Source organism: Tunturiibacter empetritectus (genome assembly GCF_014201375.1).
Taxonomy (GTDB): Bacteria; Acidobacteriota; Terriglobia; order Terriglobales; family Acidobacteriaceae; genus Edaphobacter; species Edaphobacter lichenicola_D.
Genome location: NZ_JACHDZ010000002.1, coordinates 173,015 through 288,357 on the forward strand (window position 1 = coordinate 173,015; position 115,343 = coordinate 288,357).

97 protein-coding genes (2 of these 97 running past the window's edge) are annotated in these 115,343 nt (G+C 58.4%); 46 read left to right on the forward strand and 51 right to left on the reverse strand.

The features are described 5' to 3' along the window. The 7 genes from HDF10_RS06775 to HDF10_RS06805 all read left to right on the forward strand — a co-directional run. Positions 1-45, forward strand: partial view of a TonB-dependent receptor gene (locus tag HDF10_RS06775; protein WP_183811856.1) — the final stretch only. It extends 3,207 nt beyond the left edge of the window; 45 of the gene's 3,252 nt are visible here — the last part of the coding sequence; the start codon falls outside the window, past its left edge; the stop codon is at positions 43-45. A gap of 210 nt (positions 46-255) precedes the next feature. Further along, positions 256-2,835, forward strand: coding sequence for a beta-glucosidase (locus tag HDF10_RS06780; RefSeq protein ID WP_183811857.1), 2,580 nt, complete (start codon positions 256-258; stop codon positions 2,833-2,835). 590 nt (positions 2,836-3,425) lie between these two features. Continuing rightward, positions 3,426-6,590: a hypothetical protein gene (locus HDF10_RS06785; RefSeq protein ID WP_260177705.1), complete on the forward strand. Its 3,165-nt coding sequence runs from the start codon at positions 3,426-3,428 to the stop codon at positions 6,588-6,590. A gap of 7 nt (positions 6,591-6,597) precedes the next feature. Continuing rightward, positions 6,598-7,677 (forward strand): VWA domain-containing protein, encoded by a 1,080-nt coding sequence (locus HDF10_RS06790; RefSeq protein WP_183811859.1) that lies wholly within the window; start codon positions 6,598-6,600, stop codon positions 7,675-7,677. 181 nt (positions 7,678-7,858) lie between these two features. Continuing rightward, complete coding sequence (locus HDF10_RS06795; protein ID WP_183811861.1) at positions 7,859-11,017, forward strand: S9 family peptidase; 3,159 nt, start codon at positions 7,859-7,861, stop codon at positions 11,015-11,017. 240 nt (positions 11,018-11,257) lie between these two features. Continuing rightward, positions 11,258-12,112 (forward strand): tryptophan 2,3-dioxygenase, encoded by an 855-nt coding sequence (locus HDF10_RS06800; RefSeq protein WP_183811863.1) that lies wholly within the window; start codon positions 11,258-11,260, stop codon positions 12,110-12,112. Positions 12,113-12,237: 125 nt separating this feature from the next. Next, entirely contained in the window at positions 12,238-13,311 is a 1,074-nt protein-coding gene (locus HDF10_RS06805) for an aminotransferase class V-fold PLP-dependent enzyme (protein ID WP_260177706.1), read from the forward strand. A 53-nt stretch (positions 13,312-13,364) separates the two neighbouring features. Here HDF10_RS06805 and HDF10_RS06810 read toward each other — a convergent pair whose 3' ends face one another. The 8 genes from HDF10_RS06810 to gyrB all read right to left on the reverse strand — a co-directional run bounded on the left by HDF10_RS06810 (position 13,365) and on the right by gyrB (position 24,104). Further along, the gene (locus HDF10_RS06810; RefSeq protein WP_183811867.1) at positions 13,365-14,021 is read right to left on the reverse strand and encodes a hypothetical protein; all 657 of its coding nucleotides are present in this window, start codon (positions 14,019-14,021) and stop codon (positions 13,365-13,367) included. 49 nt (positions 14,022-14,070) lie between these two features. Continuing rightward, complete coding sequence (locus HDF10_RS06815) at positions 14,071-16,395, reverse strand: CHAT domain-containing protein (protein WP_183811869.1); 2,325 nt, start codon at positions 16,393-16,395, stop codon at positions 14,071-14,073. A 199-nt stretch (positions 16,396-16,594) separates the two neighbouring features. Then, entirely contained in the window at positions 16,595-17,437 is an 843-nt protein-coding gene (locus HDF10_RS06820; protein WP_183811871.1) for a choice-of-anchor P family protein, read from the reverse strand. Positions 17,438-17,642: 205 nt separating this feature from the next. Beyond that, positions 17,643-18,746 (reverse strand): NAD(P)H-dependent flavin oxidoreductase, encoded by a 1,104-nt coding sequence (locus HDF10_RS06825; protein WP_183811873.1) that lies wholly within the window; start codon positions 18,744-18,746, stop codon positions 17,643-17,645. Between the two features lie 89 nt (positions 18,747-18,835). After that, a complete protein-coding gene (locus HDF10_RS06830) occupies positions 18,836-19,324 on the reverse strand; it encodes a RidA family protein (RefSeq protein WP_183811875.1) in 489 nt (162 codons plus the stop codon). After that, on the reverse strand, positions 19,318-20,040 hold the full coding sequence (locus tag HDF10_RS06835; protein ID WP_183811877.1) for an SDR family NAD(P)-dependent oxidoreductase: 723 nt from the start codon (positions 20,038-20,040) through the stop codon (positions 19,318-19,320). Before HDF10_RS06835 ends, HDF10_RS06830 begins: the two co-directional genes overlap by 7 nt. Before the next feature lie 46 nt (positions 20,041-20,086). Beyond that, positions 20,087-20,773: a VOC family protein gene (locus HDF10_RS06840; RefSeq protein ID WP_260177707.1), complete on the reverse strand. Its 687-nt coding sequence runs from the start codon at positions 20,771-20,773 to the stop codon at positions 20,087-20,089. A 736-nt stretch (positions 20,774-21,509) separates the two neighbouring features. Next, positions 21,510-24,104 carry a DNA topoisomerase (ATP-hydrolyzing) subunit B gene (gene gyrB, locus HDF10_RS06845; RefSeq protein WP_260177749.1) on the reverse strand — a complete coding sequence of 865 codons (2,595 nt, stop codon included), beginning with the start codon at positions 24,102-24,104 and terminating at the stop codon, positions 21,510-21,512. A gap of 347 nt (positions 24,105-24,451) precedes the next feature. Between gyrB and HDF10_RS06850 the strand changes: the two genes are divergently transcribed. The 6 genes from HDF10_RS06850 to HDF10_RS06875 all read left to right on the forward strand — a co-directional run bounded on the left by HDF10_RS06850 (position 24,452) and on the right by HDF10_RS06875 (position 28,699). Further along, a complete protein-coding gene (locus tag HDF10_RS06850) occupies positions 24,452-24,760 on the forward strand; it encodes a hypothetical protein (protein ID WP_183811881.1) in 309 nt (102 codons plus the stop codon). 150 nt (positions 24,761-24,910) lie between these two features. After that, entirely contained in the window at positions 24,911-25,438 is a 528-nt protein-coding gene (locus HDF10_RS06855; RefSeq protein WP_183812598.1) for a GNAT family N-acetyltransferase, read from the forward strand. A 161-nt stretch (positions 25,439-25,599) separates the two neighbouring features. Further along, complete coding sequence (gene rpmI, locus HDF10_RS06860) at positions 25,600-25,797, forward strand: 50S ribosomal protein L35 (protein WP_158790949.1); 198 nt, start codon at positions 25,600-25,602, stop codon at positions 25,795-25,797. Positions 25,798-26,069: 272 nt separating this feature from the next. Next, positions 26,070-26,471 carry a 50S ribosomal protein L20 gene (gene rplT, locus HDF10_RS06865; RefSeq protein ID WP_183811883.1) on the forward strand — a complete coding sequence of 134 codons (402 nt, stop codon included), beginning with the start codon at positions 26,070-26,072 and terminating at the stop codon, positions 26,469-26,471. Between the two features lie 88 nt (positions 26,472-26,559). After that, a complete protein-coding gene (locus HDF10_RS06870; RefSeq protein WP_183811884.1) occupies positions 26,560-27,912 on the forward strand; it encodes an FAD-binding oxidoreductase in 1,353 nt (450 codons plus the stop codon). A 19-nt stretch (positions 27,913-27,931) separates the two neighbouring features. Beyond that, entirely contained in the window at positions 27,932-28,699 is a 768-nt protein-coding gene (locus HDF10_RS06875; protein ID WP_183811885.1) for an SDR family oxidoreductase, read from the forward strand. Between the two features lie 469 nt (positions 28,700-29,168). On the opposite strand, the gene HDF10_RS06880 is transcribed toward HDF10_RS06875, so the two are convergent. Genes HDF10_RS06880 through HDF10_RS06895 form a run of 4 tightly spaced genes read right to left on the reverse strand, consistent with a single transcriptional unit; the run spans position 29,169 to position 33,670 of the window. Next, positions 29,169-30,164: a transglutaminase family protein gene (locus tag HDF10_RS06880; RefSeq protein WP_183811886.1), complete on the reverse strand. Its 996-nt coding sequence runs from the start codon at positions 30,162-30,164 to the stop codon at positions 29,169-29,171. A gap of 38 nt (positions 30,165-30,202) precedes the next feature. After that, the gene (locus HDF10_RS06885) at positions 30,203-31,210 is read right to left on the reverse strand and encodes an acyltransferase family protein (RefSeq protein WP_183811887.1); all 1,008 of its coding nucleotides are present in this window, start codon (positions 31,208-31,210) and stop codon (positions 30,203-30,205) included. Beyond that, entirely contained in the window at positions 31,211-32,191 is a 981-nt protein-coding gene (locus tag HDF10_RS06890) for an alpha-E domain-containing protein (protein ID WP_183811888.1), read from the reverse strand. A 12-nt stretch (positions 32,192-32,203) separates the two neighbouring features. Continuing rightward, a complete protein-coding gene (locus HDF10_RS06895) occupies positions 32,204-33,670 on the reverse strand; it encodes a circularly permuted type 2 ATP-grasp protein (protein ID WP_183811889.1) in 1,467 nt (488 codons plus the stop codon). 397 nt (positions 33,671-34,067) lie between these two features. Between HDF10_RS06895 and typA the strand changes: the two genes are divergently transcribed. Beyond that, positions 34,068-35,900, forward strand: a complete 1,833-nt coding sequence (typA, locus tag HDF10_RS06900) for a translational GTPase TypA (RefSeq protein ID WP_183811890.1) — start codon at positions 34,068-34,070, stop codon at positions 35,898-35,900. Positions 35,901-36,164: 264 nt separating this feature from the next. Here the strand turns inward: typA and HDF10_RS06905 are convergent, their stop codons facing one another. Together HDF10_RS06905 and HDF10_RS06910 are read right to left on the reverse strand one after the other, a co-directional pair. Beyond that, positions 36,165-37,781 (reverse strand): chloride channel protein, encoded by a 1,617-nt coding sequence (locus tag HDF10_RS06905; RefSeq protein WP_183811892.1) that lies wholly within the window; start codon positions 37,779-37,781, stop codon positions 36,165-36,167. 56 nt (positions 37,782-37,837) lie between these two features. Beyond that, a complete protein-coding gene (locus HDF10_RS06910) occupies positions 37,838-38,263 on the reverse strand; it encodes a MarR family winged helix-turn-helix transcriptional regulator (RefSeq protein WP_183811894.1) in 426 nt (141 codons plus the stop codon). A gap of 777 nt (positions 38,264-39,040) precedes the next feature. Here HDF10_RS06910 and HDF10_RS06915 point away from each other — a divergent pair. Further along, on the forward strand, positions 39,041-40,102 hold the full coding sequence (locus HDF10_RS06915) for a hypothetical protein (RefSeq protein ID WP_183811896.1): 1,062 nt from the start codon (positions 39,041-39,043) through the stop codon (positions 40,100-40,102). A 121-nt stretch (positions 40,103-40,223) separates the two neighbouring features. Here HDF10_RS06915 and HDF10_RS06920 read toward each other — a convergent pair whose 3' ends face one another. Continuing rightward, the gene (locus tag HDF10_RS06920; RefSeq protein WP_183811898.1) at positions 40,224-40,841 is read right to left on the reverse strand and encodes a superoxide dismutase; all 618 of its coding nucleotides are present in this window, start codon (positions 40,839-40,841) and stop codon (positions 40,224-40,226) included. A gap of 198 nt (positions 40,842-41,039) precedes the next feature. Here HDF10_RS06920 and HDF10_RS06925 point away from each other — a divergent pair, with 198 nt between their 5' ends. The 12 genes from HDF10_RS06925 to HDF10_RS06980 all read left to right on the forward strand — a co-directional run bounded on the left by HDF10_RS06925 (position 41,040) and on the right by HDF10_RS06980 (position 59,044). Further along, the gene (locus tag HDF10_RS06925; RefSeq protein WP_183811900.1) at positions 41,040-43,496 is read left to right on the forward strand and encodes a glycoside hydrolase family 15 protein; all 2,457 of its coding nucleotides are present in this window, start codon (positions 41,040-41,042) and stop codon (positions 43,494-43,496) included. 132 nt (positions 43,497-43,628) lie between these two features. Beyond that, positions 43,629-45,623, forward strand: a complete 1,995-nt coding sequence (gene tkt, locus HDF10_RS06930; RefSeq protein ID WP_183811901.1) for a transketolase — start codon at positions 43,629-43,631, stop codon at positions 45,621-45,623. A 216-nt stretch (positions 45,624-45,839) separates the two neighbouring features. Continuing rightward, a complete protein-coding gene (locus HDF10_RS06935) occupies positions 45,840-46,691 on the forward strand; it encodes an oxidoreductase (protein WP_183811903.1) in 852 nt (283 codons plus the stop codon). Next, positions 46,688-47,314 carry an HAD family hydrolase gene (locus tag HDF10_RS06940; protein WP_311732689.1) on the forward strand — a complete coding sequence of 209 codons (627 nt, stop codon included), beginning with the start codon at positions 46,688-46,690 and terminating at the stop codon, positions 47,312-47,314. The genes HDF10_RS06935 and HDF10_RS06940 overlap by 4 nt, the downstream gene beginning before the upstream one ends. A gap of 243 nt (positions 47,315-47,557) precedes the next feature. Beyond that, positions 47,558-49,099, forward strand: a complete 1,542-nt coding sequence (gene zwf / locus HDF10_RS06945) for a glucose-6-phosphate dehydrogenase (RefSeq protein WP_183811905.1) — start codon at positions 47,558-47,560, stop codon at positions 49,097-49,099. Positions 49,100-49,257: 158 nt separating this feature from the next. Then, positions 49,258-50,055, forward strand: a complete 798-nt coding sequence (gene pgl, locus HDF10_RS06950) for a 6-phosphogluconolactonase (protein WP_183811907.1) — start codon at positions 49,258-49,260, stop codon at positions 50,053-50,055. Continuing rightward, positions 50,056-51,102 carry a glucokinase gene (glk, locus tag HDF10_RS06955; protein ID WP_183811909.1) on the forward strand — a complete coding sequence of 349 codons (1,047 nt, stop codon included), beginning with the start codon at positions 50,056-50,058 and terminating at the stop codon, positions 51,100-51,102. A gap of 240 nt (positions 51,103-51,342) precedes the next feature. Further along, positions 51,343-52,173: a methyltransferase domain-containing protein gene (locus HDF10_RS06960; protein WP_260177709.1), complete on the forward strand. Its 831-nt coding sequence runs from the start codon at positions 51,343-51,345 to the stop codon at positions 52,171-52,173. 56 nt (positions 52,174-52,229) lie between these two features. Continuing rightward, the gene (locus tag HDF10_RS06965) at positions 52,230-54,929 is read left to right on the forward strand and encodes a M1 family metallopeptidase (RefSeq protein WP_221271533.1); all 2,700 of its coding nucleotides are present in this window, start codon (positions 52,230-52,232) and stop codon (positions 54,927-54,929) included. A 258-nt stretch (positions 54,930-55,187) separates the two neighbouring features. After that, entirely contained in the window at positions 55,188-55,379 is a 192-nt protein-coding gene (locus HDF10_RS06970) for a PExPT-CTERM protein (RefSeq protein WP_179586392.1), read from the forward strand. A 61-nt stretch (positions 55,380-55,440) separates the two neighbouring features. Beyond that, positions 55,441-57,099 (forward strand): exosortase J, encoded by a 1,659-nt coding sequence (gene xrtJ / locus HDF10_RS06975; protein WP_183811911.1) that lies wholly within the window; start codon positions 55,441-55,443, stop codon positions 57,097-57,099. A gap of 46 nt (positions 57,100-57,145) precedes the next feature. After that, positions 57,146-59,044, forward strand: coding sequence for an NHL repeat-containing protein (locus tag HDF10_RS06980; RefSeq protein WP_183811913.1), 1,899 nt, complete (start codon positions 57,146-57,148; stop codon positions 59,042-59,044). An 84-nt stretch (positions 59,045-59,128) separates the two neighbouring features. Here HDF10_RS06980 and HDF10_RS06985 read toward each other — a convergent pair whose 3' ends face one another. The 11 genes from HDF10_RS06985 to HDF10_RS07035 form a co-directional block, all read right to left on the reverse strand. Beyond that, a complete protein-coding gene (locus HDF10_RS06985; RefSeq protein ID WP_183811915.1) occupies positions 59,129-60,319 on the reverse strand; it encodes an alpha-amylase family protein in 1,191 nt (396 codons plus the stop codon). A gap of 107 nt (positions 60,320-60,426) precedes the next feature. Beyond that, complete coding sequence (locus tag HDF10_RS06990; protein ID WP_183811917.1) at positions 60,427-60,936, reverse strand: GNAT family N-acetyltransferase; 510 nt, start codon at positions 60,934-60,936, stop codon at positions 60,427-60,429. 68 nt (positions 60,937-61,004) lie between these two features. Next, a complete protein-coding gene (locus HDF10_RS06995; protein ID WP_179636536.1) occupies positions 61,005-61,280 on the reverse strand; it encodes a hypothetical protein in 276 nt (91 codons plus the stop codon). 26 nt (positions 61,281-61,306) lie between these two features. Further along, positions 61,307-64,150 (reverse strand): ComEC/Rec2 family competence protein, encoded by a 2,844-nt coding sequence (locus HDF10_RS07000; RefSeq protein ID WP_183811920.1) that lies wholly within the window; start codon positions 64,148-64,150, stop codon positions 61,307-61,309. A 32-nt stretch (positions 64,151-64,182) separates the two neighbouring features. Next, the gene (rlmD, locus tag HDF10_RS07005) at positions 64,183-65,475 is read right to left on the reverse strand and encodes a 23S rRNA (uracil(1939)-C(5))-methyltransferase RlmD (RefSeq protein ID WP_183811922.1); all 1,293 of its coding nucleotides are present in this window, start codon (positions 65,473-65,475) and stop codon (positions 64,183-64,185) included. Then, the gene (locus HDF10_RS07010; protein ID WP_183811925.1) at positions 65,472-66,188 is read right to left on the reverse strand and encodes a hypothetical protein; all 717 of its coding nucleotides are present in this window, start codon (positions 66,186-66,188) and stop codon (positions 65,472-65,474) included. The genes rlmD and HDF10_RS07010 overlap by 4 nt, the downstream gene beginning before the upstream one ends. Positions 66,189-66,243: 55 nt before the next feature. After that, on the reverse strand, positions 66,244-67,059 hold the full coding sequence (locus HDF10_RS07015) for a type III pantothenate kinase (protein ID WP_183811927.1): 816 nt from the start codon (positions 67,057-67,059) through the stop codon (positions 66,244-66,246). Positions 67,060-67,085: 26 nt separating this feature from the next. Further along, positions 67,086-67,904, reverse strand: a complete 819-nt coding sequence (locus HDF10_RS07020) for a biotin--[acetyl-CoA-carboxylase] ligase (protein WP_183811929.1) — start codon at positions 67,902-67,904, stop codon at positions 67,086-67,088. Between the two features lie 7 nt (positions 67,905-67,911). After that, a complete protein-coding gene (nadC, locus tag HDF10_RS07025; protein ID WP_183811931.1) occupies positions 67,912-68,796 on the reverse strand; it encodes a carboxylating nicotinate-nucleotide diphosphorylase in 885 nt (294 codons plus the stop codon). Between the two features lie 444 nt (positions 68,797-69,240). Then, positions 69,241-70,446 carry a DUF2252 family protein gene (locus HDF10_RS07030; RefSeq protein WP_183811933.1) on the reverse strand — a complete coding sequence of 402 codons (1,206 nt, stop codon included), beginning with the start codon at positions 70,444-70,446 and terminating at the stop codon, positions 69,241-69,243. A 205-nt stretch (positions 70,447-70,651) separates the two neighbouring features. Beyond that, the gene (locus HDF10_RS07035) at positions 70,652-71,524 is read right to left on the reverse strand and encodes a CPBP family intramembrane glutamic endopeptidase (RefSeq protein WP_183811935.1); all 873 of its coding nucleotides are present in this window, start codon (positions 71,522-71,524) and stop codon (positions 70,652-70,654) included. A gap of 322 nt (positions 71,525-71,846) precedes the next feature. Between HDF10_RS07035 and HDF10_RS07040 the strand changes: the two genes are divergently transcribed. Next, complete coding sequence (locus HDF10_RS07040) at positions 71,847-72,020, forward strand: hypothetical protein (RefSeq protein ID WP_183811937.1); 174 nt, start codon at positions 71,847-71,849, stop codon at positions 72,018-72,020. 107 nt (positions 72,021-72,127) lie between these two features. Beyond that, positions 72,128-74,194: an FUSC family protein gene (locus HDF10_RS07045; RefSeq protein ID WP_183811939.1), complete on the forward strand. Its 2,067-nt coding sequence runs from the start codon at positions 72,128-72,130 to the stop codon at positions 74,192-74,194. A gap of 121 nt (positions 74,195-74,315) precedes the next feature. Here the strand turns inward: HDF10_RS07045 and HDF10_RS07050 are convergent, their stop codons facing one another. From HDF10_RS07050 to HDF10_RS07060, 3 genes are all read right to left on the reverse strand, one after another. Further along, on the reverse strand, positions 74,316-75,347 hold the full coding sequence (locus HDF10_RS07050) for an ABC transporter permease (protein ID WP_183811941.1): 1,032 nt from the start codon (positions 75,345-75,347) through the stop codon (positions 74,316-74,318). Next, positions 75,340-76,299, reverse strand: a complete 960-nt coding sequence (locus HDF10_RS07055; RefSeq protein WP_183811943.1) for an ABC transporter ATP-binding protein — start codon at positions 76,297-76,299, stop codon at positions 75,340-75,342. The genes HDF10_RS07050 and HDF10_RS07055 overlap by 8 nt, the downstream gene beginning before the upstream one ends. Positions 76,300-76,397: 98 nt before the next feature. Beyond that, a complete protein-coding gene (locus tag HDF10_RS07060) occupies positions 76,398-76,619 on the reverse strand; it encodes a hypothetical protein (protein WP_183811945.1) in 222 nt (73 codons plus the stop codon). Between the two features lie 287 nt (positions 76,620-76,906). Between HDF10_RS07060 and HDF10_RS07065 the strand changes: the two genes are divergently transcribed. From HDF10_RS07065 to HDF10_RS07075, 3 genes are read left to right on the forward strand one after another with little or no spacing between them, the layout of a single operon-like run. Then, entirely contained in the window at positions 76,907-77,212 is a 306-nt protein-coding gene (locus tag HDF10_RS07065; RefSeq protein WP_183811947.1) for an ArsR/SmtB family transcription factor, read from the forward strand. 1 nt (position 77,213) lies between these two features. Then, complete coding sequence (locus tag HDF10_RS07070; RefSeq protein ID WP_221271535.1) at positions 77,214-77,741, forward strand: SRPBCC family protein; 528 nt, start codon at positions 77,214-77,216, stop codon at positions 77,739-77,741. A gap of 8 nt (positions 77,742-77,749) precedes the next feature. Further along, positions 77,750-78,163, forward strand: coding sequence for an LIC_13387 family protein (locus HDF10_RS07075; RefSeq protein WP_183811949.1), 414 nt, complete (start codon positions 77,750-77,752; stop codon positions 78,161-78,163). A gap of 13 nt (positions 78,164-78,176) precedes the next feature. On the opposite strand, the gene HDF10_RS07080 is transcribed toward HDF10_RS07075, so the two are convergent. Beyond that, entirely contained in the window at positions 78,177-79,034 is an 858-nt protein-coding gene (locus HDF10_RS07080; RefSeq protein WP_183811951.1) for an ATP-binding response regulator, read from the reverse strand. 87 nt (positions 79,035-79,121) lie between these two features. Continuing rightward, positions 79,122-81,932 carry a valine--tRNA ligase gene (locus tag HDF10_RS07085; protein ID WP_183811953.1) on the reverse strand — a complete coding sequence of 937 codons (2,811 nt, stop codon included), beginning with the start codon at positions 81,930-81,932 and terminating at the stop codon, positions 79,122-79,124. A 120-nt stretch (positions 81,933-82,052) separates the two neighbouring features. On the opposite strand from HDF10_RS07085, the gene HDF10_RS07090 reads away from it, so the two are divergent. Together HDF10_RS07090 and HDF10_RS07095 are read left to right on the forward strand one after the other, a co-directional pair. Continuing rightward, positions 82,053-82,547: a polymer-forming cytoskeletal protein gene (locus HDF10_RS07090; RefSeq protein ID WP_183811955.1), complete on the forward strand. Its 495-nt coding sequence runs from the start codon at positions 82,053-82,055 to the stop codon at positions 82,545-82,547. 111 nt (positions 82,548-82,658) lie between these two features. Next, complete coding sequence (locus HDF10_RS07095; protein ID WP_183811957.1) at positions 82,659-83,189, forward strand: hypothetical protein; 531 nt, start codon at positions 82,659-82,661, stop codon at positions 83,187-83,189. Between the two features lie 85 nt (positions 83,190-83,274). On the opposite strand, the gene HDF10_RS07100 is transcribed toward HDF10_RS07095, so the two are convergent. From HDF10_RS07100 to HDF10_RS07115, 4 genes are all read right to left on the reverse strand, one after another. Beyond that, positions 83,275-84,996 (reverse strand): outer membrane protein assembly factor BamD, encoded by a 1,722-nt coding sequence (locus tag HDF10_RS07100; protein WP_183811959.1) that lies wholly within the window; start codon positions 84,994-84,996, stop codon positions 83,275-83,277. 100 nt (positions 84,997-85,096) lie between these two features. Then, positions 85,097-85,774, reverse strand: a complete 678-nt coding sequence (gene rpe / locus HDF10_RS07105) for a ribulose-phosphate 3-epimerase (protein WP_183811961.1) — start codon at positions 85,772-85,774, stop codon at positions 85,097-85,099. Positions 85,775-86,184: 410 nt separating this feature from the next. Continuing rightward, the gene (locus tag HDF10_RS07110; RefSeq protein ID WP_260177710.1) at positions 86,185-86,559 is read right to left on the reverse strand and encodes an STAS domain-containing protein; all 375 of its coding nucleotides are present in this window, start codon (positions 86,557-86,559) and stop codon (positions 86,185-86,187) included. Between the two features lie 187 nt (positions 86,560-86,746). Then, the gene (locus tag HDF10_RS07115; RefSeq protein ID WP_183811963.1) at positions 86,747-87,814 is read right to left on the reverse strand and encodes a hypothetical protein; all 1,068 of its coding nucleotides are present in this window, start codon (positions 87,812-87,814) and stop codon (positions 86,747-86,749) included. Between the two features lie 268 nt (positions 87,815-88,082). On the opposite strand from HDF10_RS07115, the gene HDF10_RS07120 reads away from it, so the two are divergent. Continuing rightward, a complete protein-coding gene (locus tag HDF10_RS07120; protein ID WP_183811965.1) occupies positions 88,083-88,565 on the forward strand; it encodes a hypothetical protein in 483 nt (160 codons plus the stop codon). 43 nt (positions 88,566-88,608) lie between these two features. Here HDF10_RS07120 and HDF10_RS07125 read toward each other — a convergent pair whose 3' ends face one another. Next, the gene (locus HDF10_RS07125; RefSeq protein WP_183811967.1) at positions 88,609-89,994 is read right to left on the reverse strand and encodes an excinuclease ABC subunit UvrC; all 1,386 of its coding nucleotides are present in this window, start codon (positions 89,992-89,994) and stop codon (positions 88,609-88,611) included. Positions 89,995-90,037: 43 nt separating this feature from the next. Continuing rightward, the gene (locus HDF10_RS07130) at positions 90,038-91,414 is read right to left on the reverse strand and encodes a TldD/PmbA family protein (protein WP_183811969.1); all 1,377 of its coding nucleotides are present in this window, start codon (positions 91,412-91,414) and stop codon (positions 90,038-90,040) included. Between the two features lie 76 nt (positions 91,415-91,490). Between HDF10_RS07130 and HDF10_RS07135 the strand changes: the two genes are divergently transcribed. Continuing rightward, positions 91,491-91,955: an ester cyclase gene (locus tag HDF10_RS07135; RefSeq protein WP_183811971.1), complete on the forward strand. Its 465-nt coding sequence runs from the start codon at positions 91,491-91,493 to the stop codon at positions 91,953-91,955. Positions 91,956-92,079: 124 nt separating this feature from the next. Here HDF10_RS07135 and HDF10_RS07140 read toward each other — a convergent pair whose 3' ends face one another. The 4 genes from HDF10_RS07140 to HDF10_RS07155 all read right to left on the reverse strand — a co-directional run bounded on the left by HDF10_RS07140 (position 92,080) and on the right by HDF10_RS07155 (position 95,275). Continuing rightward, positions 92,080-92,388: a hypothetical protein gene (locus HDF10_RS07140; protein WP_183811973.1), complete on the reverse strand. Its 309-nt coding sequence runs from the start codon at positions 92,386-92,388 to the stop codon at positions 92,080-92,082. Positions 92,389-92,490: 102 nt separating this feature from the next. Further along, a complete protein-coding gene (locus HDF10_RS07145; protein WP_183811975.1) occupies positions 92,491-92,799 on the reverse strand; it encodes a hypothetical protein in 309 nt (102 codons plus the stop codon). Continuing rightward, positions 92,799-94,241 carry a metalloprotease TldD gene (tldD, locus tag HDF10_RS07150; protein ID WP_183811977.1) on the reverse strand — a complete coding sequence of 481 codons (1,443 nt, stop codon included), beginning with the start codon at positions 94,239-94,241 and terminating at the stop codon, positions 92,799-92,801. The genes HDF10_RS07145 and tldD overlap by 1 nt, the downstream gene beginning before the upstream one ends. 119 nt (positions 94,242-94,360) lie before the next feature. Beyond that, entirely contained in the window at positions 94,361-95,275 is a 915-nt protein-coding gene (locus tag HDF10_RS07155) for a glycoside hydrolase domain-containing protein (RefSeq protein WP_183811979.1), read from the reverse strand. 93 nt (positions 95,276-95,368) lie between these two features. Here HDF10_RS07155 and HDF10_RS07160 point away from each other — a divergent pair, with 93 nt between their 5' ends. The 3 genes from HDF10_RS07160 to HDF10_RS07170 all read left to right on the forward strand — a co-directional run bounded on the left by HDF10_RS07160 (position 95,369) and on the right by HDF10_RS07170 (position 98,016). Further along, positions 95,369-95,902, forward strand: coding sequence for a YfiT family bacillithiol transferase (locus HDF10_RS07160; protein WP_183811981.1), 534 nt, complete (start codon positions 95,369-95,371; stop codon positions 95,900-95,902). Positions 95,903-95,940: 38 nt separating this feature from the next. Beyond that, a complete protein-coding gene (locus tag HDF10_RS07165) occupies positions 95,941-96,339 on the forward strand; it encodes a GNAT family N-acetyltransferase (RefSeq protein ID WP_260177711.1) in 399 nt (132 codons plus the stop codon). Positions 96,340-96,423: 84 nt separating this feature from the next. Beyond that, on the forward strand, positions 96,424-98,016 hold the full coding sequence (locus HDF10_RS07170) for a hypothetical protein (RefSeq protein WP_311732691.1): 1,593 nt from the start codon (positions 96,424-96,426) through the stop codon (positions 98,014-98,016). A 3-nt stretch (positions 98,017-98,019) separates the two neighbouring features. Here HDF10_RS07170 and HDF10_RS07175 read toward each other — a convergent pair whose 3' ends face one another. The 3 genes from HDF10_RS07175 to rpmE all read right to left on the reverse strand — a co-directional run bounded on the left by HDF10_RS07175 (position 98,020) and on the right by rpmE (position 100,642). Next, complete coding sequence (locus tag HDF10_RS07175) at positions 98,020-98,946, reverse strand: carbon-nitrogen hydrolase family protein (protein WP_183811987.1); 927 nt, start codon at positions 98,944-98,946, stop codon at positions 98,020-98,022. Between the two features lie 35 nt (positions 98,947-98,981). Beyond that, positions 98,982-100,277: a tRNA dihydrouridine synthase gene (locus HDF10_RS07180; protein ID WP_183811989.1), complete on the reverse strand. Its 1,296-nt coding sequence runs from the start codon at positions 100,275-100,277 to the stop codon at positions 98,982-98,984. 119 nt (positions 100,278-100,396) lie between these two features. Then, positions 100,397-100,642, reverse strand: coding sequence for a 50S ribosomal protein L31 (gene rpmE, locus HDF10_RS07185; RefSeq protein WP_183811991.1), 246 nt, complete (start codon positions 100,640-100,642; stop codon positions 100,397-100,399). Between the two features lie 199 nt (positions 100,643-100,841). Between rpmE and HDF10_RS07190 the strand changes: the two genes are divergently transcribed. Then, the gene (locus tag HDF10_RS07190; RefSeq protein ID WP_183811993.1) at positions 100,842-101,597 is read left to right on the forward strand and encodes an ATP-binding protein; all 756 of its coding nucleotides are present in this window, start codon (positions 100,842-100,844) and stop codon (positions 101,595-101,597) included. A gap of 88 nt (positions 101,598-101,685) precedes the next feature. On the opposite strand, the gene HDF10_RS07195 is transcribed toward HDF10_RS07190, so the two are convergent. Next, positions 101,686-101,847, reverse strand: coding sequence for a hypothetical protein (locus tag HDF10_RS07195; RefSeq protein WP_183811995.1), 162 nt, complete (start codon positions 101,845-101,847; stop codon positions 101,686-101,688). Positions 101,848-102,086: 239 nt separating this feature from the next. On the opposite strand from HDF10_RS07195, the gene HDF10_RS07200 reads away from it, so the two are divergent. Continuing rightward, positions 102,087-102,698 carry a DUF2393 domain-containing protein gene (locus HDF10_RS07200; protein WP_260177712.1) on the forward strand — a complete coding sequence of 204 codons (612 nt, stop codon included), beginning with the start codon at positions 102,087-102,089 and terminating at the stop codon, positions 102,696-102,698. A 231-nt stretch (positions 102,699-102,929) separates the two neighbouring features. Then, entirely contained in the window at positions 102,930-103,853 is a 924-nt protein-coding gene (locus tag HDF10_RS07205; RefSeq protein WP_183811996.1) for an OmpA family protein, read from the forward strand. Between the two features lie 352 nt (positions 103,854-104,205). Here HDF10_RS07205 and kdsA read toward each other — a convergent pair whose 3' ends face one another. The 4 genes from kdsA to HDF10_RS07225 all read right to left on the reverse strand — a co-directional run bounded on the left by kdsA (position 104,206) and on the right by HDF10_RS07225 (position 110,178). Next, complete coding sequence (gene kdsA, locus HDF10_RS07210) at positions 104,206-105,051, reverse strand: 3-deoxy-8-phosphooctulonate synthase (RefSeq protein ID WP_183811997.1); 846 nt, start codon at positions 105,049-105,051, stop codon at positions 104,206-104,208. A gap of 46 nt (positions 105,052-105,097) precedes the next feature. Beyond that, on the reverse strand, positions 105,098-105,556 hold the full coding sequence (locus HDF10_RS07215) for a helical membrane plugin domain-containing protein (RefSeq protein WP_183811998.1): 459 nt from the start codon (positions 105,554-105,556) through the stop codon (positions 105,098-105,100). Positions 105,557-105,601: 45 nt separating this feature from the next. Further along, entirely contained in the window at positions 105,602-108,628 is a 3,027-nt protein-coding gene (fdhF, locus tag HDF10_RS07220; RefSeq protein WP_183811999.1) for a formate dehydrogenase subunit alpha, read from the reverse strand. A gap of 161 nt (positions 108,629-108,789) precedes the next feature. Next, positions 108,790-110,178, reverse strand: a complete 1,389-nt coding sequence (locus tag HDF10_RS07225) for a CCA tRNA nucleotidyltransferase (protein WP_183812000.1) — start codon at positions 110,176-110,178, stop codon at positions 108,790-108,792. Positions 110,179-110,198: 20 nt separating this feature from the next. On the opposite strand from HDF10_RS07225, the gene tsaD reads away from it, so the two are divergent. Together tsaD and cysS are read left to right on the forward strand one after the other, a co-directional pair. Next, positions 110,199-111,458, forward strand: a complete 1,260-nt coding sequence (gene tsaD, locus HDF10_RS07230; RefSeq protein ID WP_183812001.1) for a tRNA (adenosine(37)-N6)-threonylcarbamoyltransferase complex transferase subunit TsaD — start codon at positions 110,199-110,201, stop codon at positions 111,456-111,458. A gap of 111 nt (positions 111,459-111,569) precedes the next feature. Continuing rightward, positions 111,570-113,051 carry a cysteine--tRNA ligase gene (gene cysS / locus HDF10_RS07235; RefSeq protein ID WP_183812002.1) on the forward strand — a complete coding sequence of 494 codons (1,482 nt, stop codon included), beginning with the start codon at positions 111,570-111,572 and terminating at the stop codon, positions 113,049-113,051. Positions 113,052-113,094: 43 nt separating this feature from the next. On the opposite strand, the gene HDF10_RS07240 is transcribed toward cysS, so the two are convergent. Together HDF10_RS07240 and HDF10_RS07245 are read right to left on the reverse strand one after the other, a co-directional pair. Then, on the reverse strand, positions 113,095-113,481 hold the full coding sequence (locus HDF10_RS07240) for a hypothetical protein (protein WP_183812003.1): 387 nt from the start codon (positions 113,479-113,481) through the stop codon (positions 113,095-113,097). Then, positions 113,447-113,872 carry a hypothetical protein gene (locus tag HDF10_RS07245; protein WP_183812005.1) on the reverse strand — a complete coding sequence of 142 codons (426 nt, stop codon included), beginning with the start codon at positions 113,870-113,872 and terminating at the stop codon, positions 113,447-113,449. Before HDF10_RS07245 ends, HDF10_RS07240 begins: the two co-directional genes overlap by 35 nt. A 153-nt stretch (positions 113,873-114,025) precedes the next feature. Between HDF10_RS07245 and HDF10_RS07250 the strand changes: the two genes are divergently transcribed. Beyond that, a complete protein-coding gene (locus tag HDF10_RS07250) occupies positions 114,026-114,826 on the forward strand; it encodes a hypothetical protein (protein ID WP_183812007.1) in 801 nt (266 codons plus the stop codon). A 42-nt stretch (positions 114,827-114,868) separates the two neighbouring features. Next, on the forward strand, positions 114,869-115,343 hold the beginning of the coding sequence (locus HDF10_RS07255; protein WP_183812009.1) for a formate--tetrahydrofolate ligase. It continues 1,142 nt past the right edge of the window; 475 of the gene's 1,617 nt are visible here — the first part of the coding sequence; it begins with the start codon at positions 114,869-114,871; its stop codon lies off the right edge, out of view.

The following is a 115,343-nucleotide window of genomic DNA, read 5'->3' on the forward strand; positions in this document are numbered from 1 at the left end:
TCCACCAGTCGTCAGATCCAACTCGCGCTCAAGCTCATCTTCTAGTGAAAAATCTTCGGAGATCCACAGAAGCATGGAGAAGTAAGATGGCAATGCGAAACTGTAGATGAGCGGTAGGTAGTAGCGGAACTCTTAGCGCACGATCTATAGATATACTTGCTCCGAAGGAATGAATCAGTCATTTCCTTCCTGTGGAAATGCAAAAAGTTTCTGCGAGAACCCAATTCACTCAGGCCGGAGCTCCTCGAAATGTTTATGCGCAACCGTCCCCTCTTCACATGCCACGCCATCGTAGTTGGCGCTCTCTTTCTGACGAGTCTTTCCAGTTCCGCACAGTTCGTTGGCACCGACCCGCAAGCTGTCGACAAGCGCGTCGACGATCTCCTTGCCAGGATGACGCTCGATGAAAAAATCGACCTCATCGGTGGCGACACCCCTTTTCGGACCCACTCCATTCCGCGACTGGATATCCCCTACTTCCAAATGGCGGACGGTCCTGTGGGCGCACACATCCCTGCGCCCACTATTGCGTATGCCGCAGGCATTGGTCTCGCGGCTTCGTGGGACAGGGCGCTCGCTCTTAGCGTCGGCCAGCAACTGGGTCGCGATTCACGCTCTCGTGGCGCGGCCTTTCTCCTCGGCCCAGGCGTAAATATCTATCGTGCGCCTATGAATGGTCGTAGCTTCGAATACTTCGGCGAGGATCCCTTTCTGGCCAGTGCGATCGCCGTTGGTTACATACAAGGCGTCCAGCAGGAAGGAGTTTCGGCGACCGTCAAGCACTACCTGGGTAACAACTCCGAGTATCTTCGCCACGATTCAGACTCGGTCATCGATGAACGAACACTTCGTGAGATCTACATGCCCGTCTTTGAGGCTGCCGTGAAGACGGCCAAGGTAGGCGCGATCATGGACTCCTACAACATTACCAATGGCGAGCACATGACGCAGAACGGGCGTCTCAATATCACCGTCGCAAAGGATCAGTGGCATTTTCCGGGGATCATTATGTCGGATTGGGTCTCAACCTACGACACCGCTGCTGCCGTCAAAGGCGGTCTTGATCTCGAGATGCCCTTTGGCGTCTACTTCTCCAAAGAAAAAATACTCCCACTACTGAAAGATGGCACCATCACTCAGGCTGAGATCGATGAGAAGGTGCGCCGAATCCTCCGTGTAGCAGTCGACTTCGGCTGGCTCGACCGACCACAGATGGACACCAGTATCCCTCGCTACAATCTCGAGGGCCGCGCGGCGTCTTTGCAGGCCGCGCTTGAAGGGGCAGTCCTGCTCAAGAATGACAACAACGCTCTCCCTCTTAACAAAGCCGTGCTCAAAACGATCGCAGTCATTGGACCCACGGCAACCCAGACCGTCACTACCGGCGGCGGCAGCGGCGAGGTAGTCAGCTTTGCCAACACCAATCTCCTGGTAGGCATCAGCAACTTCGTTGGCCCCCAGACAAAAGTTCTCTACGCTCGCGGCCTCCATAGCGTCAATCAGATGTCACGTTTGACGCGCTTCACAACCGATGCGCAGGGTACAACACCGGGAGTTACCCACATTACCTTCGCGAAAGCGAACCTCGAAGGAGAGATCACTGGAACCGTCACGGAGACGGCGATGCTGACCGCTGGTTCCACTCGCCGCGAACCTGAAGAGCAAGAGCTCAATGCGCTTACCTCCCACAAGAGCGCATCTCCCTATGTACGCACCACAACCAGCAGCCGTTGGACCGGTTATTACACCCCCGCCGAGGCAGGCAAGTTCGTGATCTTCGTCCAGACCGATGGGAAATATCGGCTTCTTGTGGACGACGCGATCGTCTTCGACAGCTCCGTAGTCCCCAAATACATCCTCAACCAAACAACTTTGGACCTCACCCAGGCTCCGCATAAGGTGGTTCTGGAGCAACTCTCCCAGCAGATCGGTTCCGTCTCCGGTATGCGAGTCGGCATTGCTCCTCTCAAGACGATCGTAGAGAAAGATTCCATAGAGATGGCTTCGCACGCCGACGCGGTCATCCTTGCCGTGGGTTTCAATGCATCCTCCGAGTCGGAAGGTGGAGACCGCACCTTCGAGCTTCCCGTCGGCCAGGAGCAGCTTATCCAGCAAATTACCGCCCTCGGCAAAAAGACAATCGTCTTCATCACCTCGGGTGGCAGCGTCGATATTTCAAACTGGAAAGATAAGGTTCAGGGAATCTTCGAGACCTGGTATGCAGGGGAGGAGGGTGGTACTGCAGCGGCTCGCCTCCTCTTCGGCGAAGATAATCCTTCCGGCCATTTGCCCATCAGCTGGGAAAAAAAGATCACGGATAATCCTAGCTATCGCAATTATTATCCGGACGCCGGCACCAACAAAATCGTCTATCGAGAGGGGATCTTTATGGGCTACCGCGGTTATGAGCACAATCACGTAGAGCCACAGTACGCGTTTGGATTTGGCCTCTCCTATACGACCTTCTCTTTCAGCAAGCTAAAGAGCACTGCGTCGGTCGATGGCCACATGACGGTAACGTGCGATGTCACAAATACGGGAAGTCGTTCAGGCGCAACTGTGGCCCAGCTTTATGTTGGTCAGGCTTCAGCCACGGTTGAGCGCCCGTCAAAGGAACTAAAAGGGTTCGAACGGATTGTTTTGCAACCCGGCGAGACAGGACACGTCTCGTTTGGCCTTGACCCTCGCAGCTTCAGTTACTTTGACGTCAAGTCTTCAAGCTGGCGGGCAGACGCTGGAGCATATGATCTAACGTTGGGCGATTCCTCACAAGACAGCCGGCAGAAGATTACAGTCAGACTTGAAAAGCCTTTGACATCATCCATCAGCGAGTAGCCGACTGATCAAGGTCGCATCAAAATTTACTGAGAAGAAAAGCTGCCTGCAATCGTTCGTCGTAATGGGGAACGGTTGCAGACGATGTAGTTGTAGTTGAAGTCGCACCATAAGTCTCCCTGATCACTTTTGGCCACAGATGAAACCTCTCCACTGCTCTGCAGTAGCTAAACAGACATTCTGAATACGCGGCAGAAAGCGGACTTGGATCGGTTAGAGAGAACGAATCGACCGATGCGCCAAGAAAGCTGATAAAAAGATCACAATGTGGGTGACGTGTGAGAGATGCCGCGTGGCTGAATCTGTTCCAAAAGAGCGAATTGTAAAATTTATGTCTTCACTCTGGCAAATTGCGGTGCAGAGGTAGTACAGTACCCTCCAAACACTGCACGACCGTAAATCTTTTGATCAAAGTGTTGAGGCATAGCCGGATAGGGGATCTGCCTCCCCGTAGATTTGCGAATCAACGCGATTTAGTGTAAAGTCCCATTTCTTAGTTTTACATCCAAGTCAATTTCGCTCTTTGATTGGGTTTACGCCCGTTGTCATCGGCACCATTAGTCTTCCAGCTTCTTAGAAGGTGTCCAGCGATGAAATCTCCGTTCTGTCTGTCGCCCATTTCTCTAGCGGGATGGCTATGTCTATGTATCTATTGCCTGATTCACCCCGGCAGTACGATCCAGGCGGTGTCCACAGCGGCTTCGGCGGACACCCAGTCGCTGGCTACAAAGACGCCAGCTTCTCAAAGAGATAATGTCACCATCCCCGGCCCTCTTCGATCTTTTCTCCGCATGGCCGGTATCAGTCAGAAGGTCTCCAAGGACGATGTGCTGGCTCTACTAGCCCGAAACGTCTATCTTCGTGGCTATCAGCAGAGCAGCCCGACCGAATTCCTTATCTTGATTGATCGTTATGTGAATCAGGCGAGAGAGCTTCAAGTTCTGGCAGGCGCGAGCAGTACGATCCGGGTCGCCGGCTGCGACGACGCTGGTACCCTCGTTCATATCCTCGGCTATCGTCTTCGGGAAGGGTGCGGTCAGAAAAACTTCACGTTAGAGACGGCAAACCCGGAGAGAGCTTTTCTTACGATCGATTCGGGCTTTCCTCTGGTCGAACTAGAAGAAGCTCTCCAGAAAGGCACTCCATTCACGTATCCGTATCAAGCTTCTCGAGTTCCGGCCCTTTTCCACGAAGGCGATTGGATTGGGTTAAGCCAAAATGCGAAGACAAGCTCGGGGAGCCTGTTAGACGTGCTACTCAGCGATCCTTCCGTGGCCCGCCTGTATTGGGCCCTAGCTAAAACAGACGACGAGACCAGCCTCGCATTGCGGAATTCGCCGGGCCTCAGGAAACTGCTTCCGTTTGGAAGCATCCTGGATTTTTATGGGAGCCAGATATGTATCCGCTCTGGGCGCGTAGTTGTCCCCGGAGGGGAGATTGTCAACGCGGATTGGAAGGAACTGGTCGGTGCTAGTCCAGAGAAGTCGGGAGAGTTCGTCACCAACTTGCTTGCAAAGGATAACGGCTGGCTTGCTGCCTACTTCGATACCTTGTCCCGTGTCAGCCGGACGCAGCAGGTGCACCTTACAGAACCTCCGCGCCTGAAGCAACTTTACGACGTCTTTCGCAAAGGGGCCAATGGCACCAATGCGGTTAGCGGAGTATTCCCAAAAGCCCCCGACCTGTTAGTGCTCTTTACGCGTATTCAATGGGAGTCCAACGGCGACCCACACGTACCGGGAAATCTCGAGGTTTGGAAAGAGATTCTTCTCCAAAAGTCCGACTCCAAAACCGTTCGTAGCTGGGTCAAGCGAGCCCGGAGCTGGGATCGCCCGGAACAGCTCCTTGAGACGATGACTGCACTCTCCTCAATAGACAGTGATAACGGACCGCTCCAGATTTATCTCACGTTGAGTGAATTAGACCGCGGACGACAGCCGGCGAACCGCTTATCTCCCGAGACAGTGCGTCAACTGGCCGATCGATTTTCAAAACTGAACAACTGGTATCTGATGTTCGCTGAGTTTCCGGCCCTGAACGACGCAGGCATCGCCAGCTTCATGAAATCTACGGACGTGATCGAAAAAATTTCAAATCAGACACTGCGTGGGAATGCCCTGGGAGCATTTCAAGCAACCGTCGGGCTCTGGCAGATCCTTGCCCGGCAAGGACAAATTCCCGAGACCGAACTGAACACGTCCTGGCAGAAAGTGATCGAGCCATTCACCGCGATCTCTTCCTCTACTCAACTCTTCGACAGTACTCAAAAATCCCTTCAGGAACTTCTGCTTGCGGCTGGCTCGAAGGTGGACTCCTCTCAAGAAGAACTCGTTGAGTTGCTTGCAGGCCCGAGTCAAGCGACCCCGGACGGACTACGCGAGCACATCGCGTTGGCTGCAAGAATCAATTCGGTTCTAGAAGACCAGCGGCTGGTTTCTCTTGATACGTTATTCGCCCTTAGTAAAGGCCTTGCAGAGATGGCGCAGGGGAAAGGCAAAAGCGACGCTCTGCTTCCACTTGCAGCAGAGCTCCGGGAATTTGACCTGCCACGCCCGATCTTCACCAACAGCGAAAAAATCAGTTGGGCACCTCCGAACTACACCGCCCATCACGCGGAACTGCAGGTACGCACGGATTTGACGAAGGTCATTAAAGAGAAAAGTTCGCACGCGCAGCTCGAAACAGCTCGTGGCCAGCTCATGCCGTTTTTGAGGGACACTCTGGTTGGTTTGAACTACGCGTACTATGAACCCCCCGGCGCTCAAATGCTTCACCATAATCCGCTCTTCGTCCGTTCGCACGACTTTCTTGGGATTTCGATACAGAGCCCGGATCGACTCTGGAGTGCTCCCATACTGTTGGGTGCGGGATCGCCTGCCGGCGGTGGAGCGTATCTCGTCGGATCTCTAGTCGATCTATCTTATGCCTTGGCAACGACGGAGCAGGACTTCATCGCTCCAGAAAATATACAAGCGCTGATTTGGAAAGATTTAGTGCCGGAACTTCTGGTCGGCGCCACGCTTCCGCGTTGGTGGAGCGTGACCCCGGTTGAACTTCATGCCGCCACACTTTATCAGAAGTCTGGAGAAGAGTTGTTGACAGCCTCTGCAGGAAACGCCCAGATCAGGGAGAAAGTTATCGCCATCCTCTCTGATCGTTTGACATCGCAACGGCTGGAACGAGTTCAGCAGTCACTGTTTCGTGCGGAAGATGTAGCTGGGGTGCTTCCGCAAATGACGCCAGCCGAGACTGCCTACGTTGCTGCCGAGTATGAAAGTAGGTTTCCCGAAGAAAATAGCTCGTGGGGGCCGGCAGGTCAACAACTTCAGGAGCTGCAACGACAATACCCAGCCGAGGTAAGCTGGGAGCATCTCTCAAGAGACTTCGGCGTGCCCCATCCTACGATGGCCCGAACGAACGCATGCCAGCTGCTGAATGTAAAACCCTTTCCCTTCTTTGGCTCCTACTCCAGCCGCCTGTTTGGAGAGTCTTGGGAGTCCAGCAACTTATATTGGGCTCGCCTGGCAGATGAGATGGGTTATTCCCCTGTGGCGCTAAACAGCCTTGTCCCGGAGCTGAGCCGACGTGCGGTCAGTAAGATATTTGCGACCGAGCCCGACGATTGGCCTGCAATCCTTCGTGCCATTCAAGAAACAGGAGATGAGTTTCGACAGAGCAAAACTGCCGGGGTCCCAGGGGTCAATATTACTTCTACTCTGTCGGAGCGGACGGGAACCGATGCCAACACACATTAGGAAGAGTATGGTGAAACGACATCTTCTATTTCTCTGGTTACTTTTATTCCCTCTCTATGGCGACGGTTCTGGCGCTGCCCAGAATGATACCTCGCGCATTCGCGTAAGCGTCGTTCTTGTGCAGCTGAATGTTGCCGTGACTGACGGAAAGGGGAACTATGTTAGCGGTCTCAGTCCAGAAGACTTCTCTATAACCGAAGATAAAATTTCTGAAAAAACTGCCACCTTCGAGGAGGGGAACGAACCACCTCGGAGACTGATTGACGTTTCTCCGGCTGGCGGTCACCCTTCCCAGGACACTGGCAAAGGTGCGGTAACGATAGTCCAGAAATCCACTACCGGAGATCAAGGGAAGACTCCAGACTTGTGGTCGGCGGGGGCTAACGTTTTTATTCTCTTTGACACCAGCAACTACATGTACCGGGGATTTGTATTCGCTCAGGATTCCATCGCAGATTTCATTCGATCTCTCGAGGGCGTTAGCAAGGTGGCCCTTTATTCCTATAGTCGAGATCTTTCCCGCGTATCTACACTTACGTCCGATCGGTCGCAAGTCTTGCGTGGCGTTCGCAACACGGTTGCTGGTGATGACGCTGCACTCTATAACTCCCTCTTGCTGACGGTAAAGGATGCCGCTCGTTTGACCGGAAAAAAAGCTATCGTTGTCTTTTCTAATGGTCCAGACAATGCGAGCCTGGTGCCGCCCGAGGACGTAGCGGAATTGGCTCAATCCACCGGCACAATTATTTACATGATCAGCACTCAGCAAGCCGAAGATGAACCAGTTTCTACCGCTGTCTTTGAGCGAATGAGCAAGGTCACAGGTGGTAAAGCTTATTTCTCGAAGAGTTGGAGAGACGAGAAACAGGCGTTTGCCTCCATCCGGGATGACCTGGCTCATCTCTACACTCTCAGCTACTATCCCCAACCCAATCCAAATCGGGGCTGGCGCACGATAACGGTAAAGCTCGTTGGCAAAAACCTGCAAAAGTATCACATCCGGACTCGGGATGGGTATCGCTTCCTTCAGCAGACACCGTCTACTGACAATCTACCGTTGCCTGGGCTGGACCCTGTTTCGCAGTGATCCAGTCGGAGAACACGGATCGTCCTGCACGCGGTTATGGAAAAGCTCGCCATCTTGTGGGCAAATGCGTGAGTCCAGTGAAATTTCTACTAAACACAGCGTTGTGTACATCTGGCCTTTCCAAGGCGGCGTAATCCGTTTGTAGGATCGAACTACACAGCGCGAGGGGTAGATTGGCCTGATGAGCGATCGAGTAATTCGTGTGGCGCTGCTGACCGCAACGGTGGCCTTTGCTTCGGCCTGGGGTTGGAGTCAGGTTGGCGTAGCGGCGGAGACGACGGCGGCCAAACGGCCGATAAAATTCGAGGACTTGGCGCGGATGAAGCAGGTGAGCGATCCTCAGATTTCTTCATCGGGCAAGTGGGTGGTGTTCTCGGTGGCAGAGACAGATCTTGACAGAAATGTGATCGTCAACCATCTCTGGGTGGTGCCGCTGGAAGCCGCGACTGCAGCTACGGCGTCTGAATCGCATGAGCGGCAGATCACGTTTACCAAGGATGGAGAATCCGGAGGCAGGTTATCGCCGGATGGGAAGACGCTGCTGTTCGTGGCGAACGACGAGCAGACGGGTCATTCGCAGATCTTTGTCGCACCCTGGGACGATAGGGCAGGCAAGCCCGGCACGCCGAAGCGCCTGACGAATGTGATCACAGGGGCCGATGGGGCCATATGGTCCCCGGACTCGCAACGGATACTGTTTACGTCGCAGGTATATCCGGAATGTAGTGATGAAGCGGCGTGGGCAACCGAAGAGGCATGCGATAAAGCCAGGGATGAGGCTACTGGAGTGAGCCCCACGAAGGCGCAGGCTTTAGACCATTTGCAGTACCTGCGCCAGGATCACGAGGTTGGGCCGAAACGCAGCCACATGTTAGTGGTGTTTGCCGCGAATGCCGCCGCGATACGCGACCTGACGCCGCACCGAAGCATCGGGAACGCGGACGTTGCTGCGTTTTCGTCGGATGGACGAATCGGCTATGCGTGGGCTCCTGATTCGATGGAGGTTGTTTTTGTCACCAGCTCGAACAGGTTCTCTGCTGCGACCACAAACAACGAGGTCTTTATATTGAGACTGAATAACGCGGGGTCGCGGCCGGAGAAGGTTTCGAGACCGGCAGAAAATGATGATGCGCCAGCCTACTCACCCGATGGTAAATGGCTGGCGTTTCGTTCGCAGGCGCGTGCGGAATACAGCAGCGCCCAGTTTCGATTGATGCTCCTCGATCGCCAGATGGGGACAACTAGCGTTGTTCTGCCGCACTTCGATCGCTCGATCAATGAATTTACTTGGGCATCCGATTCGGCATCGATCTTCTTTGCAATCCATGATCGTGGAGAGGGACAAATTTATTCCGCCGCGGTGGCAGACGAAAACACGATCCACTACGTCGCCGTACCGACCGGCCATCTGACTCTGCTGGTGTCGGAGGCGAAATCCAACTTCAGCGAATTGCAGATCTCAAATGATGGAACGTGGCTCGTTTCGAGTGCAATGAATGTCGAGCGGCCGTCTGAGATATTTCGTACCAGCCTCAGAATCCTCGCCGACGAAGACCCTGAGGTAAAAAAGAGGACAATAGGTCTAAAGCTAGCGATGGCGGCGGACAAGACGGCTCCACCGATAGATAGTGCTGTCCCTGTTGTGCCCGAAGCTTTGACTCATTTGAACAATAAATTGCTGGACAGAATTGCACTCGAGAAGATGGAGTCGTTCTGGTTTACGGGAGCAGACGGCGCGAAAGTGCAGGGATTTGTGATTCGCCCCCCGGGGTTCGACTCCGCACGGAGGTACCCGGTAAAGTTTTTGATTCATGAGAATCCGTATCGGTCGTGGGGTGATAACTGGGATTACCGGTGGAACCCGGAACTAATGGCGGCGAGTGGTTACGTTGTTGTGATGGTGAATCCTCGCGGATCCGTCGGATACGGCCACGCATTTATCGACGGGATGAACGGGGATTGGGGCGGGAAGGCGTACGTCGACCTGATGAAAGGGATGGACTACGCGGAGCAGCACTATGGCTTCATTGACAAGACGCGGGAGTGCGCTCTTGGCGCAGGCTTCGGCGGGTTCATGGCGGATTGGATCCTAACGCACACAAACAGATTTGCATGTATCGTGACGCAGGATGGGATATTCAATCCCGACGCCGAATACGGGACGTCGGCGGAGCCGCGGCTCAACGTGGAGAATTCTCCTGCGAAAGACGCAAAGGACGTGAAGAGCGCACGGAATGAATCTTCGGCGCATGATCCTTCCCAAAAGTGGTCACCGATGTTGTCGATCCGAAACGCGAAGACGCCAACGCTGATAGTTCATTCTGGCAACCGCTTGGATGTGTCAGAGTCGACCCAGTTGTTTAAGGCACTCCAGCAGTTGAACGTGCAGAGCAGCATACTGTCTCTACCTGAGACGGGGCATTGGCTAAATCGGCCTCAAGACTCAAGGCTGTGGTACGAGTCAGTGGCAGACTGGTGCGATCGGTGGACGAGAACAAATAGATATGCAGCGGGCTCTTCCCAGCCTGCGTTGACGGCAACCGTCTCCGAGCCAAAGACGTTACAACTGAAACCCCAGCCCATCCGGGCCTTATCTCAGTCTGCAGCATCGACTATGACGGGACCTGCGAAGCCCCAGCCGAAGTCCTCCTTATCAGTCGAGCCAGCGGAATTGAAGATTCAACTGGCACCTACGCCTATGCCAGCTGCACCCGCGTGGGTGACAACCGCACCTCGGGATATGCATTCGAGTTCGCACGCCGTGCCTCCCCCGATTGCTCCCGCAGGTACGCCTGACGCGCTTGTGACACCGAAGCCGCAACCTGATCTTCATGCAACAAATCCGGTCATTCCGAGGATCATGACAGCAGCCCCTCTAAAGTCGGAGACGGCTCCGGCTACAGTTGCGTCTGCGATCCACAACAGGTCGCAGGGATCGTTTGCGATTACGATCAACGCTCCTGCTGACGAGCTACGGGTTGGAGAAGATGCACGCGTGTTGATTACTTTGACGAATGTCTCAGATCATCCAATCCCGTTTTCTCATCGAGTGGGAACAGACAATCCAGAGTTCTCGTTTATTTTCCTGGTGCGGAATTCGGCGGGCCGCCTGATGGGAGAGAATATCGCTGGTGGTCTACGTACTTCAGACCCTCTCAAAGTGGACCAGGTACCGTCAGGCGGAACGTTGACACAGACCGCTCATTTGTCGAGGTTGGTAAACTTGAGCCAACCAGGTCGGTACACGGTGCGAGTGTATCGCAGAGACGTCGACACTAATCAGGTGGTGCAGTCGAACGAGGTCATGTTGAACATTGGTACGTCAATGCATAGCCGGTGATAAGTACTTCCTTCGTAGCGACGATTACAAATAACGCAAATTGACGGGGTTTCTGCCGTTCGCCGAAAGTTTTTGCACCGGATACTTCTCGCGTCGCTCGCGAGGGGAGACGCCTTTCCCAAACGTGTTCCGGATCCACGTGTCCTGGCCTTTACTTTCCTCCGGCGGGTTGCTATCGTCACCCAAACCTTCATGCGCAAATTTTTTTGCGGGGAAGTTAGTATTCGAATGTAGGTGAAGATGACAAATACCAATCAACGCCCTGTCGAACCAAACATCGTAAGCGACTTCTCTGACAGACTGAGCTACTCGGGCTACCTATCCCTTGACGGCCTGCTGTCGCAACAGCGCCCGCTATCACAACCGCCGCATCATGATGAGATGTTGTTTATCGTTCAGCACCAGGTTTCAGAGCTATGGATTAAGCTGGTGATTCACGAGCTTACTGCTGCGATCGACCACATACGCCATGACCAACTTCCACCCACCCTCAAAACTCTGTCGCGCGTGAAGCTCATTCAGATGCAGCTCTTCGAGCAGTGGTCCGTGCTCGAAACTCTCACGCCATCTGAGTATATGGAGTTTAGATCCGTCCTTGGAAGTGCTTCGGGCTTTCAATCATTTCAATATCGCAAACTTGAATTTCTACTGGGCAATAAGAACGTCGATAATATCAAAGTCTTCGCGCACGACAAGACGATCCACGACGACCTCAAGCGCACCCTTGAATCTCCCAGCTTGTATGACGAATTCTTACGGTATCTTGCTCGTCATGGCTATAGCATTCCCGACGAATGCCGCGCCCGCGACTGGTCTAAGCCCCACAGCAGGAATGAGGCTCTCGTAGAAGTCTTCCGCGAAATATATCGCAACCCAAAACAACACTGGGCGGCGTATGAGATGTGCGAGAAGCTGGTAGACGTAGAGGAATACTTTCAACTCTGGCGCTTCCGTCATCTCAAAACCGTCGAACGCATCATCGGCTTTCGGCACGGCACTGGCGGTTCCTCGGGCGTAGGCTTTCTACGCCAGGCGTTGGAGCTAACTTTCTTTCCTGAACTTCTGGCTTCGCGGACCGAGGCACCACGGGAATGAGTCTTACAGATGCTCTCGCAGCCATAGGCCCAGGTGCGCTCACAGAAGATGCTCTGCGCCTTCATGTCTTTCCGCTCTTCTCCAACACACTCGCAGCACCCGGTATTTATCTGGCGAATCATTCGTTGGGCCGTCCACTCAATCAAACAGAGGAGGATCTTCGCGAAGGCTTTCACCTCTGGCAAACTAAGCTTGGAGAGGCGTGGGACCCTTGGCTCGAAGAAGAGCATGCACATCGCGCGCGACTCGCTCAACTCATTGGCGCTTCCAGGCCCGACTGTATAGTCCCAAAAACTTCAGCAGGACAAGGACTGCGAACAGTTCTCAACGCGCTTCCCGGTATTCCCCGCGTCGTCTCTACGACAGGAGAGTTCGATTCAATTGATGTAATTCTCAAGCATTATGCAGCCTTAGGAAGAATCAACCTTGAGTTCGTCTCTTGTGAAGCGCCTGATGGTGCCATGGATCTTTCGCAACTGATCCAGAAAGTCCACCATGGGGCGGATCTCGTCGTCATCTCTCAGGTTATGTTTATGACCGGGCAAGTCGTTCCGAATCTTGATCTTCTCGCCGACCAATGTCATGCGGCGGGCGCTCGCCTCCTTGTGGACGCTTACCACGCCGTCGGGGTATTCCCAGTCGCTGTCACCGACATGAAGGCCGACTTCATGATCGGGGGCAGTTACAAATATCTACGCGGCGGCCCTGGGGCGGCGTTTCTCTATCTATCTCCGGACGCTCTCTCAAGCGGTCTAAGGCCGATCGACATCGGCTGGTTCGCCAAAGACGAACCGTTTCTCTATGATCGACCCGATCCACCGCGCTTTGCACACGGCGGAGATGCGTTCCTTGAATCAACCCCACCGATTCTGACCTACTATCAGGCAAGGGCTGGTCAACAACTCGCTCTTCAGATGGGAGTGGCCCGAATCCGGGAATATTGCATCGACCGCCTCAGTCATCTCAAACGATATCTTGCCGATGTCGGAATTACCGCGGAAGGCGCGGACGACCTGCACGGTGGATTCCTCACGATAGAAAGCCCTGCAGCGGTGTCGCTGGCAGAAACACTCGAGCGCACCGGCATTACGGCAGATGCACGCGGTAATCGGTTGAGGCTCTCACCCGACTACCTCACGCCAGACAGCGCGTTACGCAAAGTGGCAACCACCCTGTCATCCATCTGCGCAGCAGTCTAAGCAAACAATTCAAAAGGCTGTGTTCGGCTCTGAATCGATGCTCTCGCTTAAGCTTAATTGACGTGAAAGGAGTATCGAGCAACTGTCGTGAAGGAATCTTTTTCTTCTGACCTGCCCAGAATCTGTAGGCTATATTCTCCCCTGATCAGGATCCAGGGAGAAATCAGGAACGGTACAGTGTTTTGCGCGATTTTATCCGGCACCTCATCTGCGAATACTTCGACCCCGGCTGCATTTGAAATTACAAAGCGGATGCGGTAACGCTCGTCGTGAGGTGGAATATCAACCAGCAGAAGATAAGGCTTTCCCGCAACGGGCGAGATGGCTGTCTGCGCCCCACCCCGGGATTCGGCATTAGTTATCGGAAAGACTTCGACCGCCTGAGGAGCAGCAGCTGTCTTGAGTCGTGGAATGACGACCAGATTTTGATAGAGCATGAAAGAGAGGCAAGCGACGGAGGCCGCAATTGCATACCTCGCAGAGCGCCATCGTGAGAGGGGGGATTTCTTAACGGACGCTTGGCCGACGATCTTATCTTCCTTTATTACCGTTCTCGTAACATCAAGAAACAAGGAAGTCATCTTCAGATCTTCGGCACATTCTGTGCATGAGAAAAAGTGTGCAGCAAAGTCTTCCTGCGACGCAGCAGGCATGTCACCCAGCAGATATCTTTCTACCGCTTGGCTTTTGACTGAGCCTTCGTGGTCCATTCTGACTCCCGCCTTCATATTAGATGGTGACACGCAGAATCTAAACGTTTCAGTGATTGAAGGTTATCTTTTGTGTTGAAGGGTACTTATAGGATGATCCGGCACCCTCGTATAGGACGAAAGGGGCCCAAAAGAAAGGCCGGCTATAAGCGCTTTGGGAGTGCAATAGCGATAGTTTTGCAGAGCGAAGAGCCAGTTCTGGCTCCTCCCCTCGGGCGATAGCGGCATAGAAAACATCCATCAGCTTAGGAGTCGAAGCGTCGTTGACTTCCCATAAGGAGGCGACAACATTATGCGCGCCAGCGCGCAGGAACGCCCACGAGAGTCCGACCAACCCTTCCGAGGAGTAGATTCTTTTGCCGGCGCTATCACAAGCAGAAATCGTTACCAGCTTGGCATACAACCTCGTACTGGCAATATCGCGGGCGAGCAGGTTCGGAGAATTGGCCTGCCCTGAAAGTAAAATGGCTGAGTTGAGAGGGGTTACCCGGTCTGCTTTGCCATGAGCGACAAAGTGTATGAGATCGTATTGCTCTGGCTTTGCCCTAAAGTAAGCCTCAGGAGTGGCTTTTCCGCCAGAGACAATGGTCTCCTGCTCAGGTGCAAAGTGACTTTTGATCAGCATGATCTCTTCCTCTGCATGAGGAAGAGGCGGATAGTACGCAAGTGGCAAAGGGTCCCCGATCAAAAGCAATTTCCTTTGTTTCTGCCTTATTACCTCTCTCTCTTGATGACCCCCGTAAGCCAGTAACGCAGCAGAACTTGCAGTTGTAACCGACACGTCTTCAATCCAGTAGTGCGGAACTTTCGATGTCGTTATGAGAGTCTCGAAGTTCACGCCACATAGCTCTTCGTCCGGAACGATGACGACTCTTGACTGCGGCGCAATCAGGGATTCAACCGGAGCGATCAGGATCTGGTACAACTCCTTGCCTTCTTCATCACCTTTATCCAGCGAGCTGAACGCCCCAGTCAGATGATTCCGATAGGCATCAACCAGCGGACGAATCTTATCCTCGCCCGGAAGAATATACAAGTGTGATTCTTTTGCCTGAAACGTCCAGAGGTAGCTTTTGTGGGGGCCCAACCAGTACGAGAGGATCGTATGCCCCGATCGGCCTGCAACTTTCCTTGCCTGAGCCAGACTTATGCCTCGAGAACCTAGCCGATTCCTCGAGTAGAACTCTTCGGTCAGTGTCCGGGCCTTATGCATCTCTGTCACTTTGAACGCTTTATCGGTCTGCTTCCTTTCGATAAGAAAATCGATGTAGTCGTCATAGATAGCTTTTTCATTCGTGGGAAAGGAGAGTTTAAACTCTTCACGATTCAGCAATCCACGTTGAGTGTCCAGCGACGCGATCGCTTCCTCGAAGTGCATTTCTGCTGCTTGGAAATGATTCTGCTGAGTGTCCAGCGTAGCAAACGTCGATAGCGCTTGGGCCTCCAGAAGCGGACTGGCTCTTCGATCATGGACAACCCTCATCAAACATCGCTCAGCGGCTTCATAATCCTGCCTCAGCGAGGCGATCTGCGCCTCATTGACCAGCGAGTAAAGCTCTGTTTCGTGATCACCCATCGCCCTCTCGATCTCTAGAGATCGTTTGTTGTAGCCTTCCGCCGCCCCATAATTTTTCCGTTCGATCTGAATTTGAGCGAGATCTATCAGGGCATACGCCTCTTCCTGGCGGTTGCCCAATTGTTCTGCCAGTTCCAACGCTCGCTGGTAAGAGGTCTCCGCCGTTCTGAGATCGTGTTGCATAAAGTGGATCGCAGCAATGCTCATCAGCGCCGTCTTTTCGTCCGCAGGCAATCCAAGTCGATGGGATTCGCTGGCTGATTCATCGAAGAGTTCAGAAGCACGATCAAGGTCGCCTATCTGAAGGTAAGCCCAGCCCAGGTTGCCCGTCGTTCTGACGATCAAGGATTGCGCATTCAATTTCTTAGCTGCCGCTAGCGATTCACTAAAGTAGTCCGCCGCGTCGACGTAGCGGTTTTGGGACATTTTAAGCATCCCGAGATTTCCCAGTGCCTTGCTTGCCCCAAATGTGAGGCCACTATCTAGCGCAAGGTTGAGTGCGTTATGAAAGAGCCGCTCTGATCCAACCGGATCGTGCCGGAAAACTGCCAACTTCCCTTCACCCAGATCAAGATCGACCCTGACCCCAGGCAATCTCGCACCGGGCATACTCTCTGTACGCGCGAACATCTCCGCGGCTTGAGGAAGCATCTGCAAATTGCTTTCAGCGGTACCCTGTAGTGTGCTTCTACGGGCTTGAAGTTCGGGATCACTCGGTTCGCCAGGGTCCACAGCCTCCAGCACGGTTAGAGAGTCCTGGGAACGGCCCTGCCACATCAGTATCTCGGCTTCAAGCAAGCGAAAGCGCCAAATCGAATTAGTATCTCTTTTGTCTATCTTCGCGAGCGCGTCACTCGTTTCACTTAGTGACTCCCTTAGATCGCCGCGCTGTAGAGAACTCTCCGCCGCTCGATAAGCCGTGCTCAGGACGAAGGGGCTTGGTGCTCTTCTGCACCCTGTATCCAGCAGTAAAGAGAGTACAAACGAAGTTTTCAGCTTACGGATACCAGTTGCCATTTGTGACCGGCCCAGTGACTGCCAAAGATCCAACTACGGGACTTCCCAATTCTACCCGTAGCATCGTGAGGCGCTTCGTGTCAGCCGAACAAAACAGCTCTGCAAGATAAACACTGCCAAAGTGTGGTATGTGGATTGCGTAACCGTAAGGAAGTTCCTGTAAAGAAACTGTTGATTTCGCCGTTCGGACGCTCTTCACCAAACTGCTATGTAAAACGCCGTGGGAATGTTCCCAGCCCGTCCCGGTTGGCGCCAACATTCCCTTATCCAGCTTTGCTGGAATATCAGAGTCAACGCCATTCCACAGATATCGAACTTTTGCAGGGGCATTTTTCGGGGCTTTTACCTTAGAGCTGCTTCTTTGGTGCTGGTAATGATCTAGCAGAGTTGAGTAGGTTTTGTGACGTGCAAACAGATCGTCATCTAGCTCTACTTCAACAGGTTGACCTGCAATCTTCAGATTCACAAAAGAGCTTCCGAGCGGTATGATTTCCGGCTCATCGACTCCATTGTGTCTTGAGGACAACCGCCCGATGACAGCATCTGCCGTAATTACGTCCAGAATATTCAGGCCTTCCACCGCGCAACTTACCGATGTGTTATGAGACCCGTCTTCGCCCTTGATCCCACTGATGTGGGTGCGAGCTGAACGATAAGAGACCAAATGCTTAAAATTGTAATTACTTGATTCTGCCGAGGCGGTGCCTCCGACAATAGGAAGAGAGGTCGCGGCATGGCTGCCTAATTCTGCCTGGTAAGGCTGCGTGATCCTGCCACCGATTGCGAAACCATGCGCGTTGAAAAGAAAAACCTTTCCACTCATACCGAACGCTCCATTCTTTTGGGGGTGTCAAAGTGCTTATAAGAGGATGGTGTCATGAAACGATGATTCGTGACACCGCCCAAGCCTTAATGAATGAATTCTGCGTTGATGGACGGTTTTCTCGTAGAGGCTCTCGTCACCATTCTTCAATAGCTGAGTATCGCCTCACAGAAATGGCCACTGCAAAAAATGCAGAGTCATGAAGTCATTTGGACCCTTCGCCTGCGCAATTCTCATATCGAGCAGCGACTCCAGTCACCAGTGATTTCAATAACTCATTAACGTCGATTTCATGGGCCAAGGAGGCACTCTGTCCTGCCCAAAGAGCCAGCAAATCCGCCCGCCCGGCCTTTTGTGCGGGGATCGCCAGATTACGCATCAACGCTCTCTGCAGCGGATAGGGCAGAATCTCCGTGCCTGGCTGGTTCATGACACCAAGTAAATTGTTCTTGATCCCGCGAGCCAATCTCCCCGTAAATCCGCGCGTGAGTGCTGTTTGTCGAGCCGTACCCTTAAGAATCGCTTCGCGATGCAGCGGGTGAGCGCCAGAGTCTTCTGTCGCCAGAAATACGGTTCCCATCTGAACTCCCTCAGCGCCGAGCGCAAGAGCGGCAATGATTCCGCGTGCGTCTGCAATCCCACCTGCGGCAACTACGGGAATAGAGATCGCATCCACAGTCTGCGGCACGAGAGACATGGTGCCTGTCAGCGAATCTTCTGAGCTTTGCAGGAAGGAGCCTCGATGTCCTCCGGCCTCGAAGCCCGACGCGACGACGATATCGACTCCAGCTTGCTCCAATGCGGTCGCTTCGTCCATAGTTGTGGCCGTGCCGAGGGTCACGATCCCCTGCCTCTTGGCCTCTTCGAGGATCTCCGCCGGAGGAATGCCATAGATAAAAGAGAACGCCGGCACCTTTGCGTCTAGAAGGATGCGAGCTTGTGCCTCGAAGCGAATTGGCTTGTAGGGACTATGGTTAGGTTGTGTACCTCCGACTTCAGAGATATACGGAGCAAGATGCGACGCAGCCCTTTGAAAGGCTGCCGCATCGGAGGTGCGTGCTCCATCGTCCTCCATCGAGACCCAGAGGTTCATCGCAAACGGCTTCACCGTGAGCGAGCGAATCTCCGCGATCATGTCGCCGATTGCACCGGGCTCGAACCCATGAGCACCAAATGAGCCGAGCCCGCCGAAGTTTGAAACGGCTGCAGCTAATCTCTGCGAAGAGAAGCCGCCAAGCGGACCTTGGATGATCGGATACTCAATGCCGAGAATCTCTGCAACGCGCGTCTGATTCCATGCTTTACCCATACACCTGCTCCACGTCGAACTCTTCGCCGAAGCGGCCGTTCAACTTTCGTTCCGTACCGACGACCGACGACACACCAGCTTCTCATGCGCTAGCCCTTGACCTCGAAGATGACCTCCAACTCCACAGGCAGCCCAAGCGGAAGGCTGGCGACACCGATCACGAGACGGACAGGGAGGTTTTCTGTACCGAATACATCCCGAAACAGATCCGAAGCACCATCGGCGACACGCGGCTGATCGAAGAAGTCGCCTGATGTCGCCATGAAGATGCCTATCCGAACGACGCGTGTCACGCGATCAAGAGAACCCAGGTGCTCTTTGGCGGTGGCGAGGGCGTTCAGTGCAGCCGTCCGGGCAGCATCCTGTCCAGACTCCGCATCGAGCTCCTTACCTATCCTGCCAACATACTTCGGCTTGTGGTCGACTATTGGCAGCATGCCGCTCAGAAAGAGCAGGTTCCCCGTCTGCACCGCTTCTACATACGTGCCGAGCGGAGTCGGAGCGGCTGGAAGATGGATGCCAAGCTCTTTCAGCCGGCTATCCACGTCAGCTGCCGAGGCACCCTTGCGGCTTACCATCGGCCTGAGTGCGCACCGCCGTCCACGTGCAGCACCTCCCCAGTGACGTGCCGTGCTTCTGTCAGATAAACAACGGCATCAGCGACGTCCTTCGAATCGGAAATCGCGCCCATTGGCGAAAGGGTCTTCAGGAAGTCTTTCGGATTGCTCTTGTGAAGAGGGGTGTCGACCACGCCGGGCGCGACAGCATTGAAGCGGATGCTGCTCTTCGCGTATTCGCTGGCGAGGCTGACAGTAATTGCGTTGAGTCCGCCCTTGGTGATCATCGAAATCGACGCCGGAAGTCCCGCGATGGGATTAGTGGCCAATGAGGCGGTAATGGTTGTCACGCTGCCGCCGATGCCCTGCGACAGCATCTGTTTCACCGCGAGCTGGGTGATGAAGATGAACCCTTCCAGGTTGGTAGAAACGAGATTGCGAAACTCCCCAGCGGTGTACTCCGTGAAGGGCTTAGCCGAGAAGATGCCCGCATTGTTGACCACATGGTTGATCGAGCCAAACTTGGCAACCGCGGTCTGTGCAACCTTCTCAGCCGTAGCTGCCTGACCGATGTCTCCGTCAACCAGCGCGAGGTTCGCGGACGGCGCGAAGCCAGCCTTGGAAACGCTGCGCGAGGTTGCAACGACGTTATAGCCGCGATCCAGAAAGGCCTGCACAATTGCGGCCCCGATACCTTGTGATGCTCCCGTTACGATGACTGTTTGATTCTTCTTCATACTTCCTCCTATATCTACTGAATTACTTGCCGCCATGATGTGGCCGTTATTGGGGCACCTTTTCGCCGGCCTGCTCACGCACCATGTACTCGGCATACCAGTCTTGCCAGTTGGGATCGGCTTGCCCAGTCTGCGTCTCGTGTTGTCCGTGTGCGGTCGCGGCGCGTTTCAGCGCCTGCGATAACTCGCTCACAGATGCGAACGTTGTGTCACCAGCGACACGTCCAGGCAGCCGGGTTGTAACCTCCTGCAACAACCACCCATTCCCGTCCGGATCATGGAATGTGACGAAGGAACTGTAACTGGCGTGACCCGGTGCAGGTCCGCTGACACGGCCACTCCTTCCGTCGAGCTGGAACTGAGCTCCGGGCGTGCCGGCGTGGAAGACCTCGCTAACATCGACACCGTGAGCGACGAGGTCAGAGCGCGCAGCGTCAATATCAGAGACGATCAGATAGAGTCCCTGAGCGGAGCCGGGCGCGGCTGGTGTGATCTTTGTGCCGAACTGAACCGATCCACCCGAACCTGGTGGCGTGAATTGAACGACCCGAAAGCCATTATCAAAGGCGAAGTCTGCGTCGAGCCGCCATCCGAGCCTCGCGTAAAACTTCTTCGCGCGATCGACATCCGAGAGGGGGATGACGATTGCCTCCGGCTTCATGTCTACACCCGCGCCGCTAGTCACATCCGTGCGACGGGCGTCTTTTCCGGTCAACGATTCTCGCTTTTCCATACCGTACCCCTCCCCAGACTTGATTTCTGCCTGTGCATCTCATCGGATTCTGTGTACCGTGGTTAGGATTCGCTGGAGGCTTGATACTTTGGGTATTGCTCTATGTGCTCTTCGTATTCCTACGAGAGTCCCGGCGACTTTCTTTATGGAACACTCCTGCGTACCGCCAGAATCGAGCGCGCCACCGCCTTCATAGAAGCCTTGCCTTTCTGCAAGGGTGGCAGAGTTGTTCATCGCTGGCAAGCACGAGCGTGGCGGTCCAAAAAACCACGTTCATACTGACTCCAATCTCGATTGCGGTTCAGAATATTACCGGCACGCGCAAACACGAATGCGCCTGCTCGGCAAACACAGAGCGAGAAAGGAGCGGGCTAGATTCTGAGAACGGAGATAGAACTCGGTGGGGGCTGTGGAGGCGAGTAGTATGCCTGTTCAACAGCCCGCTGCGATAGAAGTCGGGTGGAGCCACTCCGTTTCCGTCATCCAGATTATGGCAACCGCAATCGGATGATAGCTTACCGCCTTCGTATCCAGCGCATCGTCTGCATCGTCCGGCAGCAGGCACGTTCCTTCGCATTCATCTGCACATCGGAAACCATGAGGCCATTGCCGGGGTCAGATAGGACACCAGCAATAAAGAGCAATGCCGAGTTGGCGTGCCGACTTCATGTCTTGCTCAATAGAATAGACGAAGTTGCCAATAGCCGGATGCAGGTTTATGACGACGACACTCTAGCTAAATATCCAGGTTCTTCACGTCCAGTGCATTTTCTTCGATGAACTTGCGTCGGCTCTCTACATCCTCACCCATAAGAGTCGTAAAGATCTCTTCACAGGCCGCAATGTCTTCGAGCTTCACCTGCAACAGCGTGCGACGCTCTGGATCCATCGTCGTCTCCCATAGTTGCGGCGCTGTCATCTCACCCAGTCCCTTGTACCGTTGAACCTGATATTCCTTCTTGCCTTGTTCGATGACATACTCGAACACATCGCGTGCAGTCTTCTTCTCCACTGGATCCTGCGATGCTTTGCTCGCTCTCTTAGCCGGCTTTACCTCTGCCACCGTTCCTGGAGCAGAGGCGGTCTCCGCAACGCCTTCTTCAGAAGCAATCTCCTCGGCTTCTTCTGCAGCTGTCTCAGCTTTGGTCTTCGCTGCATACTCGATAAAGAACGGCGCTACCAGCTGCTCTTTGATCTGTGCGTGCTTAGCCAGCATCTGCCGGCTCTCCGGAGCTGAAGCCAGTGCCCAGTCAATCGTTCTTACCGCACCCTGCGCGTCGGTATAGCTCACCGAGTAGCTCCTGTGCTCCTCGTCCATCACGACATCGCCAACATTCTTGAACTGGTAGGTCTTCTGCATTCCTACCAGCCGCTCGCGCATGGCTTCCACCTTGGCGGGTGTCTCGAAGTCCACGCGTCGCACAGAATCCTTACCTTCATGAGCAAACAACTCAGCGAACGCCTGCGTCACATCGTCATTCCGTAAGCGTTTCTGTACTTTATCGAAGTAACTAAGATAGTCGTTCAACTGTCCCATGTATTTGGTAAGCGCCGCACCTTCAAGGCGGCCGCCGTCTTTGCCGTAACGAATGACCATGCCGTCGGAGGCACGCTTCACCATCACGCTTACATACTCGCGATCGTCCTTGATGTACTGCTCGAACTTACCCTTCTTAATACGATAGAGCGGTGGCTGTGCAATATAGACATGTCCACGCTTGATCAGCTCCGTCATATGACGGAAGAAGAACGTTAACAACAGCGTGCGAATGTGCGATCCGTCTACGTCGGCGTCGGTCATCAAGATCAACTTGCCATACCGCAACTTGCTGGCGTCGAAGTCGTCTTTACCAATGCCGCAGCCAAGCGCCGTAATCATGGCGCGAATCTCTTCGTGCCCCAGCATCTTGTCGTAACGAGCCTTCTCAACGTTGAGAATCTTACCCTTCAACGGCAAAATCGCCTGGAACTTCCGGTCGCGACCTTGCTTGGCCGTTCCACCGGCGCTCTCACCCTCAACCAGATAAAGCTCACACCGATCCGGCTGTCGCTCCGAGCAATCCGCCAGCTTACCTGGCAACCCGCCGCCGTCGAGCGCACCTTTGCGGCGAGTCAGGTCGCGAGCCTTACGCGCAGCCTCACGCGCTCGTGCTGCATCAATCGCCTTGTTGATGATCTTCTTCGCAACCGAGGGATTCTGCTCCAGAAACGCACCCAACCGCTCGTTCACGAAGGCTTGCACCGTTCCGGCGATATCCGAGTTCAGCTTGCCCTTGGTCTGCCCTTCAAACTGCGGCTGCGACAACTTAACGCTGATCACAACCACAAGACCCTCGCGCACATCATCGCCGCTCAGATTTTCCTTCACGTCCTTGAACAGACCCAGCGACTGCCCCGCAGCATTGATCGTCCTGGTCAGCGCCGTCTTGAACCCCGAAAGATGCGTTCCGCCGTCGACTGTGTTGATGTTGTTCGCAAACGTAAACACCGTCTCGGAGTAGGCGTCGTTGTACTGCAGCGCAATCTCCATGGCCACGTTATCCCGCTCGGCCTCCATGTAGATCGGCTTATCATGCAGCACTGCTTTGCCCTTGTTCAGATGCTTGATGAACTCGGCAATCCCGCCAATGTACTTGAACTCCTGGTGCTTGTACTCCCCGGTCTTCGAGTCCGTTGTGCGCTGGTCGGTCAGATGAATCTCCAGCCCTTTATTCAAAAAGGCGAGCTCCCGCAGCCGTTGCGCCAGTGTGTCGTAGTTGAACTCGGTCACCGTAAAGATCGACTTGTCCGGAAGGAAGTGGACCTTGGTGCCCTTGCGCGTCGAAGCCCCCATCTTGCGCAGCTTACTGATCGGCGCACCTTTGGAGTAGTCCTGCTCCCATGCGTGGTTATCGCGCCAGATCTCGACATCGAATTCTTCGCTCAGTGCATTCACGCAACTCACGCCGACACCGTGCAGACCACCCGAGACCTTATAGTTCGAAGCGTCGAACTTACCGCCCGCATGCAGCATGGTCAACACCACCTGCACCGCCGGCATCTTCTCTCCGTTGATTACCTTGTCGTCAACCGGAATCCCGCGCCCGTCGTCGACCACGGTAATCGAATTATCGACATGGATCGTCACATCGATCTTCGTCGCGTGCCCACCCAGCGCCTCGTCGACCGAGTTATCGACCACCTCATACACCAGATGATGCAGCCCCTGCTCACCTGTCGAGCCGATATACATCGCCGGCCTTAGTCGAACCGCAGCCAGCCCTTCCAAAACGGTGATATTTTCAGCCGAATAGCCGCCACCCTCTTTTCCTTTTGCGGGAGCGTCCTTCATTTTGCCAGCTTCAAGCTCTAAAAGAGCACCTTCGGTGGGGATTGCAGTCGATGCCATGTATCTCCGTTCAGCGGTTGCTGAAGTTGCAGGATTTTCAGCCCGTCCCGTGTACGCGCAATCCGCGAAAACCCGCGCCGTTACAGCGCTTTACACACGTTCTAGCCTGACTCTCAGTGTCTTAAGTATAGCACGCTGCGGGAGGTTTGGAGCCGCTTGGGGACCTAGTTAGAGGCTGCCCTGAAGCAATTGCTGGCCCATTGGTAACCGTGGCCGGTGCTCCGAAAGTTGTACTCCCCTAACCCAAGTGGCTTGTTATGCTTCGGCTCGTAACTCCCCGAGGTGAACCAATGAAATTGAACCGTTTGATCGCAGTATCGATCGTTGGATTCTCACTGCTTACAACCTCCAGCTCAGCCTTCGCCTGTGACCATGATCACGATAGCGGCAGCTCGTGGTCCTGGTTCGGCTGGTGCCATCACGACCATGACCACGACCATGACCACGACGGCGGTGGCAAAGGCGCCAACGGCGGTAACTGCCCCGGCCACGGTGGCAGCAGCACTGGCGGTGGTGGCAGCAACACCGGCGGTGGCGGCAGCAGCACTGGCGGCGGCTCCAGCTCTGGTGGTGGTTCCTCTGTTGGTCCAAAGGGATAGCGGAACACGTAATCCTGACTACCTGACAAACGCTCGCGAGAGCCCAAAAATGACCCTCTTCGGAGGGTCATTTTTATTCTTCAGGAGACTAGGTTTTTCAACCAGAGCCTTCCTTTCTAGTCAGAGATGGAGAAGGCATAATAATTGAAGATGATCTTTGTTCCCGCTACTTCTGCCGACGTCGACGAGCTCGTCACCTTTGTTAACAATGCCTATCGAGGCAAAAGCTCTGAAGCTGGATGGGCAAGCGAAGCTAAGGTGATAGGCGGGCAGAGAATCGACTCGACCATCCTTGCTGAGACATTCGCAAACGGTAACGCCACCATTCTATTGATGCGGGACCACGACAAGGCCCCTCTCGCGGGGTGTGTATCACTTGAGCCCACGGACGATCCGTTGGTGTGGTATCTCTCGATGCTTGCCATTGACCCGCAGCGCCAGGCCGATGGACTTGGCCGGACGCTTTTGTCTTATGCCGAGGACTACGTGAAAGCCCGTGGAGCGCAACGAGTCAGGATTACCGTCATCTGGCTTCGTCATTCGCTCATCGAGTGGTATGAGCGTCGCGGATACCGCCGCACGGGCAAGACAGAGCCATTCCCCTACGGCGATCAACGCTTCGGGATGCCACTTCGTGACGACCTGCACTTTGAGGTATTCGAGAAAACCCTCGTTTAGCATCTCCCCGAAGGCGCCTAACCTCAAGCCACTTATTTACAAGGATTTGCGGCGGTGTTTCGGGTGCTCCCCAAAACCGCACTAAATAAGATCGGTCCGCAACCACAACCCTCGTATATACTTAGAAAGTTGTCCAGAACACAGTTTTCGTCAGGAACACCATGCCAAAGTTGAAGACACACAGCGGCGCAGCCAAGCGCTTTCATAAGACCGGCACCGGCAAGTTCAAGCGCGGCCAGTCCAAGATGCGCCACATCCTCACCTCGAAGGCCACCAAGACCAAGCGCAAGCTCGGCGGGTCGGCGCTTATCTCCGATGCGGATCATCACAAGGTTGCCCGGATGCTTCCTTACGCCTGATAGAAAGACCGAAGAAGGTCTTTCGTTTTAGGAATAAGGGAAGTATAAGTTTTTCAAGTCGAGCCGCCTCAAAAACAAAGGGCCAGCAAAGCGTTCCGGCCCCTGGAAGCGCGTTAGCGATTCCACCGAGACTTGAAGTTGCATAGCGAGTGAAGAGGCCACCATCGTCGTTCTCACGAGTCCCTTTCAGAACACCCACTAATTCTGATTGAGACGAGAATGCGACCCTTACCTCCAGCCGCTTAAACGAAGTACGCAAAAGGAGAAGCAAGATGCCCCGTGTAAAACGGAGTACAAAACGCAACGATCGCCGCAAAAAGATCCTCAAGCGCGCGAGTGGTTACTTCCTCACCAAGTCCAAGCTCTACCAGGCTGCTCAGGAAGCCGTCGAGCGCGGACTCAAGTTCGCCTACACCGGCCGTAAACAGAAGAAGCGCCAGTTCCGCGCCCTCTGGATCGTCCGCATCAATGCAGCCTGCCGCATCAACGGCATGAGCTACTCGACCTTCATCAACGGCCTCAAACTCGCCGGCAACCAGCTCGACCGCAAGGTTCTCGCTGACATCGCCGCCAACGACGCAGCTGGTTTTGCCGCCCTTACCGTGCAGGCAAAGTCAGCCCTGAAGATTGCAGCAGACAAGCACGCCGCAAATCGCACCTCTGCTGCCGCCTAACAGCGCAGCAGTTTCAGAAGAGGCACGGCACAGGCTGTGCCTCTCCCTTTTTAATCACGCCATCGCCATGAACCAGTATCCTGTCCCTATGCCAGATCCAACCGCAACAGAGGAAGCGACCTCCCCAGTGCAAGCTCCCTTCGAATCCTGGGGCCGCTACCCAACCTACGGCGCAAAACTCCTCCCGCTCCACTGGCAGAGCGACTTTCCCGCACTCACCGCCAACCTCCACAACGGCGCACTCCCCGTCGGCATGGGCCGAAGCTACGGCGACGTCTGCCTCCTCAAGGACGGCAACCTCCTCGTCACCACCGCAATGAATCGCCTCATCGACTTCGACCCCGAGACCGGCCTCCTCACTGCCGAAGCCGGCGTCACCCTCGCGCAGATCCTCGACTTCTCCGTTCCCAGAGGCTTCTTCCTTCCCGTCACGCCCGGCACAAAATATGTAACCCTCGGCGGAGCAATAGCCAACGACATCCACGGCAAAAACCACCACACCGCCGGAACCTTTGGTCGCCACATCGCCCAGTTCGAGCTCGTCCGCTCCGACGGCTCCCGGATGATCTGCTCCCCCACGGAAAACCCCGAGTTCTACTCCGCAACCATCGGCGGCCTCGGCCTCACCGGCGTCATCACCTGGGCCACCCTCCGCCTCAAGCCCATCGTCTCCCGCAAGATCGACTACGAGGGCATTCAGTTCCACGGCATAGACGAGTTTCTCGACCTCACCAATCAGGCAAAGGACATCGAGTACACCGTCAGTTGGGTCGACGTCACCTCCAAAGGCCGCAACTTCGCCCGCGGCGTCTTCATGCAGGGCGATCACTCGGCCAAAAAAGACGATCTCAAGCCCTCGCCCAAACCGAAGTTGATCTTTCCCTTTGAAGCTCCCGGCTTCGCCCTCAACGCCCTCACCGTCAGCCTCTTCAACACCGCGTTCTTCCACAAGCAGATCCACAAACGAGCCGTCGCCCTCCAGGACTACGAGCCCTTCTTCTACCCTCTCGACAAGGTTCTCCGCTGGAACCGCATGTACGGCAAACGCGGCCTCCTTCAGTTTCAGTACGTCATCCCCTGGGAGCACGCCAAAGAGGGAACCGTCGCCATCCTCCGCGAAGTCGCCAAATCCGGCCTCGCCAGCTTCCTCGCCGTCCTCAAAGCCTTCGGTGACGTTCCATCCCCGGGCATGATGAGCTTCCCAAAACCCGGCATCACCCTCGCCCTCGACTTCCCCATCAAACCCGACAAGAGCTTCCCACTCTTTCAGCGACTCGCCGACATGACCCTCGAGTTCGGCGGTCGCCTCTATCCAGCCAAAGACGCCGCCATGACCGCCCATCAATTCCAGTCCTTCTACCCACAATGGGAGCAGTTCGCACGATACCGCGACCCCATGCTTACCTCCAGCTTCTGGGAGCGCGTCACCCAAAATTCCTAAGACCGGACACAGCAAGCCTATGAGCACCACCCCGCAATCGACCTCTACTCCTCGCAAGATCCTCGTCCTCGGCGCAACCTCCGGCATCGCCGAAGCAACCTGTCGCATCTGGGCGTCGCAGGGAGCAAGCCTCTTTCTGGTCGCCCGCAACGCCGAAAAACTCGCCGCCGTCACTGCCGACCTCAAGACTCGCGGCGCCAGCTACGTCGACACCGCCGTCGCCGACCTCGACGACACCGACCAGCATCCCTCGCTCCTGGCCCACGCCGTCAACTCCCTCACAGGCATGGACATCGCCTACCTCGCCCACGGCGTCCTCGGCGACCAGTCCGAAGCCGAGCGCGACTTCAACACCGCCGCTCAGATTCTCCACACCAACTTCATGGCGCCGGTCTCGCTCCTCACCTGGCTCGCGAACTTCTGCGTCCAGCGCCATGCGGGCACCTTAGCCGTGCTCTCCTCGGTAGCCGGCGAACGAGGCCGCAAGTCCAACTACGTCTATGGCTCCTCAAAGGCCGGCCTCTCCGCATTCCTCGACGGCCTAAGAAACCGTATCGACCGCGAGGGGGTCACCGTCCTCACCATAAAACCCGGCCCCACCAAAACCGCAATGACCGCCGGCATGCCCAAGAGCGAGAAGTTCGCCGACGTGGACTCAGTCGCGGAATCGATCGTCAGCGCCATCGACAAGCGCAGGGACATCCTCTACGTTCCGTTCCAGTGGCAGCCCATCATGTTCATCATCCGCAACATCCCCGAGCGCATCTTCAAGAAACTCAACCTTTGAGAAGATTCTGTCCTGCCGGGCGGGCCTCCTGCGCTGAGGGCGGGCGTTCGCACGCCTTTTTAAAGCTTCTCGTGGTCCTCCCGTTGGTCGGCACAAGATCCACCCGCGACCAACGGGAGGACCATGCGAAGCGGTATACCCACCACGAAGTGGTCGCCCACGCGTAGTGGGCCCGTCCGTCAGGACACACGCCCCTCCCAAAACCTGTCAAGCCCCCGACTCACCAAAACCCGCGCCAATCCAGCGAATTCGCCTGGCGCATTAGTTCCGCCCAAATCGCTATAATAGAAACAGGAAGAAAGAGGAGCCCCGGCGAATACCGGGGCTCCCTGCTTTAATCCCATAACCCCTTTGTTTGGAGGAATCTGCAAGCAACTCATTTACTATGACGTATTTGGCGCCCAACACCCCGCGTAAGTCCATGATAAAAAGCAGCTTACGCGCCGGTAATATGGGGGGGGGGACCCCTCTAGGAGTTCTCCTGCTGCTGCTGCGCCATCTGCTGCTGGCGAGTTGGCGGAGGTGGCTGCTCCGGAAGCTGTGTCGCCTTCTCCACCAGAATCGACCAATCCTCAGGCACGGGCAGCTCCTGATCGAGAGACGCAGTCCCCAGACTCGGAGTCACCCGCACCGCCACCGTCAACTCGCTCTCCGCTCGGCCCCGAAAGATCCCGTGAGTTGGCGGAACATCGGAATAATCCCTCCCGATCGCCGTACGAATATGCCGGTCCCCCGCCACCAGCCAGTTCGTAGGATCGAACCCCACCCATCCCAGGTGTGGAATCAAAACCTCAATCCAGGCATGTGTCGCCGAACTCACCGACCGGTCCATGTCACTCTCGCCATGAAAAAGATATCCGCTCACATAGCGACAGGGGATTCGCAGCTTCGACCGCACCAGCGTGATCATGATGTGAGCAAAATCCTGGCATACTCCCGCTTTGGTGCTCAACGCCAGATCGATCGGTGAATCGACATGAGTCGACTTCGGCTTGTAGTCGAAGTACTCATAGATCTGCTGATTCAGGTGATGCAGCACCATCAGCGGATCGTCCCTGCGCCTCACATCCAACTCGGCCGCAAGAGCGTCCAGCGCCGGCGTCGGTGCGGCGAACTCGCTCGGCAACAGCATCTCCCAATAGTCGCCATTCTCCACCATCGCATCCAGATCCGCCCACGCGTCCGGAGCCAGAAACGCCGGAACCTGCGCCGCCGGCTGCACCTCCACCAGCGACTCGGCAACAATCACCAACTGCCCATGCATTCCTGGAATATCGAAGTGGTGCACATGGTTCGCCACATGATCGCGATAGCTGAAGACTCTGCAGCGTGGGCTCACCGAAAGGTGGAACATCAGGCAGCGTTGATTCTGGTCGCTCCGCGGATGCATCCGCGTCTCCATCATGCTCTCGCTGACCTGGTTGCTGTACAGGAACTTCGTCAGATGGCGAATCGAATAGTACATAGCCCGTCCCTTCCGGTCTTACGCAGATGCAGCGCATGCTAGAACGGCCAGTGAAAGAGCCATCCCAGCCGCCATCGGTCCTGCTGATACCAAACAATAGCAGGTAGAACTGTTGCGAACGCCGTTGGCAACAACAATTGAAGCCACAGGTTGTTCGTATGAAACAAGCTGGACAACACAACACGGGTCGCTCCCTGCGCAAAGGCGCTCAGCAGGAAGATCGCAAGAGACGCGCGCCCAACCCAGACCAGAGCCTCGCCGATCCGGTGGCTCTCAAGCAGTCGCGAAAGGAGAAAAAGCCCGGCAGTCCCGGTCAGGCCAAGCACAATATAGGTCCCGCGATTCACGAAACCATAAAGATAAATAGCCGCGAATTGGAAGGCGGCAAGCAGCACAAAACCAACCGCCGCCATCCACTTTGGAGTATGTTCCAGCCGAAAGATGTGATGTCCAACCCACATTCCCGCGGCCACAAAACAGAACTCCTGCAACACGCGGTCTGTGAGGAACGTTCCGTAGAGCGGCGCCACCCCCACGAGCACGGAGAGCAAGAATCGCAGCCAGTTCGGAAGTCGCACAGTCAGAAGCGCCAGAAGCAAACACCAGAAGAGCGTGAACAGAAACCAGCTCACGCTTCCATCGGCGACATTCATGAGGAACGTATTCCAGTGAAACGGCGAATAAGAGACCTGAAATCGCCGGATCAAAGGGCCAAGCGCAGCAAAGATCACCGCGAACAACAGATAGGGATACAAGATCGTCTTCACTTTTTCGAGCGCGAAGTTGGCTGATCCGCGTCGTCGAATGCTGCCGCACACAAACAGTCCGGAGGCGAAGAAAAAGGCAGGCATGTGAAAGCTGTAAATGAAAGCTTTGGAAAAATCAGCCCACGAGCCAGACCACCAGCCGCGATGCACAACACCTTGCGCCGTGTGGCCATAGACGACCAGGATGATAGCAATTCCCTTGACACGATCCACAAGGTTCGACCGTCTCCCGCTGGTAATCGGTTCCCGTGTCTCTCCGGCCAGTGCCTGTTCGATCATCTATCCTGCCAGGGCCGCCTGAATGGAATAGTCCACATAGAGTTCGTAGATCGTCTCATGAATGGCTCGGCACTGTGCCTGAATTCCGCCCAGATATCCCAGCACATCCTGGTTCAAGATCTCGTCAACGCTACTGTAGTTCAGGGACGATTGCAGCCGGCCGCTCAGCCGGCGCAGCGTCTCGGCACGAGCCTTGCCGCTGTCTCCTTGAATCTTCTCCAGTGCGCACTGCAGGCTGTCGATTGAAAATCGCACCGAGTGAGGAAACTCCTCGTCGAGCAGAAGAAATTCGAAGATCTGATCCGGCGTCAAGTCCGCGGTATACACCTTGCAGTACGCCTCGAACGCGGTCGCCGAACGCAGTAATCCCATCCAGTCCAGGTATTCATTCCCATCAACGATTCTCTCCGGGTGTCCCCACAGATCGACATGGTACGCCTGAAGCAACAGCGCGGTCGCGCACGCCCGTTCGATATACCGCCCCACCTGAATAAACTGCCAGCCCTCTCCGTGGTTCATCGTCGAATCTGTGACGCCCTGGAATTGGTGGACGGCCTCCATCACGGACTGCAGAAACTCGCTGGGTTGTGTCATGCCTTGCACCAGCGCCTCCGACTGAGTCTGAATCTCCGGACGCGTTACCTGCAGATAGAGACTGTTCAGGCGGTGCCACTGCTCGGTAGAGATCTGCTCCCGCACATGTCGTGAGTTCTCCCGTGCTGCGATGATGCACGACAGAATTGATGCCTTGTTCTCCGTATCGAATGTCAGCGCCTGCGTCAGCGCATACGGTTCACCGGTCCACTCAACGTTCTTCGGCTTGCCCAGAGCTTGCAGCACCCGCTGCCATCGCCGCTCTGCACTGATCGGGCTCTCATCGAGCATCAGGTTCAGATTCACATCCAGCAGTCGCGTCGTATGCTCGGCGCGCTCGAGATACCGGCTCATCCAGTACAAACTATCCGCAACCCGTGACAGCATTGACCGCTCCTTTCACTGGCTCAGTACCCAGGTATCTTTGCTCCCGCCACCCTGCGACGAGTTCACCACTAACGACCCTTGATTCAGTGCCACCCGCGTCAATCCACCCGGAACGATCGTTACTTTATCGCCGTACAGCACATAAGGCCGTAGATCCACATGCCGGGGCTGCAACTCGTCCCCAATTAGACAAGGTGCTCGCGAAAATGAGATGGTCGGCTGCGCTATGTAGTTCCTCGGATCAGCCTCAATCTTCCGCGCAAACTCCTCTTGTTGTGCTTTGGTCGACTGCGGCCCTATCAGCATCCCATACCCGCCGCTCTCGCCTACCGCTTTCACCACCAGCTTGTCGAGATTCTGCAGCACATGTTGCCGTTCCTTAGGCTTGGTCAACAGATACGTTTCGACATTCTTCAGCACCGGATCTTCGCTCAAGTAATACTTGATGATCTCCGGCACGTACGCGTACAGCGCCTTGTCATCGGCCACGCCGGTACCAAACGCATTGGCCAGCGTCACGTTTCCGGCGCGGTAAGCATTGAACAGACCCGCCACTCCGAGAATCGAATCTCCGCGAAACGCGAGCGGGTCGATGAAGTCATCATCCACGCGCCGGTAGATGACATCCACTCGCCGCAGCCCGATCGTGGTCCGCATGTACACGACGTTGTCATGCGTTACCAGATCGCGTCCCTCGACCAGTTCGATCCCCATCTGCCGCGCAAGATACGCATGTTCAAAGTAAGCCGAGTTGAACACTCCCGGCGACAACAGCACAATATTCGGTTCCGGTCGTCCCTCCGGCGCCAGTGAGCGCAACGTTCCCAATAGCAACTGTGTGTACTGTTCAATCGGCCGCACATTGTAGCTTCGAAACAACTGCGGAAAGATCCGCTTCATCACCCTGCGATTGGTCAGCATGTAACTGACTCCGCTAGGCACGCGCAGATTATCCTCGAGCACCACAAACTCCCCGTTCTCCAACCGAATCAGGTCCGTCCCGCAGACAGCAATGTAGACATTCCGCGGAACCTGCAATCCCATCATCTGCCGCCGGTATTGTTTGCAGCTATAGACGACCTCACGCGGGACTATCCCGTCATCGAGAATTCGCCCCTCGTTATAGATGTCCTTCAGAAAAAGGTTTAGTGCCGTAATTCGCTGCGTCAGCCCGTGCTCCACTGTTGCCCACTCGCTCGCAGTGATAATCCGCGGAATCAGGTCATACGGAAAGATCTTCTCGGTCCCCTCTTCGCGCCCGTACACCGTAAACGTAATGCCCTGGTTCAGGAAACTAAGGTCGGCTGCCTGTTTTCTTCGTTGCAGCTCTTCCGAAGGCAGCGCCGAAAAATGCTCCAACAGCGGTTCGCAGTGTCTATGCAGATCGCCGAGGCCCGTGAACATCTCGTCATAGGCATGGTCCAGCAGATAGTTTTTCAGGGACGCATGCTCGAACTGGGATGACTGGGTTGGATGCATTGGGAGCCTTGAGTATAGCGGTACATCCCCGAGCATCCAAACCCAATCTCACGCGCACTGTAAGTCCAAAAAAGAAAATGATTGCCACGAAGGGCAACCCTTCTTCATGAGAACCGGCGAATTGTATTAATTTCGATAACCATCTGTGATAACCATTTGACCGATGAGAACAAAGACAGAAAGGGGGCAGGTCTTCTCCAAATGTTTAGGATTCGTCCACTTATTGCTTCGCGCTCCAGTGACGTCGAATCAAGGGTTTACGCGCTGCCATTCACTGTATCTTCTTGCCATTCCGCAGATTTTGAAGGCCAACTAGTGCTGAACTAGGCTAAACTAGTAAAGACGCGCACTTTCCGTAAAATACCACTTCTAAGCGCCCAGACAGGACACAAACGCAGTGAGCAACTCAACAGCAGTAGCCGTTAAGCCTATCTTCAACATCGCCATTATCGCCCACGTCGATCATGGCAAGACCACTCTGGTCGATGCCATGCTTCGCCAGTCCGGCACCTTTCGATCCAACGAAGCCGTCACCGACCGCGTCATGGACTCGAACGATCTTGAAAAAGAGCGCGGCATCACGATTCTTGCTAAGAACACCGCTCTCTACTATCACGACAACAAGATCAACATCGTCGATACTCCAGGCCATGCCGACTTCGGCGGGGAAGTAGAGCGCGCCCTCAAGATGGTTGACGGCGTAGTTCTCCTCGTAGATGCCTCGGAAGGCCCGCTGCCGCAGACTCGCTACGTCCTTTCGAAGGCCCTCGAAGCTGGCCTCACGCCCATGGTTGTCATCAACAAGATCGACCGCCCTGACGCGCGCCCTCAGGAGGTTCTGAACGAAGTCTACGACCTCTTCATCGACCTCGACGCAGATGAGTCCGTGCTCGACTTCCCAGTGCTCTACACCAACGGAAAGCTCGGCACCGCGACGAACGATCTCGCGACCCCCGGCACGGACCTCCAGCCCCTCTTCGAGCAGATCGTCCAGACCATTCCTGTCTCCAAGGGCGATCCCGAAGGCACCCTCCAGATCCTTGTCACCAACCTCGACTACTCCGACTACCTTGGTCGTCTCGCCATCGGCCGCGTCTTCAACGGCACTATGCGCACCGGCCAGGAGTACAACGTCGCCAAGATCGACGGCACCTTCACCAAGCACAAGATCACCAAGCTCTTCAGCTTCTCTGGACTCAAGCGCACTGACATTGAAGAGACACAAGTAGGCGACATCGTGGCCATCGCCGGCATCCCCGGCATCTTTATCGGAGAGAGCTTCTGCGACATCGAGAATCCGCAGCCTCTTCCCCAGATCACCATCGATGAGCCTACGATTGCTATTCAGTTCAACGTCAACAACTCTCCATTCGCTGGCCGCGAAGGCAAGTTTGTCACCTCGCGAAACCTCCGCGATCGCCTGGACAAAGAACTCCTTACCAATGTCTCGCTCAAGATGCAGGACACCGGTTCGCCGGACTCCTTCAAGGTGCTGGGCCGCGGTGAACTTCAACTCGGCATCCTCATTGAGATGATGCGTCGCGAAGGCTTCGAGCTTATGGCGAGCCGCCCCGAGATCGTGACCAAGCGGATCGACGATCAGCTTATGGAGCCGGTCGAGCATCTCTCGATTGATGTTCCGGAAAACTTCGTCGGCACGGTGATTGAGCGTCTTGGGCCTAGAAAAGGCGAGATGGTCAAGATGATCAATCACGGCTCAGGCCGCGTCCGTATGGAGTTTCGCATCCCCTCGCGTGGGCTAATTGGCCTGCGTTCTGAGATGCTTACCGAGACGCGCGGAACGATCATCATGAACTCGATTCTTGATGGGTATATCGCTTATCAAGGGGAGATTCCGCAGCGCCTGTCGGGTGCTTTGATCTCGGATCGTCAGGGAACTACGACTGCTTATGCGCTTGAGGGCCTGCAGGACCGCGGGGTTCTGTTTGTTTCCGATAGCGTGGAAGTGTATGAAGGCATGGTAGTTGGCGAGCATTCGCGAGATAACGATCTGGACGTCAACTGTGTTCGCGAGAAGAAGCTCTCCAATATGCGTGCTTCAGGCTCGGATGATGCGGTGCGGCTGGTTCCTTACAAGCAGTTGACTCTGGAGCAGTGTATTGAGTTCATTGCGGATGATGAGCTGGTTGAGGTTACGCCTAAGTCGTTGCGTATGAGGAAGAAGGTGCTTCAGGCGAACCGTCGTCCCCGCAAGGGCGGCACCGAGTAACAATCTGCAAAAGTGGTTTTTCGACGGCCGGACCCTTTGAGGTTCGGCCGTAGTTTTTTGTGGGAGGGAGAAAAAAGTTATTTGTGGTTGGGATGTGGTTTTTGCAGGGGTTTTTGCGAAAAACTGGTGTTTGAGCGGGGTTTTTTTGTGGTGAGAACGTGGTGTTTTGCGTGGTGGACGTGGAGTTTAAACATCCACTTTTTTGGCTCCTGAAAAAGTGACACGATTTTGAATTTTATTTTCTGACTTGAGGGTTGGCGGGAATTAGTTGTGGCCGCTTTGTTCGGGGGGGACGTAGCTGAAGAGGCGCAGGCGCTCGCTTTCGCGTTCGAGGGAGCGTTCTCGGCCTCGCAGGAGATCCCTGAGCGAGATTTGGCCGCAGATCTGCCTGGTCGTCCGGTCTACGACCGGCAAGGTCTCCAGACCCTCGGTCGCCATCAGCTCTGCGGCTCCGCGGGTGGTCGAGTCGGCGTAGGAGTAAGAGGCTGGGAGCGGTGCGGTTGGGGCTCCTTCGGCAAGGGGCGACATGACCTCGCGGACGAGGATGAGCTCAAGCGGATCGACGCCGTACTCCCGGGTCAGGTGGTAGCCTCGGCGGCTGAGCTTTTCGGTCAGAATCGATCGAGGCATGATGAGGGCGGTGATGAGGTAGGAGGCGATGCAGGCCGCGGCGAGCGGGAGCAGGGCGGGGAGACAGTGAGTGACCTCAAGGCTGAACAGGATGGCGGTGAGAGGAACGCCGAGCGATCCTGCGAGCATCGCTCCCATACCGATCAGGGCCCAGAGCGCCTGAGTTTCGGCAGGGGCATGAGCCAGGTGCCCGGCCAGTGCGCCCACTGCTCCGCCGATCATGAGCAGGGGAGCGAGCACGCCGCCGGAGGTTCCCGAACCCAGAGAGAAGGCCCACATGAGCGACTTTGCGAGCAGGATTCCTACGATGAGACCAATTGAGGGAGTACCGTGAAGCAGTTCGGCTATGTTGTCGTACCCGACTCCAAGGCCCCGGGGGAAGAAGAGGCCGCCGACTCCAATTCCAATGCCGCCGATTGCCGGCCACCACATCCAGTGGAGATGCAGGTGCTCGAATAGATCCTCGAAGGCATACATCATGCGGCTCATGCCTGCCGCAACGAGGCCGATGAGAGCGCCCAGGAGGAGAGCGCCGATGACGAAGGACGCGCCATGAGCTCCGGTGATGGCCGGCATGGGAAAGATGGGCCCTGCACCGAGCCAATAGACTCGCAGGAGAGCCGCGGTGACGCTGGCAATGGCTACGGGGACCAGGCTTCGTGGGCGCCATTCGAAGAGCAGGAGCTCGACGGCGAGCAGAATGGCCGCCACCGGCGTGGCAAAGGTTGCCGACATACCCGCTGCCGCTCCGGCGACGAGGAGTGTGGTTCTCTCTGCATCGGTGACATGCATCCATTGTCCGATGAGCGATCCTACGGCTCCGCCGGTCATGATGATGGGGCCTTCGGCTCCGAACGGACCGCCTGAGCCGATTGCAATGGCTGCGGAGATGGGTTTCAGAAGGGCGATCTTTGGAGCAACTTTAGCGCGATGAAGGAGGATCGCTTCAATCGCCTCCGGGATGCCGTGCCCGCGAATCTTGTCTGAACCGAAGCGCGCCATGAGGCCAACAAGCAGGCCACCCACGACGGGCACCACCACCATCCAGTGTCCCAGGGGGCTTCCGGCGGGAGAGACCGGGGCTAGGCTGAAGCGGTGGTAGTAAAAGATGTTTGTCGAGAGTGCGATAGCGCGCAGGAGAAGAACGGCGAGCAGGGTGGCGCATATGCCGATGCCGATGGAGACGCCGGAGAGCAGCCAGACCCTTTTATCAACTGTGAAATCCCTGAGAATGGATGGTTCTGACTTCAAGTTTGTCTTCCCTTATCTGAGTGGTGTTTCGATGTTGTGTCCCGATCGCGAGGCGATCACTTTGAGTTGCGTATGCGCGTGAGGGCCTGGATGAGACTGGGGGCCAGCTCGCGCAGCTGTTGAGCATGGGCCTCGGAGAGCTGGCGGAGCGCATGATGACCCTGCGCGGTGAGCTCGAGCACCACGCACCGGCGATCGTTTTGGTCGTGGGTTCTCCGTACCAGACCGGCCAGCTCGGAGCGTTTGCTGAGCTCTACTACGGTGTGGTGTCGCAGGCCCATCACGTCGGCGATGTGGGAGATGGTGACGAGGGTGTCGTCCGGAGCGCCGGCAATCTGCAACATAAGCTGGTGCTGCTGCGGCTGGAGGCCGGCTGCGGTGGCGGCCTGCTCGCTGAATTGCAGGAACCGGCGAATCTCAGATCGAAATTTGGCCAGCAGCTGAATCTCGTTGCGATCGGTTTTTCTGGACGGGGGCTTCACTCTAAGAGTATCGTAACACGATATGATCTCCAGTTGGCAGTCGTGGAGGCAAAGGCGAAATACGGGGATCTTGACGGATACCGCAGAACGCATCGGTTCGCTGCAACTGAGAGATGTGGCCGCAACCCACTGCGTCGCGTGCGCGACTTCGGTCGAGATGACGCGTTCTGGGGGCTTGAATCTGAGGGGGGCTTAAACGGGAAGGGATAACGCTGGGTTCTACCTTCCGGGTCCGCGATGTATCTGAGAGGTGTCAGATGATGAACATCTACGTGCTTGTCTTTTTCCTGTTGCCGTTTGTTGCAATGATCGCCGCTTTGGTGGTTTTGGCACGGGAGAGATGGGTTCGCTCTCATCAACGCCACTAACGCCAATCCGGATTGCGATAGGGATTCGCAGTTTTGTTTCGGGCTCTGGTGGGCAGTCGTTGAGGCAAAGGCGAAATATGGGGGTCTTGACGGATACCGCAGAATGCATCGGTTCGCTACAACTGAGAGATGTGGCCTCAATCCACTGCGTCGCGCGATGAAACTGCGCGACTCCGGTCGAGATGACGCTTCCTTGGGGTGGGCTTAGACGGGAAGGGCTTCGCCGGTTTAGTAATCACCATAAAGTTGTAGTGCAGTTACTAGTGGGTGACTGCATAGTTGGACGTGTCTTCTGTCGCATGGGAAAGATCAGCACCTGAGAATAAGCCGCACTGTACCTGGTACGAGGCTCTCAAGGCCAGCCTCGCTGAAGCGAAGTTCATGAAGCCAGTCAAGAGAGGGCGTGATTATGTTTCAGAGATATCGAACTGTATTCGGCACAACTTTGGGTCTCATTTTTTTATGTGCGACTCCCGTTTTAGCGAATCACGTAGACACGGCCAACGCTACGGTTACCTGCAATGCCTATAGTTTTTCGGTAGCGGCTTCGGAGTTGTCGCCGGGAACGAAGTATGAGATCAGTTACGCGATCGAAACCTCGCCCTACTCCGGCGCTCCAATTACCGGCACTATTCCGTTAACTGCGTCTTCGACTAAAACCTTCGAGGCGACTATTTGGGGTTCGTTTCCGGCTTTGATCGGTAGTTTCAACTTCACCGGCACTGCGAGCCTGGTGGGGCATAATACGGTCCCGATCCTGTTTTCTCCGACGAGCCTCTCCTGCGGAGCTCCTCCGCCGCCGCCTAACTCAGGCAAGGGAATCGACACGGTGAGCTTTAATGGAAACCGGCTCTTACCGGGCGATTCGGTGTGGTTCAACGCGAACTTCACAGTGAAGAACATCCCCAGCACTGGGGGCGTCATTACCTTTACCAATTCCAGAATTGTCGACGTCGAGACTGGGGAGCTCTTTACGAGTTCGGCTCCGAATGCTCAGATAACCTTCTCGCCGACCGCGACCTGCAGTTCGACGACGTTCAGTACGATGACCAATACCTGGATCACTACGATTCCGCTCAAGGGAGACGATGAGATCTTTCTTACCGGAGTGGCGATTCCAGTGCCGTCGGGCGGGGTTCCTGGTGGGATTAACGTCACGTGGAGCGGAACGTTCAATACTACGGGAGCTCCTGGAATGTCGATCGATTGGAAGTGGGGCGCAGCGGTTTATACGAGCATCGCTACCGATTCGAATCTTCTTGAAGTCAAGGCTGGGCACCACACGGCATGCCGGCAGAACAACGGGGACCATGCCGGAACTCCTGAGGGTGTCAATAACAGGAATCAAGATTGGAAGCACTTTGCAATCGACGGCGCTACAGGGGGCGGAGGTACAAATTCGACGGGCTCCTGGAGTGGTACGGATAACGTTACTCCTACAGCCGTGGTTGGGCCTGGGCCGAAGGGGTAGAGTCCTGCTGGACGGGCCTCCTGCGCGGAGGGCGGTCACTTCGTGACTTGTATACCTTGTCTCGGCTCGACCGGCTTTCGCTGTCCTCCCGTTGGTCGGGAGGAGGCGAAGGCTGGCTCGATTATTTGTAGCTCTTTGCGGTGGCGAAGCGCTTGTTGATCTCGTCCCAGTTGACGGTGTTCCACCAGGCTGCGAGATAGTCGGGGCGCTTGTTCTGATATTTGAGGTAGTAGGCGTGCTCCCAGACATCGTTGCCGAGGATGGGGTAGTGGCCCTGGGAGATGGGGTTGTCCTGGTTGGCGGTGGTGACGATCTTGAGCTTGCCGCCCTCGAAGGTGAGCCAGCCCCAGCCGGAGCCGAACTGCTTGGCGGTGGTCTCGTTGAACTGCTTCTTGAAGTCCTCGAAGGAGCCGAAGTCGGCTTTGATCTGTGCGGCGATCTCGCCGGAGGGTTCTCCGCCGCCCTTGGGCTTCATGATCTGCCAGAACATGGTGTGGTTGACGTGGCCGCCGCCGTTGTTCTGGACGACCTTGCGAACGTCCTCGGGGATGCTGGCGAGGTCCTTGAGGAGTTCTTCGGGGGACTTCTTGCCGATCTCGGGGTGCTTTTCTACCGCGCCATTCAGATTGGTGACGTAGGTCTGGTGGTGCTTGTCGTGGTGGAGCTTCATCGTGGCTTCGTCGATGGAGGGCTCGAGCGCCGCGTAATCGTAGGGCAAAGGTGGTAGTTCGTAGGCCACAGTAGTTCTCCTGTCGTCGTTCGTTTTGTCAGTCAGGAGGATCCTGACCGCCTGAGTGAGTTCGATGCTGTCCGGGGGGTGCGCGATGCACTCTGGGAGTCGGTCTAACCCTAAGAATCATAATCTACCTAACGGATTCATCGCTCTTTGACGGAGGGATGTAACCGACTTTCGAGTTTTGCGCTCTAATAGGTAACAATGAGCGATCTAACTGCTTCTTACCGCTGGCTTGACGACGACGGAGCTGCCTTTGGCGCCCCCGGAATGGAACCGCGCTGGACTTCGAGCGAAAAAGACGCTGTGTCGACGGCATATGCGGCGTCGAGCCGGGTGTGGTTTACGGTCTCGCATGGAACGCTGAACGAGATTTATTATCCGACGATCGACCGTCCGCAGACTCGCGATATGGAGCTGCTGTTCAGCGATGGCGAGACGTTTGTGCATGAAGAGAAGCGCAGTTTTGAGTATGACTTTCACTACATCGATGAGGCGGCTCCGGCGGTTCGTGTGGTGGCGAGCGATCTGGATGGGCGATATACGGTGACCAAGGAGTTCATCTGCGATCCGCATCATCCGGTGGTGTTGATGAATGTGAAGATCACAGGCGATGAGGAGATTTTGTCGCGGCTGAAGTGCTATGCGCTGCTGGCGCCGCATTTGAATGGGGGCGGGGCGGGGAACTCGGCGCGGTCGATTGATGTGGCGGGACAGCGCTGCGTGCTGGCTTGGAAGGGTGAGACTTCGCTGGCGTTTGGGGTGAGCTGCGGGTTTGTGCGGTCTTCGTGCGGGTATGTGGGGACCAGCGATGGGTATCAGAATCTGATTCAGGATATGCGGATGAGCTGGCAGTTTGGGCAGGCTCTGGATGGCAATATCGCGGTGATGGGTGAGATCGATATTGCGCAGAATCGCGAGTTCACGGTGGCGATCTCGTTTGGGGATGGGCATCATTCGGCGATTGCGCAGATGATGCAGACGCTGGCATCGCCGTATGAGGTGCACCAGAAGCGGTTTGTGGATCAGTGGCAGAGGGTGAATCCGCCGGCTGGTTTTGCGGCTGTGTCGACGGATGGTGGGAGGCTGATGCGGATCAGCCAGAATGTGCTGCTGACGCATGAAGACAAGACTTACTCGGGAGCGTTTATTGCTTCGGCTTCGGTGCCCTGGGGCGCGTCGAAGGGCGACTCGGATCTGGGTGGGTACCACCTGGTGTGGACGCGGGATATGGTGCAGACGGCGAGCGCGCTGCTGGCATGTGGGAGGACGGATACGGCGCTGCGGGCGCTGGTGTATCTGGCTTGCACGCAGAAGCCGGATGGGAGTTTTGCGCAGAACTTCTGGATCGACGGGACGCCTTACTGGACGGGGATTCAGCTGGATGAGGTGGCGTTTCCGATCATTCTGGCGTGGCGGCTTTGGAAGCAGAACGGGTTGGGGAATTTCGATGTGTTTCCCTTTGTGGAGCGGGCTGCGGCGTTTCTGATGCGGTATACGCCGGTGACTCAGCAGGAGCGGTGGGAGGAGGCGGCGGGGTACTCGCCGTCGACGTTGGCGGCGGTGATCTCGGGGCTGATCTGCGCGGCGGATATTGCTCGCGACCGGGAGGCGCTGGAGCTGGCGGACTACCTGGAGGCGTATGCGGACTGGGTTGAATCTCATCTGGATGAGTGGACGACGACGACGGAAGGGATTCTGCATCCTGATGTGAAGTATCACTACATGCGAATTCGTCCTCCGGCTAAGGGGGAGTCGTTTCATGACGACAGTGTGCCGCCGGGGATGATTCGAATTAATAATCGCGAGCCGGGGGAGAGGAATGTGTTCGAGGCTCGTGAGGTGATTGATGGGGGGTTTCTGGAGTTGGTGCGGTATGGGATTCGGCGGCCGGACGATCCGTTGATCGTCGATTCGCTGAAGGTTGTGGATCATTGCCTGAAGATCGAGACGCCGTTTGGGGTCTCGTGGCGGCGATACAACCATGATGGGTATGGGCAGAAGAAAGACGGCGCGCCGTATGACGGCTCCGGGCAGGGCAGGGCGTGGCCGATTTTGACCGGGGAGAGGGGCCACTACGAGCTTTGTGCAGGGAATGATGCCAGCAAGTACATCAAGGCGATTGAGCAGTTCAGTTCTGTGGGGGGAATGCTCCCGGAGCAGGTGTGGGACTATGACGATATACCTTCGCGGGGGCTGTATCGGGGGCGGTCGGCGGGATCGGCGCAGCCGCTGGTGTGGGCTCATGCGGAGTATCTGAAGCTGCTGCGTTCGGCGGCGGATGGACGGGTGTTTGACCGGATTAAGGCGGTGGAAGATCGTTATGCGGTGCCGAAGGAGAAGCGCACGTTTAGTAACCGTATTGAAATATTTGAGCCGGCGCGTCCGATCTCCTCACTTCCTGCGGGGTATGCGCTTCGTATTGTCGACCCGGAGCATTTTCGTGTCGTCTACACCTATGACAACTGGGCTACGACGCTGACGCTCGACTCGCGAACGGTAGGGTATTCGAGGTCGTTTGTGGATATTCCGACTGGCGCGGATCAGGTCGGCAAGATTACGTTCACGATGGCGTGGCCGGTGGAGGGGCAGCCGGATCGTTGGCTGGGACGAAATATTGATGTCTCCGTCGATCCGGTTCCGGCATCTACCAAGGTGTAAGGATGCAGGCGCGCAAGGTGTAAGGATGCAGCGAGTCGGGCCCGCTTGTACACTGATAGAGTTTGACCAAATCTTCCAGATTCAGCGTCGGCAACGGCGCGCATGAATCTCCTGAAAGAGCAAAGGAACAGAATGAGCGAACAGGATTCGAAGCAGAACGAAATTGATCAGATTTCCATCAACGCCCTCCGCTTTCTCGCCGTCGATCAGGTGGAGAAGGCGAAGTCGGGCCATCCCGGAGCCCCGCTTGGATGTGCTCCGATCGCTTATCTGCTCTATCACAAGCTGATGAAGCATGATCCTTCCGATCCGAAGTGGATTGACCGTGACCGTTTTGTGCTTTCGAACGGGCATGCTTCGGCGCTGCTGTATGGTGCGCTGCATCTGTCGGGATACGACCTGCCGATCTCGCAGCTGGAGCAGTTTCGGCAGTGGGGATCGCATACGCCGGGCCACCCGGAGTACGGTGAGGCTCCAGGCGTTGAGGTGACGACGGGTCCGCTGGGGCAGGGCCTCGCGATGGCTGTGGGCATGGCGACGGCGGAGCGGCACCAGGCTGCGGTCTACAACCGCGATACGTACAACATCGTTGATCACCACACGTATGTGCTCTGCGGCGATGGGGATTTGATGGAAGGCATCTCGCATGAGGCGTGCTCGCTGGCTGGAACGCTGGCTCTGGGCAAGTTGATTGTGCTGTATGACGACAACCTGATCTCGCTCGATGGACCGACCGAGCTCTCGTTTACCGAGGATGTGACCAAGCGCTTCGAGGCGTACCACTGGCATGTGCAGTATGTGGCCGATGGCAACGACCTGGTGGCGATTGAGGCGGCGATTCTTGCGGCGAAGGCGGAGACGTCGAAGCCTTCGCTGATTCGCGTTCGTACGGTGATTGGTTATGGCAGCCCGAAGGCCGGCACGAACAAGGTGCACGGCGAGGCGCTTGGACCGGAGGCGACGAAAGAGACGAAGAAGAATCTTGGGTGGCCTGAAGACAAGAGCTTTTATGTTCCGGAAGAGGCTCGCAAGAACTGGGACACGATCAAGCTGAAGGGCAAGGACCTGCATGCTTCGTGGACGGCTGAGTTTGAGGAGTATGCGAAGGCGTATCCGGAGCCGGCGGCGCAGTTCACCCGAACGGTGAAGGCTAAGCTGGCCGATGGCTGGGAGAAGAAGATTCCGACCTTCCCGACTGAAAAGCCGATGGCAACGCGAAACGCCGGGCAGGCTGTGATGCAGGCGATTGAGAACGTGGTGCCGGAGTTGTTTGGCGGCGCGGCGGACCTGACGGCTTCGACCAAGACGATCTTCAAAGATTCACCGAGTTTTCACGTGGACCCCGCGGGCCGGAATGTGTTCTTCGGCGTGCGTGAGTTCGGCATGTGCGCGATGGTGAATGGCATGGCGGCGCACGGCGGGTTGATTCCGTTTGGGTCGACGTTCTTTACGTTCTCGGACTACTGCCGGAACGCGCTGCGTCTGGCTGCGCTGATGGGCCTGCACTCGCTGTTTATCTTCACGCACGATTCGATTGGACTGGGCGAAGATGGACCGACGCACCAGCCGGTCGAGCAGCTGATGAGTCTCCGTGCTATCCCGCACCTCACCGACTTCCGCCCGGCGGATGCGAATGAGACTGCGGCGTGCTGGCAGCTTGCGCTGGAGCGAAAGAGTCCGTGCTTTATGGCGCTGTCGCGTCAAGATCTGCCGACGATTGATGCGACGATCGCTCGCGCTGGTGCGAGGTTTGGAGCATACGAGGTGGTTTCGCATGGTAAGGATTTGATCCTGATCGCTACCGGCTCGGAAGTTGGATTGATTACGAAGGCTGCTGAGGAGTTGAAGGGGATCGGGATCAACGCGACAGTTGTTTCGATGCCGAGCTTCCACGTCTATGACGAGCAGAGCGACGAATACAAGGCGAAGCTGATGCCCGAGAATACGCCGAAGCTGGCGGTCGAGGCGGGTGCGACGCTGGGCTGGTACAAGTATGTCGGCCACAATGGCGGCGTTATTGGACTGGACCGGTTTGGCGGGTCAGCCCCGGGACCCGTTGCTATGGAGAAGCTGGGCTTCACCGTTGCGAATGTGATTGATCATGCAAAGAAGCTGGTGAAGAAGTAAGGGAGGGGCGGGGCTGATTGCCCCGCCCTTTTCACTGTCCGGCAACAAACTCCGTGTCTACTCAAGCCTGACTGCGACTCATTTGCGCCTTGTGGCACCGCCCGAGCATCTTATTCACACGCGTTCAGAGACGGTGTTGTCGCTTTCCTTCGGTGGCCGTACGGCCTCTCATTTGATTTGGGCCAGGTGGCGCAGCCCTTTGGAGCACTGGAGATCATGACTCAATCGATTCAACGTGTCTGGTTTATCACGGGAGCATCGACCGGCTTTGGCCGTCTGCTTGCAGAAGAGGTTCTGAAGTCTGGCGGTAAGGTGGTCGCAACCGCCAGGAAGCTCGACAAGATTGCGGATCTTGAAAAGCAGTATCCGCAGAGCGCGAAGGCTTTTACTCTGGATGTTACAGATGCCGGTCAGGTGGACTCGGCCGTGACGCAGGCTTTTGCGCAGTTCGGACAGATAGACGTTCTGGTCAACTATGCAGGCTATGGAGTTGCCGGCGCGATCGAAGAGGTCTCCGAGGCGGAGTTTATGCCGATGTTTGAGACCAATGTCTTCGGCCTGTTGAAGGTGACGCGGGCGTTTCTTCCGTATCTTCGCAAGCAGCGGAGTGGGCACATTCTCAACCTTTCTTCGATTGGCGGTTTGATTGGCGGGCAGGGCATCGGGATGTATAACGCGACCAAGTTTGCTGTGGAGGGGATCTCGGAGGCTCTGGCGGCGGAGCTTGCGCCGTTGGGCATTCACGTTACGGTGATTGAACCGGGGCCATTTCGTACTGATTTTCTGGGACGCTCGGGCGTGATCGCTGATACTAAAATTTCGGACTACGACAAGACTGCTGGAAATATGCGGAAGTATTTTGCTGAGAACGATGGCAAGCAAAAGGGCGATCCGCTGCGTGCGGTGCAGGCGATGATGCAGGTTGTGGAGTCGCCGAATCCTCCGTTGCATCTTCTGCTGGGGGCGAGCGCGCTGCAGCGGTTTCGCGGCAAACTGGATGGCTGGCAGAAGGAGATTGCAGCATGGGAGCCGGTGACGGTTGGGGCAGATTTTCCGGAGGGTGAGTGAGTTCTTCCTCGTACATCAAGACGATCTTCTGGGATATCGGCGGAGTTCTGCTCACGAATGGGTGGGATAAAGGCGAGCGTACGGAGGTTCTGACTCGTCTGGGTGTGGATCTGGCGGACTACGAGTCGCGTCATGATGAGGCAAACTACTTCTGGGAGCGCGGGCTTTCGACGGCTGAGGAGTTTTTCGACGTCACGGTGCTGAATCAGAATCCTAATCTGACCTTTGAGGAGCTTTGGCCGCAGGTGTGTGCGGAGAGCAGGATTCTTTATCCGGAGTGCGTCGATATTCTTGGAATGCTTGCTACCTCTGGACGATATATGCTGGCCACGCTCAATAATGAGAGTCGCGAGTTGAACGACTATCGGCTGAATGCGTTTCGGCTGCGGCCGTTTTTCGACTACTTTATTTGTTCGGGCTACGTGCATGAGATGAAGCCGTATCCCGGCATCTATCGCGCGGCGATTGAGATCTCGGGCCATCTGGCGGAGACCGCGTTGTTTATCGATGACAAGGTTGAGAACTGTGACGCCGCGGCAGCTTTTGGCATGCGGACGATTTGTTTCGAGTCACCGGCTCAGCTGCGAGATGAGCTTGCACAATTTGGCCTGCGGGCCGCATAAGGAAGGAAGATAGATGGAACGGGAGTTATTCGGACTGGGCGCCGGATTCGTTCGCGCGAGGAGAACAACTTTACGGATCGTATGATCTCGATCATGCGCAGGGCCTTTGGTGGTTACGACGTGAAAAGGACGTAGTTTTGCTGGACGTGCGAGGCGATGTATTCGGCGCACGGACCTTGAATTTCATCTGCCAACGGATTTTTATCGGTCGGCACAGCACGGAAGGTTTGTAAGGAGCGGATTATGAGCACAGTACCAGTCGGCGTATCGGCAGCAGCGGCGGATGCCACCAAGAAGGGTGAGCGCATCCCGGAGCCATGCATTGTGGTTATCTTTGGAGCCTCGGGCGATCTCACCAAGCGGAAGCTTCTGCCGGCGCTTTATCACCTGGATCAGTCGGGACTTCTGCCGAAGGACTTCGCGGTGGTCGGGGTGGCGCGTCGGGATCTGAGCGCAACGTTTGGCCCTGACATGAAGGAAGGCATTCTGAAGGGCGGGGGGGTTGAAGAGAACGATCCGAAGCTGAAGCCGTTTATGGATCGCATCTCTTACTTCGCGACGGAGTTCGACGACGATGCGGGCTTCGATAAGTTGAAGGCGCACCTGGCGGAGTTGGATGGCAAGTTCAACACGAAGGGCAATCGGCTGTTCTATCTGGCGGTGGCGCCGGAGTTCTTTGCCGACATCACACGCCGATTGGGCAAGCATGGTATGGCGAGTCCCGAGGCCGGGGACAAGCACTGGGTGCGGGTGATCATCGAGAAGCCATTTGGCACCGATTTAGAGTCGGCGCGCAAGCTGAACGACGAGATCAACGATGTGCTGGCTGAAGATCAGATCTTCCGCATTGATCACTACCTGGGCAAAGAGACGGTTCAGAACATTCTGGTGTTTCGTTTTGGCAATGGGATCTTCGAGCCGGTGTGGAATCGCAACTTCATCGACCACGTCGAGATTACGGCTGCCGAGTCGATTGGCATTGAGGGACGTGGGCCGTTCTACGAGAAGGCCGGCGCGGTTCGCGATGTGCTGCAGAACCACGTGATGGAGGTTCTCTCGTTTGTGGCAATGGAACCACCGGACTCGTTCGAGGCTGAGGCGGTGCGCACGGAGAAGTTGAAGGTCTGGCGGGCGATTGAGGGAATTCCGGTTAACAACACGGTGCGTGGACAGTATGGTCCGGGCAAGGTGGATGGCAAGGACGTCGTTGGTTATCGGCAAGAGGATCGCGTCTCGCCGACCTCGAGCACGGAGACCTTTGCCGCGATCCGGCTGGGGATTGAAAACTGGCGATGGGCAGGCGTTCCGTTTTACCTGCGCGCCGGGAAGCGGCTGGCCAAGCGCGTGACTGAGGTGACGATTGTGTTCAAGCAGCCGCCGCTGCATCTTTTTAAGTCCAACAGCAGCGAGGACAACATTGCTCCGAACATCATCAAGATGCGGATTCAGCCGGATGAGGGGATCTCGCTGCAGTTTGGCGCGAAGGTTCCCGGGCCGACTACTAATCTTGCACAGGTGAACATGGCGTTCAGCTATGCGGATGCGTTTGGCAAGTCGTCGGCGAACGGGTATGAGCGGTTGTTGCTGGATGCGATGCTGGGCGATGCGACGTTGTTTGCGCACCGCGATGGCGTCGAGGCGACCTGGGCGCTGTTTACGCCGATCCTCGAGGCGTGGGCGAAGGTTGAGGCCAAGCACTTCCCCAACTACGCGGCTGGGACTGAAGGGCCGGAGTGCGCGGATGAGCTTCTGGCGAAGGATGACCGGAAGTGGGTGGAGCTTTAGGGAAACAGTGAACATGGCGCGCTGTGGAAGAAACCTCGGCGTGCCAGTTTTTGGTTGGTTCAGATGCACGGCTGGACTCCGGGACATTTTGTGAAACTTGTTCCGGAGTTCGTCCGTTTTCGGATTGTAGTAGTTCAAATTCTTCGTAGCGAGATCCTATGCCTCGTCCAGTTTCGATTACCTATCGCGTATCGCCAACACCAGCAGCCACGGCTCGGGCCGGTGCGCAGCTCTTTACCGAGGCGGCGGGGAAGGCCGCTCAGTCGCGCGGGTTGGCTCGTATCGCCATCTCCGGCGGCACGACGCCTAAGACGATGTTCGGCCTGCTGGCGGACCCTGCGGAGCCGTTTCTCAAGCAGGTTCCGTGGGACAAGCTCGACCTGTACTGGGTGGATGAGCGCTGCGTGCCGCCTGACAATGCGGAGTCGAACTACCGCATGACCAAGGAGGCGCTGCTCTCGAAGGTTCCGTTGCCGGCGGAGCGGGTGCACCGGATGGAGGGGGAGCTCGCACCTGACGTTGCTGCGGCGCGGTATGAGTCGACGATTCGAAATACGTTCAAGCTTGAGGGCGCGGAGACTCCTACGTTCGATTTGGTGTTGCTGGGGATGGGCGATGATGGGCATACGGCCTCGCTGTTTCCTCATACCGAGGCATTGAACGAGATGAGCCATATCGTGGTGCCAAACCACGTTCCACAGAAGGATACGTGGCGCATTACCCTGACGTGGCCGGTGATCAATCAGGGCCGGGAGGTGGCCTTTCTGATCGAAGGCACAGGAAAGGCGCAGGTTCTGCATGATGTTTTTCTTGGGACCTACCAGCCTGAGACTTACCCTTCGCAGCTGATTCGTCCGGCCAGCGGACAACTGACCCTCTTGCTCGACTCGGCTGCAGCGGCTAAGCTGCCTGCACCGGTGAATTCGGATTCGACCGGCACTTTGGAGCTTAAATAGATGATTCTCGCTGGGGACGTTGGCGGAACAAAGGTTCACCTTGCACTGTACGACTTCGCCAATGGGCGGTTGCACCCGATCCGCGACCAGAAGTTTCCGGCGCATGAGTTTGCGAGCCTGGACGATGTGGTTCACAAGTTTCTGGCTGGAGACGGGACCAACGCGACGCAGGGAGCGGATATTTTTGGGGCTTGTTTCGGGTGTCCGGGGCCGGTGCGCGATGGGCGTCTGAAGCTGACAAACCTGCCGTGGACGCTGGATACGCGCGATCTGGTGAAGTCTCTTTCAATTCCTCATATCTCTCTGATCAATGATCTTGAGGCGAACGGTTATGGCATTCCGGAGCTTGCGCCGGAGAGCATCTTTACGCTGCACGAGGGCGACCTCGAGGCTACCGGACATGCGGGCCTGATGGCTGCGGGTACGGGGCTGGGCCAGGCGCTGCTGATCTGGGATGGGCAGAAGCACCGCCCGATTGCGTCTGAGGGCGGCCATGCCGACTTTGCGGCGCGGAGTAATCGCGAGATCGCGCTGCTGGAGTACCTGCGCTCTACCTTGAAGGGGCGGGTGAGCTGGGAGCGGGTGGTTTCGGGTCTTGGCATCAAGAACATCTACGGCTTTCTGCGTGATGTGGAGAAGATTGCTGAGCCGGGGTGGCTGCATGACCGGATGCAGACGGAGGATCCGAACGCTGTGATCGGGGAGTGCGCTGAGGACGGTTCGAGCTCGTTGTGCTTCGAGACGATGAAGATCTTCGCGGGGGCTTATGGGGCGGAGGCGGGCAATATTGCGCTGCAGGTGCTTGCGACGGGTGGGATGTATCTTGGCGGGGGTATTGCTCCGAAGATTTTGAAGACGTTGAAGAACGGCACCTTTACCCAGGCTTTCATCGACAAGGGGCGGTTGTCGCCGATGGTCGAGTCAGTGCCGGTTCGCGTGATCCTGGACGATACCTGTGCCCTGCTGGGGGCTGCGGCTTATGCGGAGGCTCGTGCGTCGGAGAACGCGGGATACTCGGAGCGCGCGGCTTCGGTTAAGGCATCCTAGTGCGCCCTGCCTTAAATGTCAGTAAAGAGGGATCTTTCGCATGGGGGATTGACAGAATATGCAGGGGATGAAATTTCTGGAAGGTGCTTTCTTTGCGAAGAAGATTGAGTCAGAGAAGAGAGCTTGATCCCGGGAATATTCGGGTCCTGGATCAGTTCTATATATAGGACTTCTTTTTTTGTGGGGAAGGTTTCCCTCAAGCCGTTTTCTCTCAAGCCGTTATACTGATCGCGACCCATCTTGCCCACCACTTCTATTACGTCCCCCGAAATCTCGTCGCAGGAAATTCTCGATGCCCGTTCTTCCGAAGACAGTGCAGTAGCTTCGCTATCGGCGTTTCCTTCGCCGGCGTTTGCGGGCGGGCTCGACTTCACACAGCGTGCGGATCTGGTGGAATTGATGGATCTGCCGTGTCCTTATGAGGAGCTTCGCGCGTGTCTGCATGATATTGCCCGCGTCAATCGGCTGACATTTGCGCAGCGGCCTACGCTGGGCTGGCTGGAAGATCTGGTGGTGGCGCATCCTCGCTCGGCGGCTCCGCTGCGCGTGGTGGACGTGGGGTGCGGCTATGGAGATACACTGCGGAAGATCGATCGATGGGCAGTCAGGCGGGGAGTTGCGGTGACGCTGACGGGCATCGATCTGAATCCGGATGCGATTCGCGCCGCGCAGGAGGCAACGCCGCCGAGCCAGCAGATTGAGTGGCTGGTTGGGGATGCGCTGGCCGATCACACGCAGGGGCCCATCGACGTTGTCCTCTGTTCCTTGTTAACGCACCACCTGACCAATGCGCAGATCGTGCTGTTTCTGCGTTGGATGGAGCAGACGGCGCGGCTTGGGTGGTTCATCGACGATCTGCACCGCAAGCCCGTGCCTTACCACTTGTTTCGGTTGTGGGCGAGGTTTGCGAACTGGCACCGGTTCGTGAAGAACGATGGGCCAGTGTCGATCCGTCGCAGCTTCGTGGTGGAGGACTGGCAGAGGCTGTGCTCTGATGCCGAGATTGGCGTGGGGAACGTCTCAATCACGGAACACCGTCCAGCGCGGCTTTGCGTGGGACGGGTCAAGTAAGTAGATTTCCGCGACGGCGCTCCCCTTTTCACAATACCTTGGTTTCGAGGCCCTCTTTGATCTTCGTTCGCAACTCTGCTTCTGTCTTCTCTGCCTTTGTACTCTTTCTTGTCACAACCGTCGGAGTGCAGGCGCAGCGACTGCCTGCCGGGGTACATCCGGAGCACTATGGACTGACGGATACGCCGGATTTGAAGGCGGCGACCTTCAGTGGGGAAGAGACCATCGATGTTGTGCTGGATGCTCCCAGCAAGCGGATCACGCTGAATGCGGCGGAGCTTAAGTTTGTCGAGGTGAAGGCCTATGTTCTGCCGGTAGCCGCGTACTCGTACGGCAAGCTGGGATCGCAGCCGAGGCCGCTGAACCCGGTTGAGGCGGATCGGCATCCGCAGACCGCGACGGTGACGCTGGACGGGGAGATGGAGCAGGCTACGTTTAGCTTTGCCGAGGAGCTGCCCGCGGGGAGGGTGACGCTGGCGATTCTGTATACGGGGGTGCTCAACGATAAGCTGCGGGGGTTCTATCTTTCGAAGACCAGGGCGCGGAACTATGCGGTGACGCAGTTTGAGCCTACCGATGCGCGGCGCGCGTTTCCCAGCTTTGACGAGCCGGCGCTGAAGGCTACGTATGACATTGCGGTGGTCGTCGATAGCGGCGATACGGCGATCTCGAACTCGAACATGATCTCGGATAAGGCGGGACCGGTAGCGGGCAAGCATACGATTCGGTTTGCGACGACGCCGAAGATGTCGACCTACCTGGTTGCGTTTCTGGTGGGGGACTTCAAATGCACGGAGGGCAAGTCGGATGGGGTGCCGATTCGCGTCTGCTCGACCCCGGACAAGGTGGAGCTGACGTGGTTTGCGCTGGAGTCGGCGAAGTACGTTCTGCATTATTACGACACGTACTTTGGGATTAAATATCCGATGCCAAAGCTGGATATGGTCGCGCTGCCGGACTTTGAAGCGGGCGCGATGGAGAACTTCGGCTGCATTACGTATCGCGAGACCGACCTGCTGGTGAATGAGAAGACCGGCGATATTCCCGAAAAGAAGCGGGTGGCTACGGTGGTTGCGCATGAGATGGCACACCAGTGGTTCGGCGATATGGTGACGATGCAGTGGTGGGACAATCTGTGGCTGAATGAGGGGTTTGCGACGTGGATGGAGACCAAGCCGGCGGCCGTGTGGCATCCGGAGTGGAACTTCGACCAAGACGACGCGCAGGGGCTGAACGAGACGCTGAATCTTGATGCTCAGCGGACTACGCGGACGATACGTGCGACGGCCACTACGTCGGATGAGATCAACGAGATGTTTGACGGGATTGCGTATGGCAAGGCCGGGGCAGTGATTGGAATGGTGGAGAACTATCTGGGGAAGGAGACCTTTCGGCAGGGGGTGCATAACTACCTGCAGGCGCATCTGTATGCGAATGCGACCGCGGAGGATTTCTGGAGTGCGCAGACGGCGAACTCCCACCTGCCGGTGGATAAGATCATGTCGAGCTTTGTGACGCAGCCTGGGGTGCCGCTGCTGACGTTCTCTGAAAGGCAGGCAGGGAGCGTTCCGGTCAGGCAGAGCAGGTTTTTCCTGTCGGCTGAGGAGGCAAACCGCCCGGTCGCTGGGCGGGTGCAGGAGTGGACTGTGCCGGTCTGCCTGAAGACGACGAACGGCCAGCCGATCTGCCGGGTGCTGACGCCTGGGGACTCGAGCCTGCCGCTGCCGATGGATGCCGGGATGCCGTTCTTTTATGCCAATGCCGGGGCGAAGGGGTACTACCGGACGGCCTATACTCCGACGCAGCTCAGCGCGATTACGGCCAGGGCGGAGAGTTCGATGACGCCGCCAGAGCGGATCGGGCTGCTGGGCGATCGCTGGGCGCTGGTGCAGTCGGGACAGGCGGATGTGGGGGATTTTCTAAATCTGATTATGACCTTTAAGGAAGATTCCGGTGCGGCTGTGCTCGATACGGCGCATCAGCAGATCCAGAAGATCGATTCGAAGATAGCCAGTGACGAGGATCGCGCTGCGCTGGCCGCAGTGCTGCAACGGCAGTTTGGGCCGGTGTATTCGGCGCTGGGGAGCCCGGAGAAGAAGGAGTCGTTTGACCGGCGGCAGCTTCGCGGGACGCTGTTCGAGCTGCTGGGCGAGGCGCACGATACCGCGGTTCTGGCTGAGGCGCAGCTGCTGACGGCCCGGGTCTTTGCGGTGGGCAAGGAAAAGGATAGGACGCTTGATTCAGCGCTGGCGGACGCGGCCGTGCAGGTGAGCGCGGCCAATGGCGATGCAGCGCTCTACGACAAGGTGCTCGCAGTGAGCAGGAACTTCAGCGATCCGGGAGAGCAGACCGACGCGCTGCAGCTGCTGGCACGGTTTCGCGATCCTGCGCTGGTAAGGCGCACGCTCGATCTGATCGCCTCGGGAGAGGTTCGAAATCAGGATAGCTGGGCGATGCTGGTGGAGCTGCTGCGCGAGCGCGCAACCCGCGATCAGGCCTGGGAGTACATGCGGCAGAACTGGGAGAGGCTGAGTGCTCAGTTCACGGTGTCATCCGGGGCTGAGGTGGTCGGGGCTACCGGGGCCTTCTGCACGGTCGAACAGAGGGACCAGGTAAGCAGCTTCTTCGCGACGCATAAGGTTGCGGCAGCGGAACGGACCCTGGCAAAGGCTGTTGATAGTATCAACGACTGCATTAAATTGCAGACAGTCCAAGAGCCGAAGCTGCATGCATGGCTTCAGCTTCAGGCCAGGTGACGAATACGGGTCCATACAACTTAAGTCCTAGCAGGTTGGGGAGATAGCAGCTTTGGTTCTGCAGGGCGGGGAGAGAGGAGGCAAGTCCTTAGGGGCGTCCGTTTTGCGGCGGCGGGGCGGTGAACCGGTGGTGCCCTGGGCGGGATTTTATGGACAACTGGTAAAAATAATCAGGGTACCCAAAAGTGTTATGAAGTGGAAGTCATTCTGCGTTGACTTTCAACTTTCGTAACGGTACCTTCCCAATTGAGGACACCAATGAAGAAAACCTGTTTCTTACTCGCCGGCATCGCCCTCCTCTCTTCCGTCGCCCTCCCGCTGCACGCTCAAGACGGTTGCGTGAACTCTCCGGAGAATCCGACAGCCATTCTCGCTGTTGTAGGCTCCGCAGGTGCATTTTTCGTTTCGGTACGCGCTCGCATCAAGGCTCGTCGCAACTCTTCCAAGTAAGCCGCCCCTGGGACTTGCCACCTGATACTCCCCTGGTGCGCTGGCCTGGATCAAAGACCGCATGTCAACTTTACCTGCTACCGCTGAAGTCAGCCCACTCCGATCGGCTGGGGCGGAGGGGCTAAGCCTGCCCCGGGCCGCAGGATTCGCGGCGATTGTCGCGGTGCTCGGTCTATCGACCATCTTTTCGACCGTGAGCGCTCTTTGGAATCTTTGGACTACGGATGCTCTCAAGTCGATTGGGATGTTCATTCCGCTGGTCAGCTTTGTGCTGGTTCTAAGGGCATGGCGCTCAATTGGATGGGAGATGGAGGGCAGCTGGTGGGGCCTGGTCGTTCTGGTGGTCACGGCGGTGGTCGTGCATATCCGGGACCAGGCGGTTCTGGTGTTCGTGTTCTCGCCGAAGTGGTCGATTTACATTCCACCTCACTCGCTTGTGGCCTTCGCGTATGGCGCGGGGGTGGTCCTGCTGTTTGGCGGGAGACGGCTTTTCCGGGCTTCGCTGTTTCCGCTTATCCTGCTGTGGTTTGTCAATCCGATTCCTCACATCTTTAATGTATTTGTCGATTTGCCGTTGCAGCGCGCCTCGGCCCATGTCGCTCGCGCTTTTGCGATTGCTTTGGGCCAGCCACTGAGCCCGGACCAGCTTCGACTGATGTTCACCCCGGAGTTCGGCATGTTCATCGCTCCCGGATGCAATGGAATTCGTGGCGCGGTCACTATGGGATTCATTGCGCTGATCGCGGGCTACGTGTATCGCTTTCGCTGGTATGCGCATGCTGCGGTGGTGGCCGGTGCGGTCCTGCTGGGCTACGTCTTCAACTTTGCCCGGCTGTGCATTCTGGTTCTGTATTACATCGTGGCGCTGCACATCCCTACTCTGCGGAGCAAGGCTGAGATGGGGGATTATGTGATTGGGGCATGCCTCTTTCTTCTGGGCACCTTTCTTCTTTTCCACGTTGTCCGCCGTCTGAGCGAGTCGCCGGGCCAGATCAAGCCTCCTTCTCTGAATTCGTCTTCTTCGGTTGGCGCAGTCGCGGGACGATCTTTCTATCTCCGTTTTGCCGGAATGCTTGCGCTGGTGCTGATCAGTTGCTATGGGGTGGCGCGCGGCTATGTGAGCACGCACAGCGGTAGCGCCGCTGCTCAGAGAAAGGCCGATCAGAACGCGCCTGGGCAGTTCCCCGAGCGGATCGGTGGCTACACCCTGGCGCGTACCTGGAACGAGAATCTCTTCACCGGTCCGCTGATCTATCATTGGGCCGAGTACGCTCCGGCAGATGGTGGAGCGCATGTGTCGATCGGGATTTCGCCGGTGATGGGGTCGCACGATACGCTGATCTGCCACTCGGCGCGTGGGGAGGATCCGATCTGGCGGGACCAGCTCTCGATGCCCACGGCGAACGGACCGATTGGTTTTTCGGGCTCCTTCTTCAACGACGGCGCGACGCAATATCTTGAGGCAACGACCATCTGCAATAGCGGTTCGTGCGGGGAGTATTCGAGCGACCGTACCCACTTCGGCTTCGTCTACAGCAAGCCGACCTCTCAGTCGCTGTTATCGCAGGAGGCCCAGCGCCCCATCCCGATCCTGCTGAAGGTCGAGACGATCGACACAACGATGCCGGTGGAGATGGCGCGACGGCAGCTAACGACAGATCTTCGCTCCTTCCTTGGCTCGGTGGATCTGGACGGACTCACGAAGCCTTACCGGCAGTAAACTGCATTCAGCTTTTGATACTTTGGGCCATCCAGTGAGATTACTTTTGCGCAACTTTCAGGGACTTTTCAGCGCGGCGATGGTCGGGATTCTGGCTTGCTCGCTTGCGGGATGCGGGGGCGGCTCGACTCCGACTCAGCCGCCACCACCCCCGCCTCCTCCACCACCACCGCCCACTAATCCTGGCGTGAGTTTTTCAGGAAAAGCGATGGCGGGTTCTCTGCCGATTGTCGGAGCGGCCGTCCAGCTTTATGCGGCTGGAACTGGCGGAAATGGCTCGGCCTCGACGTCTTTGCTTGCGAGCGCACCAACCACCGATGCGAGCGGGTCATTTTCCGTGGCTGCCGGGTATTCCTGTCCCGCTGCCGCCTCGGAGATCTACGTCGTGGCTCGCGGTGGACAGGTCGGAGGCGCTCCCAACAACTCTGCGATTACCCTTGCGAGCGCGCTCGGCGGATGCAATCAGATTACGGCGGGAGCTCAGTTTGTGGTTAACGAGGTGACGACGGCGGTTACTGCCTGGGGGCTCGCCCAGTTCTTTGGCACCGAGGGCAATCTTGGGGCGAGTTCGACCAATGCCCAGGGATTGGCCAATGCTGTGGCCACGGTGGCGAATCTCGTGAACCTCACAAAGGGGTCCGCGCCGGGGACGGCTTTTCCCTCTACCGGAGACTCTACGGTGGCGGTAAAGAAGATCAATATGGTTGCTGACCTTCTCAATAACTGCACGGCCACGGCGTCAGGGTGCGGCGCGCTCTTCTCCGCGACTACGCCGAATGGCGGGACGGCTCCAACCAATACGCTAGATGCGGTTCTGAATATTGTGCGCAATCCAGGGAGTAATGTTGCCACACTGTTTGCGCAGCTTCCGGTCAGCGGCGCGCCGTTTTCACCGGTACTCTCTGCGGTGCCGGCGGACTGGACTCTGTACATCAGCTACCATGGCGGGGGTATCGGCGATGGGGTGCCACTCGATAGTAAGTCGCCGTCCGGTCTGGGCGTGGACGCTGCCGGCAATCTTTGGGTTTCGACCTACTCGGGCGTTGCGTCTGAGTTTTCGACGACGGGCACTCCACTCTTTTCGGCTGGCATTACGGGCGGCGGACTTATCGCCTCGGATGCGCTTGCCGTGGATCCGCAGGGAAATATCTGGATTCCGGATGGAGGGAGTTCCGGGGTCAATGGCGGTTTTGGCAGCGTGACCGAGCTTAGTTCGAGCGGCCAGGTGCTCTCGGGCGCAACGGGATACAGTGCCGGTGGGATTAGTTATCCGACGGCGATCGCGATCGATCCGAATGGGACGGTGTGGATTCCGGACTATGGAAACTCTCGGGTCACTCTGCTTTCAAGCGCCGGTCAACCGCTCTCGGGCACAAACGGATATCAGTCGCTGCAGTTCAGTTTTCCGCTTGCGGTCGCTATCGATTCCAATCATTACGGGTGGGTGGCTAACTTTGGCAACGATACCGTTAGCAAGGTCTCCGCTGATGGGAGCCACATTACCAGCTTCCCGAGTGTCGGCGGCCCGGACGGTATTGCGGTTGATCAACGCGGCCACGTATGGGTCGCGAATCAGATAGGTAACAGCATCACTGAGCTTGCGAACGATGGAACTCTGGTCTCGAGCGGCTATAGCGATAACAAGGCTAGCATCCTCGCTCCGCAAGGGATCGCAATCGATGGGTCGGGTCATGTGTGGGTCGCAAACCTGCATAGTCACACCATAACGGAGCTGGCGGGTTCGGCTGCCGCTTCACCCGGCGCGATTTTGTCTCCGACCGCAGGTTATGCGTCGGATGCCGGGTTCATTGAGGCCTATGCGATTGTGGTTGATGCCAGTGGCAATCTGTGGGTGACGGACTTCAACAACGGTACGCTCACGGAGATCGTTGGGCTGGCGACGCCTGTGAAGACTCCTGTGCTGGGGCCACCACAGACGCCTTAGCGTAGTGCCTGGGCCCGCAAAAATTGAGGCTACCGCCATGAACTATGCAAGCGGTAGGCTCTTCTTTTTGCGGTTGATTTGTAGCTACGGTTTGATCGTAAGCATGACTACGCCGTGGCTGGGCACGTCGGCGGAGTAGCTTCCGCTCTGTTTACCGAGATTGCTTGCGGTCCAGAGATTCCTTACCGAGGCAGACAGGGAGTCGGGATAGCCGATGTCGGTCCATGCTACGGATATCTTCGCGGCTGAGGGGCTGCGGTTGAGCAGTGCGACGGCGCGGCCTCCATCCTGCAGTTGCTTCGACCAGATCTCGAGGTCACCTGTCTTCTTGACTCTGCGTGCCTGGTGTCCGAGTGGGTCCTGATCGATCGCGATGACTTCTTTATTCAGCAGGATCTCTTTGGTGTCGGGCGTCATGCTGGAGATGTCGTTGCCCGCCAGCAGGGGCGCGGAGAACATCGCCCACATGCTGAAGTGGGCGCGATACTCCTCCTTGGTCATGCCGCCATTGCCTACCTCTAGCATGTCAGGATCATTCCAGTGGCCGGGCCCGGCGTAGGTCTCCAATCCGCTCATCTGGTCGATGATCTGAGTCACGCCGTTGCCGCCCCAGTCTTTCTTGCAGTCCCAACAGTCTTGAATGTCGCCGGTTGCGCGCCACAGGTTTCCGATCGATCCTGCCCACAGCCACGGCTTGGTCGATCCCCACTCGCAGATGCTGAAGACGATCGGCCGTCCGGAGTCGGCGAGCGCGTTGCGCATCAGAGTGTAGGAGGACTCGCTGTTCTGTCCGGGGAGGGTGTTGCACCAGTCTTCTTTGAGATAGTCGACGCCCCAGTTCGCATACTGATTTGCGTCCTGGTACTCGTGACCGATGCTGCCGGGACGCTTGGCGCAGGTCATGGTGCCGACGTCGGTGTAGATGCCGAACTTCAGGCCCTTCGAGTGAACGTAGTCGGCCAGCGCCTTGATGCCGGAGGGGAAGCGCTCGGCGTCGGCGACGATATTGCCTGAGGCGTCGCGGCCGGTCTGCCAGCAGTCGTCGAGGATGACGAACTGATAGCCCGCGTCCTTCATGCCGCTGCTCACCATGGTGTCCGCGGTCTCGCGCACGACCTTCTCGTTAAGCCCCTTGCAGCCGAACTTGTTCCAGCTGTTCCAGCCCATGGGCGGCGTCTTCGCGAGGCCGTTGTCCAGAGCTCGCCCAAAGGTCGATACCATGACGACCGTCAGCATTACCAAACAGATTTTTACAAAGAATCGACTTCTCCCCATTGCAGATGCACTCCTCTTCGAAGCCGGCGCGATACCTTCTGCGAGCTTCACGAAATTCTAACCTTTGCTTGGACTCCATCGCCTGGCTCGGGTTGATAAGACGCGGATTAGCTGGGGGATAGCCGTTTCTCGTAGCAGAGAAAACGCAGTCCCGGCCTGAACTCGAGACTGATCTCTCCGGCGAGCAGGTAGCCCAGCTTCGGAAAGAGCCGCTGTGTCGCTTCGTTGTTGGTGTTGGTGTCGACGCGGAGGGCGGTGATGCCGCGTTCGGTCGCAACGTCTTCAGCTTTCTGCATGAGCGCACCGGCCGCTCCCTGTCCGCGGAATGCGGGATCGACCGCCAGACGGTGCACTACGATTGCAGGTTCATCAATATCCCATCCAACCTGGGAGTAGTCAGGCTCTTGATCCATGGTGATTGCAGCGACGCCGGCGATGCTGCCGTTCACTTCGGCGATCCAGAGTTGGTTCAGGTCGATGTCACGTTGAAAGACTGCGTCATTTGGGTACGTTTCGTCCCACTGGAGATTGCCTGTCGCGCGCATCAGCGGAACGACGCGACGGACGAGGCTCATCAGTGCTGGAAGATCATGTTGTGTTGCCAGCCGGATCTGCATCGTCTTCTCAGCGTAACAGGAGCGGCGATGCGGGTTTTCTGCTGCGGTAGAACGCTGGGTAACCGAAGCTACATGATGCGAAAACGTTCGCGCATGAGTCGTTGGAAGCGAGGACGCCAGATGAGGTCGTAGGCTAACTCTTTTCCGGGGAACATAGCTAAAGCAGCCCTTCTGCTGTCTGCGATCATCTGGGCTGCCTCGTCCACCGTCAGCGACCCGTCCTGCGCGATGACCTGCATCACCATGTTCATCATCATCTGCATTCTGCGGATCAGTTTCTGTTCTTCTGCCCGCTCTTCCGCGCTGATCACGACAGCTTCAGCATTTGGCCCATTCAACTCCATCGAAACCTCCCGATCAAGTCAGCTACTTATGGATTAGACGCATCGACAAGCTCCCGGATCTTTCCATCCCGTCCCAGCAGGAATGTGGTCAAGCCAAACTCATCCGTTCGATACAGCTTAGTGCGAGCGTCCGCAATTCGTTCGATCACTTCGTAGCGGGGGTGACCAAATGTATTCCCCTTGCCGACCGACACAACCGCATCTTTTGGGGCGGCCGCATTGAAGAACTCCTGGGTGGTCGAGGTGCGGCTGCCGTGGTGACCGATCTTAAGGAGGGTGACGGGTGCGACTCTTCCATGCGAGAGCATCTCGCGCTCGCTGGGGGCTTCGGCATCGCCTTCCAGCAACACGGACGCGTCACCGTATTGCATCCGCATCACGAGCGAATCGTTGTTGATGGGCTCTCGCGGGTTGACGTAACCGGCCTCGGGGGCAAGCATCGTTATTTGGGTTCCTCCCCAGGCAAGCTGGGTTCCGGCGTAAAAATGACGTACGGTGACTCCAAGATCTCTTGTCTCGTCCAGCAGCGAACGGTAGGCATCGGAGTTGGGATCGATGCTGACCCATAGTTCGCGGGGTCGAAAGTTGCGAAGGACCGCGGGCATTCCGCCCATGTGGTCGCTGTGGGCATGGCTCAGGGCCAGCACGTCGAGCCGACGAAATCTGCGTGACCAGAGATACGGCGAGACGACCTCTTCGCCCACGTCGAAGCGGCTTGTGGCTTCTGCAGCTTCGGTGACTGCGCCGACGGGACCGCCGGCATCGATCAGCATCGTTGCTCCGTCAGGACTGACGATGAAGATGGAGTCGCCCTGTCCAACGTCGATCGCTGTCACCTCCATCATGCCGGGCGAGACGATTGAGCGTTCCGGCCACAGCACGATCAAGGCGACCAGCGGCAGTGCGACGATCGCAGCCCAGGCCCAGCTGCGCGATCGTCGCACGGCCCAGCAGGAGAAGGCCCATGCAATGATTGCGAGGGCAGCGACCCACCACTCCGGAGCGGGGACGCGCAGATCGGCTGCATGAACTGCGCTGACATGGCCTATCACTCCCCTGACTCCGTGGAGCAACAGAGCCGTCAGAGCGCCCGGGAGCAATGCTAACCAGGGACTGACCAGGGAGGCACAAAATGTAACGACTGCTGTCGGAGCGAGGATGGCGACAAGCGGTACGCTCAACATGTTGGTTGGGACGGCGAACATGGTTGCGCGGTGAAAGTAGACTGCCATCGGGAGGACCATCACCATCTCGGCCACTACGCCTATCAACGACAACTCCAACGCCCAGAGACTGCAACGAATCAATGCGGGCAACAACTCGCTGGACCATTGGCCGAGCACCTTGGCAATGGCCACGCTCATCATCCGCAGCATCAGCCGAAACTGCGCCACTTGAGGGGGCAAGCTGGTGTCGATCCACTTGTCCCATAGGTTCTCCGCGGCGTTCGCATACGGCAGAAAGCTGCGCTCTCCCAATGGAATTGCGATGCCGCCGATCGCGACGATTGCGAGAAACGTCATCTGGAAGCTGGCTTCGAACAATGCGCTAGGAGACAGCACGAGTACAGCCAGTGCAGCTGCGCCCAAAGCGTTGAGTACGTTCCGATCCCGACTCAAAAGACGTGCCATGAGAAAGACCGTCGTCATGAAGAGCGCTCGTTGCACAGGAGCGCCAAAGCCGGTAAGCAGCGCGTAGCCGAAGGTCAAGGCGATGGTAAGCGACGTTGCGAGCCAATCGTGCATTTTGAGCCGGCGAGCCAGCCAGAAGACAAGGCCAGCGAGCAGGCCAACGTGCATTCCCGAGACCACAAAGAGATGGAATGACCCTGTGCGCTCGAAGCCTACACGCTGCGTTTTGTTCAGGCCGGCGCGGTCGCCAAACAGCATTGCGTTGAGCATTCCGGCGTCGTCCGCGCTGAGCCGCAGGATCTTTGGAAGTCCTCGATTCGCCTTCGAGCGCACATAGCCAAGCACGCGACCCGAAGCCCAGCTTTGTGCTGCGAAGATTTTGCACTGCCACTGAGCTGCACGATCGGACTTCGCCGCAAGCTTCGATGTGGCTTCGTCGAGTACGGAGACCTTCGAGGTACGGACGCTGGCATGAGTGCCGATTCCCTGTGCAAGCAGGTAGTCGGAGTATTGCCACGCGCCAGGATCGCGGTAGTATTCGGCTACCTTCATTCGCATGGGAGCCTGCACCAGGTCACCACACTTCAGGGTTGGAAGAGGCTGACTGGCAGATAGGGCGAGATCTGTCGCAGAGGCGCTTTTTCCGAGCTTGTCGGGAACGATATTCATGCGCACGCCACCTTTCACAGGCGCCATCCACGCTACGTCCGGGGTTACCTCCTCCACTGCATCGACTTGAATATCGACTGAGAGTGTGCCTACAGCTGCTGCCTCCTCCTCAGCCTCTTTCTCCGGCCACCAACCTGCTTCCTTATCCTGATCGGAGTTCTCCTGGAGAGGAGCTAACTCGCGAACCCGGACGACGCGCCCTCTCACTTGCCGGCTCAGCCCATCTGCGTACGTTTTCAGAGCGTGTTGAGTAGATGGAGCGGGCTGCACCTCTGCGCAGAAGAGGCCAAGCGCTATCCAAACGGTGGCTAGAGGGACGATTGCGATCCGGAAAGACCATCGCAGGCTAGCCAGCGTCAGGCCGCATAAGAGTGAGATGGCAAGGAGGACGATGACAGTTGGTGCGTGATTCCGCGCCATTGCTTCGCCGAGAGCAAACCAGCAGACCGCCGTCAGGAGAGGAGCGCGACGGAACTCGAGCTCAGAAACGCGTGCGACTGCCTTCGGCCAGAGATCGGGGTTCGGCTCGTTGGTGTTTCCGGTCTTCGATGCTCTGCATGCGGACCGCACTTACCAACCATTTCACCACAACGTGACCAAGTTTATCTGCGCAAAACCACGATCGTCTCAAGGTGAAACGTATGAGGAAACAGGTCCACCAGGTGCAGCTCTTTGAGCTTGTAGCCCCTATCTACCAGCATCTTCAGGTCTCGAGCCAGCGTCACGGGATCGCAGGAGACGTAGACGATCTCGGGGGCCGAAACACGCGCGAGGAGTACGCAAACCTCTGCTCCGACACCGGCCCGCGGAGGGTCAACGACGATCAACTGAGGGCGTTCCCGTTGCACCACTGCCTGACGGAGGAATTCAACGGTGGTGGCTTCGACGGCACGCTTTCCCCCTCCTTTGAAGGAGCTGATCAGATCGGTGGCGGCGGCTTCGACTGCTACGACCTGCTGAAACGTCTTCGCCAGCGCTCGAGAAAATAATCCCACCCCTGCGTATAGATCCCATGCCAGTTGTCCCTGGCGATTTGTTGCGACGATCCGGACAAGTTCCTCGATGAGAAAGCGGTTGACCTGGAAGAAGGCGCCGCGGCTCACCCAATAGTCTTCGGTTCCTGCCTGATAACTCAGGCCTTGTGCTCCCCAACTCTCCAAAGGACGCGGCTTCTGTATCTGTCGCTGTGGCCCTGCGGGCTTGAGGAGAGAGGTGCCAGCTCCCGTGAGCTCTGGCACGAGTTGTTTCATGCGTTCGCACAATGGGGCGAGGCCAGGTTGATCTTTCCGGAGGAAGATAGTCATCTGAAGTTTTTTTTCGTCGGCTGTTGTAAAAAACTCCGCTTCGATAGCGTTGCCTAGCCAGCGCCCTAGGGCAGTCTTCTCTGTGGCCACTTGCAAAAGGCTTTGGGACGCGCGCCACAACAACGGCGCGGTGATGGGGCACTCGTGAATCGCGAGAAACTCATTGGTGCCACGCCGGTTGTAGCCAGCTCTCAGGATGGAGTCGACCTCTTCGAGCCGCAGACGCACACGATTTCTATAAGCCCAGGGAGCTGCGGTATGACTCTGAATCTCGGGCAGCGCGCTCAACCCAGCACGTTCGAGCGTCTCCTGCAGGATAGATGCTTTCATCTTCACCTGCGCGGGATATTGGGCGTGCTGATAGTGGCATCCGCCGCACTCTCCAAAGTGTGGACACGCTGGCTGGACGCGGTCTTCTGAATTCTTCAGCACCTGCAGCAGAGAGGCTTCTTGAAAGTTTTTTTTGTGTTGCTGGATCTGGACTTCGGCCAACTCGCCCGGTAAAACGAAGGGTACAAAGACAGACTCGCCATCGGCCTGATGAGCAAGGCCGGCTCCCCCATAGATCGTTTTTTCAATTTGTAACTTCATCCGTGGCTCATATAAAAGAGGCTGAGGCGAGGCAGTTTGCGTGCTTCCAACAATCGCTTCTGGAGAAACTGTTGCTGCACCTGTTTGATCTGGACAGCCTGCATCTTGCCGCGATAAGGAGCTAGTTCGCGAGCTGCCTGTTCGCGTAAGGCGACCAACTCCTCTTCAGGCGCGGCCGTCATCAAAGCGGCAAACATCTTCTCTTCGAGCACGCTGAGGGTTCGGTCCAACTCTTCAAGTGAGTGCACGGGTTCAACGCGCAGGCCGGCGGCCAAGGCTCGCAGCCTCACTGCGACTTCGGCGACCATCGCTTCTGCCGGTGGAGTCAGCTTTGCCGACTCGATGGCCGTAGCGTTCGAATCGAGATACCGTCCGACACGTTCGGTCTCGAAGCCGCTCTCTGCTGCCTGGGTCGAAGCGGTGGGAGCAGCACCGATAGAGGCTTCCATCGCCTGCTCCACCGCCTCCATCACGCTCTGCGCGCACCACGCCAGGCCGTTTACCTTGCGCGTTCTTGTCGTGGCGCGAAGAGCCTTTGCATCGTGCTTGTCGAAGGCATTGTCGATTCCACGTAACACCGCCTCCAAAGGCACGCCGGCCTCCCGCCATGTCTCGATCAGCGCCCAGTCCAGGGTAGAGAGCATCAGGAGCGAGCCGCGGCGCTGCTGAAAGCGTTCCTCGATCTCCGTGAAGTAGTTGAAGTAGTTCTGCATCGGCTCTCTACAGCTTAAGCCAGCGCGGACGAGCGTGCCTAAACGTGCTTCGTGGTTAGGTCCCGCGCTTTTTGTGCCGATCGAGATTGCGCTCATAGATGAGGCGCAGTCCGGTCAGGGTCAGCAATTCATCCACGGCCCCGATGTACTTCGATCCGCCGGCAATGAGCTTCGCGAGGCCGCCGGTGGCGACGGTTTTTGTCTCCGGTCCCATCTCGGCGATCATGCGTTCGAGGATGCCGTCGACGAGCCCGATGTAGCCGTAGTAGAGACCGATCTGGATGTTGTCGACGGTTCCAGTTCCGATGACCTTCGCGGGTTTTTTGATGTCGATTCGCGGCAGCCGGGCCGCACGCGAGAACAGGGCATCGGCCGAGATACCTAGTCCTGGGGCGATCGCGCCACCTAGAAACTCCCCTTTCTTTGAGAGCACGTCAAAGGTTGTTGCGGTTCCCATATCCACTACGATGCAGGGCCCTCCGAAGCGCTCGAAGGCTGCGATGCAGTTGACGATTCTGTCGGCGCCGAGTTCAGCGGGGTTATCGGTCAAGACGGGAATGCCGGTCTTCACGCCAGGTTCGACGAAGACAGGCCTCACATGAAAGTACAACTCGCAGACCTGACGCAGGGTTGAGTCCAATGGGGGTACTACCGATGAGATTGCGATGCCGTCGACGACTCCAATCTCCAGGCCCTTCAGGCTGAACAGATTGCGCAGGAGAATGCCGAACTCATCGCTGGTCAGTTTCGACGAGGGTGTTGTGATGCGCCAGTTTGCCACCAACTCCGGCCCCGTCGCCTGCGTTTCGTTGGCCAGCCGGTAGAGCCCGATGACCGTGTTGGTGTTGCCTACATCCATTGCCAGTAGCATTGTTCGAGTCTCCCACCCTATTCTGTCTAGAACGGACGAACTCCGCCGGAGAGTACGGTATGCAGCTCTCCATCGTCTCCTGCTATACGCAAAAAGCCGCGGGGATCGAGCCCCGTTGTCACGCCAGTATATCCGCCGTCCTCGTCGACTCGAACGCGTTTACCTCGTACCCAGCTTGAGGCGACCTCGAATCTCTCTAGCAGCTTGGGGCGAGTGGAGGCTCCGCGTAGCTCGTCTTCGAAAAGGTGGATCTCTCGATCGAGAGCGCGCAGGAGTTCGATCAGTATGTGTTCGCGTAGATACGGGCTTCGGCTTTCGCGACGCAGCGAGGTGGCGAAGGGTTCAATTTCGGCAGGGAAGTCGGCGTGGTTTACGTTGATGCCGATCCCGATGACGGCGTACCGAAGCATCGTCGGGGTGTCCGACCGTGAGGGGATCGACGAGGTTTCGACCAGGATGCCGCCGCATTTTTTTTCAAGAAGAAGAAGATCGTTGGGCCAACGGATATCGGGTCTAAGGCCGGTTACGGCGGCGATGGCTGCTTGCGCGGCAAGGCCAGTTGCGAGGGATAGCCAGAGTGCGTCGACTAAGGGTATTTGCGGGCGCAGGAGGACGCTAAGGTAGAGCCCGTCGCCGGGTATGGAGTGCCAGACGTGGCCGCCACGGCCTCGCCCGGCGGTTTGCTCATCGGCGACCCATACGCTGCCATGCGATGCGCCTGCCTGTGCGGCTTCTAACGCCAGCAGGTTGGTGGACCCAACGGTTGGGAGGTGTTGCAAATGGGCTGCGAAGGCTGTGCTGGCGAGCGCAGCTACGACAGTGGGTAGATCGAACGAATCAGCCACTCTGTCCTCAGTAGATGTCGGCTGTGATGCGCATGCTCAGGTCGACTGCGGCGGCTGAGTGTGTGAGTGCGCCGACGGAGACGAAGTCCACACCGGCCAAGGCGTAGGCTCGCACCGTCTTCAGGTTCATGTTGCCGGAGGCTTCAACTGGGACGTTGGGCAGGGTGGCGCGGATCTGCTTGACCGCTTTCTTTACCTGCGAGGGAGTCATGTTGTCGAGCAGGATGGACTCTGCTCCGCCAGCGATGGCTTGATCAAGTTCTGCCTGGCTGCGAGCTTCGACCTGTACAACCTGGCCTGTCTTGCGGCCTTCGAGGGCGCGCTCGAGCACTGTCGGAAGGCCTCCGCCGAGCGAGATATGATTGTTCTTGATGAGGATTCCGTCCTGTAGGTCGAGGCGATGATTGACGCCGCCGCCGCAGCAGACGGCGTACTTATCGAGAACGCGCAGGCCGGGTATGGTCTTGCGGGTGTCGAGGACTTTTGTCTTGGTGCCGGCGACTGATCTTACGAACTCGTTGGTCAGCGTGGCGATGCCGCTCATGCGCTGCATGAGGTTGAGGATGACACGTTCGCAGGAGAGGATGGCTGCGGCGTTATGACGAATAACGGCGAGGGTTTGGCCCTTCTTCACGCTTACGCCGTCGAAGATCTCGGGGTGGCTGATGACTTCGAATCGGCCGACGGAGGCTGGGGACATCTTTGCGAAGATATCGAGAAATACGGGGATGCAGCCTAGTCCGGAGACGACGCAGGCCTGCTTGGCGATGATGGTGCCGGAGGCACGGAGATTGGGCGGGATGGTGAGAGCGGTGGTGACGTCGTTGGCGACTTTGTCTTCAGCCAGGGCAGCTTCAAGGATGGTGCGAATCCGTTTGCTCTTCCAGTCCATTCTCTAATCCTAAACCTCTTGATTTTGCAGGAAAGATTTTGAGCGTGGTGGCGGGGAGTTTTTTGCTGTTTTTGGGCTGTTTTCGCGGGGGGGTTTGGGAAAAGTGGGTGTTTTGGCGTGGTATTTCGCTGGTGAGATCGTGGTGGATGGATGGTGAAACGTGGTGTTTTGGACGCGTGTTTTGGGGAGGCAGAAAGTACGCCAACTTTTAGAGATTTTTCTGTGGAAAATCTTTGGTTGGGAGAGGAGGAGGATTTTGTGCGCGCTAATGCCCTGCGCGGGCGGCGTCCACTTCGTGGAGTGTATACCGCCTACGCCGCAGGCCTCCCGATGGTCGGCTGATATTTCATCGCGACCAACGGGAGCGCCAACCGAAGGGGTATGCACGTCACGAAGTGACCGCACCGCGCGTAGCGGGCTGCCTGCAAGGCCATTCTCCCTCACCTAGGCCGTGGCGTAGAGGCGGCAGTGCTCGAGGTAGGCGGTTTCGTGGCTGGCGATGAGTTCGACGATGCTGGTCCACATCCAGCCTGGGGCGTTGAGGGTCTTTGAGCGGTTTTTGGTTAGCTCGGCGGCCCAGCGTTTGCGGGTGGGTGTGTCCATCTGGCGGGCGTGGGCTTTGCCGACGATGCAGGCGAGATAGCTTGCAGCGTTGACGGCTTCTTCGCGGGTGAGACGGTCGATCTCTAACTTGAGGTCCTGGGGCATGAGTTCGCGCAGGACGACGGGGCGGGCGAGGAACTTTGCCGCCAGCATTCGTTCGCCGAGATAGGGGGAGAGGTTGGAGGCTCCGGTGACGACTCGCCGGGCGAAGTCTTTGGGCATGTCGGCGTTCTTCGCTGCGGGTGCGGCGGCTCGAACGGCTTCTTTGATGTCGACGAGGCAGTATTCCTTATCTTTCTTTGGGCCTACGCCGAGCAGGGCGGCGTAGCGAAGGCGGCCGAGGGAGCTGCAGCCCTTCATCCAATAGGCGGCGTCGAGCACGCGGATCTTCGCGTCGTTTTCGCGATGTTTGAGCGAGGTGACGAGCTTTCGCACGTCTTCGTTCTTGAAGAGCTTTTTGATCTCTTCCTTCTCCTCGTCGGAGAGTGTCCAGAAGCGGTCGCCAAGGGGGATGGTGGGTTTGACGTCCTCAATGCGTTCCTGTGCCAAATGGCGCCACTCGCGATTTACCGCCTGATGAAGCACGGTTTCGACGGGGCGCAGGTTTTCTGGGTCCTTCTTGATCTTCTTCACGCGTTGTGGGATCAGGGCGCTGCGGTATCCCTGGACCATCTGCTCCATCATGAGGGCGGTGGTGACGCCGGGAAGGTCGGAGCCGCGGGCGGCGGTGGCAAGCGAGAGGCCGAGGCGGATGAGATCGTGTGCGGGGTTGCCGATGACGGTCTGGTCGAGGTCACGGATCTCGATCTCGACTTTGCCTTCGGAGTTGGCGACGGGGCCGAGGTTGCCTACGTGGCAGTCGCCGCAGATCCAGACGGGAGGGCCCTGGGGGAGCTTGCGGGCGGAGTCGGCTTTGAGCCACTCGTAGAATTGGAGTGTGTTTCCACGGACATAGGCGTGGGCGGAGCGCGCCATCTTCAGGCGGCGGCGTTCTTCGAGTATGGCTTGGCGATCGGCAGGTTTGATCTCAACTACTTTTTTCCGCATCTACCAGTATTAGCAGAAAATTCACATTAGTTGTGCGTCTCGGGGCCGACATATGCGCTGGCTGGAAGTTTTCTATAGTGGGTCAGTTTGATGGGAACGGCTCAACTTGCTGGAAGAGCCGACTTTTCGGCAACTGCTGATTAGCGATAACGCGTTAGGCTGAATTAATAAACGAAACGGCGTTTCTCAGGACTGATCCCTTTAACTATCGTGGCTCATCTGTCGCGGCAGGGGAAAAGCCTTCACGTAGACGGCTACGCGAAACGAGGACCGTTGCTGCTACGACGACGGTGACCGCTAACCCAACCCCGAATTCTGTGGTGATGTACTTTGCCCAACCGACAGGAGCCGTCAGCGGATCAAATAGGCTCTGAATAAACGTGTTGTGGGTGGCGTGTAGAAGAACACAGGGCCAGAGGCTGCCCGAGCGCAGTCTAAGGTAGCCCATGAGGTAGGCGTTCGCGGTCACCATGATCGTGAAGCAGGCGAGGAAGAAGATGGGCTTTGTGTCCGGCCTGAAGTCGGTCCAGAGGAGTTCCGGAAAGTGCCACACGGCCCAGATCAACCCTGAGATCAGGCAGGCGCCGTGGAAGCCGAACCGCTGCTGCAGCCGGGGAAACAGGAACCCGCGCCATCCGAGTTCCTCGCCGAGCGACCACACCGCTTCGAAGACAACGCCGACGGTAAACAACAGCGGCAGCGCCACGCCAAACGTCCCGAAGGCGGGCCAGCGGGCCAATCCATAGGGCTCTACCATCGAGGCTTCGAAGCTCTTGAGGGTGAAGGAGCCGCGAACGACCAGCCAGGTGAGCAGGTACACCGGCGTGGCGTAGAGCAGCGGCAGAAAATACGCGAGCCTGAGAAAGCGTCGTGCCGGCCAACTCCAGCCCAGGGTTCCGAGAGGGATGCGGAGCAGCAGGCAGGTGCACAGTGCAGCGGCGCCAGGACACCACACAATGAACTGCGCGAGTGTCGACGTTAAGCGATGGCTGTGAACGTCGAGGGCGTAGGTGCATCCGCTAAGGACACCAAGAAAAAACAGGAAGATCGATAACGGTCGCTCTTGCGGGACTCTCATAAACGCTCTCCTCGTAGATACGCTCACAAGTCAAGGCCGTTGTCGGAATTCTAGCTTACGACCTCTACGTCGCTATTTCGTGAAGTCAGGCCTCATAAGTCGGCTTCTCGGAAGTGACGACGTTATTCCCGCAAAACGCGGTTTTCGACAGCTTCTCGTGCCGGACTCGAATCGGACTCACCGCCGGTTTCCCCACCATTTTCGTCCCCGCGATAACTAGCGCGCCAGCGGAAGATTCGGAGCGAGATGGCGAAGGGATTACGAGCCACGCTAAGAGGATGGCTAGTGGGACGATGAGTTGTGGGAGGTTGATGCCTGGAGCATGTTGCCTCGCATGGCGTCGATTGCGGCGGTTAGCGCGTATGAGGGGTTCTCCGCTGAGGGGGTGGGCGTCCCTTCTCGTACTGCCAAGCCAGCCACCGTCTGGGGTGATGGGAGGACAGTTGAACAAGACCTCAGTAATATGAAGGGTGGATTCCATCTCAATCAACGGTAGATGTCCTTTGGTAGCACCTCATGAAAACCACTACTCATGATTCGTATCGCTCCCACAGAAGAAAGACATTGGCGAGACCCTCGGTCACGGTCCTGAGGTAACCGGCTATGGCTACGAATCTGTCCACCTGGACCGCGCGCATCTGGCAGGACCTTCAACCCACGCCCGGCCGCTGGAACAGTGCCCTGCGTATCGTCCTCGCTTCGGTCATTGTGCTGCTTCTTGTGATGACGCTGCGCATGCCCTTCGCCGGGCTTGGCATATTCCTGGTCTTTCTCATCGGCCGTGATTCTCCGGCCGTCTCCTTTCGCTCCGCTATCCTCACACTGCTCGCTGCGACGGTGGCAATTGCCGCGGTGCTCGCTGTGGTTATCGTCACTGACAACGATCCGATGGCGCGTGTGCTTGGTATCGTTGTCGCGTGTTTTCTGACCGGGATGTTCCTCATGTCGAGTACCGCCCCTGGGTTGGCTGTGATCTTCGGCCTCGTCTTCGCCATACTCACGTTACCCTGGGAGACCCATACCCCTGCTGGCCCGCTGGTCAAGGAGATGCTCTACCTGCTCGGCGCTACCTCGCTGTCTGTAGGCTCTGTCGTCCTGGTCGAATACGCCTTTGGCCGCCGCAATGCAGCCGCGGAACTTCAGAAGGAGCGCATCACGCGCTACCAGGCGCTCGAAACGATGTTCTCGCTTTACGGCCAGGGAGCGGATGCCGCGCAACTCTCCCCGGCTGTCATGCAGGTCTCACGTCTCGCCGTTGCGGGCCAGTACGCCATGCAGCGGCTGTATAACATCATCGTTGAGCGCAACCTCGACCCCGGCGTGCTCCCCATCGGTGTGAGCGTACGGATCACGATGCAGGCGCAGCTTCTGGATGTTTCGGCTGGCTTCGGTTTGCAGTACCCCACTCTGTCCGACCCCGCCCTTCGCCGCCGTTGCGCTCACATCGCGAACCTCTGCCACAATCTTGCACTCGACACTGTTCCACCGGACCTGCGGCAGCCGTTGGCGGAGGAACACGCTGTGGGGCGAGAGCCTACGCTGCTCGATCGCGTCGAACTCGTGCTGCACGACATCATCTCCATGCCAATGAAGGGCGACCTGGCCGCCAGCAAGAAGCTTATCGCCCTGCCTTCGCGCAAGGTTCCCTTCCTGATTCCGGGAGCTCTTTGGCAGCCTCAGACTATCGCCTTTGCTCTCAAGATCAGCCTCTGCGCCACGCTCTGCTACATCATCTCTCTGGCCGTCGGGTGGCCAGGCATCTCCACGTCCATCATCACCGTGTTCATCACCGGGCTCGGCACCAGCGGGGCCATCAAGCAGCGCCTTATCTTCCGCCTTGCCGGCTCCGTAATCGGGGGCCTCATCTTCGCCCTTGGCGCGACCGTCTTTCTCTTCCCCCTCATGGACTCGATCACTTCGCTGGTCCTCCTCGTCACAGTAGTTACCTTCTTCTCCGCCTGGTTGGTCGGCGGACGCCAATTCAACTTCGTTGGGGTGCAGACCGCCTTCTCTTTTGACCTGGTGGTCTTCGCGGGCTTCTCCGCTCCTACCCAGCTTGCCCCTCCGCGCGACCGCCTCGTCGGCATTCTGCTGGCGCTGGTGATCATGGCGTTTGTCTTCGACCTGATCTGGCCGGTCCGTAACGTGACGGCGATGCGAAGCTCCCTTGCTACCATCCTTCGCGGCGTCGGCGTGCTCCTCCGCGGGTCCACGGCTGCACGTACCACCGCCGAATTCCTCGGGCCGGCTGACAGCTTCCGCGATCTGGTCGGCAAGACCGTCGCGAGCATCCGCACGATGAATGACACCATCGAGTACGAGTTCGGCATCGACCGTATCCAACACCAACACGCAGGCGACATCATTCTCCGCGCCTCGCTGACCGCCGTCGCTTTCTTTTGGAACGGGTACGCCGTCCTGCACAGGGAGCAGGATCGCGACTTCCTCGCCGAGCCTGGGCTGATAAAAATGCGCTCCATCCTCGCCAATGGTATGGACGCGATGGCTCAGTCGGTGGTTCGTAAGACGTACTTAGCGAGGATCGAGCCCGCGGCTCTGATCGACGGCTCCCTTCTCACACATCCGCGCTACGGCGAGTACGTCCAGAACGCGATCGCGCGTTTCGAAGAACTTCAGAAGTTCGTCACCCAACTCCGAACCGAGCCCTGACTATCGAGCACCGACGTTGTACTTCTCTGTGAGGAAAATGGCCGGCCCTGGTAGATGATTTAGAAGCTTCTCGGGGTTCGGGTATCTCCGCCGACCTTTCGCGGAATCCACGGCATCCGAACTAGCGCCAGCGGAAGATGCGGAGGGAGATGGCGAAGGGGATTACGAGCCACGCCAGGAGGATGGCTACGGGGGCGAGGAGTTGTTGCAGGGTCATGCCCTGGAGCATGTTTCCTCGCATGGCGTCGATTGCCGCGGTGAGGGGCAGGGCTCTGATCAGGGGCTGGACGACTGCGGGAAAACGTGTGGAGGAGAAGAAGACTCCGGAGAAGATCCACATGGGAAACATGACGAAGTTCATGAGACCGGAGACGGCTTCGATGGTTTTGGCGCGGGAGGCGGTGAGCAGACCCAGGGCGGAGAAGGCCAGTGATGTGAGGATACAGAGGAGGGCCAGTTGCGCGATCGATCCACGAAAGGGCACACCGAAGACGAGGCGGGCGAAGCCGAGAAAGGCTGCGACTTCGATGACGAGCATGACCAGCCGCGAGAGGAGAAACGATGCGAGGTACTGCCAGCGAGGCATGGGCGAGGCGACGAGGCGTTTGAGGAGTTTCTTTTGTCTGGCGTCTACGATGGCGAATCCCATGCCCCACATGGCGGACCCCATGAGGTTCATTCCCAGCAGGCCCGGCACGACGAAGTCGATGTAGCGGGAGCCGGTCTCGTGCACCAGCTCCTCTTTGGTGGGGAGGGTGTCGTGTCTCCCGGCGGCGGTTTGGATCGCGCGATCGGCGAGTAGCTTCGCGGTGCGCGCATCCGGGTTGGTGGAGTCGTACTGGTAGACGGTCGTGTCCGGCCTCTGGACTGCGAGGAGCAGAATGCGTCCCGTGGCTAAGGCTTGCGTGCCTGTGGCCTCGTCAATGGTGGTGGAGGTGAGGCCCTTGTCGGCGTTGAGCGCCTGGGTGAGTTGCAGCGTGGTGGCGCCTACCTGAAGGACCTCCGGCGGGCGGTTGCGGAAGGCGATGCCGAGGCCGGCGGCGAGCAGGATGGGAAAGATGAAGATCCAGAAGATGGCTTCGGGCTCGCGCAGGAAGAGGAGGAAGCGCATCATCGTGAGTTGATAGAGGCTGTTCAGCTCGAGCTTATTCATCGCGCAGGTTCCTTCCGGTGAGGGCTACGAAGACATCTTCGAGCGTTGCGGAGTGGGTGCGGAACTCGTCCAGGTGAAGCCCCTGCGAGGCGAGCACGGAGAAGATCTTTGGCACGGCGGTGTGGAGCTCGCGGACGGAAAGTTGGTGGGTTCCGGCGGTGAGGCGGTGAGACTCGACTCCTTCGATCGCAGTCAGCAGGGCAGGATCGACTGCGGCTGCTCCGTTGGCTCCTTTGTTGTGGCTGGTGGCGGCGAACTCTACGATGTGCTCTCCGCCGACGGAGGCGATGAGCCGAGGTGGGGTGTCGAGCGCGATGATGCGTCCGTGATCCATGATGGCGACGCGGTCGCAGAGGCGCTCGGCCTCGTCCATGTAGTGGGTGGTGAGGATGATGGTGCGGCCCTCCTGCTTGAGGCGGTCGAGCAGGTCCCAGAGGTTGCGCCGCGCCTGGGGATCGAGGCCGGTGGTTGGCTCGTCGAGGAAGAGAAGTTCGGGATCGCCGACGAGGGCGCAGGCCATGGCGAGGCGCTGCTTCTGGCCGCCGGAGAGGGTGCCTACGCGGGCGCTGCGCTTCTCTTCGAGCTGGGCGGTTTTGATGGAGTCTTCGACGGTGATGCCGCGGCGGAAGAAGCTGCGGAAGAGGCGCAGGGTCTCTTCGACGGTTAGCTTCTCGGAGAGCTGGGTCTCCTGAAGTTGGAGGCCGATGCGCTGGCGAAGTTCTTCGGCATTGGTGCGCCAGTTGAGGCCGAGGAGCTCGACGTCGCCGCTGTCGGGTGTGGTGAGGCCTTCGCAGATCTCGATGGTGGTGGTCTTTCCCGCGCCGTTGGGTCCGAGGAGGCCGAAGCACTCGCCGGGTGTGACCTCGAGATCGAGGCCATTGACGGCTACGACTTCGGCGAACGTTTTGTGGAGTCCGCGCAGCAGGAGGGAGGGTGCTTGTGGCGTGGGCATGGCCATGGAGGTCCTGGACCTAGAGTATGCGGGGTGGGGATTGCGAGCAACCGCTAAGGACGGAGACAACCTTGTTGCTGAGGGGGAGTGCGAGGCTGTTAGCTGTCTTTGCGGTAGAGGAGCTCGCGCATGGCCTGGCGCCGGGCGGCGTTGGCTTCGGTCTGGTTTTTGCGCTCGTCGGCGTCCATGCGTTGTTTGGTGACGGGGTCGGTGGACTCTTCGGCGCTGCACTCCGGGCAGCGATTGGCGAAGCCGGGTTTATCCGGCTTTAGCTCGAACTCTTCAGAGCAGATGGCGCAGACTTTGATCGGAAACGGCATACTCTCCATGATAAATCGGCTGGCGTTCCGGTGAAAAGAAGGCGTGGCCGTGGATTGCCGGGGAAGTAGGTGGGGTTGAGGTCTGTCCTGCCGAACGGGCGCCCTGCGCGTGGCCACCCCGCAAACGAAGACCTGTTTGCGGGGACCCCGGGTTCGCCGCGCCCACTTCGTGGGGGTATACCGACTTCGCCTTGGGCCTCCCGTTGGTCGGCGGCGATTTCCTTTCAGACACAATGGAGCGACGAAAAAGTTTGACAAATTTTTATGTAAGTATTAGCTTACGGTAAGTGAATACTTACCAAGAACGACAACTCGATGCCCTTGGGGATGTAACGCGGCGACTGTTATTGGAGAGGCTTCGCCGGGGACCGCTGCCGGTTGGAGAGTTGGCGCGCGGTCTTACGGTGAGCAGGCCCGCGGTCTCGCAGCATCTGCGGGTTCTGAAGGAGGCGAAGCTGGTGCGCGATGAGGCAGCAGGGACGCGGCGGTACTACAGTTTGGATCCGAAGGGGTTTGCGGCGCTGCGAAAGTATCTGGACAACTTCTGGGGCGAAGCCCTGGAAGCATTTCAAGCGAAGGTAGAGGAGAAGTGATATGCCGGAGAGACAACTGAATACGCAGGACACGATGACGATGGAGGTAGAGGCTCAGGTGGTCGAGCCGGTGCGGAAGAGTATTCGCGTGCGAGCCGATGCGGCGCGGGCCTTCCGCGTGTTTACCGAGGAGATGGATAGCTGGTGGCCGCGGACGCACCACATTGGCAGCTCGCCGATGAAGCGGGTGGTGGTGGAGGGCAGGCCGATGGGCGCGATCTACACGGATCAGGAAGATGGGACGATCTGTCCGTGGGGTTCGGTGCTGAAGTGGGAGCCGCCGCATTTGTTTGTGATGGCGTGGCAGATTGGGACGGACTGGAAGTTCGAACCGGATCTGAGTAAATGCAGTGAGGTGGAGGTGCGGTTTACGCCAGCGGATGATGGTACGACGCTGGTGGAGCTGGAGCATCGCGGGCTGACTCGCCACGGTGCGGGATGCGCGAAGATGCGCGAACAGGTGAACGCCGAGGGCGGATGGGGCGCTCTGCTGGGGATGTTTGCGGCCAAGACGGACGAGGCGTCGTGAAGGCGGCGATGTGGTTTCGCGCTGCGGCGGTGCTGATGCTGCTGTTTGCTGTGGGCCATACTTACGGTTTTCTGGCCTTCCGCCCGAATACGGCGGAGGGCCTCGCCGTGTGGAATGCGATGAACAGCGTTCACTTTTCCGAGGCGGGCTCGACGTTCAGCTATGGCGGGTTCTATAAAGGCTTCGGTTTATCTATCTCAGCGACGCAAGTTTTTATTGCGTGGCTGACGTGGATGCTGGCTTCGATGGCGAAGCGCGGGAGTAACGATGCACGGACGATTGCCTGGGGATTGTTTGTGGTGCAGTGCGTTGGTTTTGTGTTGTCACTGCTCTACTTTGCGGTTCCTCCCGCGGTGTTGTCGGCGCTGGGGGCGCTGTGTTTTATGATGGGCGCGGTTTCGATGCAGAGGTCTGCTGGATGAATAGAGCTATGCTTCAAGGCTTGTCGTTGTTCGCGGTTGTATCCAGGTATTTGATGAGGATTACTTCGTTGCCGATTGCGTTGTAGATTAACTCGTCGACGGTGCCGCTTGCGAGAAGAAGACCATATCCTCCGGCGCGCATTCCCTGTTCCTTGCGTAGCAGGATGTGAGCGGTGGGATCGGTAGCGGGATTTCCGATAGCCGCGTGGGCGAGGGATTCTTTCTGGAAACCAGTGCCGGGGTCGCGAACACGGAAGACCATGGTGCGGGCGGTGCGAATGGCATGCACTTCGACGGCCTGCTCGGGATTGAACTTTGCTCCGTGTTCCATCGCGTTCATCAGGATCTCTCGAAAGGCCTGGATGATCTCCTGTCTCGCGTCTTCGGGGAGTTGGGCGCTGAGTTCCTTGGCGAAGGAGAGAAGGCGCTCGGCTGTGACGAGGCGGCAGTTGGCGCGGATGGAGACCCAACCGGGGCGGGCCGAGAGGATTTCGATGTCGTCTCGGGAATGGTTGTCGGAAGCTGCACTGGCGACCAAGGTCGCGATCTCCTGAGTATCGAAGGGAGGTGTGAAACAGCCGAAGACCCGGGCTTGCAGGGCGGCGATGACCTTGTCGGGGGTGCTGTGTTGCGCCAGGACGATGCACTTCAGGTCGGGCCTGATGGAGCGCATCTCTTCGAGGAGCGCGAGGTTCTCATCGATATCGCTATCGGCGCTGGTAATGACGACGTCGAAGCGCCGGGTACGCAATCGCTTCAGGGCATCGACGGGGCCTGCCGAATACAGCGTAGGCAAGTGAGCGGCAATGAGGGAGCGGCCGATCTCGCGGCTGACCGGGGTGTGACTTCCGATGATGAGAACTCGACTCATGTCGTGCTCCGGGACGCGGGAACGAGTTGATTCTAGACCATCAACTTATGCGAGACCATCGCTCGATGGTGTGGTCGACCTGCTCCGTCATTCGCCGAGAGCGTCTAAGGCGGCTTTGGTTTTGTCATAGAGGATGCGGGTTTCGGTGGATTGCTTGCGCAGGCCGTCGACGATGTGGGCCGGGGCCTTCGACATGAAGGTCTCGTTGGTGAGTTGCTTGTCGGCGGAGGCGAGGCCCTTTTCGTACTTGGCGAGGTCTTTGGTGAGACGCTCGCGTTCGGCGGGGACGTCGATCTGGCGCTCGTACATCACGGCTACGTCGAACTCCGCGGTGGAGCGGGCGTTCGAGCCGGTGAGTGGTTCGTTGGCGAACTCTACGGATTGGACGCGGGCCATCTTCGCGAGGACGTCGGCGTTGGCGTCGGCGAGTGCGAGGACGCGATTGCCTGCGTGGATGTTGATGGGTGTCGATTCTTTTTCAGGGACGCCTAGCTCTTTGCGCAGACCGCGTACGGTGACGATGAGCTCTTGCAGGGTCTTCATGGCGCTCTCGGCTACGGGGTCGGCGGGAAAGTCACTGGCCTGGGGGTAGCCGGTGAGGGCGATGGATTTCGCCGGCGGCTTGCCTTCGTAGAGCGCGTGCCAGATCTCTTCGGTGAGGAAGGGCATGAAGGGGCTGAGAAGACGCAGGGCGCTCTCGAAGACGCCTACGAGTGAGGCGAGGGTGAGGGCGGTGATTGGATTTTTCTCTGCGCCTTCGGTGAAGTCGAGACGTAGTTTGGCGAGTTCGAGGTACCAGTCGCAGAACTCGCCCCAGAAGAACTGGTAGATGGCGTTGGCGGCTTCGTCGAAGCGGTAGTCGGCGAGGGCTCGGTCGACTTCGGCGGAGACAGCGCTGAGGCGGGAGAAGATCCAGCGGGTCTCGAGTGGTGTGTCGTCTTGAAGCGAGGGGACTACGCCGCTGTCGCGCATGGTCATGTTGTAGCCGGCTTCGCGCGCGCGATCTACGTTCATGAAGAGGAAGCGGGCGGCGTTCCAGATCTTGTTGGCGAAGGCGCGATAGCCTTCGGTGCGGGCTTCCGAGAAGGCGATGTCGGTGCCGGGCGAGGCCATGCTGGCCAGGGTGAAGCGGACGGCGTCGGTGCCGAAGCGCTCGATGATGTCGATGGGGTTGATGACGTTGCCCTTGGTCTTGGACATCTTCTCGCGGTTGGCGTCGCGGACTAGGCCGTGGATGTAGACCTCGCGGAAGGGGACGGCGTCGGCGAGGGTGCGCTTGCTGCCGTCGGGCATGGGGACGTCGAGCATGAAGTGAGTGCCGAGCATGACCATGCGGGCGACCCAGAAGAAGAGGATGTCGAAGCCGGTGACGAGGAGGTCGGTGGGGTAGAAGGTGGCGAGGTCTGGGGTGAGGTCCGGCATACCGGTGTCGGGGTTTGGGTTGGGCCAGCCGAAGACGGTGAAGGGGAGGAGGCCGGAGGAGAACCAGGTGTCGAGGACGTCGGTCTCCTGGGTGAGGTCGGCGGAGTTGCAGGTGGCGCAGTGAGTGGGTGTTGTTCGCGCCACGGTAATTGCAGAACAGGCATTGCAGTACCACGCTGGAATGCGATGGCCCCACCAGAGCTGGCGGGAGATGCACCAGTCGTAGATGTTCTTCATCCACTCGTCGTAGACCTTGGTGTACATCTCGGGGGTGAATTTGATGTGGCCCTGGGCGACGGCCTGGATGGCTTTGGAAGCGATGCTGTCGCCGCCGTTGCTGGGGGTTTTGTTGACGGCGAGAAACCACTGCTGCGAGAGGCGCGGCTCGATGACGACGCCGGTGCGCTGGGAGAGGCCGATGGAGTTGGTGTGCTCCTTGATTTCGACTAAGAGACCCAACGCTTCGAGGTCGGCGACGATCTTCTCGCGTGCGGCGTAGCGGTCGAGGCCGTGGTAGGGCGAGCCGGGGAGGAGGACGTGGGCGGTCTCGTCGAGGATGGTGAGGTTGGGCAGGTTGTGGCGCTGGCCGATGGCGAAGTCGTTGGCGTCGTGCGCGGGCGTGACTTTGACGGCGCCGGTGCCGAACTCGGGCTTGGCCCAGTCGTCGGCGAGGATGGGGATCTCGCGGTCTGGTCTGCCGTTGGTGGCGCTGAGGGGCAGGCGCACTAGTTTGCCTTGAAGTGCGAGGTAGCGCTCGTCGGTGGGGTTTACGGCTACGGCTACGTCGCCTAGCATGGTCTCGGGGCGTGTGGTGGCGATGACGATGGAGCCTGTGCCGTCCGCCAGGGGATAGCGGATGTGGTAGATCTTGCCGACGCGCTCTTCGTGCTCGACTTCGAGATCGGAGACGGCGGTCTGGATGCTGGGGTCCCAGTTGACGATGTACGCGCCGCGGTAGATGAGGCCCTGCTCGTAGAGGCGGACGAAGGCCTCGTTGACGGCGGGCGAGAGGCGGTCGTCCATGGTGAAGTACTCGCGGGACCAGTCGACGGAGGCACCGAGGCGCTTCATCTGGTCGAGGATGGCTCCGCCGTAGAGCTCGCGCCAGGCCCAGACTTTTTTGACGAAAGCGCTGCGGCCGAGCCCCTGCCGGGTCTTGCCCTCTTCTTTGAGCTGGCGCTCGACCATCATCTGGGTGGCGATGCCGGCGTGGTCGGTGCCGGGGACCCAGAGGGCGGTTTCGCCACGCATGCGATGCCAGCGGGTGAGGATGTCCATCTCCGCCTGGTTGAGCATGTGGCCCATGTGGAGGCGGCCGGTAACATTGGGCGGCGGCAAAAGAATGGTGAACTTCTTTTGCGCGGCGTGCGTAGTTTCGGAGGTCGGAACGTCAAACAGATGTTCTTTGACCCAGTACTCGGCCCAGCGCTGTTCAATAACGGACGGATCGTATGCTTTTGGAAGTTCCTGGCTCATCGGTGTTTTAAGGGTAGCATCGACGGGCGTTAACCGCTGGTATGCGGTGGCGGGCTCGTGCGGCAGGAAAACGGTTCGTCGAAGACATGCATCCACGTACACTAGCCCACGAGGTTATTCATGCGTAGACTGCTCCTCGCTTTTGCTCTTTTGATTGTTGCCGGTACACCCGCGTTTGCCCGCACCTCCAACGATCGCGCCGGTGTTGGAGGCGATATTACGATTGCGGACGGAGAGACGGCGGGGGATATCGCCTGTGCGTTTTGCACGGTGCGGGTGCATGGCGAGGTGAAGGGAGATATCGCGACCTTTCTGGGATCGGTGGTGGTCGATTCGGGGAGGACGATCTCGGGCGATGTGGCTTCGCTCGGCGGCGATCTCGAGCTGGGCCAGGATGCGTCGGTGGGCGGCGATGTTGCGATCGCTGCGGGAGACCTGAAGCTGGGGGACGGGGCGGCGATTCATGGCGAGCGGACGGTTCTGCCTGGGCGCTTGTGGCTTTTGTTGCCGCTCGCACCGTTTTTGATACTCGCGGGACTGATCTGGCTGATCGTGTCTATCGTTCGGCGTAATCGGTATCCGTATCCGGTGCCTCCGAGAGGGCGCGGGTTTTAGTCGGCGTTTTTGCCGGGGCTGGGGTAGTGTAAGGGATTGGGGAACCTGGCCTGCGGCGTATGCGTACCACCTTCTGCACGCTGTTATTCGCTGTCATTCTCTGGGGGAACTTTGCCGAACTTTGCGCTCCGCAGCCTCGTCTTTACGCTTCTGTTTGCCTCGACCGCGCTGGCTCAGGCGCCGGGCAACCGGGCCTATGTCGGGGAGGATGTTTATGTCGCGTCGGGCCAACAGGTGCGTAATGCGATGTGTGTCTTCTGCTCGGTGCAGGTGGAGGGTGACGTGACGGGGCGGGTCATCGTGCTGTTCGGCAGCCTGAACGTGACCGGACAGGTGGCGAAGGGCGCGACCGTGATCGGGGGAAACGCGGTGGTCGATTCGCAGGCGCGGATCGGCGGCGATACGACGGTGCTGGGTGGCAATGCTGTATATGAGAGCGATGAATCGTTTGGGGGGAGCGCATATGTGCTGGGCGGGCATCTGTCGCATGTGCCGCTGGCGTATGGGCAGGTGAGTGCGCACCCACGGGTCTCGTTGAGTCCGCTGTTTTCGGTTTTGCTGGGAGTGCTGGTGTTGTTGCTGCTTTCGGCTTTGTTTGTGCCGCAGGTGCGGCGGCGTATTGCTGTTAATCAGAACTCCTGAGCGGAGTGCGTTCCAGACGACAAAAAAGGATGCGGCGCTTATGGCTGCATCCTTTTTTGTTTGATGAGAAAGAGGTTCGAAGAGATTAGAACGGGTTCAGCTTGTTTAAGCCCTTTTTCTTCTTGTGCTTGCTGTCGGACTCGTCGCCCTTGTTGAAGTCGGGCTTCTTGTTCTTTCCGTTGGCGTTGCCGGTCTGTGCGGCGGGTTGAGTTCCGGGCTTGATATCGTTGACTGCGTCGGGGGCAGCGGCAGCCTTTTCAACCGCGGGGAGAGGAGTGGAGTTGGTTGGTCCAACCGCCTTCAGGCCGCCATCGGCAGGGACGGTGGTTCCGGAGGCGCCGGAGTTGAGAATCTCGACTCCGCCGATGCGGTTGCTGGAGGATGCGGGCGGGGTTGGTGCTGCGCCGGAGATGCTGGTCGTCGACGATGCTCCGCTGGCGGCACCGGGGTCGGCGGCAGGGACGTCCGAGAGAGCCAGAGGCGCGGCGGGTGCTGCCGGTGCTCCACCTTCTGCTGCGGGCGCTGCATCCGCTGTTGTCGTCGCGGGCTTGGCGTTGAGCGGTCCACCGGCGGCGGGCGCGTTGGGGCTCATTGCTTCGTGGAAGTCGGTCGTGATCCGGTTCACAACGTGAGGCGCAATGGTGGGAGTTGGGTCGGCGAGGGTCGGCTCTCCATCGCGGGCGGCCATGACGACGTCAGGCTGATGGAGGACGAGCAGACGAGCGCGATCCTGCAGACGATATTGACGGCGGCTGTTTTCAAGCGCGACGCTGGCGGCGATCTGCTCGGGGGTCGGCTGCGGAATCTTGACGTTCATGGTGTCGAGACGGTCGCGGGCGTCTTCTACGTGAGGTGAGGCGGAGTGCTCAAGAATCACCTTGCTGTAGGCGGCGATCGCCTGGTCGTCATAGATCTTTTCGAGCCTTGCCTTGCCTGCTTCGGGAAGCTTCATGGTGCGGACGAATCGCGCTTCGGCCTCATACGCATCGCCGAGGCCGACGAGAACGTCGTCCATGTGGCTGTACTGCGGATAGGTATCGACGACGGTCTGGTAGCGCGCGATGGTCGCGGGATAGTTGTTGTGAGTCTGGTAGAAGGCGGCGATGTTGGCCTCGCGATTGGCCATGACCTCCTGCACCTCGCGCAGTCTCTGCTTGGCCTGGGGCACCAGGGTCGACTCAGGGAACTGCTGCAGCATGAGGCGGTACTCTTCTTCAGCGTGAGTGGCCTTGGCGTAGTCGCGGTCGGGCTTGTCCATCTGGCGGAAGTAGATGTCGCCTACGCGCATCTGGGCTTCGGCGGCCTCGGGGGCGTTGGGGAAGAAGGTGATGAAGTCCTTGTACTCCTGCTCGGCCTGGGTGAGGGCTGCGGTGCCACCTTCCTTGTACCAGCTGTCTCCGATGGCGAGCTTGGCCTTCATCTGATACTGCGAGTCTGGATAGGTGTTGAGCAGGGTCTGCAGGTCGAGGCGGGCGACGTCGAAGTGTCCGCGCTTGGTGGCGTCGACGGCCTTGTCGTAGAGCACCTTGTCGGGAAGTTTGGCGTCCGGTTTCTCGGCCGGCTTCATCGCCTTCTCTTTGCGGAGCTCTTTTTTTGTGTCCTTGGACGGGACGACTTTGTCCTTTTTGTTGTTCGGTGTTGCGGAGAGGGTCACGCTCTCGTGCTGCTGACCGTTGGCGTCGGTGGTTGTCTGGGAGGAGCCGGCTACCTGGGCCAGGGCTCCGATGGAGCCGATCATCAAGCTGGCGATTGCGACTCCGGCCAGCGTGCCGGCCCTGAGAGTTGGAAAGAAAGAACGTTTATTCATCCGCTATAGACCCCATCCGCCTCGCGCGGTCAGCGCTCAGGCTGTGTTCTATTCTAATCGTTCCTGTCTGATCCTTACTACTGCGGGACTTGGGCCGCGCTTATGCTACTTGTGCGGGGACGGCTGCCCGTGCGATTTTGAGAAATTCCACAGCGTTCTGCTCGGTCTTGCCGGGGCTGAAGATGGCTGAGCCGGCCACGAGCATGTCGGCTCCTGCTTCGACGACTTGAGCGACGGTATCGTGAGCAACACCGCCGTCTACTTCGATGCGAAAGTTGAGGCCCATCTCCTCGCGGAGTTCGGCGAGGTGGGCGATCTTGTCGAGCGCCAGCGGCAGGAACTTCTGTCCGCCGAAGCCAGGATTCACGCTCATCACCAGCACGTGGTGCACGATGGGAAGGACTTCCACCAGCGTGTCGATAGGGGTTGCGGGGTTGATGACGACGGCGGGCAACATGCCGTGGTCGATGATCTGCTGGAGGGTGCGATAGAGGTGACGGCAGACCTCCTGGTGGACGCTCATCATGTCGGCGCCGGCCTCGGCGAAGTCGTGGATGAAGTCGTCGGGGTTTTCGACCATCAGGTGGCAGTCGAGGGGGAGTTTGGTGATGGGGCGGAGGGCTTTGACGACGGGCGGCCCGAAGGTGATGTTGGGGACGAAGTGGCCGTCCATGATGTCGACGTGGAGGAGGGTGGCTCCACCGCGCTCCACGAGGGCGACTTCGTCGGCGAGGTGGGCGAAGTCTGCGGCGAGGATGGATGCTGCCAGTTCGATCACGGGGGTTCGCTCCTGAATGTGAGTTTATCAGCGCGAGACCATGAATTTTCTTTGACTGGGGGGTGCGAACGGAAGTAGTCAGTTATATGCTTGCCGAACTAGTGCTGGCGGAGGTTTTATGCCGAGGACGATTCGTTGGCTTTGTTCCTTCCTGCTTGTTCTGAGTGATATCGATTTCTCCGCTGAGACCGGGAAGGTGGAGAAGCTTGACCTGGGAAGGAACCAGAGTCATGTCTATGCTGGGAGTGCTGTAAAGGATTTGTGGTGAGCAAGCCGTTTAAATTTCTTGGGATACCGTAGACCGTTTGCGTGACACGATCCGCCCTATGTGTCGGGCGGTCAGCAGCTGAAGAGGCATTCGAACGAACCCGCTATCGATTCTCAGGGTCATCACGGCTCAGGACCAGAGCTTAGGCGACATTAATCCCATGCCCTTCCGCCGAGGCGAGAGTCGACAGCAGATTGGTCATCTTCAACAGGTTTCGTAACTGCTTGCCGAGGTGCAGCAGCTGGAACTCACACCCTGCGCCCTTCGCGTGAGCATACAGCCGCACGATCGTGCCCAGTCCCATGCTGTCCACATAGGTCAGGTCTTCGAGATCGAGTACCAGCACCTTGCTGCTGGAGGCAACTTCCTTCAGTTCCTTGTAAAAGCCATCCGTGAGGCCCGCCACCAGGCGACCATGGCACTTTACGACGGCAGTTTCCCCTTCACGTTTAACGTCATAGGTTAGCGGCTTGGCGGGTACTTCTTCAGGCAGTTTGGCGGCTACTTCTTCAGGCATCTGATAGCTCCATCGAGCAGGAATGAATACACAGAGACGATAATCCAACCGGAGTATTCTTGCACACTGGTGCGCCTCTTGCCGGGACGAGGTTGCCATGCTTCGCATCGAGACAGGGATCGAGATAGGAGCGAAACTGGGGAAGAAGATCTCTCCGCCGCGCTGTTTTCGAGGTGATTGGAATTAGCTAATTGCTGCCCGGCGGCGCGTAGGCCGTGTCCCGGTAGTAGGTTGGCTTCCATCGCAGCAGGTTCGCGGCCCCCTTGCACGGCGTCATTACGGACAGCGCCGTCAGGTAGAAGCGGTTCTTCACATGCGCGTGGATCTTCGGCATCAGGTAGCGGTCTATCGCATCCTCGCCGACGTTCCACCCGAAGCCGTAGACCGGCGTGATCACGAAGTCCTGAAAGCCGGTCTCATTGGTCGTGCGCCCCAGATGGGCGACATAGTAGGTGTTCCGTCCGCTGTTGCCGATTGAAGCCTCGCTCACCGGCCCAACCTTCCATTGCGCGCTGTACACCGCCGACCACGCCATTGCCTTCAGCCGGCTGCGCCAGTAGTTGCTGTTGTTCTCAAACACCAGCGCCCGCGCCTTGGGATCGTTCTGCTCGAAGATGCTGCTGGTAATGCCTCCCATCATCGGATGCCCGATGTTATGCACGATGAAGGTCGTATCGTCCGACCACTGGTACCAGCGATAGTGCTCGACGCAGTAGACATAGGTGGACCAGTAAGGATTCGAGGTAAGGTCGTTTCGGGTTTCCGAATCCAGCAGAATGTTCCCAGCGTGCTGCGCCGTTAACCACTCGAACGACTGCCACAGAATCGGGAGCCAGCGCACCTTGCACGCCTTCCCCTTGATTCTGCCGCTCTCGCAGCCCTCGGTCAGCTGCTCCCTTCCCAGCTCACCCTCCGCTGATGACGGCCTCACCACACTGTCGCCAGTGCGCAGGAACGTTAGCGCATGCGCAGGAGACTCAGCGCCCAGGTCCTTCCTGGCTTCATCGCCCGAGGCATGGGACGCTCCGCCCGCCATCAAAACAGCGTTTGGGATCGGAGCATTGGGGAGGGAGTTGAACGATGTTTCAGGCTCTGCCGCTGCTCCCGTCTCAGCCGATGCCGCTGGCCTGACGGCTCCCGGATCAATAGCGGCAGCAGGACTCGCAGAGCATATCGGCGTGCCTAACAAAACAAAAACACCTGTGATTCCGAGCAGTGAACCAAGCTGGAGGCTGCTACGGAAGGGAGGGGGCACTATAGCTCCGGGGGTAGGGAATCGGGGTTAGGGAATCAAGGTTCAGCGCCAGGGTGAACAACTCAGCAAGCGCGCAGCAGAGCGTACTTGAACCAGATCACCAAAAGCAACGAAAAGCTTAGGGAACGAAGCTCTGACGCTAGTGGGTGCGTGGATGAGCCAGCGCATAGAACGCTTGCCCAGACTCTGTGAGGAGGGCTATAGTGATGCCCGATCAAGGGATCAAGGATCATCAAAGGATCAAGGGGAGGGCCGAATCCGCGTCAGTGTGCTGCACCTTCTCCTAGGTCTCACCTTGCTCTTCGCCGCTCCAGCAGCAGGGCTGGCGCAACAGCCGGCGCAAGACTGGCAACGCGTGGAGAGCCTCAAGGCTGGCACGTCTATCCGGATAGCGCTGTCCCAACAGAAGTTCTTCTGTGCCTTCGACTCAGCCGATGGCGACGGTCTGGTCTGTCACAAGAGGCAAGCTGGAGCCGATCGCTCGATCTCCCTCCGCAAAACTGACATTCGATTCATTCGCACCCGCAACGCGACCGGGTCGGTGATCGGAGGAGCGCTTCTCGGCGCAGGCGCTGGTGCGGGCATCGGTGCCATCGTCGACTCCGGCATCAAGAATGCCAACACGACCAACAACGCCAAGTTCACCGGCGGCCTGGCCCGCGCTGGCGGCCTGCTGGGCGCTCTCTTCGGCATCGCCACCGAGTTCGTGCCGGGCAAGTTGCTCTACAAGGGTGAGATCGAACCGCATTGAAGCCGCGCTAAAGCTGACGAAATTTTCTTCTCGAACTGAGCGGCTAACGATTTTTTGGCAGCACGGGCACGACTCTTTCTACGTCGGGGCGGCCTTCGTGGAGGATCTTGGTTTTGATTCCCATTGCGGCTTCCTTTGCAGCGTCGCGTTGGGTTTCGGCCATGGGCTTGGGGTCGCCGAGGACGATCCGGGCGGCACCGCGGAGGATCTTGCGGACGGGCCACGCGCCCTTGTCACCTCCGTCTTCGTTGGGGAAGAAGATCTCGCCGTTGCGCTGCTTCTCGGGGCGATAGTACCAGCGGCGCAGCAGGGAGAGATGGTCGCTAAGCAGGGCGAGGTCGCTGGACGGCTCGGCTCGTTCTTCGAGGAGAGAGAGGACGTGCGCGGCGCGGGCTTCAGGTGAGTCGGAGGTGTCGGCTGTTGCTGCGCCTTCGAGCGGGACGGCCTGCAGCATCAGGGGCTGCGCGAAGAGGGAGCTGCCGACGCTGGTCTGCTCGCGCACGGCACGCACGCCGAGGGTTGAGAGGCGTTCGGGGCCGAGGATGCAGCCTCCGTTGAGCAGGAACAATGCCGCTTGATCTGCTTGTTCATTTTCCTGCGCGGCTGTCTGGATGATGATGGCCTTCAGCTTCGGGATGGGGCGGACGATCCAGTCGGCAAGGGCTTGTGCGGCTTTTACTTTCTGCCATTGCGCGTGCAGGGCGGCGGCCTTTTCGAACTGCATTGCGGAGGAGGCCACTTCGCGCTCGAGGCCGATGGCGATGATCATGCTCTCGCCGCGGGTGTCGAAGAATTTTTTTACGGCTTCGGCTTCGGCGGCGTACTCCTCGGGCGTGCAGGCTTGCTTGCAGGGCTCGATGCACTTGTTCATCTCGCCGTAGACGCAGCCGGGGTGCTCGGGATAGGGAGCAAGGTCTTCGTAGCAGCGGCGGAGTTTGAAGAGGTCGAGGACGGCGTCGCAGTAACGCTCGGCGGTGAGGCGCGATGGGAAGGGGCCGTACATCTGGGCTAGGCCGCGCTTGGATAATTTGTTGGTGGAGTAGACGCGAGGGAAGGCGTTCTCCATGGTCATGCGCAGAAAGTAGGGTGTGTGGAGCTTGAGGCGGCGACGCGCTTCGGTGTATCCGAACTGCGCGGCGATAGCTTGATAGAGGACGAGGGAGGATTCGAAGGTGGAGCCGGTGACGCAGTACTCGATGCGCGCTACTTTTTCGCGGAGGTTGAGGCGTTTGGACTGCGACTCGGGTGGATCAAGCAGACGCCGCATGCGACGGCGGAGGTCGGCGGTCTGGGTGAGGTAGGGTGCGTCTTCCCTGCGTGCGCCGCATAGCGCGAAGACCCCGGGGAGGGCGGGGATGGTGCGGAGGATCTCGTCTGCCTGGCCCCGGGTGAAGTCTAGAACGTGTTCGAAATGGAAGCTGGTTGCCACAACGTGAATTGTAGTCTCGCTTTATCTGATGATGCGCTAGAACTTACGAGCCGGCGATCATCATGCCTTCGATGCGCATGGTGGGGGCGGCGCTGGCCCCGCGGAAGATGAGGTCGTTGCCGATGGCGACGATGTTTTTGTACATGTCTTTCAGGTTGCCGGCGATGGTGATCTCTTCGACCGGGTAAGCGAATTCGCCGTTCTCGATCCAGAGGCCGCTCGCGCCCTGGGAGTAGTCGCCGGTGACGAGATTGACGCCGAATCCCATGGTCTCGGTGACGTAGAGGCCGCTCTTCACGTCGCCGATGATCTGTTCGGGGGTGAGCGTGCCGGCTTCGAGGAAGAAGTTGCCTGCGCCGATGCCGGGGTTGCCGGCGAGTCCGCGGGAGGCGTTGCCGGTGGACTTCATGTTGAGTTTGCGCGCGGTGTAGGTGTTCGAGACGTAGTTCTTGAGGATGCCGCGTTCGACCAGCACGGTGCGGCGCGTGGGCAGGCCCTCGCCGTCGAAGGGACGGGTGCCGAAGCCGCCGATGCCGTCGTGAATGATGGTGCCGTCGTCGATGACCGTGATGTTTTGGCCGGCGACCTGCTCGCCCAGCATGCCGCTGAAGAAGGAGGCGTTGCGATAGATGGCGTCGCCGTTGGCTGCGTCGAAGATGTTGCCGATGATCCCGCGTGCGATCTCAGGCGAGAAGACGACGGGTGCCTTTTGTGTCTTGACCTGGCGTGCGCCGAGCCGCTTGAGAGTGCGGCGTGCGGCTTCCTGGCCGATCTCTTCCGGGTTCTCGAGTTTGGTGACGGTGCGTGAGTTCGAGAACCAGTAGTTGCGCTGCATGTTGCCCTGCTCGTCGTGTGCGATGGGCGCGGCGGAGAATCCGCAGTAGCTGCGGCGGTATTCGCCGGTGAAGCCGCGGGAGTTCATCAGGATCTTGTGTGAGGTGGAGGTGTCGAAGTCGCCGCCGCCGGAGTTTTGGATGCGGGCGTCGTAGGCCAGGGCTGCGGCCTCGGTGCGGCGGGCGATCTCGATGCGTTCGGCAGGAGGCATCTCGTTCACATCGTCGAAGTAGAGGTGTTGGTCTTCTTCGATCTTGCCGAACTCGTGTGCTTCGGGCAGACCGGCGAAGGGGTCTTCGCTGGTGATCTTGGCGAGTGTGATGGCTCCTTCGACGAGACGCGCGATGCTGTCGTTGGAGAAGTCGGACGATGAGGTGCTGGCCGTGCGTTGGCCGATGAAGACGCGCAGACCAACTGCTCGCGAACCTGATTCTTTCAGGGTCTCAACCTGCCCCAGTCGCACCAGTGCCGAAAACTCATCGCCTTCGTAGACGACAGCCTCGGCATCGGTGGCTCCTGCCTTGAGGGCGTGGCTGAGGACATCGGAGGCAAGCTGGCGGAGGTTCGTGGTCGTCTGGGTTGGCATGGTCTCTTCAGGATAATTGGTTTGAGCTGACTTTTCTGACGGATGCAAAGCGATGGGGAGCTATGAAGTGGCTGATATGATGCTCGCTGTTATTCCACACATGCTGAATCAGGAGATGCGAGTGTCAGAGTATGGGAACGCCGCAGTCATTGCCCGGTTTTTGGATGAGGTCATCAATCAGGGACGGTTGGAGCAGGCCGACGAACTTGTCGCGGTCGACTTTGTCGAGCTGGATCCTCTTCCGGGCCAGCGGCAGGGACGAGAGGGTTTGAAGGAGGTTATCGGGATGATGCGCGCCGCCTTCCCGGATATTCACTGGGTTGCGGACGAGACAGTGGCGAGTGGAGACAAGGTGGTCACTCGCTTCACGTGGACCGGCACACATCGAGGAACATTTCTCGGTGTTCCTGCTACGGGCAGGAGTGTCAACGTCAAAGGGGTCGTTATCGACCGTCTGGTCGGGGGCAAAATGACAGACAGTCGAATCCTTATGGATAACTTCACGATGATGCAGCAGCTTGGCGTCATACCAGGGCCATAGCGCCAGAGCCGTAGCGGGATCGCGCATGGATTGATGCGAGATTGATACGATCGTGCGTGGGCTTGCCCTTGGGATCTCGTCGGGAACGATCGCCCCGGCTGGAGCTAACACTCAGCGAACTGTGTTAGCGAACAGGGGTTGCGGAGGGACGTGCCTGACGGCCGTCTGTGGCTTTCAGGAAGTACATGCCGGCTGCGCAGTACTCGGAGTCGGTCTTCAGCTTGTGTTCGATGTGCGTGGCGGGGCCATCTTCGGAGCGGCGTTTGAAGACCTTCACGGCGCCACCGCAGCTCATGCAGCGGAACTCCGTGTCGTTGTCTTCGAGCGCGACCGTAATAGGCTTCACCTTCCAGAACGACTCGTAACCACCGGCTGCTCTGACGCGGCGACGCTTCACTTCACACTCGTAAAACTTTTCACGTTCGACTGCCATGGGGATACCTCGAGATTCGGTGCGGTTGGTAGTACGTTGAGTCGTACTTTCAGATGTCGTGCACACAGGGCCCGGGAAAAGTTGTTGCAATGAGGCAGTCGGCTACTCGACAGGGTGCTGCGAAGCTCTGGGTTCGCGACCGTCGGTGGCTTTTTTGAAGAGCATTCCGTTGGCGCAGTACTCGGAGTCGGCCGGGGACTTGTGCTCGACGTACGGCACAGTGCCGGTCTTGCCGTTCCGGCCGAGCAGCTTGACCTCGCCGAAGCAGTCTTTGCAGCGAAACTCGGTGTCGTTGTCGACGAGAGCGACGGCTACAGGCTTGACTTTCCAGAAAGGCTCATAGCCTCCGCCCGCTTTCATGCGACGGCGTTTTACTTCGCACTCATAGATCTTTTCGCGTTCGAGAGCCATTATTGTCCCGTTCCCCCGACCGTCATGCGATCGAGCTTTACTGTGGGCATGCCTACGCCGACCGGCACACTTTGCCCCGCCTTGCCGCAGGTGCCGATGCCTTCGTCGAGTGCCAGGTCGTTGCCGACCATCGACACATACTTCAATGCTTCAGGGCCGTTGCCGATCAGCGTTGCACCCTTCACGGGCCGTGTTACCTTGCCGTCTTCGATCAGATACGCTTCGCTGGCCGAGAAGACGAACTTGCCGTTGGTGATGTCGACCTGTCCGCCGCCGAAGTTGACCGCGTAGAGGCCGCGCTTCACGCTCTTGATGATGTCCTCGGGCATGTCTTCCCCGTTGAGCATGTAGGTGTTGGTCATGCGCGGCATGGGGATGTGGTGATAGCTCTCGCGGCGCCCGCTGCCGGTGTTGGGCATGCCCATCAGGCGGGAGTTGAGCTTGTCGGAGAGGAAGCCCTTGAGGATGCCGTTCTCAATCAGCGTGGTCTCTTGCGTGGGATTTCCCTCGTCGTCCATGTTGATGGAGCCGCGGCGTCCGGGCATCAGGCCGTTGTCGACGACAGTGACCTTGGGGCTTGCGACCTGCTGGCCGATGAGTCCGGCGAAGGCTGAGGTTTTTTTGCGATTGAAGTCGGCTTCGAGGCCGTGGCCGACAGCTTCATGCAGCAGAACGCCGGGCCAGCCGGGGCCGAGGACGACGGGCATCTCGCCTGCGGGTGCATCGACCGCTCCGAGTTGGAGTATTGCGGTGCGTGCGGCCTCGCGGGCGTGGTGTTCGGGAGATTTGTCGCCTTCGAAGAAGTCCATGGTGACACGTCCGCCGCCGCCGCTAGTGCCGCGTGCGGTGTTCACGCCGTCTTTGGCGATGACGAAAACGTTGAGCCGTGCGAGCGGCTGCGTGTCCGAGGCGAAGGTGCCGTCGGACGCGGCGACCAAGATGCGGCGAAGCTCGTCGTTGAAGCCGGCGCGGACCTGGGTGATGCGGGAGTCGTAGGCGCGGGCGGCCTTGTCGGCGCGTTGAATCAGGGCGAGTTTGGCTGCGATCTCGGCATCGCTGGTGGCTCCCGCAACAGGGTAGAGCGAGGGGGTGTCAGTCTGGCGGAATCCGCTCATCAGCTCTTTGGCCGGGCCGCTGGCGATCAGGGCTGCGGTTCGGGCTGCGCGGAGCAGACGCTCGCTCGAAAGATCGTCGGTGTAGGCGTAGCCTGTGCGTTCGCCCGAGACGACGCGGATGCCGCAGCCGACGCTGATCCCCTGGCTCGCCGACTTGACCAGGGACTCGTCAATGCCTAGCGATGTGGACGTAACTGACTCAAAATAAAGGTCTGCATACTCGCCTCCTGCGGAGAGGGCCTCGCCCAGGCAGCGTTCCATCAGGCGTTCCGACAGACCAAGTTTTTCGATGAAGTAGCGTTTGTGGTCCGGTGCGGGTATGGTCATCTAGATTGATTCTAGGCTTCCAAGGGAGCCGCGGCAAATAAATCCCTCGCAGAGATGCCGCTGGAGTATGCTCGTCGCCCTCTCTTTTTCGCGAAAATCAGCGTGCTTTCGGGCTCGTCTCAGCGCCCGTGCGACGGGTCGGCGGAGCCCGAAACACTAAGATCCAACGGGAAATTCGGCAGATCGGGAGCGTAGCAGTTGCCGTCCGCGGCGTAGGTTTTGCCGCAGGCCGCAGTGATCTCCTTGCGCCGTGGAGACTGAGCGTACTGCCACGCTGCGATGTCGGGAGTACCGCTGGAGTCGAGCGGAGGGGGCTGCAGGCTGCATCCGTTGGCGGGTGGACAGGCGTCCTGGTAGACCCACATCGAGATCTGGTGCAGATGCTGCTCGGCCACCTGCTCGCGAATATTCTGCACGGTGGTAATGGTCTTGCCTGGGCTGTCATTGACCGGCTGGCCGCTGCCATAGACTCCGGACAGATAGTCCGAGTGGGCGACTGCCTCTGTCCACGCAAGAAGATAGCCAGACTGGTCTGCGGTGAGGCGGCCGCCCTCCTCCTGATCCAGAAAAATGATCGTGTGGGCAGGGAAGAGTTCGCGCGCGGCTGCGGCGACGGCTGCGGCGGCGTCCCTGGCTCCCAGCGAGGCGGGCGATGTTCCGGAGCGCTTTGCCCTTTTGATCTCCGACTCAAACCGGCCGTTGAACAGCACCAGGAAGCCGAAGCCATGACGCATCAACGCCTCTCGCTTGCCGACCCAACCGTTCTGTCTTTCGCCGGGAGGATTGTTGAGCCAGTAACCCACGAAGGTGAAGTGTCGTCGCAGCGCAGGCAGTGTTGCGTCCTCCGGGTAGTCGTTGCTGTCGAAGCCAACATAGCTGCCTGCTGCGCCCCTGGGCTGGTTCGCTTCAGATTGGTTCGCTTCAGATTGGTTCGCTTCCGTAACCGCATGACTCAAAGCCGCAGCGGTAGACTGCTGCGCATAAACGGTGGTGGCGGCAAGAATCAGGGCGAGGCATAGAGCGGAAAGTCGCATAAAGGAAAGCTTCGATGAGGCGCAACTGAATCTTCATGGTAGGTTACACAATTTCGTGTGCTAAGTTGCTGGTAGAGGTATGGAGGCGAGGCCATGGCGCTTACCGATGTAGACCCAAGATATCCAATAGGCGATTTTGAAGCGCCAGCAACCATCTCTGTGGACGAGCGTACCGGGGCGATTGCAACGCTCGCGGAGCTGCCCGAACAGCTGCGCAATGCCGTGGACGGATTGAGTTCGGCCCAGTTGAGCACGCCCTATCGCGAAGGGGGATGGACGCTGCGGCAGGTGGTGCATCACGTCGCGGATAGCCACATGAACGCCCTCGTTCGGGTGAAGCTCGCGCTGACCGAGGACTGGCCGGCGGTCAAGCCCTACGATGAAGCCGCCTGGGCGAAGCTGCATGACATGGCTGCGCCGGTGGAGTGGTCCCTGGAGCTGGTGGAGGCGCTTCATGCGCGATGGGTGATGCTGTTTCAGTCTCTCGACGAACGGCAATGGCAGCTTGGGTACAACCATCCTGAGGATGGCCGCGTCACGGTGGAGTTGTGTGCGCTGATCTATGCCTGGCACTCGCGTCATCACGTGGCCCACATCACGCATCTGCGCGCGAAGGAAGGGTGGTAGCGGGCTTCCCGCGTATGCACCCTATTCAGATTGCTACGATGCCGAGCGAGATCGATCGCTGCTTTCCGGTCATGCGCCAGCTTCGGCCCATGTTGGCTGCGGAGGAGTTTGTTGGCCGCATTCAAACCCAGCAAGCCGAGGGATATCAGCTCGCCTATCTTGAGTCGGATGGCGCGATCGTGTCGCTCGCCGGCTTCCGCATGCAGAATCTGCTGTGGAGCGGCAAGACGCTCTACGTCGATGACCTGGTGACGGACGAGGCGGCGCGCTCGAAGGGACATGGCGAGTCGATGCTGACGTGGCTGATTACGTTGGCCAAGGAGGCAGGATGCACCACCTTCATGCTCGACTCGGGAACGCACCGGCACGAGGCGCACGCGTTCTACTTCCGCCACGGCCTGCGCATCTCCGACTTTCACTTCAAGCTTTCGTTGTAGATTCCGCATCGGCTTTCCCTCTCGCAGATGTGCTAACGTTCGGCTATGCCGCCAAGAGCCTCCTCCGCGGAGCCCGTGCAGACGGTGGAACAGATATCCGCCGCCCTCGAAAACTTTCTAGCAGAGTCTCCCCGCGCCGTCGTGCTGGAGGATGGCAAAGTACTCTTCGATATGCGCGAGGCGAAGTACAAGCTCGCGACCGAGCATGGCCGCTGCACGCTGCATCTGTGGGGAGAGGACCGTAATCTCGTCCGGCGAGTGAGCGGTACGGTACTGCGCAATGGCGTGCTGCGACTGAGCACGCACCGGTTCGGGCAGACCAAGCCTCAGACTCTCGAACTTGTAACCGATCGCGATCGCCGCACGCCATCTACCCGCGAGGCGACGCGGGTGAAGTATCTGCGTGTGCTCGAGCGCGTTCTTCTGCGCACCTTCCCCGAGTTCAAGGTGGACGGGCTTCGTACGGCGATGGATCTTGAGAAGAGCTTCGGGCCTGCGTATGCGCGTGGGTCGCTGCTCCAGGGGCAGAAGGCGTGGGCTGTGATCGCCGTCAATGAAGAGGAGACGCAGGCAACCGTCGATGGCATCCTGACGCTGGGGATCTTATGGCTGCAACACTGCCGCGAGTCGGGCGATGGGCGAAGGCTGTATCAGGGGTTGAAGCTGATTGTGCCGCGTGGCATGGCGATGCTCACACTCTCGCGGATGGCGTGGCTGAACCCGTTGGTCGCACAATGGGAGTTGTGGGAGCTGGACCAGCGGTCCGAAGAATTGGAGCAGCGTGACGCCGCAGACCACGGCAACCTTACCACCCGCCTGATGCATGCACCCAATGAGCAGGCCGCGCACGAGCGATTCGCCGGGTCGAAGCAACGTGTGATGGCGCTGGTGCCGGAGACCATGCGAGAGGTGGTGGAGCAGCGGCTTCGCAGCGGGACGGAGCTTGCGTTTCTGCTGCATGGCCTCGAGTTTGCGCGGGTGCGAATGGGCTACTCGGGCAACTCCTTCAATAGCGCACAGGAGATCACGTTCGGTGCTGGTGCAAACGAAACTCCGCTGGTCGAAGAAAACGAGAACGATCTGCGAGAGCTGGTGGCGCGATTATTTGCGCGACGCATTGCAGGAGGCGACAAGCGCGATCCACTCTATCGGATGCAGCCCGAGCGCTGGCTCGAGAGCGTGTTGCGGCGTGACGTGGAGCCGCTTGATGCGCGCCTCGATCCGAAGCATGTTTACACGCAGGTGCCTGCGTTCGCCGCAGCGGATCGTGGAATGCTCGACCTGCTCGGCGTCACTGACGATGGCCGGTTGGCGGTCATCGAGTTGAAGGCCGACGAAGATCTGCATCTGGCCCTGCAGGGGCTTGATTATTGGGTCCGGGTGCGATGGCACCATCTACAGAATCCCGACAACGCCACTGGCCTCGGAGAGTTTCAGCGACATGGATACTTCGGTGGGCTGCGTTTGTCGACCGAACCTCCGCGACTCTATCTGGTAGCTCCCGCGCTGCGAGTTCATCCGGCGACGGAGGTTATTTTGCGCTATCTTTCGCCGCGGGTCGAATGGAGTCTCGTCGCGCTGGACGAGCGTTGGCGTGCCAAGGTGAAGGCGGTGTGGCGCAAACGCAACACAGACGCTGGATCACATTCGACGCATGTGCTGCAGGGAAGAGTCTGATCGTCAGTCCTTCAGGGCACGATGCGAAAAGGTGAAGATATCGGGACGGGAGTAATGGCCTGTCACATCGAGCGCCATGCTCTCGCGGTCAATCCAGGTAAGGTCGAGGTCGGCAACGATGAGCTCTTCGCGATCGTAGATGGGTTCGACGATATAGCTCGCGTCAGGGGCGATGATTGCGCTCCCGCCGCGCTCCACCCATGTGTCCTTCACCTCATGCGGAAGATCCGAGGGAAGGTCGCTGGTCGGCATCATCAGGCCTACAGCGAGGACGAAGCATCGACCCTCGAAGGCATAGTGGCGGCTGGCCAGTTGAGCCATCTCATTCGCAGTGGGCCAAACGGCGATGTGGATCTGTTCGCCTGACTCATGCATGGCCATGCGTGCCAGCGGCATCCAGTGCTCCCAGCAGATGAGGCCGCCGACACGCGCGTTCGCGATCTGTACGGAGGCGAGTCCGCTGCCATCGCCGTTGCCCCAGACCATGCGCTCGGTGAAGGTCGGGACGAGCTTTGGATGATGATTGGCCAGACGGCCCTCAGGCGAGAGGGTAAGCAGGCTGTTGTAGAGTGTCCCCTGTCCGCGCCCCGCGTCGACTCGCTCGTTGATCCCGATGACGATGCCGATGCCAAGGTCGCCGGCAGCGTCGGCAATCGCTTTCACCTCCGGGCCGCTGACGGAGATGCTGTTTTGTCTCAACTCCGCGAAGACGCGTTTGGTCGGCTTGTGGTTCCACAACCCCGCTGTGGGGCAGACGTCGAGCCAGACAGGATACCCGGGAAACCAGGTCTCGCCGAACACCACAAGCTGTGCGCCCGCGCTCGACGCCTGCTGGATGAGATCAAGCGCCTTGGTCAGGCTCGCTTGTTTGTTGTGATAGACCGGAGCACTTTGAGAGATGGCGACGCGAATGCTGCTGGGCTGAAACATCTTTCGTTTATATAGGCAAACGCGAGGGAGTGGGATTAATCGCAGTAAGCTGCCGCTACGGCGAGAAGCTGCTCGTCCTGCGTCACCGTCTCGGGATGGTGCACGAGGTCGTCTGCGCGATTCGCGAAGAAGCTCTCGATCGCACCGAGAACTGCGTCGCCGTTCTTCGATTCGAAGATCTGTTTGCGCAGTGCGCCTCCGCCGGGCACGCCGTGCGTGAACCAGCTGGCGAACTGCTTCATCTTGCCGACGCAGTCGCGATGGCGCTGCTCGCGTGCGACCTGCCCTGCGGCAGTGATGGCCTCCGCACGTGCGGCTTCGGCTCGCTCTTCGATGGCGATCTCGTCGACCAGCATCTGGAAGTAGGTGCGGATCATGCGATAGCGGTCCTGGTCGGTGGGAGGGTCGTAGGTGCCTACGCCGGTGGCCTCTTTCGACGCGGTGTACTGCGCGATCTGGCGGAAGATCCACGGATTCGACGGCGCAGTGCGGCCGATCATCACGGCGTCGCAGCCGGTAACGTCCACCATGGCGGCAGCGTCCTCCGGGGTGCGGATGTCGCCGTTGCCGATGACCGGAATCTTCACGGCGTCTTTGACGGCAGCTATGTACTCCCACCGCGCCTGGCCGGTGTAGCCGTCTTCGCGGGTGCGTGCGTGCAGGGCTACTGCGTTCAGGCCGCAGTCCTCGGCCATCTTCGCGAGCTCGACGCAGACGATGTGCTTGTCGTTCCAGCCCATGCGGAACTTCACGGTAAAGGGAATGGAGACGGCGGCGCGGACGGTCTTGAAGATGGTCTCGATGAGCGGCAAGTCCCGCAACAGACCCGAGCCGCCGTTGCAGGCAACGACGCGCTTGGCCGGGCAGCCGAGATTCAGATCGACTAGGTCGAAGCCTGCGTCCTCGACGATGCGTGCCGAGTCGGCCAGCGTCGCGGGGTTCGAGCCGAAGAGCTGCGCGGAGATGGGGTGTTCGTCGTCGTAGTAGGTGAGATATCGTTTGCGCTTGGTCTCGCGCATGCGGGAGAGGCCGTCGGCGGAGGTGAACTCCGTCATGATGAGGCCGCAACCAGACTGCTGGTTCGAGGTAATGCTGTCGACGTTGGCCGAAGAGTCTGCAAGTCCGTCGGCGGGAGTCGTAAACTGGCTGGCGTTTTTGATGAAGCGGCGAAACACCGTGTCCGTCACCCCGGCCATGGGAGCAAGCACCGTCGCAGGCGCGATCTTCACGTTACCGATGGTGAAGCTCGCAGGCACGCGGGAGTGTTCGGGCATTGTGTGCTCGGCTGGATCGTCCCAGCGCTTCTGCTCGAGGGTGTAACGCTTCTTCATGGCAACAGGTCTTTGTGATCCTTGTTCGTGACTAGTGTAGACAATTTTGACAAGGCAATTTAGGCAAAACAAAGGCCCCCGCGTTCCTGCGGAGGCCCTTGGGTGATGTAGGCGTCCGCTTATTTTGCGGCGGTCTCGGCGGTCTCGGCCTTGCCGGCGTCCGACTTGGCGAACTTGCGGCGGAAGCGCTCGACGCGGCCTGCGGTGTCGATCAGCTTCTGCTTGCCGGTGAAGAACGGGTGGCATGCGGAGCAGATTTCGACGACGATGTCGCCCTTGTGCGTGGAGCGGGTCTCAAACGTGTTCCCGCAGGCGCACTTGACGTGGATGTTGTCATACTTCGGGTGAATACCTTCTTTTGGCATGATCAGAGTCCTTTTCTCAATCTTGGGGTATGCCTGCCGGCTCGCGGATCGCTTGCAACGGAAGAGTTCACGTCACATCGAAGGGCCTGTCGCGCCGCCGCTTGCGCCTTTTCGGAGCGCTCAAGCAGTTTCCTCAGTTTAACTCAGATTCGCACAGGGGGCAATTGGATTCAGATGCTGCCATACTGAAGGGACGGCCATGAGTGAAGTTTGCACGATATGCGGTGGGGCGGGGATGCTGGTCCTGCAGGAGGATGGCAGGCAGTTCGTCAAAGACTGCGTCTGCCGGGTGCAGCGGCGCGCCGAACGAATGCTGGGCCGCGCCCACATCCCAAAGCGTTATGAACACTGCTCGCTCGAGAGCTACGAGACAGACTTCCCCTCTTCTAATCGGTCGCTCAGTCTGGCCCATCTTCGCGCACGGAAGTTCGTCGACGGCTACCCTGTGGAGACTGTTGGAACCGGGTTGTTGCTCACCGGTTCGATCGGCGTAGGCAAGACTCATCTCGCTGTGGGTATACTGCAGGCGCTGGTGGCCGAACGCGGTGCGACCGGACTCTTCTTCGACTACCGCGACCTCCTGAAGCAGGTGCAGAACAGCTACAACAACAAGGTCTCTGCCACCGAACTCGAGGTACTGGCGCCGGTCTTTGACGCCGAGGTGCTGGTGCTCGACGAACTGGGCGCGTCCAAACCCACGGACTGGGTATGGGACACGGTCGCGCACATCCTGAACACCCGCTACAACGACCGCCGCACCACGATCATCACGACCAACTACGCCAACGCAGGGCCCCTGGGCACCGAGAACGGCCCACGCGGCGCGATGCGCGAGGAGACCCTCGGCGACCGGATCGGCGAACGCATGCGCTCGCGTCTGCAGGAGATGTGCGTTGTCGTGGAGATGCAGGGCGAGGACTTCCGCCAGAAGGTCAAACGCGCCAGCTTCGCTTAGGTCTTTGTCGTTTCGAGATTAGATAGCGGCTGTTTCAAGCGGGAGGGCGGCGGGAGCTTCAAGCAACCAGAACGTGTACCCGACAAACTTAGAGCAGCGTAAACAGCAGAAACAAGCCAGCCGTCAGTGCGGCGAACTGGTACATCCGGTCGGCCGCGACGGGAACCGCAACCGCTTCGGCAGCCTGCAGGCCGTTCGGATCCATCGCCGACAACGGAAGCTGCTGCGTAAGATCGATTTGCTCGTTCATGCCTGGCCTCTCCCTCAAGTCGCGCCCAAATGCCGTCGGGTAAACACTGGTGCAAGTGAATTACCGACACTCTATAGATGTTCCTTAACGCGAGAATGCACCAAGAAGTTCTGGTCTTGGCGTGAAAATTCGTCAAAGTTTTGTTGCAGGCTATTGAATGATTCCTTTTGATAACCCATACGAGGGGTGTGACACGGCTCCGGGGGTACTAGCCATCAGGCGGTATAAAATCTTCGCTTATGAGCGAACAGCGTCGTCCCCTCGATTCCCCGGTTAATCCATCTGGTTCCTCTCAAAGCGCCCCGATCCCGGCAGGAAGCAGCGACACCATTGGCCGTCAGCCCGCGATGTTCGAGAGCAAGCCGCCGGAGGGAGGCGGGGTGCCGGTCGCAGCATGGGGAGTGGCGGGGTTGGTCGTGCTGGTGGTGCTCCTCAGCCTGGTCTTTGTCACGCGCCACAAGTCTCACGCGGCCCTCAACACGATCCAGCCGCTGGCCGCCTACGCCACCGAGCTTCCCCTCTCGCAGCTTGCGATGAGCGAGTCGACCAGCCTCTCAGGAGGAAAGTCGACCTTCATCGACGGTCATATTCAAAACGCAGGCGGTCAGACCGTCACCGGCGTCACCGTCCAAGTCATCTTTCGCAACGACGAGGCCATGCCCCCGCAGGTGGAGACGCTGCCGCTATCAGTGGTCCGGATGCGTGAGCCCTACATCGATACCCAGCCCATAAGCGCGGCTCCCTTGAAGCCGGGCGAGGAGCGGGACTTTCGCCTTATCTTCGAGACAATCCCGACTAACTGGAACACGCAAATGCCCGAGATTCACATTATTAGCGTGGACGCAAAATAGCCGCTCCCCTGAGAACGAGGCAGGTCATCGGGTAATAGTTACCTGGCAATCTGGAAGATTTTGCGTGAGTCGGTTGTAATCTCCCGTCAGGCAGAAACTTTCCATTCCCTCCAACCCATTTCCTTTCTGCTGGTTGACACGTTTTAGCAGTTTGGCACGCCACCTGCTCTAGCCAAGTGCATGTTGACGTCTGGAACACAGGCGCAGAGTCAGAACAGGAGAGCAGACCAAATGATGAAATCCGGAAGCACTTTCGGCCTCCCAGCTTTACTCTTAGGCAGTGCATTGGGTATCTCGGCATTCGCTCAGAGCAGCACCCAGACCAGCACTCCCGCTACGCAGACCAAGGACTCTACAGCAGCCAACTCCACCTCGGGCGCAATCAATCCCGACGACAAGGCCACCTACGCCACCGGCAAGCCCCTGACCGATCAATCGAAGGAAGGCTTCTGGGGTCACATGAACCCCTTTGCCCGCAAGAAGTGGGTATCTCGGCAGACCGCTCCCATCAAGGATCAGGTCAACGAGCTCGATCAGCTTCAGTCCAAGAACGCTAATGACATTAAGGACGTAGATTCCCGTTCGCAGGCAGGCATCAAGAACGCAATGAGCGCGGCAAATACTGCCGATCAGCATGCTCAGGATGCCGCGAATCGTGCCAACTCCGCCCAGACCCTCGCCGGCAACGCAAGTAGCCGCACCGACGCTCTTGGCAACACAGTCGGAAATCTTGACCAGTACCAGACCGTCTCGTCGACCTCGGTGAAGTTTGCCTCGGGCCGCACGGCTCTCGGGCCGACCGGTAAGTCGGACCTAGACAACCTCGCCACCACCCTCGCCAGCGAGAAGGGTTACATCATCGAAGTGCAGGGTTACAGCAGAGCTGGTGTCCAGACCTCGCAGGCGATGGCTGACTCCGTCGTCCGCTACCTCGTCACCGAGCATCAGGTTCCCGTCTACCGGATCTACAAGACTGGCCTCGGCAAGAACACTGCCAAGCCGGCCGATGGCGAGCAGGCAGTCGTGAACGGTGTTCGCGTCACGCTGCTTCACAACAGTCTGGCATCGATGAGTTCCGACTCGGCGTCCAGCGCAACAGCAACGCCAAAGACCTCCCATGCGGGAGTAAGTTCACCGCAAGAGGTGAATCAGTAGCCCTCCCCCAGGACGGTGCAGTTAGTCCGCACCGTCCGCAAGTTTGCCGAGATAGCGACCTAGAGCGCACTCGCAAAAACCTCTCCTAACCAGAGAGAACCAAGGCAGATTGGCCCCTCGTTGAGGGGCCGCTTTTTTTAAGTGATAAATGTCCTGCCGGACGGGCCCACTGCGCGTGGGGCGGGCGTTCGCACGCCTTTTTAGAGCTTCGCGTGGTCCTCCCGTTGGTCGGAGGGAAAGATTGATTTCGACCAACGGGAGAACCGTCGAGGTTCATCCTGCCAAGACAAGGTATACGCGTCACGAAGTGACCGCCTCCCGCGCAGGGAGCCTGTCCGGCAGGACATCGCCTCTACCGAACAGCAGCATGCACAGCCAGCAACTGCTCCAGCACAGCCTTCAAATGCTTCAGATGAAGCGCATTGGCTCCGTCGGACTTCGCCTCCGCCGGATTGTTATGCACCTCAAGAAAGACACCATCCACCCCAGCAGCGACCGCCGCACGAGCCAGCACCGGGATAAACTCCGGCTGTCCACCGCTAACGCCGTTGCCCGCAGAGGGCGTCTGAACCGAGTGCGTGCCATCGAAGACCACCGGCGCAAACCCCCGCATCACCGGCAGCGAGCGCATATCTACCACCAGATTGTTGTACCCGAAGCTCGCACCGCGTTCCGTTAGCGAGACGCGATCGTTTCCGCTCTCACGAATCTTCTCCACGGCATGCCGCATGTCCCCCGGCGCGACGAACTGGCCCTTCTTCACGTTGATCGCGCCGCCGGTCTTCTTCGTCGCCTCGGCTGCGGCGATCAGCAGATCTGTCTGACGGCAGAGAAACGCAGGAATCTGCAGCACATCCACAGCCTCGGCCACGGCTTCGCAGTCGAACGCAGTATGAACGTCGGTCAACACGGGCAGCCCCGTGCTCTCGCCGATTGCGCGCAAGATCCGGCAACCCTCCACCAGCCCGGGCCCGCGAAAGCTCTTGATCGAGGTGCGATTGGCCTTATCGTAGCTGGCCTTGAAGATGTAAGGAACGCCGAGGTCGGAGACGATGCGCTGGATCGCGTCGGCCATCATACGTGCATGGCTCTCGGACTCGATGACACACGGTCCGGCGATGAGAAAAAGCTTGCCCCGGCCAACCGGGACCTGATGGGCTACACTGCCGATGTCGAAGGAATGAGTCACATCGTTCATTTGACCATAGCCCGCGACCCCGCGTCTGTGCCTGAGATCGTGTCGCTTAATTCTTCAGCGACCGTCCCAGCCCGGAGAGCACCAGCGTCATGAACGAAAGTCCGCGGCGGCTGTCTTCGCTCGTAGCCCGCCTGGCAAGCTGCAACAGGCTCGGTGCCTCTCGCTCCGCTTGATGCTCCTTGGTCGCATGCGCCATTGCCTTCGAGAGCTGATCAAGCACCTCTGGATCGAGTTCGGTCAGGATCTTCGCGGCGGTCAGCAGATTACGGATCGCCGCGATCCCCTCAGGCTGCGCCGCATACTTTGACAACGTGTTGAAGATCGTATCTTTCGCACCGATCGCGCCGTGCAGCAGGCTCAGCAGGCCCTTCCGGTGCGCCTCTTCGAGCACATCGTAAGCCAGCAGGAGCGCCTCCGCATGTTCCTCTGGAGCCTTCTCAAGCTTGCGTGCAAGATCCGCCTTGAAGTCGACAGTAATCGGTTTGAAAGCAATTGGCTTGGCCATAACAACTCCTGAAAGTTGAAAAACAACTCCTGAAAACGAAAGAAATTAGACGGTAGTAGACGCAATCTGAACGAGTTTGTCGGCAGCCGCTGTTCCCGGCAGATGGTAGTCCTTGCGCGCCCACTTGCGTTCAATCTCGAGACCGGGCTGCGGCGTACGCGTGCCATAACGGAAGTTCCGGCGCGGCAAAGGATTCTCCCCCTGCTCCGGCAGCACCGTCATGCTCGCAGCTGTCTCCTTGAACGCAGGCGTATGCGTCGCGCGATCAGTAAAACTGCTGGTCAACCTGTTTACCGGCTCCTCCACCGAGTTCAACGTCATGTAAAGCTGCTTGCCCTTCACGCGCTCCGACACCAGCACCTGCACCCGCGCTTTGCCATGGGGCGAAGTTATCTGCACATAGCGGCCCGTAGTCACGCCGCGCTCTGCTGCCAGCTCCGGCGATACCTCAATCCAGCTGTTCGGCGTAATCTCCTTGATCCCCGGCGTGCGGTAGGTCATGCTGCCCTGCTCAAAATGCTCCAGCAAGCGGCCATTGTTGAGGTGCAGATCGTAGATCGAGCTCGTCTCCTCCGAGGGCGGAATGTACTCGATCGGATAAAACCGCGCCTTGCCATCAGGGAAGGGGAAGCCCTCCGTAAACAACAGCGGTGAGTCGGTTCCGTCCGCATGCACCGGCCACTGCAGGCTGTCGAAGCCCTCCAGCCGCGTATAGCTTACGCCTGCAAACAGCGGAGTCAGCCGCGCCACCTCATCCATAATCTCGGAGGGATGCGTGTACTTCCAATTCCCGCCCATTCGATTGGCGATCAGCTGAATAATCTCCCAGTCGGCCTTCGACTCTCCCAGCGGATCCATCGCCTTGTAGATGCGTTGAATGCGACGCTCCGTGCTGGTGAAGGTTCCGTCTCTCTCGAGCGAAGCCGCCGCGGGAAGCACGAGGTCGGCATACCGGCAGGTCTCCGAAAAATTGATGTCTTGCACGATAAAGAACTCGAGCTTCTCAAGCGCACTGGCAACGTAGTTCGCGTTCGAGTCCGAGGTGATTGTATCCTCGCCCTTGATATACAGCGCCTTCAACGTACCAGCCAGAATCGCCTCCACCATCTGGTGATTGTCTTTTCCCGTCGTCGTCGGCAGCGTAACACCCCAGTCGGCCTCGAACTTCGCGCGAACCTCCGGGTCATCCACCTTCTGATAGCCGCTGAAGACATTCGGCATCGAGCCGTAGTCGCTGGCTCCCTGCACATTATTGTGGCCGCGCAAGGGATAAGCACCCGCCCCAGGCCGCATGTAGTTCCCGGTCACCAGCAGCAGATTCGAGAGCGCCGTCGCCGTATCCGACCCGCCGCAATGCTGCGTCACACCCATCGCAAACAGGATGCAGGTGCCGTCTGCCGCCGCAATCTCATGCGCTACGGTGGTCAGCGTGGCAGCAGGAACACCGGTAATCTTTTCGGCATACTCCAGCGTGAACGGCTCAAGCGACTTCTTGAACTCGTCGAAGTGATTCACCCACTTGTTGACGAAGTCCATCTTCGCCAGGCCGCTGTCGATGATGTACTTCGACACCGCACACATCCATACAGCGTCGGTCGAAGGGTTCGGACGAAAGAAGATGTCGGCGCGTTCGGCCATCTCATGCTTGCGCAGGTCGGCGACGATCAGTCGCTGCCCGCGATGTTTATGCGAGCGCTTGATACGCGTACAAAGCACGGGATGATTCTCCGCAGGATTAGCCCCAACGATTACCACCAGGCCGGCCTTCTCGATATCTGCAATCGAGCCCGAGTCGCCGCCATACCCCACAGTGCGCTGCAGTCCCATCGTCGCGGGATTCTGGCAGTAGCGCGCACAGTTGTCGACGTTGTTGGTCCCAATCACCGCGCGAGCCAGCTTCTGCATCACAAAGCTCTCTTCATTGGTGCACTTTGAAGAAGCAATAAAAGCCAGCGCGTCCGGCCCATGTTCGTTCTTGATCCGTTTGAAGGTGTGCTCAATGATGTCGAGCGCCTCGCTCCACTCGATCTCGCGAAAGCCTTCCCCATCGCGCAGCAGCGGCTTCACCAGCCGATCGTCCGCGTTGATATGGCCCCACGCAAATTTACCTTTGATACAGGTCGAGATGCCATTTGCAGGTCCATGCGTGGGTTCGATCTTTAGAATGTGACGCTCTTTGGTCCACACCTCGAAGCTGCATCCCACCGCGCAATACGTACACACTGTCTTGGTGCGCTTGGTGCGCTCGTTGCGCATCTCCGACTCCATCTCAGAGAGCGAAAGGATTGGCCCATATCCAATCGGCGGCTCGACACCCTTCACCACATCAATCATGTTGTTCAGCGTCGCCGCCGGCAGGTCGGTCAGGTAACCCGCCTCGCCCAGCATCGACTTCTCCATCAGCGCGTTGCATGGGCAAACCGTGACGCAGTGCCCGCACGAGACGCAGCTCGAGCCCTCAATCTGCGTTCCGCCATCCCACAGCACCCGCGGATGTTCGCTCTCCCAATCGATCGTTAACGTCTCATTCACCTGGACGTTCTGGCACGACTCCACGCAGCGCCCGCACAGAATGCACTGGTCCGGATCGTAGCGGTAGAACGGATTCGACATATCCTTCTCATACGGCTTCCGCTTGTACTCACGGTGCTGATGCTTCACATCGAGAACGGCCGTCGTATTGTGGATCGTGCAGTTCTGATTGTTGTTGTCGCACACCGTGCAGTACAGCATGTGGTTCTCGAGGATGCGGTCGAAGGCCTCGCGCTGCGCAATGTCGACGGTCTCACCAGCGGTCTCCACATTCATTCCTGCGGCCACTCTGGTCGAGCATGCCCGCGCCAACTCACCGTTTACCTTCACCAGGCAGGTGTCGCAGCTCTCGATAGGACCCATCTGCTTCAAGTAACAAACCTGCGGCACGGGCTTCTGCGCATTTACCGCAGTGCGCCGATTCAGCAAGTCGATCAGCAGCTCCCCGGACCGGCCAGGCACCTGCAGTCCATCAATGGTCAACTGTGTATTCGGAGTATGCTCGGCGGGGGTATTCAGCAGCGATTTCGTAGTAGCCATAAGCCCTCTAGGTTGCGAAGCAGAAGAACAGGCACCTCTCCCGTCCGGCCACTCCGTCTCTCTCCACATTACACCCAACGCACACCGACAAAATTGTGACAAAAAGTGCACCCGGCAAACGGTTTTGGAGCATCCAAAGTTCTTCACGATCGACATACTAGCTAGCCATCGCCCGGTTCTCCCCACCGCTCCCTCACCAACACCAGCCCCTCTTCGGTGGTTGTCACCGCGCCCTCAAGTTGAGCATCCTCCGCAGCCTCCAGCATCTCCTTGAACTGCGGACTCGGACGATATCCCGCAGCGATCAGATCCCGCCCCGTCACCAGCAGCTTCGGCCGTATCTCTTCGACCGGTACAGCTTCATACCGCTCCCGTGCAAACTCATACAGCCGCAGATCGCCATGCGCCGACATGCAGTCCATCCAATGCAGCCTAAGGTGTTCATCGAACTTCGGCAGCCGAAGGAACCGCTTCAGTGTCGACTCGCGCATCTGCAAAATGTCACCAAAACGCATATGATTCTTCACCAGCGCAACGATCTGTTCGGTCTCCTCATTCGAAAAACGCAGCCGCGCGAGAATCGCCTCAGCGATGCGCACTCCCACCTCAACATGCCCATCGAAGCGAATGCGGTCGCCAGGCTTCTTCGCGTCAGGCGGGCGAAATGTAGCCGGCTTGCCGATATCGTGTAGCAGCGCACCCCATGCCAGAGTAGGTGATACACCGGGTTGCAGCTTCTCGAGCAGAAGCAGCGTGTGCACCCACACATCGCCCTCCGGATGGAACTGTGGCGGCTGCTCCACTCCGCGCATCTTCACAGCCTCGGGCAGGATGTGCTGCAACAACCCGAATTCATACAACATCTCGAACGCCCGCCGCGCATGTCCCTCCGTCAACATCAACGTCAACTCATCGCGAATCCGTTCCAGGCTGACCTGCGTAATCTCCGTTGCAAGTTCTTTGATTGCCCCAGCTGTCACCGAGTCAACTTCGAACTCCAGCCGAGCCGCAAACCGCACCGCCCGCAGCATCCGCAGCTTGTCTTCGGTAAACCGCTCCTTCGCGACGCCAATCGTCCGCACCCGATGCTTCGTCAGATCCTCGCGCCCACCAACGAAATCTAGAATCGCCTCTTCGCCAGACCCCGCCAGTGGATCGAACAACATTCCATTGATCGTGAAGTCGCGCCGCTGCACATCCTCATGCGGATCGGTCGAAAATCTCACGGCATCAGGCCTTCTCCCGTCGCTGTAGGCTCCATCATGCCGAAATGTAGCGACTTCGGTAGCAATCTCCCCACCGTCTTCATCCGGCGCGCAAACCAGCACCACTCCAAAGTGCGCCCCCACCGAATAGGTCTTCGCAAACGTTCCCATCACTACATCCGGCGTCGCGCTGGTCGCCACATCGAAGTCCTTCGCCTCAACTCCAAGCAGCAGATCGCGCACACATCCGCCAGCAAAGTAGGCTGTATACCCCGCCGTTCGCAGAGCTACCACGATCTCTCGCGCCGCCCGGTACCTCGCGTTCTCGCCCCAAAGCTCGCTCATGCTTCCCCTATGATAGAGAGATGCGCGAAAGTCCCCAAAGCGGCGAGAGGAATAGCCAAACGACGGGCGAAACGACCGGCCTCGGCACGGGTCTTATCCTCGGTATCGAAAGCTCCTGCGACGAGACCGCGGCCGCCGTCGTCCGCGCAGGCAGCGAAGCCCTCTCAAACGTTGTCGCCTCTCAGATGTCGCTCCATGCCAACTACGGCGGTGTCGTTCCCGAACTAGCCTCCCGCGAGCACTTGCGCAACATCGTCCCCGTCGTCCGCGAGGCCATGTCCCGCGCCAGCGCTGTTGCCGGACACCCCATCACCTTCGCCGACCTCGACGCCGTAGCCATCACCGCAGGCCCAGGCCTAGCCGGAGCGCTCCTCGTCGGCATCACCTACGCGAAGGCGCTCACCTTCGGCCTCGACAAGCCGCTCATCTCCGTCAACCACCTCGAAGGCCACATCCACGCCGTTCTCATGGAGACGCGTCAGCGAAGCGAACTCCCCATGGAACTCCCTTTACTCGCGCTTGTCGTCTCCGGTGGCCACACTCACCTCTACCTCGCCACCCACGAGCAGGGAAGCGAGACAATATGGACCTACCGCAACGTAGGCCGCACGGTCGACGACGCCGCCGGCGAAGCTTACGACAAGGTCGCCAAGCTCCTCGGCCTGGGCTACCCCGGCGGCCCCTGGATCGACGCCCTCGCCCCTCACGGCAACCCCCGCGCCGTCCCCTTCATCTTCGCTGAGATCAAACATCGCGCCCCCCGCCCCGGAGTCACCAACAAGAAAGCCCCCGCCAACACCGCAGGCCCGCACTTCGACTTCTCCTTCAGCGGCATCAAAACCGCAGTTCTCCGCTACGTTGAAACCCACCACATGCGCGACAGCATCGAAGCCCGTCGCATCGCCCTCGCAGCCGATCCCACGCTCACCCCGAAGTCCGCAGCAGCCGTAAAGCTCTGCGACCAGCAGACCCTCGACCTGATCGCTTCCTTCCAATATGCCGTCGTCGGCAATCTCCAACGCCAGACCTTCGCCGCCGCCGCAGCCCTTGGCGCGCACAGCATCGTCGTCTCCGGTGGAGTCGCCGCCAACAGCGAACTACGCCGTCGTCTCCAGGCCGAAGCCGACCGCCGCAACCTCACCATCGCCTTCCCGTCCTTAGCCCTCTCCACCGACAACGCCGCTATGATCGCCGCCGCCGCCTGGCCAAAGCTCCTCGCTCGGGACTTCGCCTCCGAAGACCTCGGCGCAGCCCCCCAGCTCCGCCTCGGCCAGCAGTAACCCCACCCGGCACAATTTGCCCCGCGATATCAGCTAAAATCATCAGGGAATCTCAAGCGAGAGCAGTCTGCACCGCGCCACGCGCCGGCTGCGGCAGGATACTAGAGCAACGTGGCAACCATAGAACTCTTCAACACCCTCGGCGGAAAGATCGAAACCCTCGCCCCCGTCGACCAAAAAGCTCTGCGAATGTACTGCTGCGGCCCCACCGTCTACGACTACGGCCACATCGGCAACTTCCGCACCTTCCTCCACGTCGACGTGCTCCGCCGCGTCATCCGCCAGCAGGGCATCCCCGTCGAGCACGTCATGAACATCACCGACGTCGACGACAAGATCATCCGCAACGCCGCCGCCGCCGGCGTCCCCATCGCCCAGTACACCAAAAAGTTTGAGGATGCTTTCTTCGAGGATCTCGACGCCCTCGGCATCCAGCGTCCCGAGTACATCTCCCACGCCACCGCCTGCATCCCCGACATGGTCTCGCTCATCGAGCAACTCGCCGCCAAAGACATCGCCTACCAGGCCGAAGACGGCAGTTGGTACTTCCGCATCGCGCGCTTCCCCGAGTACGGCAAGCTCTCCAAAAAAGACTTTGACGGCATCGAAGACGGAGCCCGCGTCGACATCGACGAGTACGAGAAGGACGCCGCCCGCGACTTCGCCCTCTGGAAGGCCGTCAAACCCGGCGAACAATCCTGGGAGACAGCCCTCGGCACCGGCCGCCCCGGCTGGCACATCGAGTGCTCTGCCATGGCCACCAAGTTCCTCGGCGACAACATCGACCTCCACGCCGGCGGCGAAGACCTCATGTTCCCGCACCACGAGAACGAGATCGCGCAGTCCGAATCTGCCTCCGGCAAACCCTTCGTCCGCCACTGGATGCACGTTCGCTTCCTGCTCGTCGAAGGCAAGAAGATGTCCAAGTCCGAAGGCAACTTCTACACCCTCCGCGACCTCCTCCTCAAGGGCTATCGCGCCTCCGCCATCCGCTTCCTGCTCATCTCCGTGCCCTACCGCCACCAGATGAACTTCACCTTCGACAGCCTCATCGAGTCGACCAACGCCATCGACCGCCTGCGCACCTTCCACCAGCGCATGCTGAAGGGCGGCTTCCTGCAAGGATGCGACCAGGCTCTCTCGTTGCTCACAGGCGAGGCAAAGATGGCGTACACCATCGCGCTCGCGAATGACCTCAATACAGCAGAAGCCCGCGCCGCCATCTTCGATCTCGTTCGCGCCGCCAACACCGCAGCCGACACCGGAATGCTACGCAGCGAAAACGCGACACAGATCATTGAGGTCCTCGAACTCTTCGACGGAGTCTTCGCCGTCCTCGAAGACCGGGACGCCGCCATCACTCGCGCCGCGCTCACCTGGGCCGAAGCCGAGGGCCGCATCGACGAAGCAGCCCCTGAACTCGTTGCCACCCTCGCCTTCTCCGACGCCGCCATCGACGCCCTCGTCGCCGAACGCACTCAAGCCAAAAAGACACGCAACTTCGCCCGCGCTGACGCCATCCGCAACGACCTGCTCCAAAAGGGCATCCTAATCGAAGACTCCAAAGATGGCGTCCGCTGGAAAAGAAAGTAAAGCCCACTATCAAAGAGTTCCGGCGCTGCCGAGGCTACATGGTCTAGGGGTTTCCCCATTCATATGACACTTTAGGAGAGCAATTCTTCTCTGTAATCTCGAAGACTGCTTGGCCGGTTTTTTGGTCTTTAGAATGGGCAAGCATGGCAATGCGAATCATTCCATTCGCATCAGAGTGGATCACGTCTTCCTTTGTTGCGTCTGAGACAAACCGATAGTGAATATCTGTGTTAGGCCTGTATCCTTCACCTGATAGAAATGCCAACTGAAAATTGGCACTTAAGCGGGTCGCTGTCAGACTGCATCCTTTGTTATGTGCCTCAACAGGATCAGGTACGATCATCAGGCCGATTTTTGTCTGACCTGCTGTGAATACGAGTCGCGACGGTTCACCCTTAAGTGGTTGAAATGTAAATTCGATCGGATTCATCCGGCTTCTTGGCGTCCCCACATTCGTCTGTCGTTCTGCCGGCGCAGATAAGCACTCCGTCTTTTCTCACTGAAATGCCATCGATGTTTTCAGACAATTTATCTGCTCCAACGGGCAACTGCCATGATGTTAGTAGCGTATTTTCCGGAACACCTTTGAGGAAGATTTGGTACCTAACTACCAAGTCTTTTCCAGAGCTACCTTGTCTCGCCACCTCTTTAGCTGTAATGCTCATTCCGATAGGAGGAGGAGAGGTAAAAGCAACCTGCAGATCCATAAGGTGCTGAACATACCTGGATTTGTCGGCTGGTGTGAGAGGGCCCTGTTGTGCCTCAGCTGTTTGAAAACTTACAACGCCACCGCTCGCCAGGAGCAGCAGGGTAGAGAGCACGTGGCAACTAATCATGGAAAAGAGTTTATCTCAGCCGTTTTGGCAACTCCGTCTCACACTGTTGGGCATCGGAATAAGACCGGTTTTGCTACACCTTGCACACGTTATTCGCAACGACCTCGCTCCCACGGCATCCTAGTAGGAGTTCCAAAGATGGCGTACGCTGGAAATACAAATAACATGATCCCTTCGCATGCAACTCGTGACTTGATTGCGTTCCTTTTCGTCCTAATACTGTCTCTTACAGTAGCTGCTCAAACTCCCAGCTCCAACACGACCGAGTGGGAGAGCGAGGCACTCAAGCTGCGCCTCTTCTATCCCTCCGACCTCGTCAAAGCCGATCCCGAAAAAGTCCTGCACGACGGCCATCTCACCCTCTTCAACATGGACAACCCAAAGCTCACCGCCGAGACCCACTGCCTGCGTCCCGCACTCCTGCTCGAGCTCCCACAGTCCGGCCCCGCGCAAACCACAAGCACTCAACCCACCCCGGACGGCGGCACGCAGGTCACCATCACGCCCGCGATCACCGCATCCATCCTGCTGGCAGAGCTCGACGTCGAGTGCCTCAACGCCGAGCACGAGAGTAGCAGCACCACCCTGCTCAGCGACCTCGCCGAGATCGTCAACAAGGTCCCCGGCATGAAGCCCATCGCGCCACCCTCCTGGTACAACGTCGGCTGGCAGAAGGTTCACATGGCCGCCGCGCAAGGCCCAGCGCAAGGTCCAGCCCAGCCGCAGGCATCAGCCACAGACTCTGCAACCCAGCCCACCGTTCCGCAGGCGCTCTACACCATGGGTCTCTCCACCAACTGGAACAGCCACCTCCTCGTCTGGTACTTTTCTTCGAACAACATCGACACGCTCAATCGCATCACCAAGACCGCCGTCCGCTTCGGCCGCGCCGAGGCCGCGCCGCTCTACCCACTTCCCATGGGCACCGCGGCCCCCTAACTTTTTCTAACCCGAACACGCAGAGAACACACGCAGAGACCAATGACCAAAGATCTTCTCCCCATCGAAGCCATCGTCGAAAAGCTCAACCTGCCTGAGAAGTACGTCGAACGCCTCGGCCGCTACGGCGCCAAACTCACGCTCGACCTCCTCGACGACCCCGCCTTCCCCGTACGCGGCAAGTTCATCCTGGTCACCGCGACCACGCCCACCCTCTCGGGCGAAGGCAAGACCGTCACCTCCATCGGCCTCGTGCAGGGCCTCGAGAAGATCGGAAAAAAAGCCATCATCACCTCGCGCGAACCCTCCCTCGGCCCGGTCTTCGGCATGAAAGGCGGAGCAGCCGGTGGCGGTCGCTCGCAGGTCGAACCCGCAGAAAAAATAAACCTCCACTTCCACGGCGACTTCCACGCCATCACCTCCGCGCACAACCTCCTCGCCGCGCTCATCGACTCCCACCTCTTCGACGGCAATCCACTCGACCTCGATCCCGACGCCATCAACTGGCCGCGCACGC

Bases quoted from the DNA above. Each gene is read 5' to 3' on its own strand.
- HDF10_RS06925 (WP_183811900.1), top strand. From the start codon at position 41,040: ATGAGCGATCTAACTGCTTCTTACCGCTGGCTTGACGACGACGGAGCT.
- tsaD (WP_183812001.1), top strand. From the start codon at position 110,199: ATGCGCGAAAGTCCCCAAAGCGGCGAGAGGAATAGCCAAACGACGGGC.
- HDF10_RS06935 (WP_183811903.1), top strand. From the start codon at position 45,840: ATGACTCAATCGATTCAACGTGTCTGGTTTATCACGGGAGCATCGACC.
- HDF10_RS07045 (WP_183811939.1), top strand. From the start codon at position 72,128: ATGGCTACGAATCTGTCCACCTGGACCGCGCGCATCTGGCAGGACCTT.
- HDF10_RS07080 (WP_183811951.1), bottom strand. From the start codon at position 79,034: ATGAGTCGAGTTCTCATCATCGGAAGTCACACCCCGGTCAGCCGCGAG.
- HDF10_RS07160 (WP_183811981.1), top strand. From the start codon at position 95,369: ATGGCGCTTACCGATGTAGACCCAAGATATCCAATAGGCGATTTTGAA.
- HDF10_RS07190 (WP_183811993.1), top strand. From the start codon at position 100,842: ATGAGTGAAGTTTGCACGATATGCGGTGGGGCGGGGATGCTGGTCCTG.
- HDF10_RS06825 (WP_183811873.1), bottom strand. From the start codon at position 18,746: ATGGGTAAAGCATGGAATCAGACGCGCGTTGCAGAGATTCTCGGCATT.
- HDF10_RS06820 (WP_183811871.1), bottom strand. From the start codon at position 17,437: ATGAGTGGAAAGGTTTTTCTTTTCAACGCGCATGGTTTCGCAATCGGT.
- HDF10_RS06880 (WP_183811886.1), bottom strand. From the start codon at position 30,164: ATGTACTATTCGATTCGCCATCTGACGAAGTTCCTGTACAGCAACCAG.
- HDF10_RS06830 (WP_183811875.1), bottom strand. From the start codon at position 19,324: ATGGTAAGCCGCAAGGGTGCCTCGGCAGCTGACGTGGATAGCCGGCTG.
- HDF10_RS07140 (WP_183811973.1), bottom strand. From the start codon at position 92,388: ATGGCAGTCGAACGTGAAAAGTTTTACGAGTGTGAAGTGAAGCGTCGC.
- glk (WP_183811909.1), top strand. From the start codon at position 50,056: ATGATTCTCGCTGGGGACGTTGGCGGAACAAAGGTTCACCTTGCACTG.
- HDF10_RS07090 (WP_183811955.1), top strand. From the start codon at position 82,053: ATGCGTAGACTGCTCCTCGCTTTTGCTCTTTTGATTGTTGCCGGTACA.
- kdsA (WP_183811997.1), bottom strand. From the start codon at position 105,051: ATGAACGATGTGACTCATTCCTTCGACATCGGCAGTGTAGCCCATCAG.
- HDF10_RS06835 (WP_183811877.1), bottom strand. From the start codon at position 20,040: ATGAAGAAGAATCAAACAGTCATCGTAACGGGAGCATCACAAGGTATC.
- HDF10_RS07145 (WP_183811975.1), bottom strand. From the start codon at position 92,799: ATGGCTCTCGAACGCGAAAAGATCTATGAGTGCGAAGTAAAACGCCGT.
- HDF10_RS06840 (WP_260177707.1), bottom strand. From the start codon at position 20,773: ATGGAAAAGCGAGAATCGTTGACCGGAAAAGACGCCCGTCGCACGGAT.
- HDF10_RS06855 (WP_183812598.1), top strand. From the start codon at position 24,911: ATGATCTTTGTTCCCGCTACTTCTGCCGACGTCGACGAGCTCGTCACC.
- HDF10_RS07030 (WP_183811933.1), bottom strand. From the start codon at position 70,446: ATGCGGAAAAAAGTAGTTGAGATCAAACCTGCCGATCGCCAAGCCATA.
- HDF10_RS06800 (WP_183811863.1), top strand. From the start codon at position 11,258: ATGACAAATACCAATCAACGCCCTGTCGAACCAAACATCGTAAGCGAC.
- HDF10_RS07205 (WP_183811996.1), top strand. From the start codon at position 102,930: ATGATGAAATCCGGAAGCACTTTCGGCCTCCCAGCTTTACTCTTAGGC.
- HDF10_RS07015 (WP_183811927.1), bottom strand. From the start codon at position 67,059: ATGCTACTGGCAATGGATGTAGGCAACACCAACACGGTCATCGGGCTC.
- HDF10_RS07100 (WP_183811959.1), bottom strand. From the start codon at position 84,996: ATGAATAAACGTTCTTTCTTTCCAACTCTCAGGGCCGGCACGCTGGCC.
- HDF10_RS07110 (WP_260177710.1), bottom strand. From the start codon at position 86,559: ATGCCTGAAGAAGTAGCCGCCAAACTGCCTGAAGAAGTACCCGCCAAG.
- rlmD (WP_183811922.1), bottom strand. From the start codon at position 65,475: ATGAAGTTACAAATTGAAAAAACGATCTATGGGGGAGCCGGCCTTGCT.
- tldD (WP_183811977.1), bottom strand. From the start codon at position 94,241: ATGACCATACCCGCACCGGACCACAAACGCTACTTCATCGAAAAACTT.
- zwf (WP_183811905.1), top strand. From the start codon at position 47,558: ATGAGCACAGTACCAGTCGGCGTATCGGCAGCAGCGGCGGATGCCACC.
- HDF10_RS06915 (WP_183811896.1), top strand. From the start codon at position 39,041: ATGTTTCAGAGATATCGAACTGTATTCGGCACAACTTTGGGTCTCATT.
- HDF10_RS06995 (WP_179636536.1), bottom strand. From the start codon at position 61,280: ATGGAGTTGAATGGGCCAAATGCTGAAGCTGTCGTGATCAGCGCGGAA.
- HDF10_RS07130 (WP_183811969.1), bottom strand. From the start codon at position 91,414: ATGCCAACCCAGACGACCACGAACCTCCGCCAGCTTGCCTCCGATGTC.
- nadC (WP_183811931.1), bottom strand. From the start codon at position 68,796: ATGGACTGGAAGAGCAAACGGATTCGCACCATCCTTGAAGCTGCCCTG.
- HDF10_RS06850 (WP_183811881.1), top strand. From the start codon at position 24,452: ATGAAATTGAACCGTTTGATCGCAGTATCGATCGTTGGATTCTCACTG.
- HDF10_RS07085 (WP_183811953.1), bottom strand. From the start codon at position 81,932: ATGAGCCAGGAACTTCCAAAAGCATACGATCCGTCCGTTATTGAACAG.
- HDF10_RS07165 (WP_260177711.1), top strand. From the start codon at position 95,941: ATGCCGAGCGAGATCGATCGCTGCTTTCCGGTCATGCGCCAGCTTCGG.
- HDF10_RS07215 (WP_183811998.1), bottom strand. From the start codon at position 105,556: ATGGCCAAGCCAATTGCTTTCAAACCGATTACTGTCGACTTCAAGGCG.
- rpmE (WP_183811991.1), bottom strand. From the start codon at position 100,642: ATGCCAAAAGAAGGTATTCACCCGAAGTATGACAACATCCACGTCAAG.
- HDF10_RS07240 (WP_183812003.1), bottom strand. From the start codon at position 113,481: ATGAATCCGATCGAATTTACATTTCAACCACTTAAGGGTGAACCGTCG.
- HDF10_RS07010 (WP_183811925.1), bottom strand. From the start codon at position 66,188: ATGCAGAACTACTTCAACTACTTCACGGAGATCGAGGAACGCTTTCAG.
- HDF10_RS07175 (WP_183811987.1), bottom strand. From the start codon at position 98,946: ATGTTTCAGCCCAGCAGCATTCGCGTCGCCATCTCTCAAAGTGCTCCG.
- HDF10_RS07250 (WP_183812007.1), top strand. From the start codon at position 114,026: ATGGCGTACGCTGGAAATACAAATAACATGATCCCTTCGCATGCAACT.
- HDF10_RS06890 (WP_183811888.1), bottom strand. From the start codon at position 32,191: ATGCTGTCACGGGTTGCGGATAGTTTGTACTGGATGAGCCGGTATCTC.
- HDF10_RS06895 (WP_183811889.1), bottom strand. From the start codon at position 33,670: ATGCATCCAACCCAGTCATCCCAGTTCGAGCATGCGTCCCTGAAAAAC.
- HDF10_RS07225 (WP_183812000.1), bottom strand. From the start codon at position 110,178: ATGAGCGAGCTTTGGGGCGAGAACGCGAGGTACCGGGCGGCGCGAGAG.
- HDF10_RS07180 (WP_183811989.1), bottom strand. From the start codon at position 100,277: ATGAAGAAGCGTTACACCCTCGAGCAGAAGCGCTGGGACGATCCAGCC.
- HDF10_RS07200 (WP_260177712.1), top strand. From the start codon at position 102,087: ATGAGCGAACAGCGTCGTCCCCTCGATTCCCCGGTTAATCCATCTGGT.
- fdhF (WP_183811999.1), bottom strand. From the start codon at position 108,628: ATGGCTACTACGAAATCGCTGCTGAATACCCCCGCCGAGCATACTCCG.
- HDF10_RS06780 (WP_183811857.1), top strand. From the start codon at position 256: ATGCGCAACCGTCCCCTCTTCACATGCCACGCCATCGTAGTTGGCGCT.
- HDF10_RS07075 (WP_183811949.1), top strand. From the start codon at position 77,750: ATGTGGTTTCGCGCTGCGGCGGTGCTGATGCTGCTGTTTGCTGTGGGC.
- pgl (WP_183811907.1), top strand. From the start codon at position 49,258: ATGCCTCGTCCAGTTTCGATTACCTATCGCGTATCGCCAACACCAGCA.
- HDF10_RS06875 (WP_183811885.1), top strand. From the start codon at position 27,932: ATGAGCACCACCCCGCAATCGACCTCTACTCCTCGCAAGATCCTCGTC.
- xrtJ (WP_183811911.1), top strand. From the start codon at position 55,441: ATGTCAACTTTACCTGCTACCGCTGAAGTCAGCCCACTCCGATCGGCT.
- HDF10_RS06785 (WP_260177705.1), top strand. From the start codon at position 3,426: ATGAAATCTCCGTTCTGTCTGTCGCCCATTTCTCTAGCGGGATGGCTA.
- HDF10_RS07035 (WP_183811935.1), bottom strand. From the start codon at position 71,524: ATGAGAGTCCCGCAAGAGCGACCGTTATCGATCTTCCTGTTTTTTCTT.
- HDF10_RS07055 (WP_183811943.1), bottom strand. From the start codon at position 76,299: ATGCCCACGCCACAAGCACCCTCCCTCCTGCTGCGCGGACTCCACAAA.
- rpmI (WP_158790949.1), top strand. From the start codon at position 25,600: ATGCCAAAGTTGAAGACACACAGCGGCGCAGCCAAGCGCTTTCATAAG.
- tkt (WP_183811901.1), top strand. From the start codon at position 43,629: ATGAGCGAACAGGATTCGAAGCAGAACGAAATTGATCAGATTTCCATC.
- HDF10_RS06870 (WP_183811884.1), top strand. From the start codon at position 26,560: ATGCCAGATCCAACCGCAACAGAGGAAGCGACCTCCCCAGTGCAAGCT.
- HDF10_RS07155 (WP_183811979.1), bottom strand. From the start codon at position 95,275: ATGCGACTTTCCGCTCTATGCCTCGCCCTGATTCTTGCCGCCACCACC.
- gyrB (WP_260177749.1), bottom strand. From the start codon at position 24,104: ATGAAGGACGCTCCCGCAAAAGGAAAAGAGGGTGGCGGCTATTCGGCT.
- HDF10_RS07070 (WP_221271535.1), top strand. From the start codon at position 77,214: ATGCCGGAGAGACAACTGAATACGCAGGACACGATGACGATGGAGGTA.
- HDF10_RS06790 (WP_183811859.1), top strand. From the start codon at position 6,598: ATGGTGAAACGACATCTTCTATTTCTCTGGTTACTTTTATTCCCTCTC.
- HDF10_RS07135 (WP_183811971.1), top strand. From the start codon at position 91,491: ATGATGCTCGCTGTTATTCCACACATGCTGAATCAGGAGATGCGAGTG.
- HDF10_RS07050 (WP_183811941.1), bottom strand. From the start codon at position 75,347: ATGAATAAGCTCGAGCTGAACAGCCTCTATCAACTCACGATGATGCGC.
- HDF10_RS06985 (WP_183811915.1), bottom strand. From the start codon at position 60,319: ATGGGGAGAAGTCGATTCTTTGTAAAAATCTGTTTGGTAATGCTGACG.
- rplT (WP_183811883.1), top strand. From the start codon at position 26,070: ATGCCCCGTGTAAAACGGAGTACAAAACGCAACGATCGCCGCAAAAAG.
- HDF10_RS07040 (WP_183811937.1), top strand. From the start codon at position 71,847: ATGTTGCCTCGCATGGCGTCGATTGCGGCGGTTAGCGCGTATGAGGGG.
- HDF10_RS07060 (WP_183811945.1), bottom strand. From the start codon at position 76,619: ATGCCGTTTCCGATCAAAGTCTGCGCCATCTGCTCTGAAGAGTTCGAG.
- HDF10_RS06990 (WP_183811917.1), bottom strand. From the start codon at position 60,936: ATGCAGATCCGGCTGGCAACACAACATGATCTTCCAGCACTGATGAGC.
- HDF10_RS06795 (WP_183811861.1), top strand. From the start codon at position 7,859: ATGAGCGATCGAGTAATTCGTGTGGCGCTGCTGACCGCAACGGTGGCC.
- HDF10_RS06885 (WP_183811887.1), bottom strand. From the start codon at position 31,210: ATGATCGAACAGGCACTGGCCGGAGAGACACGGGAACCGATTACCAGC.
- HDF10_RS07195 (WP_183811995.1), bottom strand. From the start codon at position 101,847: ATGAACGAGCAAATCGATCTTACGCAGCAGCTTCCGTTGTCGGCGATG.
- HDF10_RS06970 (WP_179586392.1), top strand. From the start codon at position 55,188: ATGAAGAAAACCTGTTTCTTACTCGCCGGCATCGCCCTCCTCTCTTCC.
- HDF10_RS06810 (WP_183811867.1), bottom strand. From the start codon at position 14,021: ATGGACCACGAAGGCTCAGTCAAAAGCCAAGCGGTAGAAAGATATCTG.